This is a genomic window from Maribacter arcticus (assembly GCF_900167935.1).
Taxonomy (GTDB): domain Bacteria; phylum Bacteroidota; class Bacteroidia; order Flavobacteriales; family Flavobacteriaceae; genus Maribacter; species Maribacter arcticus.
This window is the reverse complement of the sequence record NZ_FUYL01000010.1, coordinates 1-115,343: the sequence shown is the minus strand read 5'-3', so window position 1 is coordinate 115,343 and position 115,343 is coordinate 1. Positions and strand designations below refer to the sequence as shown.

At 34.8% G+C, this 115,343-nt stretch carries 106 protein-coding genes and 2 pseudogenes (1 of these 108 running past the window's edge); 46 read left to right on the top strand and 62 right to left on the bottom strand.

The genetic code is table 11. The features are described 5' to 3' along the window. From B5X55_RS15215 to B5X55_RS15200, 4 genes are all read left to right on the top strand, one after another. Window positions 1-149 carry the end of an FKBP-type peptidyl-prolyl cis-trans isomerase gene (locus tag B5X55_RS15215; RefSeq protein WP_079513489.1) on the top strand. 280 nt of this gene lie to the left of the window's left edge, so 149 of the gene's 429 nt are visible here — the last part of the coding sequence; its start codon lies off the left edge, out of view; the stop codon is at window positions 147-149. Between the two features lie 175 nt (window positions 150-324). After that, window positions 325-1,221 (top strand): 3-keto-disaccharide hydrolase, encoded by an 897-nt coding sequence (locus tag B5X55_RS15210; RefSeq protein ID WP_079513488.1) that lies wholly within the window; start codon window positions 325-327, stop codon window positions 1,219-1,221. Window positions 1,222-1,238: 17 nt separating this feature from the next. After that, the gene (locus B5X55_RS15205; protein WP_143814516.1) at window positions 1,239-1,748 is read left to right on the top strand and encodes a TlpA family protein disulfide reductase; all 510 of its coding nucleotides are present in this window, start codon (window positions 1,239-1,241) and stop codon (window positions 1,746-1,748) included. Further along, the gene (locus tag B5X55_RS15200; RefSeq protein WP_079513486.1) at window positions 1,748-2,998 is read left to right on the top strand and encodes a hypothetical protein; all 1,251 of its coding nucleotides are present in this window, start codon (window positions 1,748-1,750) and stop codon (window positions 2,996-2,998) included. Before B5X55_RS15205 ends, B5X55_RS15200 begins: the two co-directional genes overlap by 1 nt. Here the strand turns inward: B5X55_RS15200 and B5X55_RS15195 are convergent. Continuing rightward, the gene (locus tag B5X55_RS15195; protein ID WP_079513485.1) at window positions 2,991-3,467 is read right to left on the bottom strand and encodes an FKBP-type peptidyl-prolyl cis-trans isomerase; all 477 of its coding nucleotides are present in this window, start codon (window positions 3,465-3,467) and stop codon (window positions 2,991-2,993) included. The two genes, B5X55_RS15200 and B5X55_RS15195, sit on opposite strands and share 8 nt — an antisense overlap. Window positions 3,468-3,965: 498 nt before the next feature. Here B5X55_RS15195 and B5X55_RS15190 point away from each other — a divergent pair, with 498 nt between their 5' ends. Beyond that, complete coding sequence (locus B5X55_RS15190; protein ID WP_079513484.1) at window positions 3,966-4,160, top strand: cold-shock protein; 195 nt, start codon at window positions 3,966-3,968, stop codon at window positions 4,158-4,160. Between the two features lie 1,429 nt (window positions 4,161-5,589). Here B5X55_RS15190 and B5X55_RS15185 read toward each other — a convergent pair. The 6 genes from B5X55_RS15185 to B5X55_RS19150 all read right to left on the bottom strand — a co-directional run bounded on the left by B5X55_RS15185 (window position 5,590) and on the right by B5X55_RS19150 (window position 12,993). Further along, window positions 5,590-8,670, bottom strand: a complete 3,081-nt coding sequence (locus B5X55_RS15185) for an efflux RND transporter permease subunit (RefSeq protein ID WP_079513483.1) — start codon at window positions 8,668-8,670, stop codon at window positions 5,590-5,592. 11 nt (window positions 8,671-8,681) lie between these two features. Further along, the gene (locus B5X55_RS15180) at window positions 8,682-10,166 is read right to left on the bottom strand and encodes an efflux RND transporter periplasmic adaptor subunit (protein ID WP_079513482.1); all 1,485 of its coding nucleotides are present in this window, start codon (window positions 10,164-10,166) and stop codon (window positions 8,682-8,684) included. Window positions 10,167-10,176: 10 nt separating this feature from the next. Further along, on the bottom strand, window positions 10,177-10,722 hold the full coding sequence (locus B5X55_RS15175; protein WP_079513481.1) for a hypothetical protein: 546 nt from the start codon (window positions 10,720-10,722) through the stop codon (window positions 10,177-10,179). Window positions 10,723-10,740: 18 nt separating this feature from the next. Continuing rightward, on the bottom strand, window positions 10,741-11,925 hold the full coding sequence (locus B5X55_RS15170) for a TolC family protein (RefSeq protein WP_079513480.1): 1,185 nt from the start codon (window positions 11,923-11,925) through the stop codon (window positions 10,741-10,743). A gap of 94 nt (window positions 11,926-12,019) precedes the next feature. Next, window positions 12,020-12,466, bottom strand: coding sequence for a hypothetical protein (locus B5X55_RS15165; protein WP_079513479.1), 447 nt, complete (start codon window positions 12,464-12,466; stop codon window positions 12,020-12,022). A gap of 398 nt (window positions 12,467-12,864) precedes the next feature. Continuing rightward, window positions 12,865-12,993, bottom strand: a complete 129-nt coding sequence (locus tag B5X55_RS19150) for a hypothetical protein (protein WP_262494163.1) — start codon at window positions 12,991-12,993, stop codon at window positions 12,865-12,867. Window positions 12,994-13,161: 168 nt separating this feature from the next. On the opposite strand from B5X55_RS19150, the gene B5X55_RS15160 reads away from it, so the two are divergent. Beyond that, a complete protein-coding gene (locus B5X55_RS15160; RefSeq protein ID WP_079513478.1) occupies window positions 13,162-13,383 on the top strand; it encodes a hypothetical protein in 222 nt (73 codons plus the stop codon). A 24-nt stretch (window positions 13,384-13,407) separates the two neighbouring features. Here the strand turns inward: B5X55_RS15160 and B5X55_RS15155 are convergent, their stop codons facing one another. Continuing rightward, window positions 13,408-14,754, bottom strand: coding sequence for a transglutaminase-like domain-containing protein (locus B5X55_RS15155; protein ID WP_079513477.1), 1,347 nt, complete (start codon window positions 14,752-14,754; stop codon window positions 13,408-13,410). 591 nt (window positions 14,755-15,345) lie between these two features. Here B5X55_RS15155 and B5X55_RS15150 point away from each other — a divergent pair. From B5X55_RS15150 to B5X55_RS19055, 3 genes are read left to right on the top strand one after another with little or no spacing between them, the layout of a single operon-like run. Beyond that, window positions 15,346-15,675 carry an ArsR/SmtB family transcription factor gene (locus B5X55_RS15150; RefSeq protein WP_449405330.1) on the top strand — a complete coding sequence of 110 codons (330 nt, stop codon included), beginning with the start codon at window positions 15,346-15,348 and terminating at the stop codon, window positions 15,673-15,675. Next, window positions 15,672-16,268 (top strand): mercuric transport protein MerTP, encoded by a 597-nt coding sequence (gene merTP / locus B5X55_RS15145; protein ID WP_079513475.1) that lies wholly within the window; start codon window positions 15,672-15,674, stop codon window positions 16,266-16,268. The genes B5X55_RS15150 and merTP overlap by 4 nt, the downstream gene beginning before the upstream one ends. After that, window positions 16,268-16,477 (top strand): GDCCVxC domain-containing (seleno)protein, encoded by a 210-nt coding sequence (locus tag B5X55_RS19055; protein ID WP_079513474.1) that lies wholly within the window; start codon window positions 16,268-16,270, stop codon window positions 16,475-16,477. The genes merTP and B5X55_RS19055 overlap by 1 nt, the downstream gene beginning before the upstream one ends. 327 nt (window positions 16,478-16,804) lie before the next feature. On the opposite strand, the gene B5X55_RS15135 is transcribed toward B5X55_RS19055, so the two are convergent. Continuing rightward, window positions 16,805-17,404, bottom strand: coding sequence for a DUF6642 family protein (locus B5X55_RS15135; RefSeq protein ID WP_079513473.1), 600 nt, complete (start codon window positions 17,402-17,404; stop codon window positions 16,805-16,807). Window positions 17,405-17,730: 326 nt separating this feature from the next. On the opposite strand from B5X55_RS15135, the gene B5X55_RS15130 reads away from it, so the two are divergent. Continuing rightward, window positions 17,731-18,468 (top strand): slipin family protein, encoded by a 738-nt coding sequence (locus B5X55_RS15130; RefSeq protein WP_079513472.1) that lies wholly within the window; start codon window positions 17,731-17,733, stop codon window positions 18,466-18,468. Between the two features lie 316 nt (window positions 18,469-18,784). Here B5X55_RS15130 and B5X55_RS15125 read toward each other — a convergent pair whose 3' ends face one another. From B5X55_RS15125 to ggt, 6 genes and pseudogenes are all read right to left on the bottom strand, one after another. After that, window positions 18,785-19,345, bottom strand: a complete 561-nt coding sequence (locus tag B5X55_RS15125; protein ID WP_394332851.1) for a hypothetical protein — start codon at window positions 19,343-19,345, stop codon at window positions 18,785-18,787. Continuing rightward, window positions 19,338-20,201, bottom strand: a complete 864-nt coding sequence (locus B5X55_RS15120; protein ID WP_079513470.1) for an alpha/beta hydrolase — start codon at window positions 20,199-20,201, stop codon at window positions 19,338-19,340. Before B5X55_RS15120 ends, B5X55_RS15125 begins: the two co-directional genes overlap by 8 nt. A gap of 27 nt (window positions 20,202-20,228) precedes the next feature. After that, complete coding sequence (locus tag B5X55_RS15115) at window positions 20,229-20,948, bottom strand: NAD(P)-dependent oxidoreductase (protein WP_079513625.1); 720 nt, start codon at window positions 20,946-20,948, stop codon at window positions 20,229-20,231. Between the two features lie 37 nt (window positions 20,949-20,985). After that, window positions 20,986-21,840, bottom strand: coding sequence for a CPBP family intramembrane glutamic endopeptidase (locus B5X55_RS15110; protein WP_079513469.1), 855 nt, complete (start codon window positions 21,838-21,840; stop codon window positions 20,986-20,988). Between the two features lie 62 nt (window positions 21,841-21,902). Then, window positions 21,903-22,959: pseudogene (locus B5X55_RS15105) on the bottom strand (serine hydrolase domain-containing protein). Window positions 22,960-23,425: 466 nt separating this feature from the next. Further along, a complete protein-coding gene (gene ggt / locus B5X55_RS15100) occupies window positions 23,426-25,123 on the bottom strand; it encodes a gamma-glutamyltransferase (RefSeq protein ID WP_079513468.1) in 1,698 nt (565 codons plus the stop codon). Between the two features lie 750 nt (window positions 25,124-25,873). On the opposite strand from ggt, the gene B5X55_RS15095 reads away from it, so the two are divergent. Then, window positions 25,874-26,518, top strand: coding sequence for a thiamine phosphate synthase (locus B5X55_RS15095; RefSeq protein WP_079513467.1), 645 nt, complete (start codon window positions 25,874-25,876; stop codon window positions 26,516-26,518). A gap of 531 nt (window positions 26,519-27,049) precedes the next feature. Here B5X55_RS15095 and B5X55_RS15090 read toward each other — a convergent pair. Further along, entirely contained in the window at window positions 27,050-28,999 is a 1,950-nt protein-coding gene (locus tag B5X55_RS15090; protein WP_143814515.1) for an outer membrane protein assembly factor BamB family protein, read from the bottom strand. Between the two features lie 571 nt (window positions 29,000-29,570). On the opposite strand from B5X55_RS15090, the gene B5X55_RS15085 reads away from it, so the two are divergent. From B5X55_RS15085 to B5X55_RS15050, 9 genes are all read left to right on the top strand, one after another. Beyond that, window positions 29,571-31,901 (top strand): multicopper oxidase domain-containing protein, encoded by a 2,331-nt coding sequence (locus B5X55_RS15085; RefSeq protein WP_079513465.1) that lies wholly within the window; start codon window positions 29,571-29,573, stop codon window positions 31,899-31,901. Between the two features lie 2 nt (window positions 31,902-31,903). Further along, window positions 31,904-33,217: an APC family permease gene (locus tag B5X55_RS15080; protein WP_079513464.1), complete on the top strand. Its 1,314-nt coding sequence runs from the start codon at window positions 31,904-31,906 to the stop codon at window positions 33,215-33,217. Between the two features lie 42 nt (window positions 33,218-33,259). Then, entirely contained in the window at window positions 33,260-33,817 is a 558-nt protein-coding gene (locus B5X55_RS15075; RefSeq protein ID WP_234999756.1) for a hypothetical protein, read from the top strand. Between the two features lie 66 nt (window positions 33,818-33,883). Further along, the gene (locus tag B5X55_RS18710) at window positions 33,884-34,078 is read left to right on the top strand and encodes a hypothetical protein (RefSeq protein WP_143814514.1); all 195 of its coding nucleotides are present in this window, start codon (window positions 33,884-33,886) and stop codon (window positions 34,076-34,078) included. Window positions 34,079-34,080: 2 nt separating this feature from the next. Beyond that, complete coding sequence (locus tag B5X55_RS15070) at window positions 34,081-34,761, top strand: rhodanese-like domain-containing protein (protein WP_079513623.1); 681 nt, start codon at window positions 34,081-34,083, stop codon at window positions 34,759-34,761. A 97-nt stretch (window positions 34,762-34,858) separates the two neighbouring features. Continuing rightward, the gene (locus tag B5X55_RS15065; protein ID WP_079513462.1) at window positions 34,859-35,290 is read left to right on the top strand and encodes a hypothetical protein; all 432 of its coding nucleotides are present in this window, start codon (window positions 34,859-34,861) and stop codon (window positions 35,288-35,290) included. A gap of 444 nt (window positions 35,291-35,734) precedes the next feature. Then, window positions 35,735-36,766 carry an AI-2E family transporter gene (locus B5X55_RS15060; protein ID WP_079513621.1) on the top strand — a complete coding sequence of 344 codons (1,032 nt, stop codon included), beginning with the start codon at window positions 35,735-35,737 and terminating at the stop codon, window positions 36,764-36,766. 210 nt (window positions 36,767-36,976) lie between these two features. Continuing rightward, window positions 36,977-39,163 carry an amino acid permease gene (locus B5X55_RS15055; protein ID WP_079513461.1) on the top strand — a complete coding sequence of 729 codons (2,187 nt, stop codon included), beginning with the start codon at window positions 36,977-36,979 and terminating at the stop codon, window positions 39,161-39,163. A gap of 196 nt (window positions 39,164-39,359) precedes the next feature. Further along, window positions 39,360-41,387, top strand: a complete 2,028-nt coding sequence (locus B5X55_RS15050) for an NADPH-dependent 2,4-dienoyl-CoA reductase (protein ID WP_079513460.1) — start codon at window positions 39,360-39,362, stop codon at window positions 41,385-41,387. A 50-nt stretch (window positions 41,388-41,437) separates the two neighbouring features. Here B5X55_RS15050 and B5X55_RS15045 read toward each other — a convergent pair whose 3' ends face one another. Both B5X55_RS15045 and B5X55_RS15040 read right to left on the bottom strand, forming a co-directional pair. Continuing rightward, a complete protein-coding gene (locus tag B5X55_RS15045) occupies window positions 41,438-42,217 on the bottom strand; it encodes a hypothetical protein (RefSeq protein ID WP_079513459.1) in 780 nt (259 codons plus the stop codon). A gap of 102 nt (window positions 42,218-42,319) precedes the next feature. Next, the gene (locus B5X55_RS15040; protein ID WP_143814513.1) at window positions 42,320-43,240 is read right to left on the bottom strand and encodes a hypothetical protein; all 921 of its coding nucleotides are present in this window, start codon (window positions 43,238-43,240) and stop codon (window positions 42,320-42,322) included. Window positions 43,241-43,904: 664 nt separating this feature from the next. On the opposite strand from B5X55_RS15040, the gene B5X55_RS15035 reads away from it, so the two are divergent. Beyond that, complete coding sequence (locus B5X55_RS15035; protein ID WP_079513457.1) at window positions 43,905-46,241, top strand: ABC transporter permease; 2,337 nt, start codon at window positions 43,905-43,907, stop codon at window positions 46,239-46,241. A gap of 227 nt (window positions 46,242-46,468) precedes the next feature. Here the strand turns inward: B5X55_RS15035 and B5X55_RS15030 are convergent, their stop codons facing one another. Further along, window positions 46,469-47,332 carry a winged helix-turn-helix domain-containing protein gene (locus B5X55_RS15030; protein ID WP_234999755.1) on the bottom strand — a complete coding sequence of 288 codons (864 nt, stop codon included), beginning with the start codon at window positions 47,330-47,332 and terminating at the stop codon, window positions 46,469-46,471. Between the two features lie 124 nt (window positions 47,333-47,456). On the opposite strand from B5X55_RS15030, the gene B5X55_RS15025 reads away from it, so the two are divergent. Next, entirely contained in the window at window positions 47,457-49,448 is a 1,992-nt protein-coding gene (locus B5X55_RS15025; RefSeq protein WP_079513455.1) for a serine hydrolase, read from the top strand. On the opposite strand, the gene B5X55_RS18815 is transcribed toward B5X55_RS15025, so the two are convergent. Further along, window positions 49,445-49,621 carry a hypothetical protein gene (locus B5X55_RS18815; protein ID WP_159447557.1) on the bottom strand — a complete coding sequence of 59 codons (177 nt, stop codon included), beginning with the start codon at window positions 49,619-49,621 and terminating at the stop codon, window positions 49,445-49,447. The genes B5X55_RS15025 and B5X55_RS18815 overlap by 4 nt on opposite strands. 145 nt (window positions 49,622-49,766) lie before the next feature. Here B5X55_RS18815 and ppk2 (B5X55_RS15020) point away from each other — a divergent pair, with 145 nt between their 5' ends. Together ppk2 (B5X55_RS15020) and ppk2 (B5X55_RS15015) are read left to right on the top strand one after the other, a co-directional pair. Continuing rightward, on the top strand, window positions 49,767-50,615 hold the full coding sequence (gene ppk2, locus B5X55_RS15020) for a polyphosphate kinase 2 (RefSeq protein WP_079513454.1): 849 nt from the start codon (window positions 49,767-49,769) through the stop codon (window positions 50,613-50,615). A gap of 32 nt (window positions 50,616-50,647) precedes the next feature. Then, window positions 50,648-51,484: a polyphosphate kinase 2 gene (ppk2, locus tag B5X55_RS15015; protein WP_079513453.1), complete on the top strand. Its 837-nt coding sequence runs from the start codon at window positions 50,648-50,650 to the stop codon at window positions 51,482-51,484. Window positions 51,485-51,590: 106 nt separating this feature from the next. Here ppk2 (B5X55_RS15015) and B5X55_RS15010 read toward each other — a convergent pair whose 3' ends face one another. The 4 genes from B5X55_RS15010 to B5X55_RS14995 form a co-directional block, all read right to left on the bottom strand. Beyond that, window positions 51,591-52,100 carry a nuclear transport factor 2 family protein gene (locus tag B5X55_RS15010; protein ID WP_079513452.1) on the bottom strand — a complete coding sequence of 170 codons (510 nt, stop codon included), beginning with the start codon at window positions 52,098-52,100 and terminating at the stop codon, window positions 51,591-51,593. Between the two features lie 79 nt (window positions 52,101-52,179). Then, window positions 52,180-52,689, bottom strand: coding sequence for a nuclear transport factor 2 family protein (locus B5X55_RS15005; protein WP_079513451.1), 510 nt, complete (start codon window positions 52,687-52,689; stop codon window positions 52,180-52,182). A 128-nt stretch (window positions 52,690-52,817) separates the two neighbouring features. Then, window positions 52,818-53,909 (bottom strand): nickel-binding protein, encoded by a 1,092-nt coding sequence (locus tag B5X55_RS15000; protein ID WP_079513450.1) that lies wholly within the window; start codon window positions 53,907-53,909, stop codon window positions 52,818-52,820. A 237-nt stretch (window positions 53,910-54,146) separates the two neighbouring features. Further along, window positions 54,147-55,502 carry a M24 family metallopeptidase gene (locus B5X55_RS14995; protein ID WP_079513449.1) on the bottom strand — a complete coding sequence of 452 codons (1,356 nt, stop codon included), beginning with the start codon at window positions 55,500-55,502 and terminating at the stop codon, window positions 54,147-54,149. A 345-nt stretch (window positions 55,503-55,847) separates the two neighbouring features. On the opposite strand from B5X55_RS14995, the gene B5X55_RS14990 reads away from it, so the two are divergent. The 3 genes from B5X55_RS14990 to B5X55_RS14980 all read left to right on the top strand — a co-directional run bounded on the left by B5X55_RS14990 (window position 55,848) and on the right by B5X55_RS14980 (window position 58,838). Further along, window positions 55,848-56,708, top strand: a complete 861-nt coding sequence (locus B5X55_RS14990) for a sigma-70 family RNA polymerase sigma factor (protein ID WP_079513448.1) — start codon at window positions 55,848-55,850, stop codon at window positions 56,706-56,708. 504 nt (window positions 56,709-57,212) lie between these two features. Continuing rightward, entirely contained in the window at window positions 57,213-58,469 is a 1,257-nt protein-coding gene (locus tag B5X55_RS14985) for an ammonium transporter (RefSeq protein ID WP_200811624.1), read from the top strand. 27 nt (window positions 58,470-58,496) lie between these two features. Further along, on the top strand, window positions 58,497-58,838 hold the full coding sequence (locus B5X55_RS14980; RefSeq protein WP_079513447.1) for a P-II family nitrogen regulator: 342 nt from the start codon (window positions 58,497-58,499) through the stop codon (window positions 58,836-58,838). A gap of 113 nt (window positions 58,839-58,951) precedes the next feature. Here the strand turns inward: B5X55_RS14980 and B5X55_RS14975 are convergent, their stop codons facing one another. The 4 genes from B5X55_RS14975 to B5X55_RS14960 form a co-directional block, all read right to left on the bottom strand. Further along, window positions 58,952-60,283, bottom strand: coding sequence for a DEAD/DEAH box helicase (locus tag B5X55_RS14975; RefSeq protein WP_079513446.1), 1,332 nt, complete (start codon window positions 60,281-60,283; stop codon window positions 58,952-58,954). Window positions 60,284-60,360: 77 nt separating this feature from the next. Then, window positions 60,361-60,930, bottom strand: a complete 570-nt coding sequence (locus tag B5X55_RS14970) for a hypothetical protein (protein ID WP_079513445.1) — start codon at window positions 60,928-60,930, stop codon at window positions 60,361-60,363. A gap of 181 nt (window positions 60,931-61,111) precedes the next feature. After that, entirely contained in the window at window positions 61,112-62,074 is a 963-nt protein-coding gene (locus tag B5X55_RS14965) for a fatty acid desaturase family protein (protein ID WP_234999754.1), read from the bottom strand. Window positions 62,075-62,449: 375 nt separating this feature from the next. Further along, window positions 62,450-63,676 carry a patatin-like phospholipase family protein gene (locus tag B5X55_RS14960; protein WP_079513443.1) on the bottom strand — a complete coding sequence of 409 codons (1,227 nt, stop codon included), beginning with the start codon at window positions 63,674-63,676 and terminating at the stop codon, window positions 62,450-62,452. A gap of 327 nt (window positions 63,677-64,003) precedes the next feature. Between B5X55_RS14960 and B5X55_RS14955 the strand changes: the two genes are divergently transcribed. The 5 genes from B5X55_RS14955 to B5X55_RS14935 all read left to right on the top strand — a co-directional run bounded on the left by B5X55_RS14955 (window position 64,004) and on the right by B5X55_RS14935 (window position 67,853). Continuing rightward, window positions 64,004-64,582 (top strand): TetR/AcrR family transcriptional regulator, encoded by a 579-nt coding sequence (locus B5X55_RS14955; RefSeq protein ID WP_079513442.1) that lies wholly within the window; start codon window positions 64,004-64,006, stop codon window positions 64,580-64,582. A 7-nt stretch (window positions 64,583-64,589) separates the two neighbouring features. Continuing rightward, window positions 64,590-65,255 (top strand): Rossmann-fold NAD(P)-binding domain-containing protein, encoded by a 666-nt coding sequence (locus B5X55_RS14950; RefSeq protein ID WP_079513441.1) that lies wholly within the window; start codon window positions 64,590-64,592, stop codon window positions 65,253-65,255. Between the two features lie 16 nt (window positions 65,256-65,271). Beyond that, complete coding sequence (locus B5X55_RS14945) at window positions 65,272-65,904, top strand: NAD(P)H-dependent oxidoreductase (RefSeq protein ID WP_079513440.1); 633 nt, start codon at window positions 65,272-65,274, stop codon at window positions 65,902-65,904. Between the two features lie 308 nt (window positions 65,905-66,212). Beyond that, a complete protein-coding gene (locus tag B5X55_RS14940) occupies window positions 66,213-67,112 on the top strand; it encodes a DMT family transporter (protein ID WP_079513439.1) in 900 nt (299 codons plus the stop codon). A gap of 129 nt (window positions 67,113-67,241) precedes the next feature. Further along, window positions 67,242-67,853, top strand: coding sequence for a DEAD/DEAH box helicase (locus B5X55_RS14935; RefSeq protein ID WP_079513438.1), 612 nt, complete (start codon window positions 67,242-67,244; stop codon window positions 67,851-67,853). Between the two features lie 373 nt (window positions 67,854-68,226). Here B5X55_RS14935 and B5X55_RS14930 read toward each other — a convergent pair whose 3' ends face one another. Beyond that, entirely contained in the window at window positions 68,227-69,000 is a 774-nt protein-coding gene (locus B5X55_RS14930; RefSeq protein ID WP_079513437.1) for a patatin-like phospholipase family protein, read from the bottom strand. Window positions 69,001-69,194: 194 nt separating this feature from the next. Then, window positions 69,195-69,809: a MarC family protein gene (locus B5X55_RS14925; RefSeq protein WP_079513436.1), complete on the bottom strand. Its 615-nt coding sequence runs from the start codon at window positions 69,807-69,809 to the stop codon at window positions 69,195-69,197. Window positions 69,810-70,591: 782 nt separating this feature from the next. On the opposite strand from B5X55_RS14925, the gene B5X55_RS14920 reads away from it, so the two are divergent. Together B5X55_RS14920 and B5X55_RS14915 are read left to right on the top strand one after the other, a co-directional pair. Beyond that, window positions 70,592-71,590, top strand: coding sequence for an NADP-dependent oxidoreductase (locus B5X55_RS14920; protein ID WP_079513435.1), 999 nt, complete (start codon window positions 70,592-70,594; stop codon window positions 71,588-71,590). Between the two features lie 35 nt (window positions 71,591-71,625). Beyond that, the gene (locus B5X55_RS14915) at window positions 71,626-72,303 is read left to right on the top strand and encodes a type 1 glutamine amidotransferase domain-containing protein (RefSeq protein ID WP_079513434.1); all 678 of its coding nucleotides are present in this window, start codon (window positions 71,626-71,628) and stop codon (window positions 72,301-72,303) included. Between the two features lie 84 nt (window positions 72,304-72,387). On the opposite strand, the gene B5X55_RS19320 is transcribed toward B5X55_RS14915, so the two are convergent. The 12 genes and pseudogenes from B5X55_RS19320 to B5X55_RS18810 all read right to left on the bottom strand — a co-directional run bounded on the left by B5X55_RS19320 (window position 72,388) and on the right by B5X55_RS18810 (window position 79,589). Continuing rightward, window positions 72,388-72,576, bottom strand: a complete 189-nt coding sequence (locus B5X55_RS19320) for a dihydrofolate reductase family protein (RefSeq protein WP_200811627.1) — start codon at window positions 72,574-72,576, stop codon at window positions 72,388-72,390. A gap of 204 nt (window positions 72,577-72,780) precedes the next feature. Beyond that, on the bottom strand, window positions 72,781-74,172 hold the full coding sequence (locus B5X55_RS14905; RefSeq protein WP_079513433.1) for an FAD-binding oxidoreductase: 1,392 nt from the start codon (window positions 74,170-74,172) through the stop codon (window positions 72,781-72,783). Window positions 74,173-74,195: 23 nt separating this feature from the next. Further along, window positions 74,196-74,570, bottom strand: a complete 375-nt coding sequence (locus B5X55_RS14900; protein WP_079513432.1) for a group I truncated hemoglobin — start codon at window positions 74,568-74,570, stop codon at window positions 74,196-74,198. A gap of 12 nt (window positions 74,571-74,582) precedes the next feature. Then, window positions 74,583-75,332 (bottom strand): methanethiol S-methyltransferase, encoded by a 750-nt coding sequence (mddA, locus tag B5X55_RS14895; RefSeq protein WP_079513431.1) that lies wholly within the window; start codon window positions 75,330-75,332, stop codon window positions 74,583-74,585. A 120-nt stretch (window positions 75,333-75,452) separates the two neighbouring features. Further along, a complete protein-coding gene (locus B5X55_RS14890; protein WP_079513430.1) occupies window positions 75,453-76,523 on the bottom strand; it encodes a nickel-binding protein in 1,071 nt (356 codons plus the stop codon). A 120-nt stretch (window positions 76,524-76,643) separates the two neighbouring features. Then, window positions 76,644-77,315, bottom strand: a complete 672-nt coding sequence (locus B5X55_RS14885; RefSeq protein WP_079513429.1) for an SCO family protein — start codon at window positions 77,313-77,315, stop codon at window positions 76,644-76,646. Next, the gene (locus B5X55_RS14880; protein ID WP_079513428.1) at window positions 77,308-77,937 is read right to left on the bottom strand and encodes a toxin-antitoxin system YwqK family antitoxin; all 630 of its coding nucleotides are present in this window, start codon (window positions 77,935-77,937) and stop codon (window positions 77,308-77,310) included. Before B5X55_RS14880 ends, B5X55_RS14885 begins: the two co-directional genes overlap by 8 nt. A 3-nt stretch (window positions 77,938-77,940) precedes the next feature. Then, complete coding sequence (locus B5X55_RS19050; RefSeq protein WP_234999753.1) at window positions 77,941-78,138, bottom strand: hypothetical protein; 198 nt, start codon at window positions 78,136-78,138, stop codon at window positions 77,941-77,943. A gap of 21 nt (window positions 78,139-78,159) precedes the next feature. After that, window positions 78,160-78,216: pseudogene (locus tag B5X55_RS19045) on the bottom strand (hypothetical protein); the annotation flags it as partial. A gap of 38 nt (window positions 78,217-78,254) precedes the next feature. Then, window positions 78,255-78,716, bottom strand: coding sequence for a hypothetical protein (locus tag B5X55_RS19040; protein ID WP_234999752.1), 462 nt, complete (start codon window positions 78,714-78,716; stop codon window positions 78,255-78,257). Between the two features lie 18 nt (window positions 78,717-78,734). Further along, a complete protein-coding gene (locus tag B5X55_RS14870; RefSeq protein WP_079513427.1) occupies window positions 78,735-79,016 on the bottom strand; it encodes a CREC-EF hand family protein in 282 nt (93 codons plus the stop codon). Window positions 79,017-79,358: 342 nt separating this feature from the next. Beyond that, window positions 79,359-79,589 carry a hypothetical protein gene (locus tag B5X55_RS18810; RefSeq protein ID WP_159447556.1) on the bottom strand — a complete coding sequence of 77 codons (231 nt, stop codon included), beginning with the start codon at window positions 79,587-79,589 and terminating at the stop codon, window positions 79,359-79,361. A 4-nt stretch (window positions 79,590-79,593) separates the two neighbouring features. Here B5X55_RS18810 and B5X55_RS14865 point away from each other — a divergent pair, with 4 nt between their 5' ends. The 4 genes from B5X55_RS14865 to B5X55_RS14850 all read left to right on the top strand — a co-directional run bounded on the left by B5X55_RS14865 (window position 79,594) and on the right by B5X55_RS14850 (window position 82,541). Next, window positions 79,594-80,277 carry a sensor histidine kinase gene (locus tag B5X55_RS14865; protein WP_159447555.1) on the top strand — a complete coding sequence of 228 codons (684 nt, stop codon included), beginning with the start codon at window positions 79,594-79,596 and terminating at the stop codon, window positions 80,275-80,277. Next, window positions 80,270-80,941, top strand: a complete 672-nt coding sequence (locus B5X55_RS14860) for a LytR/AlgR family response regulator transcription factor (protein ID WP_079513426.1) — start codon at window positions 80,270-80,272, stop codon at window positions 80,939-80,941. The genes B5X55_RS14865 and B5X55_RS14860 overlap by 8 nt, the downstream gene beginning before the upstream one ends. 86 nt (window positions 80,942-81,027) lie before the next feature. Continuing rightward, window positions 81,028-81,798, top strand: coding sequence for a DUF481 domain-containing protein (locus B5X55_RS14855; protein ID WP_079513425.1), 771 nt, complete (start codon window positions 81,028-81,030; stop codon window positions 81,796-81,798). A gap of 191 nt (window positions 81,799-81,989) precedes the next feature. Then, window positions 81,990-82,541 carry a DUF4494 domain-containing protein gene (locus B5X55_RS14850; protein ID WP_079513424.1) on the top strand — a complete coding sequence of 184 codons (552 nt, stop codon included), beginning with the start codon at window positions 81,990-81,992 and terminating at the stop codon, window positions 82,539-82,541. Window positions 82,542-82,549: 8 nt separating this feature from the next. Here the strand turns inward: B5X55_RS14850 and B5X55_RS14845 are convergent, their stop codons facing one another. Next, entirely contained in the window at window positions 82,550-83,383 is an 834-nt protein-coding gene (locus B5X55_RS14845) for an AraC family transcriptional regulator (RefSeq protein WP_079513423.1), read from the bottom strand. Window positions 83,384-83,514: 131 nt separating this feature from the next. Here B5X55_RS14845 and B5X55_RS14840 point away from each other — a divergent pair, with 131 nt between their 5' ends. From B5X55_RS14840 to B5X55_RS14825, 4 genes are all read left to right on the top strand, one after another. Beyond that, window positions 83,515-84,321 (top strand): phytanoyl-CoA dioxygenase family protein, encoded by an 807-nt coding sequence (locus tag B5X55_RS14840; RefSeq protein ID WP_079513422.1) that lies wholly within the window; start codon window positions 83,515-83,517, stop codon window positions 84,319-84,321. Beyond that, on the top strand, window positions 84,322-85,155 hold the full coding sequence (locus B5X55_RS14835) for an IolE/MocC family protein (RefSeq protein WP_079513421.1): 834 nt from the start codon (window positions 84,322-84,324) through the stop codon (window positions 85,153-85,155). Window positions 85,156-85,448: 293 nt separating this feature from the next. Next, window positions 85,449-87,515 (top strand): tetratricopeptide repeat-containing sensor histidine kinase, encoded by a 2,067-nt coding sequence (locus B5X55_RS14830; protein WP_079513420.1) that lies wholly within the window; start codon window positions 85,449-85,451, stop codon window positions 87,513-87,515. A gap of 197 nt (window positions 87,516-87,712) precedes the next feature. Beyond that, window positions 87,713-88,819: a Gfo/Idh/MocA family protein gene (locus B5X55_RS14825; RefSeq protein ID WP_079513419.1), complete on the top strand. Its 1,107-nt coding sequence runs from the start codon at window positions 87,713-87,715 to the stop codon at window positions 88,817-88,819. A gap of 31 nt (window positions 88,820-88,850) precedes the next feature. Here the strand turns inward: B5X55_RS14825 and B5X55_RS14820 are convergent, their stop codons facing one another. From B5X55_RS14820 to B5X55_RS14790, 7 genes are all read right to left on the bottom strand, one after another. Then, window positions 88,851-89,687, bottom strand: a complete 837-nt coding sequence (locus tag B5X55_RS14820; protein ID WP_079513418.1) for a 3-keto-disaccharide hydrolase — start codon at window positions 89,685-89,687, stop codon at window positions 88,851-88,853. A 102-nt stretch (window positions 89,688-89,789) separates the two neighbouring features. Further along, window positions 89,790-92,792, bottom strand: coding sequence for a WD40/YVTN/BNR-like repeat-containing protein (locus B5X55_RS14815; protein ID WP_079513417.1), 3,003 nt, complete (start codon window positions 92,790-92,792; stop codon window positions 89,790-89,792). 198 nt (window positions 92,793-92,990) lie between these two features. Beyond that, window positions 92,991-94,541 carry an SDR family NAD(P)-dependent oxidoreductase gene (locus tag B5X55_RS14810; protein ID WP_079513416.1) on the bottom strand — a complete coding sequence of 517 codons (1,551 nt, stop codon included), beginning with the start codon at window positions 94,539-94,541 and terminating at the stop codon, window positions 92,991-92,993. A 37-nt stretch (window positions 94,542-94,578) separates the two neighbouring features. Beyond that, window positions 94,579-95,880, bottom strand: coding sequence for a DEAD/DEAH box helicase (locus B5X55_RS14805; RefSeq protein ID WP_079513415.1), 1,302 nt, complete (start codon window positions 95,878-95,880; stop codon window positions 94,579-94,581). Between the two features lie 34 nt (window positions 95,881-95,914). Further along, window positions 95,915-96,364 carry a KTSC domain-containing protein gene (locus tag B5X55_RS14800; protein WP_079513414.1) on the bottom strand — a complete coding sequence of 150 codons (450 nt, stop codon included), beginning with the start codon at window positions 96,362-96,364 and terminating at the stop codon, window positions 95,915-95,917. 121 nt (window positions 96,365-96,485) lie between these two features. Further along, window positions 96,486-96,677 carry a cold-shock protein gene (locus tag B5X55_RS14795; protein ID WP_027067037.1) on the bottom strand — a complete coding sequence of 64 codons (192 nt, stop codon included), beginning with the start codon at window positions 96,675-96,677 and terminating at the stop codon, window positions 96,486-96,488. A gap of 144 nt (window positions 96,678-96,821) precedes the next feature. After that, window positions 96,822-98,132: a prolyl oligopeptidase family serine peptidase gene (locus B5X55_RS14790; protein WP_079513413.1), complete on the bottom strand. Its 1,311-nt coding sequence runs from the start codon at window positions 98,130-98,132 to the stop codon at window positions 96,822-96,824. Between the two features lie 150 nt (window positions 98,133-98,282). Between B5X55_RS14790 and B5X55_RS18705 the strand changes: the two genes are divergently transcribed. Together B5X55_RS18705 and B5X55_RS14785 are read left to right on the top strand one after the other, a co-directional pair. Next, window positions 98,283-98,450, top strand: a complete 168-nt coding sequence (locus tag B5X55_RS18705; protein WP_143814511.1) for a Lacal_2735 family protein — start codon at window positions 98,283-98,285, stop codon at window positions 98,448-98,450. Between the two features lie 73 nt (window positions 98,451-98,523). Continuing rightward, the gene (locus B5X55_RS14785; protein WP_079513412.1) at window positions 98,524-99,381 is read left to right on the top strand and encodes a hypothetical protein; all 858 of its coding nucleotides are present in this window, start codon (window positions 98,524-98,526) and stop codon (window positions 99,379-99,381) included. Here B5X55_RS14785 and B5X55_RS14780 read toward each other — a convergent pair. The 7 genes from B5X55_RS14780 to B5X55_RS14750 all read right to left on the bottom strand — a co-directional run bounded on the left by B5X55_RS14780 (window position 99,378) and on the right by B5X55_RS14750 (window position 105,306). Continuing rightward, window positions 99,378-100,226, bottom strand: coding sequence for an aminotransferase class IV (locus tag B5X55_RS14780; protein WP_079513411.1), 849 nt, complete (start codon window positions 100,224-100,226; stop codon window positions 99,378-99,380). The genes B5X55_RS14785 and B5X55_RS14780 overlap by 4 nt on opposite strands. A 3-nt stretch (window positions 100,227-100,229) precedes the next feature. Continuing rightward, the gene (locus tag B5X55_RS14775) at window positions 100,230-101,129 is read right to left on the bottom strand and encodes a sugar phosphate isomerase/epimerase family protein (protein ID WP_200811623.1); all 900 of its coding nucleotides are present in this window, start codon (window positions 101,127-101,129) and stop codon (window positions 100,230-100,232) included. 124 nt (window positions 101,130-101,253) lie between these two features. Further along, window positions 101,254-102,441, bottom strand: a complete 1,188-nt coding sequence (locus tag B5X55_RS14770) for a PQQ-dependent sugar dehydrogenase (protein WP_079513410.1) — start codon at window positions 102,439-102,441, stop codon at window positions 101,254-101,256. Window positions 102,442-102,569: 128 nt separating this feature from the next. Then, window positions 102,570-103,202, bottom strand: coding sequence for an SDR family oxidoreductase (locus tag B5X55_RS14765; protein WP_079513409.1), 633 nt, complete (start codon window positions 103,200-103,202; stop codon window positions 102,570-102,572). Between the two features lie 204 nt (window positions 103,203-103,406). Then, entirely contained in the window at window positions 103,407-103,823 is a 417-nt protein-coding gene (locus B5X55_RS14760; RefSeq protein ID WP_079513408.1) for an OsmC family protein, read from the bottom strand. A 48-nt stretch (window positions 103,824-103,871) separates the two neighbouring features. Continuing rightward, entirely contained in the window at window positions 103,872-104,999 is a 1,128-nt protein-coding gene (locus tag B5X55_RS14755; RefSeq protein ID WP_079513407.1) for an alkene reductase, read from the bottom strand. 157 nt (window positions 105,000-105,156) lie between these two features. Next, window positions 105,157-105,306 carry a heme-binding protein gene (locus tag B5X55_RS14750; RefSeq protein WP_079513615.1) on the bottom strand — a complete coding sequence of 50 codons (150 nt, stop codon included), beginning with the start codon at window positions 105,304-105,306 and terminating at the stop codon, window positions 105,157-105,159. A 492-nt stretch (window positions 105,307-105,798) separates the two neighbouring features. Between B5X55_RS14750 and B5X55_RS14745 the strand changes: the two genes are divergently transcribed. Next, a complete protein-coding gene (locus B5X55_RS14745) occupies window positions 105,799-107,970 on the top strand; it encodes a DUF5916 domain-containing protein (RefSeq protein WP_079513406.1) in 2,172 nt (723 codons plus the stop codon). A gap of 4 nt (window positions 107,971-107,974) precedes the next feature. Here the strand turns inward: B5X55_RS14745 and B5X55_RS14740 are convergent, their stop codons facing one another. The 3 genes from B5X55_RS14740 to B5X55_RS14730 all read right to left on the bottom strand — a co-directional run bounded on the left by B5X55_RS14740 (window position 107,975) and on the right by B5X55_RS14730 (window position 112,584). After that, a complete protein-coding gene (locus tag B5X55_RS14740) occupies window positions 107,975-109,222 on the bottom strand; it encodes an NAD(P)/FAD-dependent oxidoreductase (RefSeq protein WP_079513405.1) in 1,248 nt (415 codons plus the stop codon). Between the two features lie 56 nt (window positions 109,223-109,278). After that, window positions 109,279-110,916: an N-acyl-D-amino-acid deacylase family protein gene (locus B5X55_RS14735; RefSeq protein ID WP_079513404.1), complete on the bottom strand. Its 1,638-nt coding sequence runs from the start codon at window positions 110,914-110,916 to the stop codon at window positions 109,279-109,281. Between the two features lie 114 nt (window positions 110,917-111,030). Continuing rightward, on the bottom strand, window positions 111,031-112,584 hold the full coding sequence (locus B5X55_RS14730) for a DEAD/DEAH box helicase (RefSeq protein ID WP_079513403.1): 1,554 nt from the start codon (window positions 112,582-112,584) through the stop codon (window positions 111,031-111,033). 120 nt (window positions 112,585-112,704) lie between these two features. Between B5X55_RS14730 and B5X55_RS14725 the strand changes: the two genes are divergently transcribed. Next, a complete protein-coding gene (locus B5X55_RS14725) occupies window positions 112,705-113,289 on the top strand; it encodes a pseudouridine synthase (RefSeq protein ID WP_079513613.1) in 585 nt (194 codons plus the stop codon). Here the strand turns inward: B5X55_RS14725 and B5X55_RS14720 are convergent. Both B5X55_RS14720 and B5X55_RS14715 read right to left on the bottom strand, forming a co-directional pair. Continuing rightward, entirely contained in the window at window positions 113,282-114,217 is a 936-nt protein-coding gene (locus B5X55_RS14720) for an EamA family transporter (protein ID WP_079513402.1), read from the bottom strand. The two genes, B5X55_RS14725 and B5X55_RS14720, sit on opposite strands and share 8 nt — an antisense overlap. Window positions 114,218-114,232: 15 nt before the next feature. Then, window positions 114,233-114,691: a cold-shock protein gene (locus tag B5X55_RS14715; protein ID WP_079513401.1), complete on the bottom strand. Its 459-nt coding sequence runs from the start codon at window positions 114,689-114,691 to the stop codon at window positions 114,233-114,235. Between the last annotated feature and the right edge of the window lie 652 nt (window positions 114,692-115,343).

Here is a 115,343-nt window from a genome sequence, read left to right as displayed (position 1 = left end):
ATATGGCACTTATGGCTACAAACGCTGATGGTAGTGAAAAACAATTACGTGTAGCTGAAATAAAAGAAGATGAAATTGTAGTAGATGCAAATCATCCTTTGGCCGGCGAAGATTTAACTTTCGAGTTAGAGTTGGTTGAGATTAAATAAATAGCATACGTTTTATAAAAAAACCGCCCTTAATAGGGCGGTTTTTTTTTGCTTTGATAGGTGATTAAGGTTTGTTCGTACCATGATATAAATTAGAGAATAAAACATAATTATCTTAAATTGTGCCACCTTAGCCCTGCATAATTATATAAACCATTCAAAAAGTAGTATTGATATGACCATCCTAAAAAATACCACCTTTACTTTTAGAGCATTAGTACCCGCTACGGCACTACTTATTATGTTTCTGCTTGTCCTGTCTTGTTCAGAAGAACCTAAATCAGCAGACCAAGAAGAATGGGTAGCTATGTTCAATGGGGCCAATTATGACGACTGGACACCAAAATTTGCTGGCTACGAACTTGGAGTGAATCATAATAATAGATTTGTTTATCAGGATAGTCTTTTAAGTGTTAGGTATGCTAAAACAGATACCTTTAAAGGAAATTTTGGGCACTTATTTTACAAACAAAAATTTTCACATTATAAACTAAGAGCAACGTATCGGTTTGTTGGTGAGCAAATGACCAACGGTCCTGCTTGGGCTTTTCGAAATAATGGTCTTATGTTGCACTGTCAAGAGCCTGCAACCTTGGGTTTAGACCAAGATTTTCCAATATCCTTAGAATTGCAACTTTTGGGCGGTGACGGTACCAATGAACGCACTACGGCCAATTTATGCACACCAGGTACCAATGTGGTACTGAACGATAGTCTTTTTACTACGCACTGTGTCAACTCCACCTCAAAAACCTATCATGGTGACCAGTGGGTTACTGCAGAAGCTTTGGTTCTTGGTGATTCTCTTGTACAGCATATCATGGATGGTGAAGTTGTTTTAGAATTTAAATCACCTACCATTGGTGGTGGTAATATCTCTGGATATAACGAAAGTGCCTATGAAGAGGGGAAACCATTAAAAGAAGGGTATATCTCGATTCAGGCAGAATCTCATCCTATTGATTTTAAAAGTATAGAAGTATTGAATCTTTGTGGTTGTATGGATGAAAAGGCCAAGAATTACAAATCTTACTATGTAAAAGCAGATAATACCACATGTATTTACGAATAGAAAAATTACAAATAACAATGCAGAAACGAATCGTACTTTTTTTAGCCATTAGTATAACATTATTGGGCTGTAAAGAAGTAAAAGAAGAACAGAAAGTAGCACCAGAAGCTATAGCAGTTGAAGCAGAGGAAGCTTCAAAATCGGTATATGAAGATTTAGAGGGTAACCCTATTGAATTGGCCGATTATAAAGGAAAACGGATACTTTTAAATTATTGGGCAACGTGGTGCAGACCTTGTATTGAAGAAATGCCTGCTTTATTAAAATTACAAGGTGTTTTAGAACAAGAGAACTATGTATTTCTATTCGCTTCAGACCAAACGGTGAAGAAGATATCAGCTTTTAAAGAAGCTAGAGGATTCGATTTTAAATACATTAAGTACAACGGTAATTATACCGAACAAAAAATAAATGCCTTACCCGTTACTTTGATATATAATGAATCAGGGGAGCAGGTATCACGATTTGATGGCGGAATGACGTGGGATAGCCCAGAAATGATTGAACAACTAAGAAAAATACACTAATGCGCACAAAACCCTATTTCTATACATTAGCTATAGCATTAACCCTTATCGGTTGCAAACAAGAAGCCAAACAAGAAACAAAACAAGAAATACCAGAAACTAAAGTTTCAGTAGTTCAAGAGATGATTTCTCCGGCAGGCACATCTAGTTCCTTACCGCATTTAATGTCGAATAAAGACGTTGCACTACTTTCTTGGGTAGAAACTGCAGGCGACACTTTAAAGACCATGTATTATGCAGAATTGGTCGATGACATATGGCAAAAACCACAAGCTATACTTAATGGTAGCGATTGGTTTGTGAATTGGGCCGATTACCCGATGATTACCGAGAATAATGGTAGTCTATGGTCACATGTATTAAAGAAATCTACGGCTGGTACGTATTCTTATGATATTAAGATGAATGTAAAGCCAAAGGGAGCTACGGAATGGAAAATCGATATGCCATTACATACCGATGGTACACCAACAGAACATGGTTTTATGAGTATAGAACCGTATAACAATAACTTTTTTGTGAATTGGCTCGATGGGCGAAATACAGAAGAAAATGAAGTAGGGGAGCGGGGAGCGATGACACTTAGGGCAGGGGTAGTATCGAACACAGGTGAGGTATTGCAAGAGTATGAATTAGATGCTAGTACGTGCGATTGTTGCCAGACCACTTCGGCCATAACGGATAACGGACCTATTGTTATTTATCGTGATCGCTCAGAAGATGAAATTCGTGATATTTATATTGTTCGATTAGTAGATGGAAACTGGACAGCACCTAAAGTACTACATGAAGATAACTGGCAAATAAAAGGATGCCCGGTTAACGGACCAAAAGTAGCGGCTTTGGGTAATGAGGTTGTGGTTGCTTGGTTTACAGGAGCTGAAAACAACCCGAAAGTAAAATTAGCATTTTCAGCCGATGGTGGTGAGCATTTTCAAGAACCTATCGTAATCGCTGAAGGTATGGTGATGGGCAGAGTAGATGTTCTTTGGATGGATGAAGATAAGGCAGTTGTAAGTTGGATGGAATCGAAAGACAAACTAGCCGTTTTCAATGCGATGATTGTTTCCAAAGATGGTGCCGTTTCTAATAAACAGGTGATTGCTGAATTGGATGGTTCTCGAAAATCAGGATTTCCTCAAATGGAAATTGTGGAGGAAACCCTTTATTTTGCTTGGACGGAGCAATCTTCGTCAACGTCTAAAATTCAAACAGCAAAAATGCCAGTAAACGCGTTTATGTTTAATTAACCGAAATAAGGTTGATATCAAATACCAAAACAGAACCACCAGGTATGCTACTATAATTGAAACTACCGTAGCCTAAGTGTGCTGGTACTAATAATATACCGTTGCCACCTTCATTGAATAATGCGATTCCTTCTGTCCAACCTTTAATAACCTCGTTAAGTCCAAAATCTAGACCTGCGGCAGAACTTTCGTCAAAAACAGTACCATTTAGAAAATATCCTTTGTAGGCAACCGTTACATTAGAAGAAGCACTTGGTTTTGCGCCATCGCCTTGGTTTTCAATGATGTAGTGTAAGCCAGACTCCGTTTTTATAGAAACTAAATCGTTTGCCGTTAGGTAGGCAATGATGTCTTGCTCATTAATTTCAGAATAATCAAAAGGTTCTTGAATAGGAGCGTTGTTATCAGCATCATTAGAATTACATGACACCATTAGGGTCATTAGAAAAAGGACTACAGCGTATTTCATTACTATTTTTTTTTGTGAAGATATAATCTTGCCAAATAGTGAACTAGAAATTTAAGTTCTATTTAATCATTTTATGATATGGCAAAGATGCTATTGAATGAAGGTGTTCACTGAAAATTGAATGCTACAGTGCTTATAAAGGTATTTTTGAAATTTTATCGCCTGAACCTGAGAATCAAATATGACAGCTTCGGTAATGCTATTTGCTAAAACGAGGTGTCCGATAAGATACTCAACGTAATAGGTATTGTTTTCAGAAAGAAGAACAAAATTTTGGCTAGGGTTCAAATCGATTATTTTATGAAACTAAAATATAATATTTTATAATATGATCCAAATATATGTGCTTTTAATTTGATGTAAGGGTGATATAAAGGGTAATGACCACTGATAAGTAGTAGCGATGGCTACCATAAAATTTAAAATTACTCATGATTTCAATTTGTGGCATCATAATTGAAATATGTACAGTAATTATTAATATTTAATTATAGTACAATGAGTAAAGGAACAGTAAAATTCTTCAACGATGCAAAAGGCTTCGGATTTATTACAGAAGAAGGTTCAACGAACGATCATTTCGTTCACATTTCAGGATTAGTAGATGAGATACGCGAAGGCGATGAAGTCGAATTCGAACTAACCCAAGGAAAAAAAGGATTAAACGCGGTAAACGTAACAGTTATAGATTAAGACGCTTAAACTTTAAATGCAATGCCCATCAGCAATGATGGGCATTTTTTTTGTCTTACAATCGTTTATAATTATCCTGTAAATGAATAAATAGGTTGGTGAGAAGGAAACATAGGACTAATAGGTTATAGGAGCCTTTAAATATTCTATTTTACATAATATAAATTATAGAACAAAACCATCACATTGTAACTTATAGGGGAAATCTCGTTTGTTAGCTATAATGATATTATGTAAAATATCCCTGAACCTATGAGAATTGATTAAAACTCACAACAGGGTCATCAACTTCTTTTAAGCGGTGTCTGCGACGCATATTTTCATTTGTTCCATAATTTGCCGTTATGTAAAATTGCAGCTACCAAACACTCGATTGCTTTTTAAATTCTAAAATGCTTTCCCAGCAGCATCAACTCGAAGCTTCATAAAATTGATTCTCAATCAATTTTATGAAGCTCGTAAATTTAAACACAATTTGCCAGCGCTTGCCAACGCCACGGCATAAATTCAAAATATTAAGAATCTTTTGAATTTTGAGCGAGTTGATGCTGATGGCATTTCAAGTATAGTGTTTCAATAAATTTTTCAGGAGATTCTCGGCAGCTTGACTCAACAGCTTAAAATTTCTCTGCGAGGAAATTTCTAAGCACTTGCTACTACTATCCTTTGTTTGAAGCTTTTCTTTAGGTGTTCCTAATATTATGTAAAATAGACCTTCAACATTGTAACCAGTAATCGTAATGTTTTATCTTTTTTCTTGATACGTCAAAGTATGCTTTGAGCGTGATGAAGCGCTGGCGAAATCGACGTAGGAGATTCATGAATACCTTTAAAAAAATTATTTATCAATGAACTAAACAAAAAAAATCAAGGCTTACAGATAATTTTGGAACAGGACTGAGCGTAAAGAAAATGTACCCAAAGTACATTTTTAGCGAAAGAGCCGGCTGGCGTGGTGGCGCTCAGTCGCTATATTCTATAACAAAATTATGAAGGTTGATAACCTTTAGAATTTTGAACGAGATGAAGAGTTGACCTTTTTAGTTCTAAAGCCCCTACTCTATCAAATAAACATTATAGCTATGATGGCAGCCGCATCAACTCACCGACAAAACCAATCACCCGCTGGGTAATTACTTTTTCTCGTGCCCTCTCCTATTGTTTTGCCAAAATTCTCTTAGGCCGTTTTGACAAAGCATCCTCTGGGTAGAAACGTTAAATTATATCTTAAATAATAATGAAGGAAAATTCTCCTCTATTGAAAATTTCTATTTAGAATTATCAACTATCCTATTTTTGGGGAAGCCTACATTTTGACTAAAATTTTAGGAGGTAGGAAAAACAAAAGGGGAGCTCATAATGCTCCCCTTTTAACTTATTAATTATTATTGTTTTTAGTTTTAAAAGAAAATGTTTTATTATATATCAATTACTTTTTTTTAATCACCAATTGATACACACAAGGAATTACCACCAAGTTCAATATGGTAGCCGATAATAATCCACCTAAAATAACAACAGCCATAGGGCTTTGTATTTCACTTCCTGGTTCGCCACCTTTTAAAGCTAATGGAATTAACGCCAAGCCTGTTGTAAAAGCTGTCATTAAGATTGGATTTAAACGGTCTAAAGCTCCTGTTTTTATCAACTGAAACCCTTGCATTCCTTCTTTTCTTAAATCTTCATAACGTGAAACCAATAAAATACCGTTACGTGTAGCAATACCGAAGAGACTTATAAAACCTATGGTTGCAGCAATACTGATGATTCCTGATGTGAAATACACAATTAAGATACCACCTATTAAAGCTAACGGTAAATTAATCAATACGACAAAAGCCAATTTTACATCTTTAAACTCGTAATATAGTAACAGAAAAATGATGGCTATTGCAATAATTGCAGTTACCAAAAGTAATTGCGATGCTTTAGATTCACTTTCAAACTGTCCGCCATATTGTACACGATAGCCTTCTGGCATATTCACATTGTTTGCAACCACTTCCTTGATTTCGTTTACTGCACCCCGTAAATCTCTGCCTTGCACATTGGCAGCAACTACTATTTTACGTTGTACATCTTCACGATTAATAGTGTTTGGACTACTTACAGATTGAATGGTTGCTAATTCACCTAATATGGTTTGCCCACCATTTGGAAGACTTATTAAGGTATTATTAATGTTTTCAATATCATCTCGAAACGGTTTTTCATAGCGCACTATCAAATCAAAATACTGTTGCCCTTCATAAATTTCACCTGCTTCCTCTCCTGCAAAAGCAATATCTACTTGTTCCATTAAATTCCCAACAGTCATTCCATAAGCGGATAGAATTTGACGTTTAGGTTTAATACGAATTTGTGGCACTTCAATTTGCTGGTCTACCGCAACATCTGCTAATCCATCAATATCTTTGATGTTTTGCTCTACTCTTTTTCCAACTTCAAACAAGCGTTGTAAATCTGAACCAAAAATTTTAATAGCAATATTGGCACGTGTTCCCGAAAGCATATGGTCAATACGGTGAGCGATTGGTTGACCCAAAGTAATATTTACTCCTGGTGCAATGCTTAATTTGTTTCGGACTTCTTCAAAAAATTCTTCTTTGGTTTTGTCTTTCAAAATAAAGGGTACATCTATTTCTGATGCATTTACGCCTTGCGCGTGTTCGTCTAATTCGGCACGACCTTGTCTTCGGGTAACAACTTCTACTTCTGGTAAATTCAATAAAATAGTTTCTATCAATTTTCCCGTTTTGTTGCTCTCTTCCAAGGACATTCCTGGTGGGCCAACGACACTAATTACCAGAGAACCTTCATTAAATTCAGGTAAAAAACTTCTTCCCAATTGGGTTAACACCAAAAGACTTATGATAAAGGCTATTACTGTAGTTCCAATAATGGTTTTTGGGATTTTTGTGGCACGTTCCAAGAGGTTACCATAATGTTTCTGTAACCAACGTTCCACACGTGTACCTTCGGCTTGCTTGTTTAAAAGCTTTTCGTTATTCAATAAATAAGAACACAAAATTGGTGTTACAGTTACAGCGACAATTAATGAGGTTAAAACAGACGTTACAAAAGCAATACCTAAGGGTTGCAATAATCTACCTTCCATTCCACTTAAAAAGAATAGAGGGATAAATGATACAATAATAATTAGTGTTGCGATAATGATGGAACTTCTAATTTCTACAGATGCATCACGAACAACCGTAATTGTTGATTGACGTTCTGCTTTTGGTTTTTTTATGTTCTCTCTTAATCGTTTATACACATTCTCGACATCAATAATGGCATCATCCACTAACGCACCAATAGCAATTGCCATTCCTCCTAAACTCATGGTGTTAATAGTATAACCCAACCATTTTAAGATGATAATGGATACCAATAATGAAATTGGAATTGCCAATAAGGAAATTAAGGTCGTTCTCCAATTCATTAAAAAAATGAAAAGAATAATCATTACGAAGAATGCACCTTCCAATAAGGTTTGATTTAAATTACTGATGGATGCATCAATAAAATCTGATTGTCTAAAAATTTGACTTTTGATGTTGACACCTTTTGGCAAGGTTGTTTGTAAATCAGCAATCTCCTCATCCAAACGGTCTGTCAATGCCAATGTATTCACGTCAGGTTGTTTTGAAATGGTTAAAATCACCGCAGGATTTGCGTTTAAAGAACCATCACCAATTTTATCAGCAGCTCCAATTTTAACCGTAGCTACATCCTTGATTTTTATAGTTTGTCCATTAACCTGTTTTAAAACCGCTTCCTGCAAATCTTCTAATGCATAAGCTCTACCACTTCCCTTTATGATGTATTGATTACCATATTGATTAATCACGCCTCCTGGTGCATTTTTGTTTGCTTCCTTAACCTGTTCTACCAATTCAGACAGACTGACGTTGTAATGCTTCATCTTTTCGGGATTAGCAAATACTTGATACTGCTTATAATCGCCACCAATGACTACCACATTGGCAATACCACCAATTGCTTTTATACGTGGGCGAATTGTCCAATCTGATAAAGTTCTTAACTCCATTGCCGATAAGCTATCCGAAGTCACACCCAAGAGCATTATTTCTCCCATAATGGATGAAATTGGTGCCATTGTTGGTGCTCCAATGCCTTCGGGTAAATTTTCCCTTACCATAGGAATACGTTCGCTTACAATTTGGCGTGCACGATAAATATCGGTTCCCCATTCAAATTCTATCCACACAATGGAAATTCCTGCTGCTGATGACGAACGGATACGCCTTACATCTGGCGAACCATTTAAGGCTGTTTCCAATTGATAGGTTACTAATTTTTCTACTTCTTCAGATTCCATTCCATGCGCTTCGGTAAGAATTGTTACCGTTGGCGCAGTAAGGTCTGGGAATACATCGACGTTCATTGTACGTGCATAATACACGCCCAATACACTCAAAGCAACCGCTCCTAATAAAATGAGCAATCTATTTTGAAGTGAAATTGATAATATTTTGTTTAACATTTGCTTCGTTTTTAATGTTCGTGACCGTGTGCAGGTGTTGAACCAGACATTGAAGCCATTTTAACTTGATATGCACCTGTAGTTACTACCACTTCACCAACTTGTAAGCCTTGAAGAATTTCTACATTTTCGCCATTGCGTTTTCCGATTTTTATAGGTCGTCTTTCAAAACCTTCACCAGAAAGTTGCACAATAACAGAATAACTTCCATAGTCTTCCAACAAAGCACTTATAGGAATCATTGAGTTTTGGGTTGCATTACCCATTGCAATTTGAACCTGTGTTAGGCTACCTTCTGGCATATCAACATCATCATTAACTTGTGCAAATACTGAAATAAGTGGTCTGTTATTATCTACATCTTTAGCGATGGATAGGATTGAACCTCCAGAAGTTGCAACATTACGCCATTGGCCATCTTTTGTTTGATACCAAATACTCTGTGCGTTTTCCATTGTAAGGCCATAAGAAGGTGCAATTTGAGTTTTTAATACTCTGGATTGATGCGTTCCAACTGTTACCATTGCTACGCCTTGGTCTACATAATCACCATTAGCTACATTAATTGCTGTGATGTACCCATCAAAAGGTGCACGAATTTGCTTTCCTCCACCAGAAACACCTGACGAAAGACTTTGGTAATTAGATTTTGCAATGTTGTAATTGCTTTCTACTTTTTCAAATTCTGCCTTAGGAACAATTTTAGATTCGTATAATTCCTTTTTTCGTTCGTATTCAGATTTAGCTTGTTCATATTTCGCTTTCGCGGAAGCGATTTCTGTACTCAAATTATTGGATGCTAAACCTTGACTACTGACTTCGATTAATAATTGTCCACGTTTTACCAATGTACCTTCTGTAAGATTACTAACAGCAAAATCGACTACACCATTGGATTTAGCTACCAATATTTTTACTGAACCTGATGCAGGCGTCCAAACTCCAGATGTATTAATCACATCATAAATTTTTCCATTAACCACAGGTGCTGTTTGAAAGTCGATTTTCCAAGCTTGCTCTTTTAAAAACGAAATGCCTGCATCTTCACTTGCAGCACCTAACGCATTTATAGCATCTTCTTTTGAAGCATAAACAATGATGTCGTGAACAATTAGCGTATCGCTGAATGTGGGTGTTTTAATATCAAATATTAACTTGAAATTACCTGCTTCTTTAGGTTGCAGTGATGGCGAAAATATGCCAGGTGATGATGGTGATTCCGCAGTATTTCGAATACCTTTATCGCCTTTAATTAAACTTACTGTAACCTCGCCCTCACGAACAGGTTTATGTTTATCTAACACTGTAAAATGTGCAGCAAAGCGACTGTTTTCACCAACTACTAAAGCTGGAAATTCAACAAATAACTCTGTTTTATCTGTCCATAGTGTTATACTTTTTGCAGGAATAGATTCTACTTCGGAAGCAGTACTATCCTCTTTTTGATTTCCGCAAGACATTAAGAGCATTACGGATAATAAGATTATATATTTCATAAATATGATGTTATTGAATTACACCTATGATGTTGTAATTTCCTTTAGTAGTTAAGGTAATAGTGATGTCTTTTGAACTTGTGTTTTTCCAATACCAACCGTGAGAACCTTTATAAGGTATAGTTACTTTCCCTTTTGCAGCATCTGTGGTACCATTAGCATAGCTCTCAAAATAACCTTTTGGATAACTGTCTTTATCTTCTGGATCTCCGTGAAAATCGTAGCGTAGAGGCGCATCAGCATTCCACTCATATTCTAACTTTTCATATTGACCTACCTTGAATTTATATTCTAAGGCCTTATTAGCTTTTACGACAATTGTTGCTTCATTGCTTTGTTCATTAGTTACGCTATTTTCTTCATTGTTTTTAGATGTTCCATTCACATTAAACTCCTCTTGTCCAACAGCAACTTTGTCTTCTTTATGATTGCCATCTGCATCATGTTCGTGACCGTGTTCTTCAGTATTTTCTGTTTTTTTATTAGCGTCTTTACAAGAGGTTACGGTAATAATTGAGCCTATAGCTAAAGCGAATATTATTTTTGAAATTTTCATAATTGTATATTTTAAAGTTTATAATTGATGTTTTAATAATTGTGCTTGAAGCAGTTGTAATTCCTTTTCCATTTGATGCATTTTATCTGAAGCATTTCTGTAAAATTGAAGCTCTATATAGTAATCCATAAATGAATACTCGCCCAACATATAAGCCTTAAAAAGTAATTGCTCACTATTTAAATTACGCATAGTGGTTTGATACTCGTAGTACTTTTCGAGCTTCAATTCGTATCGATTAAAGGTTTCCTGAAACTGTGTATAAAGTGAAGTGGTAACTACCTGCGTGTTAGACTGCTGATACTCATAACTTGCTTCGGCAGCTTTTACTTTGTTCTTGCTACTCCATAATGGAATTGAAAGTCCACCGTAAAATCCAGAATAATTACTACCGCTAACACCTTGATAATTATAGCCAAGTGCAACGTTTGGCAGCGCTTTGTTTTTTTCCAGTTTTACGTTTTGAAGTGAAGCTGTCTCATTGACCTTTAATTCTTGTAGTAAAGGGTCTTTCGCTAATTTTTCCTGCCAAAGACTTTCTACCGTACCAACTTCTATAGGCAATGCAATACCAGATGTAACACCATCTATTGCATTACCTCCGTTCAACGTTTTGAGTTTGGAAAGCAAAATTCGGATGTCGCTTTCAATCTGTTCCACAACAAACTGCTCTTGAATCCAAGCGATTTTTGCTTTATTCAAATCTAAAATGCCAACCTGTTCTGCATCAAAAAGTCTTTGGATTTGGTCAAAAACCTGTTTGCTCTGGGTTTTTCTTTCCGTTTCAATAGCTTTTCGCTTTTGCAAGAAAGCAAGTTCCAAAAGCGTATTTTTTGCTTTCAATAAGACTTCCAATCTTTTATTAGCATAGGCTGACGCTAACTGTTGTGATTTAGATTCGTTCCATTTGCCACGTGCAGCATATACCGTTGGGAATTCAAAAGATTGAGATATTTGATATTCGGTATAATTTCCAGTTGCGTTATCGCCAAATGGCAAATAAAAGCCAGAAAGCTGTGGGTCGGGCAAATTGTTGTTACTCCTGTTTTCGAGTTGCTGGCTTTCAACAAACGATTGATAGCCTTTTAACTCTGTATTATTCTGTTCTATTTCATTAAGTAGTTCCTCTATGTTTTTATCCTGTGAGAAACCATTAACAATGAACAGGCATCCGCAAATTGCGGACACGATGTGTTTATTCATTATGTGAAATTTTAGGTTAAATCTTGCCTGTCGGCAGACAGGTCTGAATTTTTAAAAGGAAAAAGTACCGTAGCGATACTATAGTCCTAATCGATTAACCTAAAGATGGTGGGCCTCGTGAGTCGAGAGATGAGAGGTAAGAATTAAAATATTTATTAGGTGGATGATAAACAGACGGTTTGCTATTTTGCCTATATTTAATTGAAAAAACCCCTTTAATATCAACAGTACTCTTTGCAACATCCTTGTCAACAATGGTCTGTTTCTCGATTGTATTTCTTTCAAGTAAGACTAAATCGCTGGCCACCGTAGAATGGATATGCATATCCATAACGAATCCTAACAACCCATAAGGGGAATCTTCTTCTTTTTCTTCTTGGGAACTATCATCGTGATGATGGTGTTCGCTAGAATGTGCAATATTTGTATGGGAATGAGAATCGGCGTGCTGATGATGCAAGTGTGGGAAAGCTTGATGCAGTATCATTAAGCTAAACAAGCCTAAAAAGAAAAATGCTGCTATTTTATTTGCTTTTTGCATCGAAAACAAATATAGTATTATTTTTATCAATTACAGTATATAACCATCCACACACATTCTACTACTCTCCTATCGTCGCTTCGTAAAAAGAGTGTTCCATTAACATCGTAAAGAAACATTTTAGAAGAAAAAAATAAAGGAAATGATGTATTAAACTTTCGCTTTTACCAAAGCTCAAGTTACATAACGCGGAACATTATAGTACAAAAAAGAGTTTGTAGATTATAGGAACATTCAGCTTGTAAGCTATAATTCTATATTATGTAAAATATCCCTCAGCCTTTGAGAATTGATTAAAACTCACAACAGGGTCATCAACTTCTTTTAAGAGGTGTCTGCGACGCATATTTTCATTTGTACCATAATCCGTCATTATATCAAATAGCAATAAGTTATTTCTAATTTAAGTAAATTCCTAATTGATGAATCTGTTCATCCTTCAATACGCAATACGCCAACGCTTCTACCCATCCAAAAAATATGGGCCACTCAGACCTTTCCCATTTATACCGAATAACACAAGACATTATAGTACGTTTTGTAGTATTAGTTTACCCATTGGCCAAAACAATCATCAAAAGCAGTATAAATTTGGAGTCAATTCATACCGTTCAGGTAAAATTCGTTACTTTTAGTTACATCGAGTGCTAATTACCTGATATACTATATTTTATAATTAATAAACAATTCATACTATGAACCGATTAAAAGAACTTAAATCTTTCACTTTAGTTATGCTCCTGTTTGGTTTTATTGCAGCTGGCTCTTTGAGCTCTTGCAGGGATCAAAAAAAGGAAGAAAAAACCGAAGAACAGGCAGAGCATCCTGAAGGCGAAGAACACCCGACTGAAGAAGGTGATGAACATCCTGCTCAAGAAGGCGAAGAACATCCTGTGAAGGATTCTGTATCAGGGTAGGATTACCAGTTTTTCTGAACGCTCTTACTCCGCTTTCCTGCGAAATGAAAAAAACGTCTCTGGAAATGCCGGAGTTTTACCTATTTCCATAACTGGATATGCGAGAAAGTTAATGGGTCCGATTTGCGGTCCAGGTTCGATTAGAAGATCCCGACCTCGGCTGAATTCGATACGATTTGCCGGATGCCGGCCAAAGTAGTAGGTTGCTAAAGCAGAATATTTATTGGCTTCACTGATATCCACAGGCCACCATTTTCCTTCTGCATGAAACTCTGCCCAACAGTGATACCCATCGATACCTCCTTCGTCGCGATCAGAAGGGATGGAAGCTCCTACGGCGAAACGTGCGGGGATACCTGCCGATCTAGCTAAAGAAATAAAGAGCGAATGGAACTCGGTGCAATTGCCGGTAAGGGTGTCGCATGCGTACACTGCATCACCCGTACCATACTTGCCCGCCTTGATGTATTTCATATTGTCGGTTACATAATCATATAGGGCTCTTGCCTGCATAATAGCACTCTCATTATTTTTTAGTCCAATAATGGAATCAGCCAACACTTGAAACCGGTCACCTACAGGCATTAGGATGCTGGGATTCAAATATTTTGTTGGAGACGATGCTTCCTCGTAAGGCTTCTTCTCTTGCCTTTCTACATCGTAGACTAGTTCCAATTTCTTGCCGCTATGTTCCGAAGAAAACTCCATATAAAAAATAGAATTTCCGTTGTTCTTCTCCTCGAGTATTTGATATGCTACCGGAGTTTCAATATTCAATAGTTTAACCGTTTGGAAACGGTCACTTTGCGGCATTGGAATCCACATTTTAGCAGCTATTTTCATTTCAGGTAGCGTAACTTCATAATGAAATTCAAATTTATCTTCTCCTTCGATGACTCCAAGCAAATCGGATGTTGCATTTAGGACAGGCATTCTATACCACGTTTTATCCTTACGCTGTTTCCAAGTGTAAAAAGGTTTGCCATTTAGCTTGTGTAAGGTCGTTTCAGTTACGGTCATGCTACCAGGATCGCCTTCTAAGAAAAAATCAACATCGTATACATCTCCACTTACATCGGCAAGATCTACACAGGCAAAATGACGTCGTGGACCTAAATTGGAAAGGTATTCCGTATGTACGCGCACCAATTGCAGACGCAGATTTCCCTCTTCTGTTGTCATATTAAAATAGCCCTCCCCTTCTTCTACCTTTTTAGCGATATTGGCTTCGATGCCGACTTCAATATCAGCGGTAACTACTTTAGGGATGTTCTTATCGGCAAGTGTTTTTTCTTCTTTTTGCTTTGTACTTGAATTGCAGGCCATCATCATTGCGAACAAAAAGATAAAAATAACTCGAAGGTTTTTCATTCTATGACAGGATTAATATTTATATGAATTTACGATAATTCCGTCGTTCTCCAATAAATAGCATTCCGCTTAACTCGATGCAAATAGGCAGACTATCTTTGAATTTAGCGCAAACTTAAAAACGAAATAGAATTAAAAATAATGAAGCTTAATTTGAATTATAAGATAGGATATTCCATTTCACACACATTACTTCTACCGTTGGCTCGCATAATACCTGTTTATACATTGCTGGTTTATTATTTTTATAGGTATTCATGAACCTCGAAAAGTGCTCGGTTTCATTACCTTTTGAAGAAACCTTTAAAAAAAAATAAAGAAAGTGTATTATAAAATAAGGCCAGCACCGCGACCCGCTCAAAAATATAAAGATTCCCAATCTTTATATTTTGTGCCGTACCCAAGCAAAGTGTCATAATGCAAGACATTATAGAACATTTATAGCAAATAAAATAGCGCATTTCAGCGCTATTTTATTTGTCCTGGGATCAGTTATGATAGTTTAATGTATTCTTCTATTTAAGCAAATGCTAAAATACGTATCTTTGATGTATGGAAAACCATACATGTATTCGACTGGAAGCCGATGCTATGCAGATAATGGACTGTCGGTCTTCAATTGCAGCACTAGACAAACCGTTAAGTTATATTGCCGAGGTTCTCAACCTTGCGGGAAATAAGGTTAGACTTCAGATACTATTCTTGCTCCAAAGAGAAAAAAGACTATGCGTTTGTGATTTGAGCGATATACTTGAAATGAACGTATCAGCAATATCTCAACACCTAAGAAAACTAAAGGATAGAGATTTAATCTACGCTACAAAAGAAGCTCAGACGATTTTTTATGCGCTTAACAAAGACAAGTTGGCGACATTAAATCCCATTCTCGATTTGTTGAATACGGAAAATATAGCGGTATGATTGAAAATAAAAAATTGATTGGAACATCTATGCTAACTGCCCTAGCGGCATCTATATGTTGCATTACGCCTGTACTTGCAGTATTGGCAGGAACTACGGGTTTAGCGTCTACCTTTTCTTGGATAGAACCTTTCAGACCTTATTTAATTGGTTTTAATGTTTTGGTTCTAGCCTTTGCATGGCACCAAAAATTCAAACCTAAAACCGCAGCCGAAATTGATTGTGAATGTGATGATGAAAAACCAAAATTTATTAATTCCAAAGGTTTTTTGTTTTTGATAACGCTGTTCGCTGGAGTCATGTTGGCATTTCCATCCTACTCCCATATTTTTTATTCCAGTCCAGATGCAATTAAGGAAATCGTTTATATCGAGCAATCGAATGTTAAAGAAATCAGAGTAACCATTGAAGGAATGACCTGTACGGGTTGCGAAGCGCATATTGAAAGTGAAGTCACCAAACTTGATGGAATACTCCATGTTAAAGCAGATTATGAGGCGGCTAATACAATCGTAAAATATGATGAAACCAAAGTTGACCTTGAGAAAATAGAAACTGCCATATTAAGCACAGGATACAAAATAATAAAGTAATGGAGATACAATTAGAATCTACAATTACCTGCCCTAAATGCGGTCATAAAGCAAAAGAGAAGATGCCCACAACGGCATGTCAGTTCTTCTATGAATGTGAAAATTGTAAAATAGTACTAAAGCCCAAAGAAGGAGATTGTTGTGTTTATTGTTCGTATGGAACAGTAAAATGCCCTCCGATACAAGAGGGTTCTAGTTGCTGTAATTAACCAGTAAAGGTTCTTTTCTTTTTTTTCTTGATACGTCAAAGTATACTTTGAGCGCGACGATGCGGCGGCGAAAAGTACATTTTTAGTGATGGAGCCAGCTGGCGCGGTGGCGCTCAGTTCCAATAATCTAGAAAATATTCTAACTGGTAATAAACTTCTACCCTATTTGATTATTGATTACAAGAGAGCTTTTAGGTTTATGCCAGCCGCTTCAACTCGCAACTTTTTTAATTGATCCTTGATTATTTAAAAAACTCGTGAGTAAAAATCTTGTATTCGATAAAAAGCTATAGTCTAAGGTAGATTTTAAATACCTTCATCTTGGGTTTAATAATACAATCTAAAATCAAGTAATTTGCAGACATTGTAATGTCTTTGGTGCAACTCTTCTACAACCTCTAACATATTATCATCTTCTTTAAATAAGTTAAAGAATGCCTTATCAAGGTTTGAACTGCTTATTCCATTATATTCATTACCATAGCCAGAAACAGCTTTTGCGCCAGTGATATCTAAAAAATATTGTGCTTCTTCTTCGTCTAAATCTAGAACTTTTGCATTGGAGAAATGTAAAATCTTTCCTTTTAACTTTCCTTCAAATAGTTCTGCAATTTCTTGTAAACTATAGTAGTAGTCATTTAAACAAATACTATTTGCTTCACCGGCCATAACCAAGTAGATGATTTCATAGTCTTTAAAATTATGATCATCCAAGACCAGTGCATTTAAGCTATCTTCTAGTCCTTCAATGGTGTCGCACGTTTTATAAATACTTGCTATTCCATATTTCATGGCCAATTGTTCCAAGTTTTCTTGTGCTTCGGTAACCTTGTCCGTTTCTATATCATGAACCCCTTCTAAGCAATAAATGAAATAATCAGTATCTATAGATTGTTCTTGGGGTAATTGTTGTCTTTTCTCTAACAAGTTTCTGAAATTATGTAAAGTATATGAACCACAAAATTACTGTAACTCTTCTATTCTTTTCAGCGTTTTCATATAAAATACTGTTCTATACACATTACCCTCCCCTCCTGCCGTTGGTCAGTTCATAAGTGTTTAATTACCTTTTAGGAACTTTCACCAAAAAGGCGTAACTTGAAGATGCGACATAATTTTCGTCTTTAGTTGAACTTAAATAGTTCACAATGCGATTTAAGATTGCGAAGACAAAGAGCCATTACATATTTCTTTCCCCTTGGTTCAGTGACTTTTATAGCAGTCCCCATTAATAACCTTTAATATAGTATATCATGAGCAAGTTCGTTATACTCGGCATTGTTGTCGGGGTGTTTCTTTTTTCTGGCATTCGAATCATTTTTGAATATAAAAGAGCAATTAAATTTAGATTTGGAAAGTATATCAAAACCCTACAACCTGGTCTTCGATGGATAATTCCTATTATTGAAACCATTCAAATTGTTGATATAAGAGTAATTACTTTCAACATTGATTCGCAGGAAGTCATGACCGAAGACAACGTTCCCTGTAGTATTGATGGGGTGGTCTTTTTTAAAATAAACGATCCAGAAAAAGCGGTTTTGGAGGTTGAACAGTACAAGTTTGCTATTACGCAACTTTCGCAAGCTGCGTTAAGGGATGTTTGTGGTAAGGTGGAATTAGATACCATTCTTTCAAAACGTGAAGAAATGGGCAAGAACATTAAGGAGATCGTTGAACAAGAAACCAAAGATTGGGGCATTATCATAAGTGATGTCAAAATAAAAGATATTCAATTGCCCGAGAACATGCGCCGTATGATGGCAAATCAAGCTGAGGCAGAACGTTCGCGAAGAGCTCAAATTATCTTGGCTCTGGCCGAAGAACAAGCGGCAGGTAAACTATTAGAGGCAGGAAAACTAATTGATCAGTCTCCATCAGCTATCAAATTGCGTTTGTACCAAACCTTGTCTAATATTGCTGCGGAAAAAAATTCGACTATACTTTTTCCTTTCCCAGAAGAGATGATGCCTAGAAAAAAAGAAGAGTAGACTTAGAAGCTGAATAGTTTTTCAATAATCCTATGTATTGCGTTAATTCCTCCTAAAGATGAACGTCTTTTATAGTATTACAGTATAGTAACGTCGGAACGCTATGGCCATGCCACACATAGTACATTCCTCACCTCCCGGTAGCTATCGGAATCAGCTCGCATAATACCTGTTTATTCATTGCTAGTTTATGGTTTCTTTAATGGTCGTGGTACTAAAAGTTTTGTTTACACCATAGAACGCAACCAATGGAAGTTGTCAGATAAAGCCCAATCAAATTATTAGAGTTGTTATATATCTTTGGGCTAAATACCTCTTAAATAGTACTACTTTTTTTTGTTAGTAATTTAATACCTAGCAGTATTAAGACTACTAGTAAAGCAACAAAAAATATTGTGGTTGAGATACTTTTTATTACTGAAAAGATACTGGCTGTTTGAACTGCTGTTTCAGTAAAATCTGGATAACTATTAAGCATTGAGATAATTCCGAGGTTTTCGAGATAATCTGCAATTCCTGCAATAACGGGCAAAAGGCATAGATAAATAAATGGTGTATGAAGTTTGTTTATTTTCTTTAGAAAATATGCCATAACTAAGCAATAGGAAACCCCAAAGAGTAATGGATAAATCATATCTACAGGTATTTGGTTGGTTAGATACGTTTCACGCCCGATGTCGTCAAGAGTACTGAACAATTTGTTTACATAATTGAAATCATAGCCTGTTGGCATCATATCTAATAACTTCAGCCCATTAGAAAATGCCATTGTTTTCGGAATTGTAACCATTAGCATAAAAGCATAAACTAAATTGGTTAGAATGAAGAGCCCAAAAACTTTCTTTCCTGATATATTTTTCTCGATAATTTTATTCAAAATCAACATGTATAAGATTTACAATTCGTTTATTATCAACACTATTTTGAACGTGTTTAGACTGTTCTAATAGTATTACTTTCTTTAATGAAGGGAATATTTTATTGGCACGTTTAATCATTTTTTCGCCAGGAAACATCAAGTCATTTTTAGCTGCTATTAGTGTAATTGAAGTTTTTATAGCTTTGGCAGCTTGCGTTTTAATAATGGGTACTGGCGAAAAGTCCATTTTAAAATGTAAAAATACTTTCGATAGGAATTCTATTGCAAAGGCGTCTTTTTCTGTAAACAGCTCATTTAAAAAGCGTTCTACATATGTTACTTTTTTTGTTTTTATATAACGCTTCATGGGTATGAACACTTTAAACAATGCTTTTAAAGGATTTCCATTTACAAGATATGCAGGCGCCGTTAGAAACACTTCTTTTATATTGGCATCTTTAAACTCTAATGCTTTTAAAATGACCAATCCTCCAAAGGAAAATCCTGCAAGTGTTACATTTTTTAGTTTTAAGTGATCAATTACTTCGTGTAACCACTTTCCATAATCATCATTTTTCATTGACAACCGTGTTTCTGCACTTTTATTGGGTTGTGCCAATACATCAACTGCAAAAACTTGAAAATGCGCTTCTAAACCTGAATAGGTTTCCAGGGCAATTGGTGCACAACCATTTGAACCATGAACAATTAGTATTGGTGGTTTTGAGGCATCTCCAACAATAATTACATTGGTTTTACCAAAAGAGGTTTCAACGTCTTGATACTGATAATTGATATTTAGACCCTTTAACTTTTGGTTATAAAGGTTTAAAATTTCTGCTTTTCCTGTTTCAGACTTGTATAATGATTTCATTTTTAGCTAATAGATTTAATCTTAATGTTATTTACTATAAATTACTGGCATCTGCCCTTTCCATTTAGTCCATAAGTCGTCATTAGTAATTAAACTAGCCATAAAGTGACCAACATTTATACGACTCACTTTACCTGCATTAAAAATTGCACTTCGTGTTGGTGAAGGATGTATCTCATAATCGGTAACTTCTTCCTCATTAATCAAACCATCTGGTCTAACGGCAACCCATTCAATAGAAGTATTTTTTTGACCAATTTGAGTTCGTAAATAATCTGCAGCTTTTTCATTATCTACATGAGGTGGTAATAATAAACGAAGAAGCCCAATAACACATTTTTGAGCAAAAGATATAGGTTCGTATACGTCTCGATTACGATTGCCTGTAGTATTCATTAAAACAAACTTTGTTGGGCTTTGCAGATTATTTGATTTAATAGCATCGCATAATCGTTGAGTAGCATCTGTTACCAATTTTCTAGGTTGCCCGTAAACTCCTTTCCAAGTTAAATTATGACCAAGGCAAGAAGCAACTGCATTACAATCATGTACAATTTCACTCATCTCGTTACCACTTAATTCTAATAGGCTAGCAGAGATAATTTGCAGATTATCATTGGTTTTCCATGATTTTGGTAACTTTTCAGGAGATCTTACAATTACTTTTACTTTATGTTTTTGAATTAGAAGTTGCTCAACTAATTTATTGCCTGTGGCACCACTTGCTCCTATTACTAAAACTGTCATTTTGATTTTTTTTGATTGAACTATACTTTGGGTAATTCTATAAATTCTCTTTTCGTGCTTTCCTCCAAAACACAATAGCAAAAATACTAGCGACAATTGGAATCATAAAACCGTATTCATCTATCCAAAATGAACTGCTTTCATTCGATGTTGTCATTGGTGTAAATACCTTTTGAATGAAAATGTTATGCACTGAATGAAAAAGCGCTGCTGGCCACAAGCTATTAGATTTAAAAGTATAATAGGTCATAATAACCGAAATGGCAACAATCATTATCGTAAAAGCTGCAATATGAAAGAAAAGCTGACCGCTTCCATTATAGATTAACCAAAGTATAGGCCAATGCCAAATGGACCAAATTAATCCACTAAGAATAGAAGTGCTTCCAAATGGTAATACTTTTCTAAGTTCAAACACAAAGAAGCCACGCCAACCTATTTCTTCACCCAAGGTTGAGCCAATATTTTTAACGACACCAACAATAGCTAACAGCACTATCATAGTTATAACTATGATAGGTGTATTGAATTCTGTCATTCCTAATTCATGGGACCACGATGTAATCGTATCTTGATTTCCAAGAGTTCCAAAACCAAATACCCAAATTAACAAATAGGAAATAGCAATGTAGCTTACCGGCAATACGTAAGATAACTTTAAGTACTTAGTATTTTTTAAACTCCATGGTAAGCTAGTAATCGAGCGCTTCATAAGTTTTAAGGTGATAAACGATGCTATAGCAGGACACATCATTAATGCGCCAATGTAGATGCTTGTTGGATTTAATTTTAATATAGCATAGTAACAAATTGCGCTAAGTATGGTAAGAATACCTAAGAATAAAACTATTGATTTCCAAGTTTGATTTTTTGTTTTGTTTAGCTCAGTCATGATTAGTTGGTTACTGTTTTTATGACGAGATAGCGTAAAATTTGTTACATCATTGTCATTTTTTACTGATGCTTCGCTTTACGTAAGATTTTAACAACTCGTGTATGCGTTATTTGTAACAGATTCCAATGGTAGCCTTCAAAATCGGTTGTATTCATAAATTGAACAACAACTGCATCAATATCTTTATGATATTCTGCCATACTTTGGTAACCTGGAATCAATCCACCATGATTAAACTCATAAAGTGAAGCATAGATGTCCATTTCATTTTTGTTAAGCAATGAACCATCGTTTAAAGCTCTTAAAAAGATGCCTACATCTTCAGCCGAAGCAATCATAGAGCCATAGTCAGTTGTTTTTATATCTTCTTCAACACCAATATAATACCCACTCATTAAGTCGTCTATATTTATATTTTTAAGCGAACCATACGTATTTTTAAGCCCAAGAGGATTTAATATGACCTCTTTTATAAACTGAAAATTAGGTTGACCTGTAACTTTCTCAATAAGCATAGAAAGCAACAAATAATTGGTGTTCGAATATTCGTAATCTTCATTTGGATTAAAGTTAGCTGGTAAATCAAGGATTAGGTCTAAAGCTGCTTCACTAGATTCCGTTGGGTCGTTCCAAAAATTTGGTGTATTCGTAAAATTAGGTATCCCACTTCTATGTTGTACTAGCATTCTTAAAGTAATACTTTCAGCATTTTCAATTCTTCCTTTTAGTTCTGGAAAGTAATCTGCAAGTGTTTTTATCTAAAGACAAACGCTTGTCATATACTAATTTAGTGATTGCTACAGCTTCATATAACTTATTTATACTTGCAATTTTGAATAAAGCTTTAGGGTTGACTGGTATTTCCTGTTCTCGGTTATGATAACCAGCTGCATAGAATGCTGGTGGTTTACCTTTTTCATCAACATATACAATGACACCATCAAACCCATAACTTAAAGATTGATCTACTTGCTCCTGAACAGTATCTGGAAGTGGTAATATCCATGCCTTTACTAAAATCCAAGGTACAAACCATAAAGAAATAAAAGTGCCAACTAATAATACTATTCTAAAAATTTGCTTTCCTTTATTTATATTTCGTGTATTGCTTTTCATTAATTCAATATAATAATTTCTATTACTTTTTATTTACGTTACAAATATTCTTCAGATTGCAATAAAAAGAAACTGTTAACTACCGAACTGTTAAATATTATGGATGAATTGATTTTTGTATACCTAATGCCTAGCGCCTAATCTCATTCTTAGATTTATTCATATTTGGTTATTGTTGGATAAGGTATTCATGCATCTCCTTTGTCGATGTCATTACCTTTTAATAAGATAATTTTTAGATGTGAGAAAAAGTAATTACCCTTTGGGCGATTACTTTTTTCGGTGAGATGAAGCGGTGCAAAATAAAGTGTAGCACCAAATACGCCAGCGCAACTCCCGTTAGCTATCGGGGCGCTCAAAAAATATAAGGTCTCTTAGACCTTATATTTTTATGCCGTAATTAAAGCTTAAGTTTCATAATGAAAGATATTATGAAACAAAGATGCCAATTGTATTAATTTGCATCTTAATACCCTCCGGCTTGACCATCCTTTCTTGATTCTGATGCTCCCGAATACACTTGATTTTTTAAATCAATACCTATTGCTTGGTACCCACCGTACATCCCCACGCCAAAACCAATACGATGGCCTTTTTTACTTAATTCCCTTAGGGTTTGGGGGTCAAAACCACTTTCAAGATATAAGGTACCTCCATTGGTCATTTTAGACCCTGTAGGTTGTGAACTGCCCCGATGTCGCATTCTTGGTGCATCTCCGGCTTCTTGTAAATTCATTCCGAAGTCAACGATGTTCACCACAATCTGTGCATGGCCCTGAGGCTGTACTGCTCCGCCCATAAGACCAAAACTTACCCAGGGTTTCCCGTCTTTGGTGATAAATGCGGGAATAATGGTGTGAAATGGGCGTTTACCAGGCTCCAATGCATTGGCATGGCTCCTATCTTGAACATTGAACATTTGTCCGCGGTTTTGAAGAACAAAGCCCAATCCATCAGGTACCATACCCGATGCAAACTCAGAATAAATACTTTGTATGAACGAAACCATGTTGCCCTCCTTATCGGCTACTGTCAGATAGGTCGTATTCCCTGTTTCTATTTCCATATCACCAGCGGGATAGGTATCTGCAGCTTTGTCGGGACTCATAAGGTTCCTTCGTTGCGAAGCATATTCATCTGATAATAGTATTTCTAAAGGAATCTTGTTGAATTCGGGATCTGCATAAAATTTGGCCCTGTCTTCGTAGGCCAACTTTTTGGCTTCTGTAAGCACATGTAAATATTCTGCACTACCAAAGCCCATTTCACCGATATCAAATCCTTCAAGAATATTCAACATCTGCAGTGCAGCGGTACCCTGTCCATTGGGTGGAAGTTCCCAAACATCATAACCCCGATAGTTCACAGAAACCGGCGTTACCCAATTGGAAGTATGGCTTGCCAAATCCTCATACTTTAAAAATCCGCCATGCTTTTTCATGTAGCTATCGATGGTCTTCGCAATGGAACCTTTATAAAAGACATCGCGACCATCTTTGGCAATTTGTTCATAGGTATTGGCCAAATCTTGATTTACAAATACTTCTCCTTTAACCGGAGGTCTACCAGCAGGCATATAGGTTTGGGCAAAACCCGGTTGATCCTTTACCCCTTCATAGTTCGATGCCATTTCATAGGCAATGACTTCTGATACGGGAAATCCATTTCTGCCATAATCTATAGCAGGTTGCAGAATCTCTTCTATGGATAACCTGCCAAATTTCTCATGTAACTTGAACCAACCATCTACGCAGCCCGGCACCGATACTGGTAATGGGCCATAAAAGGGAACATAATTTAATCCCTTTTCCATGAAATAATCAATAGATAAGGATTTGGGTGCCCTACCACTACCATTTAAACCATATAATTTCTTTTCGTCAGCGGACCAAACTATTGCGAAGACATCGCCACCAATACCACAACTCGCCGGTTCCACAAGTCCTAGCACAGCGTTGGCAGCTATTGCGGCATCAATTGCACTACCTCCCTTTTTTAAGATATCTAAAGCGACTTGGGTGGCCAACGGTTGGCTTGTTGCTGCCATGCCGTTTTGTGCCAAAATTTCAGAGCGCGTAGTAAAGGTTTCACCGGTTAATCGATCTTGGGCATTTACCATGCCCCCTAAGGCAAGCAAGGAAATAATGGAAAGTAAAAATTTCATTTTCAAATTTTTAAAAAGTAGTACTTATTTGGAACCAAAATGGTTCAAATAATTAGATTGGATTTAATAATTGATTTATTCCATTAAATATAGGAATAGTGGATTCAACTTGCCAGACTATTCGAAAAAAAGTTGACTTCTAAATTAGATAAAATACGATAGAAACTAAATTTAAAAGGAATCATACTCTCTAATAGAATAAAATGTTGATAATCATTTTAATTATTTATTAACCATAGTATTGATTCCATTCGGCGCACATTACACTCCCCTCTTCCCGATAGCTATCGGAACAATCAATAAAATATAAGGTCTCCCAGACCTTATATTTTTATACTGTACCCAATGTGTTGTTGAATCTTCACTTTAAGCCAAGAATGCGTTTAAATGTCCGTAATTCACATTTATAGAATTTGATAAATAATTTCTTAATACTTTTTTCTTTAGCTGTTTTCATCATGGTTTTGAAAATTAGGTTTATATACCATTAGTATAAAACAAATGAAATTTGTCACACCAAAAACAAACTAAATTATTTGAATCTATAGTGTCCCAACCACTAAGTCAATCCGAAAAAAATAAATACAAAATATGCAATTAAATTTTCTCGTGTAGATAACCACTAATTTGTGTTATCCTGTTCTAGGTTACATTATTCTTTTCGTATCATAGTATACTTTAAAATATGCCGTCATACATTCGTAACTTTACCAACCTGATTGAGCAACATTTACCTCTAAAAACAAAGACATGATAATTCCTAAACTACATTATATACCCCAAGGAGTCTCACCAAAAGAGGTTTTAGAAAATATACAAAAGGCGTGTACTTCTGGTATAGAATTAGTGCAATTAGGTGTAAATAATGTTTCAGAAAAAAAGTTTTTAAAGATAGCTGAAGAGGCTAGAGAAATCACCTCTCATTTTCAAACAAGCTTAATACTCGAAAACTATTATAAGATTGCAAAAACAATCAAAGCAGATGGTGTTGTATTAGAAAAAACGGATACTTGCCCTACTATAGCGCGAAAACAGCTATACACTTGGCAAATAATCGGTGGCTCAGCAAATACCTTGCAAGACGCAGAAACACTACTTGCCAAAGAAGTGGACTATATGAATTTGGGTCCCTTTAGATCTAATACAAATGAAGACAGTTCAAATCCCGTTTTAGGTTTAAATGGGTATACATTACTAGTAGAAGCTTTAAAAACCGAAACCCCAATTATTGGTTTTGGGGGCATCACCACTGCAGATGTTACAGCGCTATTAGAAACAGGTATTTCTGGGATTGCAGTATCGGAAGAAATTACTAGCAATTTTGATACTATAAAAGCATTTCATCAATTACTAAACGCATCTTCAACGCAAGAACAACGGCATACATTTGAATAAAACAACTACTGTAATTTAAAAGCACGCTAATAAAGATTCCTTTATATCCATCTCATTTCACACAAATTAATAGCCTGTAATTGTATAGTAAAGAAATCATGCACTTATACTAAAATTGGGGATCACTCCACTCCTCTCGATAGCTCTCGGGCTAAGGTCGTATAATACCCGTTTATAAATAGCTTGTCTTTTGTTTTTTAAAGGTATTCATGCATCTCTAAATAAGATGTGGCATAGGCCTCATTTCATTCTTCGATGTCATTACCTTTTGAGGTGCGATAAAAAGTGATTACGCGGTGGGCAATTACTTTTTTCGGTGAGATGCAGCGATAGAAAAGAAAGTGAGGCGCCAATTTCACCACCGCACCAACGGGCTCAAAATTAAGAGGTCTGCTAGACCTCTTAATTTTATGCCGTAAATCAAAATAGCAATACGTTATACGTTTTTAAAATAGTTACAATCTTTTTTGTGTTACACACCAAGCTTGCCTAAAGAAAGCCATATGCAATAGCTTTTCTCACGGTGATCTGTTAACGCGCCATATAAGAGGTAAGTGCAGCGTCTCCTGTTTGATAATACACTTGTCCGGTAATATCGTCAACCGCATATAAGGGCTCACGGTCCTTACCAAGATTAATTTCACCCGCTACTTTACCCGTAGTTTTACTCACTTTTAACAAGACGATGTCTTTTTCTTGTTTGGACATAATGAACATAAAATCCCTACCTTGTTTAGTGGCTTTGAGTCGGGCATTCGCCTTTCTAAAGGCAGCACCGGCATAACTTGAGGCGGCATTGCCTAAATCCCCATAGGCGTTTCCTATTTGAGATACCAGTTCTCCTGCTGCTTCGTCTTTTTGACGTACGTCATTTTCGGCTGCGGCCATGGCCCCTGAAACATAGTATGAGGCGGCACCAATATATGCGGCCCTTACCGATGAGGCATATAGCAAGGCACGTTTCCAGCCCGCTTCCTTGGGTGCTGCATAATATTCCTGATAGACCAGAGATCCATCAAAATTAAATTTGGCAACATTCTGATCAGAGTGTATAAAAATACCATCCTCCAAAATTTCTAGATTCGATGGGGATTCCTTCCCCTCAAAGCGAAGTGCTACTTGTGAAAAATCACTGACTTGACCATTTGACTTATCCACAACTTTTAAAAGTCCGGAACTGTAATCAAAAGCATAGATTTTATCTTGATGCTCAGCGGTAAGTCTAGGACTGGTTTGAATACTTTTGTTCCACTTGAGTGTACCCGTATGATGGTCCAAAATGTTCATCGATTCGGTCGTAATATATAGGATTGCATTTGCCAGTGGCACAATACCAACCACCGTACCATCTACTTTGACGGGTTTTTCAAAGGTAATGGCCCCAGCTACTGGGTCTAAATAGTTAAGAAAATCTTTATTAGCAGTCCTCGATACCAGCAAAATACCATCACCGGATTCTAAATAATCATACACTCCGCCTTTGATGGCAATACCACGGCCCTTTTTCCCCCAAAGCCCTTCACGGGTCTTATAGTCGAACAGGTTTATTTTTGTTCTATTGCCATCATCGGGCAATACAAGCATTCCGTTATCTAAAAAACTAACCTGGCTGAGCGCCCCATTTACCTCTAATTCTTCATTCCATACCAAACTACCATCATTGATATTATACGCGTTATAGTGATTGGTATAGTTGATGGAGGTAGTACCGGAAGATGTAGTCATGCCGCCTTGTCGCTCTTGTTGTGACCCCAAATAGAAGACATCACTGCCTTCGGGCTGGTAATAGTGTAGTTGTATATCCATATCTTGGGAAACATGCTCCGCGGCCTGCTTCAATAAGGCGCCAAATTTCCCCATTTTGTCTATTTGCTCCGCTTCCCTGGAGTTCGTTTTCTTCCAAATTACATCTCCGGTATCTGTATTGAGTTTGTAGTTGTTGAACAAGGTTACGATAAGAAGTTCTTGATTATCCAGTTCATTGGCAGTAACGATACGGCCAAATTTTTCATTCATGGACCATGATAAACTAGCATCTGACATTTTTACGGAAACCATCAATGGTTCTTCATTGTAATCCGTTCCGGAAACAAGAATCGCATCTGAGTTATACAATAAATGATAGCTCGCAACCTTTTGAAGTCCGGCATTTTTAGAATTAAAGACTTCGTTACCGCTAAACTGATCGATGAGATCTAAGCTATGGTCTGTGGTTACCGAAAAAAACGGGCTATTGGGAAGTTCTTCGAAAGCCGCTCTCTCGAGATTACCAAAGGCCCTTTTTCCCCAACTAATTTCTCCTGTTTCGGTATCTATACCAATCAATTCTTCTCTTGAACTAACGATAAGGTTGCCCAGTGAAGTAACTTCTTGCCATAAGATTTTAGTAGGTACCTCTTTGTTCCATTTCATCTCTACCTGAGAAAAGGATAGTAACGGAAACATCATCAGTAATAAAAAAAGTGGTTTTATCTGTCTCATAATCTGGTTTTTAGTCTAGATAGAACGCAGTACATGTCTGTTTATTACTATCTATTCTACTTTTCAATTTCAACGCTATCGGAACCAAATATGCATCCTATAGACCTAAATACCTATACCATTGAAAAACGTAGTTGTACTCTAGGTCTCCGTGATGAAGAAAACAGCTTAGTCGATATATTGCGATTACAAATACGTTAAAATGAACAGGAATAAGTAAAAGAGTTTTATAGCATGCTTATTCATTAGAATTGATTACCTTATAGTATCATTAAAATAGAGACACTACTGTTCTAGTAAATGTCGAAGATGAATTGAATTTCCCTCTGGAAAATTTTCATATCAATTCTAAAAATTTGGCAGTACATACTGAATTGCGCAAATGCGATATTTATCACCTATCTATTAAAAAAGTCGAATAATTAAAATAAAAGGAAAGCAGTCTATGCTTGCTTTTGGGCTGGATTATGTCAATAGTTAACTATTAAGTCAAAAGAGTTAACTATTACGTCAAAAGAGGTAATCTATTAAACCGAAATGGTTTTTATTAAACGAGATATTAATTAGAAAAATTAAGAATTTGAAATACATATCACTACTTATTTTATTAGGATGCCAAACCATCTTTGGTCAAAACCTTTATGAGCAGTCCCGAGAAGGAAACAATGACAATCTGCCAGTTCACGAATACACCTTGATTATCAAGGAAGAAATGGTAATCAAAGCAGGAAAAGAGGTAAAGGGAATGACCGTAAACGGCACAATCCCAGGCCCAACTTTGGAATTTACCGAAGGCGAGTATGCGGTCATTTATGTAAAAAATGAAATGAGTGTGGAAACATCCGTCCATTGGCACGGAATTATCATTCCCAATTTTTTTGACGGTGTTCCCTATTTAACCACGCCACCCATTCGCCCAGGCGAAACCTTTAAATATGAATTTCCAATAACGCAAAATGGCACCTATTGGTATCATTCCCATACGATGTTACAGGAACAAAGTGGCGTATTCGGCTCTCTTGTTATAAACCCAAAGGAAAAAACCTTGGATTATGACAAAGATTTGGTTTTGATGCTTTCAGACTGGACAAATGAAAAACCAATGAACGTACTGCGAAATCTAAAACGTGGTAACGAGTGGTACGGAATGAAAAAAGGAACATCCACCCCACTTAACAAAGTAATTGCTCGTGGTGCATTTGGTGCACAGCTCGATTTTTGGAGACAACGAATGGAAGGTGCTGACATAGCGGATATTTATTACCCAGCCTTTTTGGTCAATGGACAGCAACAGCCCGAATATCCCGATTTTAAAGCAGGGGAAAAAGTCAGGTTGCGAATCATAAACGGTTCGGCATCCAGTCAATTTTGGATGACTTTTGGCGGAGATATGCCCACGCTGGTTTCTGCCGATGGCCTTAATGTTGAACCTATAAAGAAGAACAAAACGTTTATCGCTATTGCGGAAACCTACGATTTTATTGTAACCGTTCCACAAAACGCAAAAATCGAGTTCAGGGCAATGGCACAAGACGGTTCGGGTACTGCAACTGCAAATATTGGAAACGGAAAAGTGCTTCCTGCGGAAGTAGTTCCGAAACCCGATAAAATTAAAATGATGCAGAAAATGGCAAAAATGGATATGAAAATGGGTGCACACGCTTTAAAATTCCAACCAAAAAAAGATGAACGCTTTGAAATGAAAAAAGAATATGGAATGAAGATGGATGTAATGAATATAGATATGTCCAAAGATTCAACGATGAATGAAAAAGTGGACCATTCCAAAATGGACCACTCAAACTTGCCTGCCGGCAAGGCAGCAATGAATATGGAAATGTCCAAAAATTCAGAAATGAAAATGGATGATTCTGATATAACAGGAATGGATATGTTTTCGGAATATAATTATGATTACTTGAAGTCTTCCGAAAAAACAACCTATGACAAAGATGTTCCAGTTAAGGAAATCTTGTTAAACCTTACGGGAAATATGAACCGTTACATCTGGAGTATGAACGGTGTTCCACTTTCCGAAACTGACCAGATAAAAATTAACCCTAAAGAGGTTACAAGGATTACGTTAAACAACCTTACGATGATGCACCACCCAATGCACTTGCACGGACACTTTTTTAGGGTCATCAACAAGAACGGCGAATATTCGCCTTTGAAGCATACCGTTAATGTGCCACCGATGGGAGAAGTTACGATAGAATTTTATGGCAACGAGTATGGAGATTGGTTTTTTCATTGCCACATTCTGTACCATATGATGAGCGGGATGGCAAGGGTTATCAGTTATAACACGCCAAGAGACGACCGTTTGAACGGTTATCCCATAAGTGGATTGCTCACTGAAGCCGATAAATATTATACGTGGGCTATGGTGGATGCAGCATCTCATATGACCGAGTTTAACTTTACAACTTCCAACATTCGTAACCAGTTCAATGTGATGGCAGAATATGGATGGAATGAAAATTTGGAAGCAGAAGTTACCTACGAACGTTATCTACACGATTATTTAAGAGTGTTTGGCGGTGTTAATATTGAAAATGAAATAGAAGATAGTCTGGATGAACTTTCAACCACAGCAATTGTAGGAATTCGATATTTAACACCTTATCTCTTTAATCTTGACGTGCGTATCGATAATAAATTGAGGCCACAGATTAGTTTGAGCCGTGAACTAATCATTTTCCCGAGGACCGCCATATTCGGCAATTATGAGTATCAAGCAGATTTTGGATGGGTGGACGACCTTCCGGCAGCAGACAATTTTGCAAACGAAGTTGTTTGGAACGCAGGTGTGGAATATTTTTTATCACGAAACTTTTCATTGATGGCAAGCTACGATAACCGTTTTGGTACAGGTGGCGGACTATCAGTAAGATTCTAAATATGAATACTAACTATAAAAAAAACAGTCTATCACTAATAGGAGCTGTAGCATTGGGTACCGGTGTAATGATTGGTGCCGGAATTTTTGCCTTATTGGGTCAGGTCGCTGAACTGTCAGGTAATTTATTTCCACTTGCCTTCATTGCGGGAGCCATAATTTCAGGATTTAGTGCTTATGGTTATATCAAAATGTCAAATGCATTTCCATCTTCTGGTGGAATAGCTATGTATTTGGTCAAAGCCTACGGAAAAGGAACTGTTGCAGCATCAGGTGCGCTTTTAATGGCGTTTTCAATGATAATCAATGAGAGTCTGGTCGCCCGTACTTTTGGTTCTTATACCTTACAGCTCTTTAATGTGGGCAACAACAGTGTTTGGGTACCCATACTGGGTGTAATTCTAATTGTGGGTGCCTTTCTAATTAATATTTCTGGCAATGAAATTATTGGAAAGTCATCATTAATTATGGCTATCATTAAGATTGGAGGTATCGCTATTTTTGCAATAGGAGCGCTCTGGGCTGCTGGATTTTCTTTCCAAGATGCTTTTTCATTAAGTAATTCAACGAATTATGCAACAACAGATTATTTAGGTGCATTGGCTTTATCTATTTTGGCGTATAAAGGATTTACAACTATTACAAACAGCGGTGGAGAAATTGTAAACCCTAAAAAGAATGTGGGATGGGCAATTATAATTTCTCTTTCAATATGTACTGTAATATATTTATTAGTCGCATTTGCAGTGTCATCAAATTTAACTATTTCAGAAATTGTAGCAGCCAAGGATTATTCATTGGCCGAAGCTTCAAAGCCAGCTTTTGGTAAGTACGGATTATGGTTCACTGTTGGTATAGCAATAGTAGCTACTATATCTGGAATTATAGCCAGCATCTTTGCTGTATCAAGAATGACAGCAATGTTAACAAAAATGAAGCTCATTCCTCATAAACATTTCGGAATGCCCGGTAATATTCAAAAGCACATGTTGGTTTATGTTGCTGTTATTGCAATTGTACTAACTATATTTTTTGATTTAAGTCGTATAGCATCTTTGGGTGCCATATTTTATTTAGTAATGGACATCGGCATCCAATGGGGTATACTGCGAAACTTAAGAAAAGAAGTTAAAGCTAATTCAGCCATAATTATAACGGCTATTCTGTTAGATGTCATAGTCTTAAGTGCCTTTTTATGGATTAAAGCGAGCACTGATATAACGGTCATAATTGTTGCACTAGTAGGAATAACACTTATCATTTTAGGAGAAAGATGGTTTTTAACAGCCAACAAAAACAACAAGGATTCAGCATAAAAAATATATATAAATAATTTAAAATTAAATAAAATGAAAAACATGAAAACAATAGTAAAAACGCTAATGGTTATGGCTTTAATTGGTACAGTGGTTAGCTGTAAGTCAGCTTTCAATGCCACAGAAACATTGCAGGTTGATGAAAATAGAAATGCCATTTATCAAGAAATCATTTCAAACCCTATTCAGTTTGCCAATTTCATCAGTGAGGCACAAAAAAGTGAAGAAGCCAAAAAGATATTGATGAAAGCTCATATGGAAAAAATGGAATCTGGAGATATGAAAATGATGATGGAGAAAAATCCTGAAATGAAAGCAAAAATGCAATCCCATATGCAGATGATGATGGAGAAAAATCCGGAGATGATGCAAAAGATGCAATCCAAAATGCTCGATAAAATGATGGCGAGTGAAGAAGGTCGTAAAATGCTGATGGATGAAATCCATAAAAACAAAACGATGAAAAAAGAAATGAAAACAAAGATGATGCAAATGATGGATGAAAACCCTGAAATGATGGAAGAAATGAAGCAGAAAATGATGGAGAAAAATCCCGAAATGATGAAGAAGATGAAAGGGAATATGAAGAATGAAGGATAATAAATTCTTGCACAAAGATTGGAGTAATTTCAAATGAAAATATCAGGAACAAATAAATTAACTATTATGAGAACATTAGCGATTATAATTATCGGATTAGTAACCTTAAGTAGTTGCAACCAGAATACTGAACATTCAGAAATGATGCACAATAATGGAGATTCCTATTACTGGGGAATGCATATGGGATGGTGGTTTTTTACACTTCTAATTGTAATACTACTGATAATGTTATTTATCAAATTCAACAAAAGAAAATAATTATGGAGATAATAATAGCAGCGACCAAAACCTGTCAGCATAGACCTATACTAGAGAAAGTGCTTCAAGCCGCTTGGTTGCCATATAAAGTAATTTATTCTGAGGAGCATCCCGAATTCTTTGAAAAGCATCATTTGAAACATTCCCCATTATTGCTTGTAGATGACAAGATTGAATCTGTTGGTATGCCCGAAATAGATAAAATAAATGAACTAAAGGCAAGAATTAAGGATATATCCGAGCGTAGAACCTCTACAAGAGATGAGAACCATATGATACCCAAAAATATAGGAACAGAACCTGGTTTAGTAGAAGTTGACGTAACGTGGGGCAGTATTCAATCCATAACGGCCGCACAAAAGGTGCATACGGTGGGAGAGCTAGAAGTATATAATCACCACAATAAAGGTTGGCCCATTATTGATGCGAGAAAGCCCAATACCTCTGGTTCAGTAACCATACCTGGCTCAATAAATATCCCTTACACCGAGTTGGTAGAAAGAATGGATGAATTGGACATAAACAATCCCAGCATATTTTTTTGTAATGGCCCACAATGCCCACAATCATCAACAGCTATAAAAGACCTCTTGGATGCAGGTTGTCCAGCAAATAGAATTTTATACTACAGGGGAGGAATGCATGACTGGATTACTTTAGGTCTTCCAGTACAACAAATTTGAAAATAGCAATGCCTATTTTCAGTTGGGGAATGAATTTTAAAATCAATCAAGAATAGGTTGAAATACGCTAACAATTATTAATTTAAAATCAAATAGTATGAAAACAACAACAATTATTTTAATGGCAATTGGCTTAGTAAGTCTATCTAGTTGCGAACAGAAAACAGATACTAATGTAATGCTCGAAAATTCAGAAACAAGAACGGAACTTTTTGATGCGATTGCCAGCAACCACAATTACATGACAGAATTCATGGGCAACATGCAAGGCAACGACCATGCAATGCAGATGATGAAGGGCAACCAAAATATAATGGGTAATATGATGAAGGGTGAAGATTTAAATATGATTTTGAATGATAGCCTGATGTCAATGAATATGATGCAATCAATGATGAAAGATGGAAAAATGATGAGTCACATGATTCAAATTATGCATAAGGAGGGCATGTTGAGTGAAGATTGTATGAACTCCAGTATGAAGATGATGAACGATAAAGGAATAAATAAGGGAGGCATGCATAATTAAAGATAAAATAAATACGAATACCAACTCCGCATATAATTTATTGCTTGTTCTGGCTTATTTGGAAAATTCGTAGGAATTTTCCAATGGCAAGTATTTGCTTATTAAATTAGTTATTTAATCCACTCAATAAACCATATACCTAACATTAAAAAAGTTCTAATAAACCTATTAGTACCTTATTACACTTGTACATTTTGAGTCATTTGCCTACCCTGAATAAACTATTGGTCATTTGCTTTCTTCTCAAAGTATAGTCTGTATGTATGATATTCCGATTGTATTTAGCAAAGCTATGAGACTAAGAAGTAAAGTAGGAAACGATGATAAAGTTTAAAAGTATAACAAAAAATATGCTTGTGAATCCATATGTTTTACCGAACTTAATTTTATGTTATTATCCGGAAATAACTTAATCCGATATATGTGTTTAAAGTTGATATTAATATGAAAACAATACCTGCTGAAATTATTCGCCAAGTCTTTATGATATTATTTATTGTACTGATGGGTGGTATATTATTTAAGTCACTGGTTCCTTATCTCTCTGGTTTTTTAGGAGCATTAACTCTATATATTTTGTTATTGGGGCCAATGAAGAAATTGACCTCTAAAAATTGGCGCCCGGGCTTAGCGGCATTATTATTATTGGTGCTATCCTTTTTTTGTATTTTACTCCCTTTTGCAGGAGTAGGCTTGATGTTAGGTAAAAAAGTGGGTAAGGGTCTTAATGATTTTGAACACTATATTAATCTGATCAAACAGAAAATAGTTATTTGGGAAAATAACTTTGGAGTGGACTTAACCTCAAGTATAGAACCGGAAAAAATATCATCTACATTATCTGAAGGACTGCAGGGTGTACTGGGAGGCTCGGTAAATATGGTCATCGCTATCGCAATGATGTATTTTATACTATATTTTATGTTGACTAAAAATGAGGAGTTAAATGCAGTCTTGGGTACGTATACCCCTTTTAAAAAGAAATATAGTGGATTGATATCTAATGAAATTAGGGAGAAGGTGCGCTCCAATGCGATTGGGATTCCTGTCGTAGCGATTGCTCAGGGAGTAGTTGCTTTAATTGGGTTTTTAATCTTTGGTATTGAACAACCTTTCTTTTGGGCAGTAATAGTAACTGTTGGATCTATGGTGCCCGTGATAGGAGCCATTATTGGTATCATCCCTGTCTTTTTAATAGCATTATCAAATGACAACAATTTTCAGGCTTGGGGTATTTTATTGTATGGTATTCTCATTGTAGGTACCACTGACAATGTAATTCGTGTATACGTTTTGAACAAGTTAGATGATGTACACCCTTTAATCACATTGATAGGGGTAATTATAGGGGTACCCATTTTTGGTTTTATAGGTTTAATTTTCGGTCCATTGCTTATTAGCCTGTTTTTAATGATGGTTAGAGTATATACCAAGGAATATGGAAGTATAACCTCTAAAAATGAAGTAAATCTATAGTCATGGCATCTTGACCGATAATATCTTTAACTTATTAATTGTTAATTCTCAAAAGATGTTTTTAAATTCATTTGTTCAGTAAAATGTGTACGAATTATTTTTAATTCATTGCATTTTTCAATAGACATTCTAATGATATTTATCATTTACAATGCTATGACCAACAACTAACTTTAGTCAAATAAATACGATGGCTCAAAAATCCTCATAATGGATAAAACCAACGAAATCAAAAAATTCGGTATGATGGCGGGGGTCTTTACTCCTACCTTTCTTACGGTTCTTGGCGTAATTATGTATATACGGCATCCTTGGGTGGTTGGGAATGCAGGCGTTATGGGAGCACTATTGATTATTGTTGTGGCAGTATCAATTACACTTTCAACAGCGTTGTCCCTATCGAGTATAACTACCAATATTCGTATAGGGTCAGGCGGGGCGTTTAGCCTTATTTCCCAATCGTTAGGACTTGAAATTGGAGGTGCCATAGGTATACCCTTCTTTTTCTCGCAGGCAATTGCCGTAGCGATGTACATTTTTGGTTTTAGGGAAGGTCTACAATCTATTTTACCCGAATTTAGTCCGCTGTTGTTAGATATTTTCGTCTTTATCCTTGTTATGGCCATCGCTTTTATAAGCACCAGTTTTGCCTTTAAGATTCAATATGTGATTATGGCAATTATTATCTTGTCGATAGCATCTATTGTGGGAGGACTTTTTATTACTGAGCTCAATTATGATTTTGTTTGGTTTGGAGATTACCCAGGTTCAAAGGAAAATAATTTTGAAGGTTCCTCTTTTTGGTTGGTATTTGCAGTATTCTTTCCTGCGGTAACTGGCGTAATGGCTGGAGCAAATATGTCTGGAGACTTGGAAAATCCGAGAAAAAGCATTCCAAGGGGAACGATAACTGCTGTTATAATTTCCACTTTGGTTTACATGGCGCTGGTTTTTGTGGCAGCATTACTAGCGACACCCAAGGAACTCGTTGAAAATTACAACGTATTTATTGATAAATCTTATTATGCACCCATCGTTCTTGCTGGTTTATTAGGAGCTACGCTTTCATCGGCATTAGGTTCGTTTGTAGGAGCTCCCAGAATATTACTGGCCTTAGGAGAAAAAAGAATTCTTCCGAAAAGCGAATTCTTAGCAAAAACCAATAAAAAAGGAGAGCCCTTTAACGCTATGATTATTACGGCAATAATTGTACTTGTTGGGCTTTCACTACGTGACTTAAATACAATAGCCCCTTTAATAACCATGTTCTTTATGATTACCTATGCTATGGTAAATGTGGTAGCCCTAATTGAACAGTCACTGTCACTACCTAGTTTTAGGCCTACTTTAAAAATACCTATTGCAGTGCCACTTATTGGGGCTTTTGGTTCTTTGACCGTAATGTTTATAATCAATGCTGCAATTGCTTTAGCATCGCTTATTTTGATTGTGTTTTTCTACTATTACTTGGTTAAGAAAAAACTAAAGTCTGATGCGGGAGACTCTCGCAGTGGACTTTTCACTGCATTGGCAGCATGGGCAACAAAAAAAACAACAGAATTAAGTCCGACAAGAGAGGTGCGTTCTTGGAGGCCTGATCTTCTCATTCCGGTTACGGCACCCAAGGAAATAAGACGTTCATTTAAACTGATAGAAAGTATTGTTGCCCCTAAAGGTTCTATTAAATTCTTGGCTGTAAGTAATTTAAATAAGGATATTGAAGATAAACTAATCAACTTTCTTCCTGAGGTCATTAGACGTCTAAAATCAAAAAATATTGCAACAAGTTATACCTATGTAAGCGGTAATGATTTTGCAGAATCTATTAAAATAAGCATGCAGTCGTTAAATGCTGCTTTTTTTAAACCCAATACAGTTTTTCTATCGGTAAGCGGCGATGGAAGGTTCAACGAAAGTTATATGAACATTATTGAAATTGCCCGACAAAATAGATATGGGGTGCTACTATATGTACCTTTTGAAAATGTAGGTCTTTCACTTGAGAAGGATATTACCCTTTGGCTAAAGGATTTTTCTCCGGCTTGGAAAACCAATTATGACCTTAGTAATAATGACCTTTCAGTTCTTATAGCATTACTTCTTCAAAAAAATTGGGAAGGGAACATTAGTGTACGTTTAGCAAGGGACAATCAAAGTAACAGTTCTGAAAAAGATATTTCAGTTTTGAATGATTTGGTACGTTTTCCAATACATACAAAAATTGAGCACTATTCACTACATGACGAACTGGAATTGTTGACTACAAACCGTACCGACCTAAATATTCTACCTCTGAGACCTGACCTTAGTATTGAGGACATGATTAAAGTTGCTGAGTTTTCTAGAACTTCTGCAATTTTTTGCATGGATAGTTTTAGCGAAAATGCTTTGGTATAGATTGACCTATGATGACTGATTAAAAGGTCGCAAAGCTATACCCCACATTTGTTATTAAAACTTGCAAGCCTCTCGTTAGTTCTAGGAACGATTTAAAATAAAAGAGTTATATCCTCTCTCATTCATTCATTATAAAAAAACGTAACTTACCAATTAGTATGCATGCATAGTAATTATTCAAAAACCGTTATAAAAAATGACCAAGTACACCCATATTTTCGAGCCCTTAGACTTAGGTTTTACAACCCTTAAAAACCGAATTATTATGGGTTCTATGCATACAGGGTTAGAAGAGCAAAAAAATGGTTTAGAAAAAATAGCTGCTTATTATGCAGAACGAGCAAAAGGTGGCGCTGGGTTAATTGTTTCTGGCGGAATTTCCCCTAATGTACAAGGCTGGACAGCTCCTTTTTCGGCACGTATGAGTTCAAAAAAACATGCAAAACATCATAAAGTTATTACCGATGCCGTACATAAAGAAGGTGGTAAAATATGTATGCAAATTTTACACGCTGGGCGTTATGGGTATCATCCGCTAGCGGTTGCCCCTTCTGCCATAAAATCACCCATAAGTCCTTTTAAACCTTTTAAACTCAAACAATCTGGTATTAAACGTACCATACGTGACTTTGTAAACTCTGCAAAACTAGCAAAATCAGCAGGTTATGATGGCGTAGAAATTATGGGTTCTGAAGGGTATTTAATCAATCAATTTATTACGGAAAGAACAAATAAGCGTACCGATGATTATGGTGGAAGATATGAAAACCGAATGCGTTTACCCATAGCATTAGTAAAGCAAACGCGAGAAGCCGTTGGAACCGAGTTTATCATCATCTATCGGTTATCGATGTTAGATTTAGTAGAAAAAGGAAGCTCTTGGCAAGAAGTAGTTGCTTTAGGTAAGGAAATTGAAAAAGCGGGTGCTACGATTATAAATACAGGAATCGGTTGGCATGAAGCACGTATACCCACCATTGCGACATCGGTACCCAGGGCTGCATTTACTTGGGTAACTAAAAAGATGAAAGAAGAACTAACTATTCCATTAGTGACTTCTAATAGAATCAACATGCCAGAAACGGCCGAAAAGGTATTGGCAGAAGGTCATGCAGATTTGATTTCGATGGCACGACCTTTTTTAGCAGACCCAGAATGGGTAAATAAAGCAGCAGCAAATAAGGCAGATGAAATAAATACTTGCATAGGTTGTAATCAAGCTTGTTTAGACCATGTTTTTGAGCAGAAAGTAGCGAGTTGCTTGGTAAACCCGAGAGCGTGTCATGAAACGGAGCTCAATTATCTACCTACGGAGAAAAAGAAAAAGATTGCCGTTGTAGGTGCCGGCCCTGCGGGATTAGCAGCATCTACCATTGCCGCACAACGCGGACATGATGTTACCCTTTTTGATGCCGATAAAGAGATTGGAGGACAATTCAACATGGCAAAGCAAATTCCTGGGAAAGAAGAGTTTTACGAAACCATTCGTTATTTCAATACTCAAATCGCATTGCATCAGGTAACGGTAAAATTAAATACACGAGTAAAGGCCGAGGATTTACAAAATGAAGGTTTTGATGAAGTGATATTAGCAACAGGAATTCAACCAAGAACTCCAAAAATGGAAGGCATTGGCCATCCTAAAGTAGTAAACTATATAGACGTTCTAAAGTTAAAAAAGCCAGTTGGCAAACGTGTTGCCGTTATTGGTGCGGGAGGCATTGGCTTTGACGTATCAGAATACATAGCACATGAAGGTGAAAGCACTTCATTGAATATTGATGCTTGGTTAAAAGAATGGGGAATAGATAAAACCATGACCGCAAGAAGTGGTATTGAAGGAGTTCAAGCAGTTGTTCATCCATCTCCACGAGAAATTTTTATGTTTAAACGAAGCAAAGGTAAATTTGGCGCCAATTTAGGAAAGACGACAGGCTGGATTCATCGGTCTACATTGAAAAAGAAAAACGTTCAATTTATCAACAATGTACAGTACACCAAAATTGATGATGAAGGATTGCATTATGTTCAAAATGAAGAACAAAAAGTATTAGCGGTAGATACCGTTATCATATGTGCAGGTCAATTGCCATTGAAAGAATTATTTGCCCCATTAGAAGCAGCAGGTATTAAAGTGCATGTTGTTGGAGGAGCGGATGTTGCTTCTGAATTGGACGCAAAACGTGCTATAAATCAAGCAAGTAGATTAGCCGCTGAAATTTAAGTAAAATGATGTTTAAGTATAAGGCGCCTGCTATTAGTATAGCAAAATAATTACAATACGTTGCCATTGTCTAACCAACGTTGCAGAAGCGTATCGTTATGAGAAATATCTACCAGATGAAATTTGGTAAAACGCTTAAAAACACGTGATTCTTTTAGGGTTTCCATACAAACTGACACAGGGTTAAGATAGTTGGAATGGATAAGAAATAGTTCGCCTTCTCGTTTTAAAAGATAGCCTACATGGCCCTCATCAAAACCTATAAAATAGAGTCCCTCTTTGGTTAAACTATCAATCTCTTCGAAGGCTTTTTCTGGGGTATCTTGTACCACTTTATTTATAACCGAGCCACAGCTAATCATTTTAGCCTCGTCTAAAGGTGATTTTTGAGCCAATGTAAACCTGTTGAGTTTTATACCCATATCGCGTAAGGTGGTTGATATAAAATAACCACATGCAATTTTACCTTGGTTCGGTATGGTTGTATGGCCCCCAAAACTCCAAGGAGTACCGTACCAATGCGGTATAATTTTATCTACTAATTGATTGGTAAATTCTGTTTTAATATTATCAAAAGAAATAGTGCCCAAACGAAGACCTTCTTTTAAACGCAAACGAAGTTCACCAGCATCTACTTTACTATTAGCATAAGATTCAGCAATACTATCTAAATCCGTATTATAATCAAAGTTTACAGTTCCCTTGAAATTCCTAGATTTCAATACAGGCAATGGTTTTTCAGCAGCCATAGGATAAACTGCAACCTCTTCTACTTTAGGTGGAATTTCGTTTGTAAAGCCTAAAGTAAGTAGTAATGAAAATAGTAGCATATTTTTTTAGATTTAGGAATCAGACGCTATCTTTGTAACGTATTAGTTAAGAAGAAATTACAATAAAAATGTTAAACTTTTATTATAGTGTTTAACTGCCCTTTAAATACTGAGATTTACTGCCCACCATACTTCATAATCTCTAGGTACTAGAGGCCTGTAGCTTTGAAAACCTTGATCGGCAATTTTAAATCCAATAATTGCATTTTTTTCATCGCGCACATAACTTATAAAAATAAACGAATGTCCATAAGGATCCAGTTTTTTAACATTTACGCCTTGCACTACCTTTTCATAATCGTCTTTAAACCGCCATACTTGCATGAGTGCTCCGGGTTGTAATTGGCCACTCCAAATTCCTGTTGAATCAACTATAGTACCCATACCGGCATAGGCAATAGCACCTGCATTACCTTTGCCCCTATATTCCTCAGGTAGGCTTCGCCATCCATCGCTTAAGTCTGAAGCGGATGCGTACAGCAAATTAAACACTTGCTTTGGGGTATATGTTTTTGTGGCCATGCTAGTAGGTAAATCTTGATAGAGCGAATGACCGTGAACTTCTTTATAAGCCTGTTCAAAACGCCCTTTACTTACGGATAGGCAATGCCCTTTAGGCTCCTTATTTTCGCTATTGAGATAATTTTCTACTATCCTATCTGCCACCGGACTTTTGTCAATCAAATTAGCTACAAATTCATTTTCGTTGGCCGATGTATGAGAACCAATTTGTGCCACTGAATCTAAAGCATTGGATAGTATTGTTTTTCTTAACACTGGCCTTAGACTAATAAATTCATGGTCATCAAAACCATAATTATGTGTAGCTGTATTGCCATTACTGCTTTGTACTTGTGTAGTATTTTGATGGGAATTCGAAGTGATTGTCTTCTGCTTGTTTTTTTTGGTCGATGAACAACTCAAAAGTATAAGGCCTATGAGAACTAGTAACACGTAGTAAGTAACCGAATTTTTTAGCCACATTTTCAATGGGATGCTTTCATTTCTCAAGCTTGTATTCATTTTTGTATTATCAGCTTGGCCAAACTTAGTAGTTGCTTTAGCCTGTTGTTATTCAACCTAATAGCGTACCTACAAAGGTAGCACAATTACCGACTTGTTTTCATATCGAACGGTTGCGAAAGACTAGTCTACTTATTTTTCAGCACCGCATGTATGAAGAAGTCACTATGATTGAAATAGCGATGTAATTTAATACGGTTAGTAAAATGGTATTGTTTCATGACTCTTCATTCTTTCGTTCGAAAAGAGCTATAGCGAACAGGCTACCTTATATGCCAATATTAAATATCGTGCAATATGTCGGCTTCCGCCCGTACCGAAACAGTTACGTTCGGGCGGGTTTCAGCGAGACGAAGCGTTAGCAAAAGGTAGTGTAGTACCAAACAAGGCCAGCACGCCAACCTCCGCCAAAAGGGCGGCCAGACAGCTCAAAAAACAAAAGGTCTACCAGGCCTTTCCTTTTTATGACCCATAATCTGACTTTATATAAAATTGCGATACGTTTCAATAAGAAGCTTTGTTCTTGAATGTAACGTTTGCTGAAGTTCTGCGTCTTTAGTAAAAATAGACTTATGAAAATTTTGTCACCCTTATTTTTCGTTTTATTATTTTATGTTGAAAAAGTAACCGAGAATATATTAGTTAACAATTAGAGATACCTATTATGATTAAAAACTATATCAAATTAGCTTGGCGAAATATTTTCACTAATAAGGTTTTATTCTTGCTTAATATTTTAGGTTTAACCTCAGGGTTATTTTGCTTTTTACTCATCTATTTATGGATATCAAGTGAGAATAGCATGAACAAGTATCATGCAAACATAGATCAACTCCATTCAATATATCTTACATCACCTGATGGTACGGCATTGGGTTATGGCACGTCATCACTTCTGTATAAAGAGTTAAAGACAAAAATTCCGGAGATTGAGAAAGTCACCGCAATGACCAACAATAGCAGAAATAGTACCTTCTCCAATGGAAATACGGTTTTAAAGCAAAATGGAAAGTTTGTAAGTGAAGACTATTTTGAAATGTTTTCATTTCAGATTTTAGAAGGAAATGCTTCGAAGGCTTTAAGCGCTCCAAGCCACATTGCTATTTCAAAAGAAATGGCCGAATTGTTCTTTGGAAACTCAAAAGATGCCATTGGACAAACACTCACTTACGAAAATTCAAAAGAGCTGGAAATAGCTATGGTTTTTGAATTAAGCAGTGAAGATTCGACGGAGAAGAGTGATTATTATTTACCCTATGAGCCTCTTTTTGCTGAAAATGAGTGGATGCATGAATGGAAAAACCTAGGCACCTATACCTTCGTTCAATTGGCAGAAGGAACGGATGTTGAACAGTTAGAACAAAAACTAAAATCATTCTTAAAAGACTATGAATTGGATTTAGAAATTCGATTTCAATCGTATGCAGACAGTTATCTGTTTGCAGATATTGAAAAAGGCGAAGGGAAAATTATATATGTAAGAATGTTTGGGATAATAGCTTTCTTGATCATGCTAATTGCAAGCATTAATTTTATGAATTTAGCTTCTGCCGGCTATATGAAAAGAGCGAAAGAAATTGGGACCAGAAAGGTTTTAGGAGCGAGTAAAAGCAGTTTAATTGTGCAATTCTTAGGAGAAGCCATGCTTCTATCGCTTACAAGTCTGTTTTTTGCTTTAATCTTTATTGCAATTGCACTACCCGTATTTAATGACATCACAGAAAAGAACATTGACCTGTTAAATTTGCCTGTTACCACATGGACAATGGTTTTCGTAATTACACTCTTAACTGGATTTCTATCCGGTAGTTATCCTGCATTTTTGCTTTCTTCCTTTAGTTCTACGGATCTTTTTAAGAAAAAAATTGAAACCAGCTCCAGTACCAAATGGATTAGAAAAGGTTTGGTTGTGTTTCAGTTTACCATTTCGGTTGTCTTTATAAGTAGTATGATCATTATTTCAAAGCAAATTGATTTTGTGCAAGACAAAAATATCGGTTTCGACAGAGGGAATTTATTGGCAATCACGCTGTCAAAAGACTTACAAAATAATTTTGATGCCTTTAAAGGTGGCGCTTTACAAATTTCTGGAGTTCAATCAGTCACAAAAACGTCGCATATTCCCCTAGGAGACTATGGTACGTCACCAGAAGTTATCTGGAACAGTAAGAGCGCTGATGATCAGTCGTTATTTACAGGAATGGTGGCAAGTACAGACTTTGTTGGTACCTATGGTGTTGAATTACTTATGGGAAGAGAACTTATTCACAATAACCCTGAAAATATTGAATATCTTATTAATGAGACGGCCATGAATAAAATGAAGATGAAAAATCCGATAGGCCAACCACTATTGTTTTGGGGAAATCCAGGAACCATTGTAGGTGTGGTTAAAGATTTTCACTTTGGTTCTTTAAAAGAATCAATCTTCCCAATGATTATTAGAAGTGAAGGGTATTCCGAATTTAATATAGCCTTCGTTAAATATAGTAAGGGCAATGAAAAACAAATATTGGCAGCTTTAGAAGCTCTTCATATTAATTTAAATCCAGCTTTTCCTTTTGAGTATCGGTTTATTGATCAGGAATATGACAAACTCTATAAGAGCGAATCTATATTTTACAAATTATCAACCTACTTCTCTATTTTGGCCATTCTAATTTCTTGCTTGGGCTTGTTTGGTTTGGTCCTATTTACTGCCGAACAAAAAACCAAAGAAATTGGTGTTAGAAAAGTATTAGGTGCCTCTGTTTTTACCATTACCTCGCTTATAACACGCGACTTTTTAAAATTGATTCTCGTTGGAGTCGCAATTGGAACACCAATTTCTTCTTATTTCATGACCAAATGGCTCGAAGAATATGAATATAGAATAAATATGCCATGGTGGGTATTTGGCCTAACTGCTGTATTAATAATTGGTATATCGCTGCTTACAGTTAGTTTCGAATCAATAAAAGCTGCTACTGCAAACCCCTTAAAAAGTTTAAGAAACGAATAGCCCCCAGAAACTTTGTGTCTTTGTTTTTTTAGCACAACGGATGACAAAAAAACAGGAAGACTCCAGCATAATTGCAAGTAAAATTTATGTGCAAGTAACAATTTTTTCTAATGCCATAATCAAATTGGCTCGCACTATACACATTGCCCTCCCTCCTATTGTTGGTCAGTTAATACCTGTTGAGAATAAACTATAATAATGATAATCTTAAAAATTTTATATTTTAACTATACTTCTAATTTATAACCAACACCATGTATGTTGGTCAATTTTATAGAGCCATCGATTTTTAATTTTTTACGCAACTTAGAGATAAAGGTATCTAAACTCCGTCCTACAATTACACCGTTGTCTTCCCAAACTCTTTTGATCAATTCATCTCGTTTAATTATTTCGTTGGGTTTTGAAATAAATATAGATAGTAATTCACATTCTTTTTTAGAAAGTCTGATTTCTTGTTCTTCTTTTACCAATTTGTTTTCCTCAGGATAAAATTTAAGACTTCCAATTTGCATATAGTTTTCATGTGGTTTTTGAAGTTTTGCAGGTGTAGTCTTTTTCCTTTTAATTAATTCAAACAAAAACAGAACTAGTAACAGCAATAAGAGATATAAAAACCCCTGGGTATATACATATGATGTTCTCTTATCTAAAAACAGGACTTCTATAGCATATTGGTTTTTTAAGAAGCGCCTTCCAGAACAAGGAATAATAGTTTTTTCTTCATCAGCACTTATTTCATAACTATAAGCAACTTCATCATCACTTTTCTGTATCACCGAAACGCGATAATAATCAGGAAGTTTAGCCTTGTTAAATCGCTCTTTGACAATTCTTACCAAATCGTTTGGCAAGAATGAAAATTCATGTTCAAAAGAAAGTAGATAATTATATTTCGAGAGCTCGATAATGGGTAGCACTACTGTTGTGCTATCATTATCGGCGAGTAATAAGTGATGACCAACTGCTCTCAAAGCAATTTTAGTGTGTTGAGAGAACTCATCTGGTGCGGTATCGGATGCTGAAAAAAAATATCCAAATAAAAAGATGGCTAGAATGGTACAATAAACATAAATTTTTTTAGTGCTCATAAGGATTGTAAAGAACTTAAACTTTTGCAAGGTTTGGCAATGATTGACACTTCTTTTACATTTTTTTGACATATAAATCTGAAAACCAGACTAATTTCACTTCATCGATTTTAAAAACATATAGATGCAACAATTTAAAACTAATGTTAGTGCTATTCTTAAAACGCTCACTTTATTAATATGTATTATAAACCAAGTTTCTTGTACCCAACCTAAAAAAGAACAGCTAAGTAAATCGGATAAGGTCTCAAAAATTAATGAAATAGTTGACTTATACGCAGATTACGAGATGTTCAATGGCTCAGTCTTAGTAGCGGAAGAAGGAAAAGTAATCTTTAAAAAGGGCTTAAGGTTTGCTAATATGGAATGGGATATTCCTAATCAAACAGACACCAAGTTTAAAATAGCTTCACTTACAAAACAATTTACAGCAATGCTAATTATGCAGTTAGTGGCTGAAGAGAAATTGGACTTACACAAACCTATTTCAACCTATCTAGTAGATTATCCTAAAATAAATGGTGATCAGATTACGATACATCACCTACTCACCCACACGGCAGGACTAACTCGTGATGGATCAGATAAAGAAAAACACAATAAACCTAAAGCTATGGTTAATCAATTTGCAGGTGCACCACTTCAATTTATACCTGGTGAGCGTTTTGAGTATAGTAATTCGGGATATACGCTTTTAGGCTACATTATAGAGACCATTACAGAGAAATCATATGAAGACGTATTACAAGAAAAGATATTTGAACCTCTTGAGATGAAAAACTCTGGCTTTTTTAGACACCGACCACTTATTAAAAATATGGCATCTGGTTACAATAAGGGATTTGGAGAATACTTTAATACGGATAATTCTGATGAGTCTTCTGCCTATGCTGCAGGAGCAATATATTCTACAGTTGAAGATATGTTTTTGTGGAATCAAGCATTAAATACTGAAATCTTATTGCCAAAAAAATATATGGATCTCATTTTTGAAAAGCATATTATAGATCCAAGTTATAGCGGACATTATGGTTATGGCTGGGAATTTATAAATAAACCTTTAGGTAATACATCAGAAAAAGTTGAAACTGTAGGTCATAGTGGTAATATTGATGGTTTTCGTGCATTGTATACTAGAATTCCATCTAGTAATGCTTCCATCATACTCTTAAATAATACGAGTCGTGGTTTTCTTAATTCTATGACGACTGCTATAACCGGAATATTATATAACAAACCTTATGATTTGCCGTTAAAACCGTTAGCTAAATTTATGGTAGAAACCATTGAAAAAGAAGGCGTCGATAAGGGTATTGAGTTCTATGGAGCACATAAAGACTCACCAGATTATCATGCAAGCGAACAAGAGCTTATTGTTGCAGGATATAAGTATTTACATGCTGAAAATGCTATATATGCTGCTAAAGTATTTAAGTTAGCTACCAAGGTGTTTCCTGATAGAGATAATCCTTACGATAGCTATGCAGAAGCACTTATGTTACTTGGCAAGAATGATGAAGCCATTACCAATTATAAAACTTCATTAGAATTAAATCCAAAAAATAATAATGCCATTGAAATGCTCGCAAAATTAGGCGTTACTTATAGTACAGACCTCTTAAAAACTAATGATACTTGGGGTAAGGAATTATTTGCTATTCCATTACATTTTGCACAGGGTATTAAACTTAAAGGTTTTGAAGATGCAAGATTCCCTAAAGGTTGGAATGATACCAATAGGCCTAATTTTTGGACATACGCCTTTGCATGGAAAGTTAATCTTAATACAGCTCTTACAACACCTCAAGTAAAAGACTATATCGAAAAGTATTATGATGGTTTATTGAGCGGAGTTAACAAAGAAAAGGATATTGAATTACCAAAAACTACTGTGGAAATTACACAAAACAAGGATAGAAGTTTTATTGGCAAAGCGAGTATTTATGATACTTTTGTTACAAGAAAACCACTTGTTTTAAACTTTAATGTGGAACAAGTTCTATGTAAAAAAAGTAACACATCAATCATAGTCTTTAGAATTTCTCCTAAAAACTTTGGCCATAGGGTATGGAAGGGTTTAAAGGAAATAAAAGTTCTAGAAAATAGTTGCGATTAAAAAACCATTTTATACATTTTATATTCAAATCCATTCCATATCCATTGCTCAATGGTTTTAGTTGTATTTTGTAAATCGTGAACCTGCCATGCTCGATTTTCCAATGCGCTTCTTTCTTTGTTTAAGTATTTGTAAGCCAATTTTCTAAATTCTGTTATTACGGGTATTTTCATACTTATTAATACAAAACATGTAGTAACTATTTCAAAAAAGGCATAAGCACTAAATATTTAACTGTCGTTTTAAAAAGCAATAAATTGACTTTTATCATCTTTTTACTTAGGTTTCTTCCTTATTTTCATGACTTAATAATAGCCTATGATCGATAATACGTTACTTGCCAAGTTAAGAACGAAGGCACATTTACTAGAATATTTAGAACAATCTAAAAATGACATGCCTCTCTACGCAGATGTGTTAGACAAATATTATTATGAACGGCTGCTATTACAACTTCAGGCTGAGCTTGTCGATTTTCAAAAGTGGGTTCAAAAAGAGGATAAAAAAATAGCCATCATCTTTGAAGGCCGAGATGCTTCAGGTAAAGGTGGCACGATTCGTCGTTTTGCAGAGCATTTGAATCCTCGTGCCATGCGTATAGTAGCACTTAATAAACCTACTGAGATCGAACGTAAACAATGGTACTTTAATCGCTATATAAAAGAACTACCAAATGCCGGTGAAATCGTTTTTTTTGACCGTAGTTGGTACAACCGGGCAGTTGTAGAACCGGTAATGGATTTTTGTACTAAAGAACAGTACGAACGCTTTATGGTACAAGTACCAGAGTTTGAACATATGCTCTATGAATCTGATACCAAGATTATTAAATTTTGGTTTTCAGTAACAATTGACGAACAGAAAAAGCGATTCGATAATAGATTGGGAAATCCTTTAAAAAAATGGAAATTTAGTCCCGTTGACCAAAAAGGTCAAGATCTTTGGGAAGACTATAGTTATTATAAAAATCAAATGTTCGCTCGAACTCACAACTCTTTCTGTCCTTGGATTATTGTAAAAAGCGATAATAAAAGGTTGGCCCGTGTAGAAAGCATCAAATTTGTTTTATCTCAGTTCGATTATGATGGCAAGGGCACTAATTGCCCAGATCTATTACCAGACCCTAATATTGTACATCGGTTTTTTAGACAACAGATAAAAATATAAGCAGCAATTATTTTAAGTTAAACGTTTTACACATGAGCAAATTACAAAAGCCTTTAAAAGAAAAAGAACTGCTTTCAATCAATACTAAAAAGGGGTTGTTAGCCTTGTTGAGACAATCTACCTTAGACCCAAAAAAAGCGATACATGCACTCAAATATGAGAAACGCTTGGCTAAGCTTCAAGAAGAATTACTTGTTTTGCAACAATGGGTGGTTAAGAACAATAAAAAAGTCGTTGTTATTTTCGAAGGTCGTGATGCTGCTGGTAAAGGAGGTGCGATTAGGCGTATTACCGAACATCTACCCCCAAGAGAAGTACGCGTAGTAGCCTTGCCGAAGCCTGATGAGATAGAAGAAGGACAATGGTATTTTCAGCGCTACATTAATCGTTTTCCACGTGAAGGTGAAATCGTATTCTTTGACAGAAGCTGGTATAACCGTGCCGTGGTAGAACCAGTAAACGACTTTTGTACGAGAAAACAATATCTAAATTTTATGGATTCAGTAAATGATGTGGAACGCATGATGTTACTTTCTGATATTCATTTGGTAAAACTTTACTTTTCTATTTCTAAAAATGAACAAGAGCGTCGCTTTAAGGATATTACATCGAGCCCTATTAAAAAATGGAAATATAGCGATGTAGATAGAAAGGCTTTGGCGTTATGGGATGAATACACATCATACAAAGAATTGATGTTTAAGAACACTCAAAAATATGTGCCTTGGAAAATTATTAAAGCGAACAGGAAAACATCTGCTAGGATTACGGCTTTAGAACATATTTTGAATAAAATTCCCTACGAAGTTAAAGACAAGGAAAATATACGGCACAAAGCCATTTTAAAAGATAACGACGAACAGCTTTAGACTTAACTTAAAACTAATGGTTCTTGTGCATAGAGTAAATCTATAAGACGTAACTAATAGGCAAGAACCAAGTGATTAAAGGTACCGGGCTTTTTAAATTAAATATTTATCCTTTTAATGGCGAATGTTGCTCATGAACCATTTTCCACCCACTAGATGTATTTACAAACAATAGGGTTATTTGGTCGTTCACGATTACTAGGTCTTCACCAAATTTGAGATGAAAATCAGAGTGAAAAGTTAAATTGGCAACCTCTCCATACACGGCAATCTGCAAATCTTTTGCATCGAATTTTATTACTTCGGTGACTGCACCAAAAACAGTACGTTCGTGCTCTTCATTGGCGGCGCCACCATTTCTAGGTGCTCCATTTTTGAATTCTGTAAATTTTGGACCGTACGCATGAAAAGAAATCAGCTTATCCATATCGCCATCTTTAATGCTTTGCGCAATGGCGCCAAAAGTTTCTAAGACTTCTTGTTTGGCTTCTGGAAATTCATCTAAAATTAAATTGATGTCTATTCCAGGATTTACTACAATTTCATTGTCATCTGAGCATGCCGTAAATAAAAACCCGAAGATTATAAGTACTGTTATTTTTAATGTTGTTTTCATAATAAGATATTTTACAGTTTAAGGGATTAGCTCCTTAACCAGAGCTTAATTTGGATGCTAGTGCTTAGAGGAGATGTTCTTAAAGCTTATCTTGTGCTAAAGGAGAATGATGTTCATGAACCATTTTCCATCCATTAGCCGTGTTCACAAATAACAGTGTAATTTGGTCGTTTACAACCACAAGGTCTTCACCGAATTTGAGTTGAAAATCGGAATGGAAAGTTAAATTGGCCACTTCTCCATAAACGGCAATCTGCAAATCTTTTGCATCGAATTTTACTACTTCGGTGACTGCACCAAAAACAGTACGTTCATACTCTTCATTGGCGGCGGCACCATTTCTAGGTGCTCCATTTTTGAATTCTGTAAATTTTGGACCGTACGCATGAAAAGAAATCAGTTTATCCATATCGCCATCTTTAATGCTTTGTGCAATGGCGCTGAAGGTTTCTAGAACTTCTTGTTTGGATTCTGGAAATTCATCATTAATTAAATCAATTTTTACCTTATGGGTTTCAACTTTTTCTGTAAATCCTGTAAATAGAATTCCAGAAATCATAACTACTGCTACTATTAATTTTGTCTTCATAATTAAATATTTATTTGGTTCTCAACAAAAGTAGATTAGAAGTATTTTCTGAAATCCTACATTTGGACCAAATAAAAGTAATTTTAGACCAGATCAAATTTAATTATAACTAATTGAAATACAGTAATTTAATTATTGCATGAGAAATTGGAAGGTTGAATGCCATATTTTTTAAGAAAGCATTTTGAAAAATAAGCGGGACTATTAAATCCTGTTTGATATGCAATTTCAGAAACATTAGAACGTTTCTTTTTTAGTAATTCTAAAGCTTTATGTAAACGATAATCTCTTAAAAAAATGTTTGGAGATTTACCCACCAAATTCATCATCATTCGGTAAAGTTTCGATTTACTATATCCTAAATTTTCTTCAAAATTACTCACACTTGTAGTGGAGTGAAACCATATTTTTTCTGTAATACTCATTAATTGCATCAGAAAATCTTCATCTTTAGTTTTAATCACATTAATAGATTTGTGTTCTATTGATTTGTTTTGATTTTCACTTTCATAAAGATCCTTTACAACAGATGTTATAGTAAAGTCACCTTTTGCAATATCACTTAAATAATCTGAGGTTTTAATCGTATCCTCAAAGATTCCATCTTTATCGGTTACTGGTATACCAGCACTTAATCCTATTTTAAATTCCAAATCTGGCGTAACTACTTTATTGTAACTGTTCAATATATCCTTAGCACAGTGAATTGCATCGCTCACCAAAGCAAAAGACATTAGATAGGTGTTTGCTTCACTTCGAACTAAACCGCCATTATGATTTGTAGTTAATGCTTTAATTGCTTTAGTATAACCTCTAATTGCGGCTTGCAGGGTATTTATATCGCTTGTTCTTAAACTTTTGTTTTTGATTTTAACCACCATCAAAGTTCTAAACGCAGGGTCATTTACGATATTCAAGATTGTATTTTTAGATTTTTCTGGGTCTTCGATTCGACCCAAGAAAGATTCTACAATAGTATCATTAACTTCTATTATTCTAGTAGGCACTGCACCATGAGCATTTTCATGTAATTCTATAAGAGCCTCTTTGCTTGGAGCTTCTATTAAACAAAAGGCCGTTTTTCTTATTTCATCGCACCAATAGGTTAGTCCGCGACAATTATATTTATGTTCAATATCTAAATCTGCTTGGTGCATTTCTGCTACATGGGCAGCTGTTACGCCGTCAGGTAAATCGTGTAAGTCTAAAAATAATGGCATAAGTATTTTACTTGTTGTGACTATTAAATAGGTTTAGCCCAAAACCAGATATTATATATCTGTAATGAGCATACTAGTATCAAATTAAGGGGGGATTTAAAAATACAGAATATTCAAAGAAGTTGGAAAAATGGAAGCCGTAAAAGTTATCTTTTAATTAATTTCATATTTAAAATCTTTACTTCGCTCCTATTCTAAAGCCTTATGCACCGTATTCTATTAATTTGAAATAAATCTTTATTTTTTCATTAAAGCCTCTAAAGCCTCAGGAGTTCTAGGTAAATCACTACTTAAAACCTCACAACCATCTTTTGTAATAACAATCATGTCTTCAGTGAAAACCGAAATATTTTCATCATGGTTATAATACCATGGTTCTACAGTGAATACCATACCTGGCTTTAGCGTTGCTTCTGAAAGACTTGGATCTCCGGTAGAAAGGCCTAAGTGATGACCAAAAAACAAACCAACTTGCATATATTTTTTTGAATCTTCAGGAATAAGATTATCGGTAATAGCTTTAATGTCTTTAAAGGTGATGCCGGGCTTTAAAAATTTTATAATTTCATCGGCAATCTTTGTTTCCATGACTAGAATTTCTTTTTGCCGAGCAGTAAACTTCCCAGAGACAGGAAAAGTTCTTCCGATATCACTTACATATTGTTCATATTCACAACCTACATCGAAAATAACCAAATCACCATTTTCTAATACCCTATTTCTACGGTTATAATGAGTGGCTAAAATTCTCCATGGCCAATGCGAATTCGGCCCTGATTTAATGATTGATCCAAATGCTAATCTTTGCGAGCCGTTTACTTTGTAGTTGCCCTCTAAAATACCTTCTAAGTACCTTTCATCTACGCCAGCCTTTATTTCTTTAGCTGAATTCTTTATTCCTTCTACTGTAATTGCTGCCGCCTTGCGCAAAATTTCTATTTCACTTTCAGATTTTATCATTCGAATGTTTGCAATTGATTCAAAAATATTTTCATATTGAAATCCAGCGTATCTACTATCTAAAGCTTGTATTAGAACCTGAACTGGTGAATGTGTTGCTATGTATTCATTAGAGGCCAATACAATTTGACCCCGTCTAGCATTGTTTACTAAAATCGTTTTATGCTTTAGCGCAGCTTTGGTCATCCTTGATGCAAACTCATTAATGGAAGCTAAGGATATACCAGCGCGCTCAGATATCGTTTTGTCATTTAGAAGAGGTCTTCCAGGAAAATCATTCACTCTAGATCCATTTTCAAACCTTAAGTCTCTCTCAGGTGAATAAATGATAGAAGATTGATTACTTAAATCTAGTACTAATAGCGCATTAGGTAATTCTAACCCTGTGAAATAATAAAAATCATCAGCTTGTCGAAAGGTCTCACCAAATGAAAATCCGTCATTTGCAGGAATAATAACTATCCCATCTTTTCTATCCTTAATAAGAATATTCATCAAATTTTCTCTTCGTTGATGAAGTTCCTCTTTAGAAAAAGGTAAATCTGTCCATTCGAAATAGGATTGAACCGGAGTTTGACTAAATACAAAAAAGGAAGAGAAAAGGAAGACTAGAATGCATGTGGTTATTTTCATTTTGGTTTACTATTGTTGTCCCGAATTTCGAGTTTTTTTAAATAAGAATGAATAATCTCATACACTAAATTGAAATCTATACTCAAATGTGTGTATTCCATATTTAAAATAGCGAAGAAGGAAAATCAACCCAAGTCAAGGTATTTTAGGTTAAATACAACACAAAACTTAAACAGGTCCTAGAAATTACTGATTTGATAAAATAATATCATATTCTAACGTAAAACTAGATTTTATTACACCATTTTTATTATTCTTTAGAATAAAATTAATATATATTCGATTTTATTAGGATATCATCAAAATAAGGTTAAATTATAGTAACGATAAAAAACAATATAATATATGAGGCAACTTAAGATCACGAAACAAATTACAAACAGAGACACTAAATCATTAGAAAAGTACTTTCAAGAAATATCAAAAATAGAATTGATTACTGCAGATGAGGAAGTGGAGCTGACAAGAAGAATACGTGAAGGAGATCAAATTGCCCTTAATAAATTAGTTAATGCAAATTTACGTTTTGTAGTTTCTACAGCAAAACAGTATCAAGGAAGTGGTTTACGGCTTTCAGATTTAATCAACGAAGGAAATATTGGATTGGTCAAAGCAGCAAAACGCTTTGACGAAACAAGAGGTTTTAAATTCATCTCATATGCAGTATGGTGGATTAGACAATCAATATTATCTGCGATTTCAGAGCAATCTCGTATGGTGCGTTTACCACTGAATAAAATTGGTGAAATCAGTAAAATAAAAAAGGTATACTCAACATTAGAACAGTCTTACCAAAGACCCCCGAGTACAGTAGAAATTGCTAAGGAGCTTGATATGAGTGGTTCGCAGGTTAAAATTGCAATGACAAATTCAAGTAAGCACTTATCTATGGATGCACCATTCGCAGAAGGAGAATCTTCTAATTTATATGATGTTATATCATCACAGGACACAAATAGTCCTGATTCAAATATGATGATAGACTCCCTTAGAATGGACATCAATCAAGCACTTAATACTTTACCGAATAGAGAAAGTGAAATTATAAAGCTTTATTATGGTATTGGGGAAAGCCACCCAAAAAGCTTAAGTGAAATAGGCGAGTTGTTTGATATAACCAGAGAGCGTGTAAGACAAATTAGAGAAAAGGCCGTAAGACTACTAAGGAAAAAATCTAATAACGAGATTTTAAAAGCATATTTATAGTTTTTTAAAAGCTATATATTCAAACAAAAAGCCGACTGTTAATAGTCGGCTTTTTGTTTGAAGTTTTTAGTTTTATTCTAAATGAAGTATACGTTTAAACTCAAAATCATTTCATTTCTTATGTTTTTGTAAAAATGTATTAAAACTGTGAATACTATTTACTGAATAGGAATATTTTATTTCTATTGTTTTACTAATTCTGATATTATAAAAAGTTAAGTTGAATAAGGCTGTAAATATTGATAAATTAAATACGTGAAATTCTAATTTAAAGGTATAATAACCAAAACATTAGTGGTTTTACTTAGGTTATGTTTTTAAATTGATTTAGCATAATATAAAGTTGATTAAAAACTACGAAATGACCGTCAATATTATCATACTTGAATAAATATATAACAAAAGCCCCCTTAATTCGTAAAGGTAATATCTCTATCTTGCTGCTTTTTTTAACATGAAATTCAGATTATACTGAATTTCATTAGCCAAAATATATTATATTTTATGGAAGAAGTAGCCACTATAATAAAGATAGAGCAAGCAGAACTTATTTCTGCTATTGATACGGTGTGGGTTTCAATATGTGCAGCAATAATTTTTTTAATGGAAGGTGGTTTCGCGCTTCTTGAAGCTGGTTTTGTTCGTTCTAAAAACTCCATGAGTATCATTGCAAAGGTAATAATTGACATCATTTTTGGTGGTCTTGCATTTTATGCCATAGGCTTTGGAATAGCATATGGAGCTTCTAACGGTTGGTTTGCATTCGATACCGGTATTACAGATACGGATATAGGATTAGGATTAACCATTTCTAATAAATTGTTTTGGTTTATTCAATTGGGCTTTGCAATTGCAGCTATTTCAATAGTTTCAGGAGCTGTAGCAGAGCGAATGAAGGTTTGGGTATATGCATTATTTGTAGTTATATTTTGTGCTGTAATGTATCCATTAGCCGCTAACTGGGTTTGGAACCCTAATGGATGGTTAGCCTTAAGAGGGTTTAACGATTTTGCTGGATCTTCTGCTGTACACGCTATGGGCGGATTTGCCGCCTTGGCCGCAGCAATAGTTTTAGGACCTCGTTTAGGTAAGTACGATCAGAACGGAGACCCTGTAGCTATACCTGGTCATAATTTACCACTTGCCGCCGTTGGTGGATTTATATTATGGTTCGGATGGTTTGCATTTAACCCAGGATCTACATTAGGTGCTGTGGGTAATTGGGAACTAATAGGAACGATTGCTACAAATACATTTTTGGCTTCTGCAGCCGGTGGTGTTTCAACCATGTTGTATACCTATTTTAAATATGGTCAAATTGATATTACAATGACGATAAATGGCGTATTAGCAGGATTAGTGGCTATAACAGCGGGTTGTAATATAGTGGGTCCAGATGCTGCTATCCTTATAGGATTAATTGCCGGTGTTTTAGTAGATATTGCAGTAATTTATATTGATAAAATGAGAATTGATGATCCAGTTGGGGCTATTGCGGTTCATGGTGTTAATGGTTTATTTGGCACCATCGCTGTTGGTTTATTTGCCGTAGAAGATGGTCTGTTTTTTGGTGGAGGTAGTCAACTTCTGATTACTCAACTTATAGGGGTTTTGGTTATAGCGGCTTTTTCATTTATTCTAACATTTATTATAATGACCATTTTGAAGAAAACAATAGGTATACGTGTTGACAGATCAGAAGAGACTGCTGGTATTGACGCTGTAACATTTGGCGTTGAGGCTTATACCACTTTTGAATAATTAATAGAGAACCTAAAAAAATACCTAATGAAAAAAATAGAAGCGATAATTAGGCCTTCAAAGCTTAAAGCTGTTCAACGTGGATTGAAAGATGCGGATATCCCTTGTATTACGGTAGCTGCAGTTAAAGGAACGGGATTGCAAAAAAGCTATTCTGAGCGTTATCGAGGTACCGAACAATCAATGATTTTACAAAATCGTGTCATGATTACTTGCATTGTTAGTGATAATAAATTAGAGGAATGTATAGAAGTAATTAAGGAAAATGCTTCTGAAAATAAAGCTGGTGACGGTAAAATTTTTATTTATGATGTACAAGATGCAATTAGGCTTAGTACCGGGGTAAGAGGAAATGATGCTATTACATAATAAGACGATTTTTCCTTAACCAAAAGCATTCTACAACCTTCAAAGACCAATCAATTCTTTAATATCTATAATTATTTTAAAGAATTGAATGATTTTTTTAGGTGTTTTAAAAGCTATTTTTTTCTTGGCTCTTCTGGTTTTGTAGTTACCATTGTCGTTTGATAAATATAATTAGCGATAATCTTTTCAACAAGCTCTTCTTTTGTTAAATGATGAAATATCGTTTTTACTCTCGTTTTAAATTCTTCAGAAACTTCGCGGTTTGGTTTGGTCTTAAATATTTTCTTAGCCCATAATAAACCATTATTTTCTTCAATACTTTGAGCGTCCGCTTTTTTAAACTTATTGAAGACAATGCCCAATTCCTTTTCAAAATCAGCAACTTCATTAACTTCTTCTTTTTGTAATATGGTTAACGAAAGCCCCTTCGCTCCTGCCCTAGCTGTACGTCCACTTCTGTGCACATAAGCTTCATAGGTATCTGGTAAATGATAATTAACCACGTATTCAATCTCTTTTACATCAATACCACGAGCAGCTAAGTCAGTAGCAACCAAGATATCTATATGACCTTCTCTAAATTGCCCCATAATACGATCACGAATACCTTGAGATAGGCTGCCATGAATAGCTCCAGAAGAAAATTTATTAATAGCTAAGTTCTTTGCCAGTTTATTAACGGCTGCTTTGGTTTTACAAAAAATAATTCCTCTTTGACCTTCTTTCGTATTTAAAAAATGAAGTAAAACATCTAATTTTTCTATAGGCTCTACCACTACATATTGATGGTCAATACCTTGATGGCCAAGTGTAGACATATCTGCTTCTACATGCACCACATGTTTAGACATGTAATTTTGAACCAGTTGTTTTATAGTACCTGGCATGGTAGCAGTGAACAATAAGGTTCGTCTAGATTTGGGAATTCCTGCGATTATAGTATCTAAATCTTCTTTTAAGGCGCTTACCATTTCATCGGCCTCATCGAGAACTAAAAACTTTAGATTCTTAATGTTAATAGCCTCACGTTTTACCAAATCTACTAAACGCCCTGGGGTGGCAACCACCACATGAGTAGCAGTTTTTAAGCGTTCTATTTGGGGTTTTATCGGAATACCTCCACATACGGCCGCTATGGAAATTGCCGGATTATGAGCAGCAAAGGATACTAAATTAGCATGAATCTGTTGTGCCAGTTCTCTTGTAGGTGCCAATATTACAGCTTGAACAGCAGTATTTTCAGAATTTATAAGCTGTAACAATGGTAAACCAAAAGCTGCAGTTTTACCTGAACCAGTTTTTGCTAAAGCTACTAAATCATCTTTTTTATTGAGTACTACAGGAATACTTTTTTTCTGAATATCTGTAGGAATGGAAATTTTTAAATCGGCTAAACTCTTTTGAAATTGTTCATTTACCCCTAAATCTGAAAACTGCTTCGACATGAAATATTTTTCAGCAAAGATAACCACACTTTTATTGGGAGTATCATCATTCTCACTATTAGTGGAATATAAAAAAACTAATCAACCCAACCCCAAGGAGCTTCTGGTAGTGCAATAGGTTTAGTTAGATCCATCACAACTTTAAAAATACGTTCAGTACCTAGTCTTTTCAAATTATAGGTAAAAGTTTTATCGTCTAAGGTAATCCACCAGACATTGGTGGCTGCATCAGGTATCATTTGTTGTGTTCGAACATCGGCAGGAAAAAATTGAATTTCTTTTTTACCAGCATTACTTGCGGTACCGCCGTAAAAGTTGATATCATCTTCAGTTCCATCTTCGTGGCGATGATCATGTTTTAAGGTAAGTATTCCGTCATTCATTGTTAAAATCCATGTTCTAGATTTATCATCTCCAACATAAAAAGGAATCTTAATTTCATTTTCACTACATGCTCTCACGTGCATCACAAGTTTTTTGCCGCCAAAACTTTCGTCTTCTTCAGGCAAAGCCAAGCTGCCTTCATATGCCTTGCCGCAATGAGATTTTAAGATATTCCAAAAAGATACTGAAGAACTAGTATCTTGAGATACCATTGGTAATGCAATCAAAATTGTAAAAAGTAAAATAGTATGTTTTAATGTCATAATAATTATAAATCAGCTTCTCAAAAATAAGTAAAACGGATAAATTAGTTTAGCCCCTTAATAATACCGGCAAGTACTTCATAATTACGTATGAAACTTTTTGTTCTATAAATAGCATTGAAGGCACTGAGCAAGTAAATCATGGTATACTACATTTCAATACTTGAGCAACATAACCTATTTACATAGGCGTTAAAACGTCTTTTTTGCCTAACATACGAAGCATTTTTGTGTGGTCCCATATAGCATGACCAATTGATTTTTTAACGTGATATGGCATACCGTATTCAAGCGCAGTTTCCGAAACAATCTTCGTTAAATCTTTATAATGAACGTGACAAACATCTGGCAATACATGGTGCTCTACTTGATAGTTTAATCCGCCTATCAGCCAAAAAAGTAGCTTACTGTTTGGAGAGAAATTACTAGTAGTAGCAAATTGGTGTCCATACCAATCGTCTTTCATTATACCCTTTTCGTTGGGTAGCGGAAACTCTGTCACAGGCATTATATGTGCTATCTGAAAAACAATGCTCACAAGCATACCCGTAACAAAATGCATAGATAGAAATGCTAATAAGATGACCCACCATGAAAAGGGTAGCATAATCATGGGAAGTATGAGTGCATATGAATAATACAATAGTTTCCATGCCGCCATGCTAACTAAAGTTTTTTCGTATTCATGTTTTTTATCTAAAAACCCCATATCTCGAAATCGTTTTAAACGCACAAAATCTTTAGTTGTAATCCATGAAAGTGTAGATATTCCGTAAAAAAACCAGATATAAATGTGTTGGTATTTGTGTACCCAATAGTGTTTGGCGTGGGGAGAAAATCGTAAGAAAAAAGGTGAGTTCAAATCATCGTCGGCATGGTCGATATTTGTAAATGTATGATGCAAAATATTATGTTGTATTCTCCAAATAGTTGAATTTGCTCCAATAAGATTGAAAGAATAGCCTAAGAGTGTATTGATTTTCTTGTTTTTAGAGTACGAGCCATGAATGGCATCATGCATAACGCCCATTCCTATGCCAGCCATACCCAAGCCACTTAAGATATAAAGTGTGAAAAGTAACGGCACAGATGTTATAATACCGGAAGAAAGCGTAACCAAAGGAGCAAAAAATAATGTCAACATAATTATAGTTTTTATAACCATAGTTGCATTAGCATTTCGACTCTTATTATGGGTTTTAAAATAGGTGTTTACCCTTTTTCTTAATGTTTTTGAAAAATCGGGATTTATGTCTCTTGAAAATGTCGGATTTGCGATACTGTTTTTTTTAGGGGATTTTTATACTTCAATAACCATGTATTCTTGACATGCAAAAATATTATATGCAAAATTGAGGTAAGTTAGGTTAAATTAAACTATTGTTGATCACATAGTTTAAATAATTGATTTGTAGTATCAATAAAACATCCACTTATGTTTATATATACTTTAACTCTAAAAGCTAAAATTCTATTTAAAATTAAGATAGAAAAAATGAATCTGCCTATTTAGATTATCTCAATTAACTGGTCGTTCGGAATCTTCCCAACTAACCCATCTATTCATTCCATCTTGGTACCATTTATCTCCTTGTTGAAATAACAAATCATTATTTCTTTCCACTTTAAACTCTATGGGTTGATTATAAATACGACCATTTTTCCAAGCATTAAAACATGCAATAAGTGTATTGATTTCTTCATCTTTGGTTAAGTCCATATCTAAGGCATACAAATCTTTAACGAGCGCTATAACATTTTCTGGAGTATTCGTATCATAATGAATTAGAGGTGAAAGTCTTATGATATGGTCGTTAAGAGACTTACCTGTTGAAGATTTAAGAAACATCATAGCAATGTAATTGGCAGTATCGGGCGGTTGGTAAAGAATTGTTTTAGCCTGATGCAATACCGTTTCTTTGAAAAAGTTAAACTGTGGTTTCCATTTAGAAAAAGCGAATTTCTTTCTTCTGAATAGCAATGCGATTTGTTTCCAATCCCAAAAATCTTGCTTCGCATCTGAAGACATCAGTGAATTACTAGTGCCAATAGAAATAATTCTAATTTCTTTAAGAGGTATATTTAATTTATAAGCTTCAATGATTCCTGCTAAAATAGGATTATTGAACCCACCCAAAGCGCCATCCCATAATTCATAAAAGATATCGCTTTCTTTTGCTTTAAAGCGAGCAGGGAAATCAAAATACTGCACTGGTGCGTTAGAAAATCCATTAATGGCCTGAGTTAACTTTACTGAATCATAGCCATTACCACTTGCAGAATATGATTTAAAGAACTTCGCACGGTTGTTAAGGGCATCGTATGTACATACTACAATCTTAAGAGATTCTTTGCCAATGAGTTTTGGCAATTCATTCATCTGTACTTTATCAATCTCAGGGAAAAGGTTCTCAAAAGCTTCCTTTTTCTTAGTTGCACTATATTTTGGACCAAAGCCTGCGTTAAATAAACCAAGATAATCAACGGGGAAGTATCGGTCTTTAAATGTGTTTTTATGAAATATCTGTTCTCTATTCTTCTGATTTTGAAATAGAGTGATAGCTTTATCTATAGAATAATCTTCAGCTAAGGCAGCTAAAACTATACTACCCCCTGAATTAGCAATAACCAGGTCGAATTTTTTAAGTATTTCGTGACCATTTAGATTTCCATAGCGGTCTTTTAAGGTAAGTAACTGAATAATGGCCCAACTTCCGCCGCCATCGAGTGATAGAATTTTATACATTTCTACAAACCTATTGTATTACCTATAATATAGGTATTGACATTATTTAATAAAAGGGCGAGGGAACTACCTTTATTGGAGTTATTAAATATAAAGAATGCTTTTGGAATTCTGTTATAGGAATTCCTTGGTATTTATGAGGATTTCATAAGATTCTACCATTTTATAGCATAAGTTACCAACTAGATTATGAAACAACTACTCTTTAAATTTTTTTGAGACTAAGAAATACTTACCCTTACCAATTGAATACAGTTAAATTAAAATTCTGTTAATAAAAAAGAATGAACATTCATTTTCTATATCTTTGTACTTTAATCAAAAATTATGGCAGCACTTCAAAAAAGTATAGACAAGCGAAATGCGTTAATACAAGCAACAATTGAGTTGGTCAATAACGATGGGTTTCATGCTACGCCTATGAGCAAGATTGCTAAAATGGCAAGTGTTTCACCAGCTACCATTTATCTGTATTTTGATAATAAACAAGATTTAGTAAACAAAACCTATATCGAAGTTAAGGCATATTATACAGCCTATGCCTTTGAAACCTATGATGAAAGTATGCCAGTCGAGGTTGGTTTTGAAGTGATTTGGAAGCGCATAGCACAATTTAAAATTAAAGAGAGCGCAAATGCGTTGTTTTTAGCACAATGTGATAACACTCCCATGATTGATGAAGAGAGCAGGCAAGAAGGTATAAAGCATTTACAGCCCCTTCTCGACCTATGGGCTCGCGGAAAAATAGAAGGTGTGATTAAACCGCTATCAGATTACTTGTTGTATGCCTACGCCATAAATCCGCTATCCTTCTTAATGATGGCACAAAATCGCGGTTCGGTTAAATTAACTAAACTAGAACTAGACCAAGCCTTTGAAGCAGCTTGGAGTAGTATTAAAGTCTAAAAACAACATGAATAAGACAGCGATTATATTAGGAGCATCAGGTTTGACCGGTGGTATTTTACTTCAAAAATTAATTGAGGATAGCAGATATAGTACTATTAAATTATTTTCTAGAACACGAATAGAAGGTTTACCAAAAAAGGTGATTCAATTCATTGGTGATTTACTTGATTTTGAACAGTTTAGTACAGATTTTATAGCAGATGAAGTGTATTGTTGTATTGGTACTACCGCAAAAAAAACACCAGACAAAAAGTTGTATAAGAAGATAGATTACGGAATACCCGTTGCCGCTGCTAAGCTTGCAAAGGAAAATGATATACCAACCTTCTTAGTTATTTCAGCTATGGGCGCAAATAAAGCAAGTAGTGTGTTTTATAATAGAACAAAAGGTGAAATGGAACAAGATGTGCTTCAGCAGGGCATTATGAATACTTCAATATTAAGACCATCATTAATTGGTGGTAAACGTAACGAACGTAGAGTGCTGGAAAAAATAGGAATTGTGGTATTCAAAATTATACAACCACTTTTTATTGGCCCATTAAAAAAGTATAAAATAATAAATGCAGAAAGCATTGCACAAGCCATGCTCAACCTTGCCAATAACACAAGTAATACAGAAGTAATTATTACTTCAAACGATATCATACAATTAGCTAAAAACAAGTAAAACAAGAGTGATTTAAATGGAATTATTAGATAAATTAAATTGGAGATACGCTGCAAAGGCAATGAACGGTAAAAAAGTAGCTGAAGATAAAATAGAACGTATTTTAGAAGCAGCGCGTTTAGCTCCTACATCAAGTGGGTTACAACCTTTTGAGATTATCGTCGTAAAGAATCAAAAAATTAAGGAACAAATTAGACCAGTAGCATGGAATCAATCTGTGATTACAGATTGCTCTCACCTACTTGTTTTTGCGGCTTGGGATACGTATACGGCAGAAAGAATAAATTACATGTTCGACTTAACGAACGAGATTCGTGGATTTAAGAATGAAGGATGGGAGAATTACCGTCAAATGTTACTAGGCACGTATCCACAAAAGAGTGAAGAAGAAAACTTTAACCATGCAACAAAACAAGCTTACATAGCTTTTTCACAATCTATTATTGCAGCAGCATACGAAGGTGTTGACGCAACCCCAATTGAAGGTTTTGAGCCTGGTGCTGTCGATAAAATTTTAGGACTGCGTGAAAAGGGCTTACGAAGTGCTGTATTACTACCAATTGGTTATAGAAATGAAAGTGCAGATTGGTTGGTGAACTTGAAGAAGGTGAGAAAACCAATGAAAGATTTGGTAACTGTTATTGAATAATATTTAGAAAGAATATGAACACTTTTAAATTTAAGAATCCGACCAAAATTTAAATTGGTAAGGCTTAGGCGAGCATCAAAATCTTTCAACAGACAAAGTTGAGAAGATTATAAAAATGGCTTACTAGTTTTACCAATAAAAGTCTAATATATGGGTTGTCTTTAAGTAGGCAGCCCTTTTTTTGTTTTTATAATATTGATGTTTTAATTCTCCTAACTTTTATAGTGCATTGTTATAAAGGTCTCTAAAGTATTAGTTTCAAGTATCCTATGGCTGAACTTTAGAAAACCAATATCTTCGCGCCCATTATGTGGATGTACCTCGGACTTTTAGCGGCACTATTTTTAGGCTTACACAACTTATGTAAGAAACATGCCGTACAAGGCAATGAAGTCTTTCCTGTACTTTTGGGCACGATATCCTCTGGGTTTTTATTGCTCCTCCCCTTTTATATTGGCTCTCAATTTTTTAAAGAGTACATGATTGATATACAATTTTATATCAATGACATTCCATTAAAAACGCATGGTTTTATTGCTATTAAATCCGCAATAATGGCCGCTTCATGGGTGCTGGCGTATCAAGCTTTAAAACATCTACCCATTACCATAGTAACACCAATACGTTCTGCAGGTCCGTTTTTCACATTTATTGGCGCGATAACCATATATCACGAAAAGCCAAATTCGTATCAATGGATAGGTTTTTTTCTAATCATTTTCTCAGTATTACTTTATTCAAGAATTGGTAAAAAAGAAGGGATTCATTTCAAACGTAACAAATGGATATTTGCGATTATCGGTGCTACTTTTTTAGGAGCATCCAGCGGGTTGTATGATAAGTTTTTAATTCAGAGTTTATCTTTAAATCCGCAGACATTACAATTCTGGTTCTGCTTTTACACCGTCTTAATTTTACTTATCATTTTAGCTTTTACTTGGTTTCCTAATGCAGAAAAAAGAAAAGCCTTTAAATGGCGTTGGTCAATTCCTTTGGTTGGGGTTTTATTACAAATAGCCGATTATTTTTATTTTAAGGCATTACAAGATCCTGATGCATTGATTATGTTGCTTTCTGCCATTAAACGCAGTCAGATATTGATAGCAGTAGTAATAGGTGGAGTATTATTTAAAGAACAAAATAAACGAAAAAAGTTAGTACCCCTAGCGGGGATAATGGCAGGTGTTTTTCTAATTCTGTACTCCTAATAAACTAGCGATTTTGAGAGTGGTAATTATAAAAATGGTGCTAATACACGATTTTCCCCATTCGTTGGCAGTATATTTGTTGAATTATTAGCCTTTACTTAGGTTAAGTAATTTCATATGTTAATAGTTATGTCGTTTAAAAAACTGAATCCTTATTTATTAGAAATGTTAGAGCGTTTTTCAATTGAAGAACCTACACCTTTTCAAAAAAGTAGCATTCCTATCATAAAAAGTGGGTCAAATGTATATTGTACCGCACCAAAGGACAGTGGAAAAACGACTACCCTTATCCTTACCACACTACAAATATTAAAATGTGAAGCGGTAGGTAATGCACCCAGAGCTGTTGTGGTTGTTGAGAATAAAGAAAAGGTACTTGAACTTTACGATGAATTTTTACGGTATACTAAGTATTCTTCACTACGAGTGTATGCTAGCTATAAGGAGTTACACATCGACATTCAAAAATCGGAAATATTTGAAGGTATAGACATACTCATAACGACACCTACTACCCTACACAAATTGTTTCTTTTAAATGGTGTAAGTACTTCGCAATTAAAAATTTGTAGTATTGACGATGGAGGTTTTCTGACACAAAAATCAGATTACACAGCTATGATTACGGTGGCTCAGAGTATTATGAAATGTCAGTATGTATTGTATTCTGAAAAAATGAATCCGAAATTAAAACGCTTCGAAGAGTTCTTTATGGAACGTGCGCAACATGTAAAAATTTAGTACACAAATAGATATGTTTAAATTTGAATATGGTAAATAATACCTACCCTACTATTCTGTTGAATTAGAAGTTGATATTTCTTCTTTCATATCCATGCCTTTAACACAAGACACAACCACTAAAAGTAAAATGCTTGAAATAAGACTAATTCTACTAGTTATAGATTTCATTATTGGCATTATTTAGTTATTAAGTAATAACGGAATTGGTCAATGACTTATTATATCGACCAACAATTATCGTTGGGTTACAATTAATTACATAATAGGGTGTTTAGCATATTGAATTTACGAAAAAAAGTAAAAGCAGAATGTAGCTTCTCGATTTTTTAGGTGTACGGTATATAATTTAATTGAAACCGGAGTTTTCTACTTAGACCTCCATTTGTTTTATATAACCATGATAATTAAGTTTTTTAATAGTGCTATTATACCCTATTTCAAAAATGGTTTCAATATATCTCATATCGAATGTAGCAAATGAGCTTAATTCTTCTGGTGAAATCACCAAGTCACATTGTACGAATTTTGCTATAGAATCCGAAACAGATTTTATTTTATAAGCCCTATCTACAACATTGTACGAATGTTTTAAGTCTTTAGGTTTAATGCTTTTTAATGGATTAACATAACTACCAATAATTTTATCGCAATGAGAAAGTAAGGGTTCAATTGGGAAATTGTTAAGCACTCCACCATCCACATAAAAAGAGCCATTAATAACGATTGGTGAAAAGACTCCAGGAAAAGTGGCTGACGCCAATACTGGCTTTATTAATTCTCCTTTTTGAAAAATAACAAGATTACCTTTAATTATATCTGTTGCGGTAATAAACAGAGATTTCGGTAATGATTCGAAAGTGTCTTTTGGAAAGAACTTTTTAAACTCATCATAAAATTTTTCAGTATCGAGAAATCCTGGTTTATTACGAGCAAATCTATAAGCATGAAATATAGGAATAACTTTAAAAAACTCTAAAATATCGGGCCATTTTATACCACCCGCATATAAAGCACCTACAATTGCCCCGGCACTTGTGCCAGAAATATGCGTGGGAGATATACCATATTCTTCCAACGCTTTTATAACCCCTATATGAGCAACACCCCTAATGCCTCCTCCTGATAAAACTAATCCAGTATTCATTTTATATGCTTTTTATGACCTTAACTAATAAAAGAAAGAATCACTTTTTTGCGACTATTATAAATTAGACTAAACCGCCATCGATTTCTACATTCTCTAGGCAACCACCACGATTGTAGTAAATATTTTCGAATGTGTATTCAACTGTTAGATCAATCTGTTCTGGATTTAAACCAACTAAATCTACTATAGTGTTATAAATTAAAGGAGATTTTAATACCCTCTACAATCATACCGGTACCTATAATAGCTATGATTAAACCCATTATTTTACCAATTACGGAAATAACATTATACCCAACTATTTTAAGAATAAGGTCACTTAACTTAAACGTGAAATAAGTTATTAAACTCATAAGTCCAAAAATAGCTATCACTAAAAATATTTGAATGGGCTCAACTTTAGACACAAAATTCATAGAGGTAACAATCGTACCAGGACCTGCCAAAATTGGTATTGCCAGTGGAGATACCGCTATGTTCTCATCAATGTGCACGTCATTAATACTTTTTACACTTGATTGCTTTGATTGAAGCATATCAAAACCAATATAAAAAATTAAGATACCTCCTGTAATTTTAAATGCGGGTATACTAATATTGAAAAGTTCAAAAATAAATTTACCTAAAAGCACAAAAACGGTTACAATGATAAACGCAATAATATTCGCTCTTTTGTTTATATCTTGTTTTGTTTTTTCATCTGCACCTTGTGTTAATGACAAAAAAAGCGTCATGTTCGATATAGGGTTAGTGATAGCGAAAAAACCAGTAAATACAGTGATTGAGAAAGTAATTAAGTTATCCATTTGCTGTTAAATTATCTGTCCAAAAAAAGCGATGGAAAGTTTCAAAAGGAACAACTTCACCGATTTTTTTCAAAGTGCAAAATTACTTGAATTTTGTGACGTGCAACAGTGTTGTATTATAAAGCATTATCAAAATTAAATGCTTATAATTCATAGTATCAAAATGCACCTATATAAACTGGTGCATTCATATCAATCTAATTTAATAGGGTTACTTGCAAGTAATAATATTTTAAAATGCCTTAATAGATTGGTTATAGTTCAGATTCTTCTTTACTAAAACCAAAAGCAACCATATAAACTAAACCGTATTAGTCGGTATCAAAACTAAATTTATCTTTTAATTAAGCCTCAACTTTATTTTGATGAAAGCCTTCAATTGGGCAACTATCATTTCCTCTTGTAAATGCTTAAAATCTTCCATCAAAGTCATTATATAAGCTGCCGTTAATCGTAAAATATGCATAAACTACTTTTACTGGAAATTTAGTGCCAGTACACACTTCTATTACCAATTGAGGTAAAATGGTAAGTGAGGAAAAGGAAAGGTTAAAGAATAATAATATTCAATGCGCTTTATGCTGTTTTATATTTTATTGTATATTTTTTTAATTAATTAAACCTATGTTAAAAAATGAATGTTCATTCTTTATTGTAATACCTTTGAATAACAATTAGAAATAAATACGAAAGCTTGAGTTTAGCTACGTAGTGTAAAGGTCAACTCTTTAACTATAACAAACTTTAGTGAATGAATTATTAATGAGGTAAATATATTTATAATGATTAAGTCAATAAATTTAAAACAACGCCCAATCGGTACTCCTACCCTAGCAGATTTCGAATTTAAAGAGCAGGAAAATAACGTAACATTATCTGAAGGAGAAATTCTTTTACATTCTACATATATCTCAGTAGACCCCTATTTACGTGGCCGAATGAGCGATTCTAAATCTTATATACCCCCTTTCGAAGTAGGGCAGCCTATTAGTTCAGGTGTAGTTGCAGAAGTTATTGAAACCAAAAATGATAACTTTAAAAAAGGTGATTTTGTAGCTGGAATGTTACCATGGAAAACGCAACAAGCTTCTAATGGTGAAGGTTTACAGAAAGTAGATAAAAATAAGGCTCCTTTAAGTGTCTATTTAGGTATCGTAGGTATGACCGGCTTAACCGCCTTTTTAGGACTCCATGAAATTGGAAAACCTAAAAAAGGAGAAACTTTGGTCGTGTCTGGTGCGGCAGGTGCCGTAGGTAGTGTTGTTGGTCAAATAGGTAAAATACTTGGCCTTAATGTTATTGGTATTGCTGGGTCGGATGAGAAAGTGAATATGTTGACTTCAGAACTTGGTTTTGACCACGGTATTAATTACAAAACCACAAAAGATATGAAGTCTGCTATTCAAAAAGCAGCTCCCAATGGTGTAGATATTTATTTTGATAATGTTGGCGGACCAATTTCTGATGCGGTGTTGTTCAGTATAAACAGATTTGCACGTATGATTATTTGTGGAGCAATATCGGTTTACAATAATACCGAATTACCAACAGGTCTAAGCGTACAGCCTTTCTTAGTGAAGAATAGCGCCTTAATGCAAGGGTTTATTGTTTCAAATTATGCGGATAAATTCCCAGAAGCCATGAAGCATTTAGTTACTTGGTTAGGTGAAGGTAAATTGACTTACAAAGAAACAATTGTAGAAGGTTTCGAAAACACTCCCCAAGCATTTTTAGATATGATGGCAGGGAAAAATAAAGGAAAAATGATAGTTAAGGTTTAACAAAGCAATTAGTTATAAATCAAAAAAAATAGAAAATGAAAATATTATTTGTATTGACCTCTCATGATACATTGGGAGACACAGGAAAGAAAACAGGATTTTGGATTGAAGAGTTTGCTGCTCCGTATTACGCTTTATTAGACAAAGGTGCTACTATTACAGTAGCTACGCCAAAAGGAGGCCAAGCCCCTATTGATCCTAGTAGTGATACCGAAGATGCGCAGACTAAAGATACTAAGCGTTTTAAAGGTGATAAAGCGGCTCAAGATATTATTGCCAATACTAAGGTATTAGCAGACATTAATGCCTCAGATTTCGATGCGGTTTTCTACCCAGGTGGACACGGACCGTTGTGGGATTTAGCGAACGATGCTACATCGATTAAATTGATTGAAACATTTAACGCTAAAGAAAAACCTGTAGCATTTGTATGTCACGCTCCAGCAGCTCTAAAAGGAGTTAAAGGAAAAGATGGAAGTCCGTTAGTGAAAGGCAAAAAAGTTACCGGATTTACTAACACTGAAGAAGCTGCGGTTCAATTAACCAACGTAGTTCCTTTCTTAGTAGAAGATATGTTGAAGGAAAATGGCGGGATCTATTCTAAGAAAGAAGACTGGGCTGCTTATGCAATTCAAGATGGTAATTTGATTACAGGTCAAAACCCTGCATCATCAGAATTAGTTGCTGAAAAACTTTTAGCTTCTTTGAAATAAGACATTAAGTTTTAAAATAGTAAAAAGCCTGTAAACCTATATTTACAGGCTTTTTTGGTTTAAAATGGTTGTTAAACCTATAAACTATTTATATATAATATTGTAGGTGTTAAAAACTAACCCTCCGTCATATGATTGGGTATCCGTAAGATTCAATTTATAACCTTGTTTTGAATCGCCGAATAAACGAATACCATCACCCAGTAGTAAAGGATTCAATTTTATCTTTAGTACATCAATAAGTTTATGTTCTAATAACCAACCTACGAAAATGCCTCCGCCACATCAATAGATATCAGTTTTGAAGTCTTTTTTAACTCTTATTTTATCAATTTTAACATCAGGTATTGTTTGACTCCGTTTTCTTCGCTGACAAAACCGCGTACATCAGCATCGAGTCCGCAAATAAATCCATCAATTGATACGGTTACATAGTACACAACCTTTTTCATTTCCCCTCACTTTTAACACTTTAAATTACGATTTCGGAATAATATTTTGATTCACTCTAAAAAAGTTGGTTGGGTCATATTGATGTTTGATAGCTGCTAATCGTGCATAATTTTGTTTATAGCTCGCTTGAACCCTTTCTTGACCTTCATCCATCATAAAATTAGAATAAGCGCCGCCAGCAGAATGAGGGTGTAGTGCTTCATAATACCCTTTACACCATTTTGTAATTTTATCAGCATTTTTTGGGTCGGGATCAACACCGATATATACGCCACAATACTCCGCATCACGGTATGCCCAAGGAGTATCGGTAGCTCCTACTCTACTCGCCGCACCGGTAATTGGGTATAAATGCATTTGTGATAAAGGTGTCGGTATTTTAGAACCGAATTTTAAATGTTGTGCACGAATATCTGCATTTAAAGAATTGAAGAAATCGGCTCTCCAATACCATTGCATTCCCGTAGGTAATAATCCATCGAACATGGTCTGAATAGCAGGATAAGGCATTTCTCCCACGTGTGCGAAGATTGGCTTTTTGGCTAAAATAGGGGCAAAAGCTTCTTCTGCCTTGGCCATATCACCAACATAGCACCAAACAATACCGCAGAATTTCTTATTATGTAAATGGGCAGGAAACGGAGATTCAGGAATAACCATTGTGGCGATAAATCCGTTAATATCCTCTGAAGCTGTTCTTATAAAACCATCAAACCATTCCATAATTTCCTCAACTTGTTCAATGGGCCATAAGGTTGGTCCGCCATACACGGTTTTAAGTTTATGTGCCTTAAATGTAAACTCGGTAACTACACCAAAATTACCACCACCACCACGAATTGCCCAGAATAAATCTGAATGCTTATTTTTATTAGTCGTAACTATTGAGCCATCAGCTAAAACCATTTCAGCTTCCAATAGATTATCAATAGTAAGACCGTATTTACGTGCCAAATAGCCAACGCCACCACCAAGGGTAAGCCCGCCAACACCAGTCGAAGAAACCATTCCTGAAGGTATGGCAAGTCCGTGCTCATGAGTAGCTGTATCCACTTCATTCCAAATACACCCACCACCGACTTGTACAGTATTATTTTCAGTATTAACAGAAATGGACTTAAGACCAGATAAGTCAATGACCAATCCGCCGTCGCACAATCCTAGTCCGCCGCCATTATGGCCACCTCCTCTAATTGCAACAAGTAGATTATTATTTCGACCAAAGTCAACTGCTATTTTAACATCATGCACATTGGTACACATTGCAATGGCCCCTGGACGTTTGTCTATCATGGCGTTATAAACTTTTCGTGCTTCGTCATACGAAATGTCGTTAGTTGTTATGAGCTTACCTTTTAATTGCTTTCGTAGGCTTTCTGTAAGTTTTTCTGTGATAGGTAGTTTAAGGTTTTTCATGGTTCTATTTTTTTGTGATTGTATTATTTTGATATCATCATTCCTTTTAAGGACCACAATATAGCAAGGACATCTTTTTTGGATTCCTCATCAATACCGTTTTGATCCAAAGCTTTGAAAATATCATCCATCACATGCATATATTCTCCAGGACTTATATTCATTCCTGTATGGGCAGTGACCATATCTTTTCCGGTATAGGTTGCTGGTCCGCCACTACCGGCACTAAAAAAATCGATAGTATGGCTTTTAATTATAGCCAGACGTTGCGGTTGATCTTTTAATGGTAGGAACCTAGCGTTAACGGCTGGGTTTTCCATATGGTTAGTAACGGTGTTATCAACAATTGTGGAGATTCCTGCTCTTCCTCCTAGACGTTCAAAAAGTGATTTATTCATAATATATAGGTTTTAAAGTGATTGTTGTTTTGATAATTTGGTAAATGGAATAAGCATCGGCACCTTTTTTTGATAGGAAACATAGGTATCACCTAATGCTTTCTTTAGGTCTCTTTCTTCTAAGAACTTTACTGCTATCAGAATATAGACCGTAGTTACTACAGCAAATAGTAAGTGCCCTGTAGTCATGGTTGGGGTTGCCCAAAATGCGATTAAAAAACCCAACATTATTGGATGCCGAACCAATCCGTAGAAATAGTTGACTTGGAAGGATGGAGATTTTGAAACTCTATTTTTAAGATTGTCTACAATTTGAGTAAGACCAAAGAGTTCGAAATGACTTATCATAAAAGTGGATAACAATACAATTAACCATCCTATAAAATAAAGAACTTGTATACCCATCGCGATGGTACTATTTTCAACCGTCCAAACGGTATCAGTCATAGGTTGCCATTTCCAAAAAATGAGTAACAATGTTAGGCTGGTCAGTAGAATATACGTGCTTCTTTCTGCAGGCTTACCAATTATTTTAACCCACCAATTTTTAAAAGCTGGTCTAGCCATAACGCTATGTTGAATTGCAAATAAGCTCAATAAGCTGATATTGGTCAAAAGAGCGGTCATCATATCAATTTCAGTACCCGTGTCTATGCCTTTAAGCACCCAAAAATTATTGACGAAGCCAATAGAATATAGAAAAGAAACCAGAAAAATAATGTAGGCTAAAATTCCGTAAATGAGTATTAAAATATTTTTCATGACTTGAAGTGTTTTGGTTGTTTATACCAAAGCTAGTCATGCTTTTTTATAATAAATTCTACATTTCAACCAAACACTATAACAATTCGTTCAGGGTGTAATTCCTTTTATTTCAATTTGTTAAGCATTTTTCATAAAGGAGGATGGCGAAACCCCGTACTTTTTATGAAAACACTTTGTAAAATAGGCAGCACTATTGAAGCCTGTTTCAAAAGCAATTTCAGAGATAGTTTTATTCTTTCTACGTAAAAATTCTAATGCCTTTTCTAATCTATGTTCTTGAATTAAATTATTCGTGGACGTATGTAATATGCTTTTCGTTTTTCGATACAGTTGAGAAGTGCTCAAACCTAAATGTGAACAAAACTTCTCGACACCTAAATCAGGATTCTGCCATTCACTGTCTAAGTAATTCATTAGACTATTTAAAAACTGTTCTTCTTGAATTGGTAGTGTTTTTATTTCATTGGTTGATAACCGTAAGTTCTGATTTTCACTTTCAAATAATTCCTTTACTTCTGAAGTGATAACAATTTGTTGTTTTGAAATAGCGGTTAAGCGTTTTGCAGTTTTAATTGTTTCTTCAAAAAAACCATGTTCTTTGGTCACAGGTACACCGGCACTTACCCCAATACACAATTGTTTAGTGTTCGAATTAGAGTCAGAAAAAACCTTTTTTATGGACAACGATGCATTAATGGCCTTAGTGGTGGAGGTAAAAGAAATTAATAGGTAGTTACTGGAGTTTTTAATCAAACGACCTTCATTTTTTTCTGTAATCGTTTTAATCAATGTGAACAGTTTGTTGTCAGGAACAGTCGTAAGTTCGTTTTCAAAAAGTTGAAGTACCACTAGAATTCTAAAAGCAGGATCATTAACAATATTCAATTCTGTTTTTTGAGATTTTGTAGGATCCTCTATTCGACCTAAAAATGATTCAACAATACTGGCATCAACTTCAATGATTGTATTTGGCACCTCACCATGTGCTTGAGCATGCATTTCTGTAATAGCTTCTTTATTAGGTGCCTCTACCAAGCAAAAAGCTGTTTTTCTAATATCGTCATACCAATAGGTAAGACCCTTGCAGCAATATTGGTGTTGAATTCGAAGATCTTCCTTATGTATAGTGGCAACAATTTCAGCAGTTACCTCTTCTGCCACATCGTGGCGATCCATATATATAGGCATATCATTTGTATTTAAATGTTAATGCTCTTAAAAACCGGGGAAGCATGTTTGTAAGTCTTATAAAAGTAGGGATTTTTTATTAAGGAGAGGGTTATACTAATTATCTTAAAATCAGTAAAATTAGATTTCCTTTAATAAGGCTTCAGCATCAGTAATTAATTGAGTAATTGATGCTCTGTTTAGACCATTATAAATACCTCGAATGTGCTTATTCTTATCAATTAAAAGGAAGTTTTCGGTATGTAAAAAGTCAGTAATATCTTTTGGAATACCTAAATCATTTTCTACAAAGTATTGGTTTCTACCAAGGTTATAAATCTCTGTTTTATCACCAGTAACTAAATGCCATTTAGAATCGATAATCCCATTTTTATTGGCGTAGGTTTTTAGTACAGAAACGGAATCAATTGAAGGAGTTACTGAATGGGATAGCATTGAAACCTCAGGATTATCGATAAAAGCTTCTTGAACCTTAGTCATGTTATTGGTCATCTTTAGGCATATACCTGGACAACTCGTAAAGAAGAAATCGGTAATGTATATTTTATTTTCAAAGGACTTTTGGGTCAACGTATCTCCCAACTGATCGACTAATTTAAAATCAGGTATTTTATGAAATTGTTTTTCCTCTTCAGTATTTGGGGTAAGCCAATGTGGTGTAAATGACTCATCGTTATAATATGGCAAGTGCTCTACCCTACTGGTTTCAGTTACCTGAATATTTTCCTTTTTCACTGTGTCTTTACAACTTGCAATAACTATTAAAATCAGTACTATTATTAACTTATTCATTTTTTAAAACATTTTCATCTCTTACAACAACTTCATCTTCTAATTGATAACAAGAATTTGCTCTACGTAATCCAAAAATACGTCCGTTTTTAGCTTCATAATTCACATATAAAGTTCCATTCTGTAACCACGCTTTTTGAAGTCCGTTTTCTTTGCCATTTACCAATTTTCGCTCTTTTGCCAATTGACCATCTGGATACCATTTTTTTTCTATTCCATCCATATTACCATTAACATAGTTAGCTTCTTGTGCTAGTTGGCCATTTTCCCACCAACTTTTATAAGAACCTTCAAGACGGTTATTTTTATAATGATATGCTACCCGTAAAACACCAGCTTCAGACCATTTCTCTGCTATACCTTCTCTTTTGCCATTAAAAAACCCCACCTTTTCTGCCAATGTTCCATTATCATGTACGGCTATACTAAAACCATTATAAGGTGAGTTTTTATAATACCAAGTACCTTCTAGTTGATTTAAAGAAAGCTCCTCTTTAAATTTTGTTTCTTCTTTAATGACTATATCAGTAGCCACAATAGATTTAGATTCAGGGTTTTCATTACAACTACCCAATAAAAAAAGGGTAAAGTAGATTAAAGAAAATAGTAGAGGAGCTTTCATATATTAATATCCTTGATAAGGTCCTGCAAATGCAAGGTAGGACCCTGTTGTTGAATAAATTTCGTTGATAATGTGATAATGGTATTCTTCTAGACCATCAGTATATTGTGTAGTAGTGGTATGCCCACCAGAAGCATCTAAATCTGCAGGATAATCTCCGGTAGCATTACATTTTCTTCCGTAAAGAAATACTCCATCCAACAAAACACCTACTAAATTTTCGTCATCATCACTAAATGCTTTTGGTTCTAAATGGTAGTGATATACACCAGGGCCAATATGAGCACCTGTCCAATCTAAACTAGCAGCTGCCTGATCTAAGGGACCACCACCTTCTTGATCATTGAAAATTGAAGACCCACTAACGGCACAATACCTATTGTATTGAAATCTGTAGTCACCGAATTACCAGAAAGGTTAGGGGTAGCATCCACTCGAATGGTAGTTGCATTGTTATTGCTCGATATAATACTTGGTGTATTGGCAACATCTGGTTCTTCTCTGTAAAGGGCATTTCCTTCTCCCCAGTAAGTCGTCTCGTGGTTTGGCAACCCAGTGGTTTCTATAACCACTTCAGACCCCTCTAAATAAACAGTTACCGCATCTGTATTAAAAGCAGCATATGCAGCATGTAACTCTGTTACAATAGGCTCATCAGAATCATCATCGTATGTAATTTCGGCAGTACTTTCATTGCTACAAGCTACAAGGGCTAAAATACCCAAGCTAGCACTTAAGAAATAGGGTACTGCATTTGCTTTTTTAAACTCTTTTTTCATAATTATTTTATTTTAATATTAATTTCTTTTAGGCCCTTTTGGCTTCGGTGCTTTTTCTAATTCTTCTTTTGTAATAAAACCATCTTCATCAGCATCAATCTTATCGAAATCATTTTTTAAAGGTCCTTTTACTTCGTTCTTAGAAAGTTGACCGTCTTCATTTTTATCCATTTGTTTTAAAAGTTCAGTGAACGTTGGTGGTTCTTTTCTTTCACCTTTAGACTGTGCGTTAACACCCAAGGTGCCAAATGCAACTAACATGGCAAATAATAATCCTGTTTTTAAAGTAATACGTTTCATATGTTTTAATTTTAATAACTAATATTCGATTACAAAGATGTAGGAAACTTCTATGTAATATGAGCGCATTAAGTGTTTGCCGTTTACTTTTAAGTGAAAGACACTATATGCATGGTGAACACTTTGACATCACCTGTTTAAAGCCATGTTTATAAGGTATGTTTGAATTATTATTCCTTTTATTTGCATCATGAACAGACATAAGAATTTTTTATTTCATGTAGCCTTATGGCTGCTGATTTGGTCAACGGCATGAATTTTTAGTGGTAGTGATTTTCAATTTGTAGGTGAGAATGGAATGGTACTATTATTTCAAATTTTTGTAATCGCCATCTTAATTTACTATACAGTTCCCCTTCTACTATTTAAGAAAAAGTATATACCTTTTACACTCGTTTCTATAGCAACAATCATTGTGGTTACCTTGATTTTGACGAACATAATTCCAGAAGCTATATTAGGACCCGAATCAACAATAAGACCCGGACCAGGTGCTAGACCTGGGCCAGGACCTAGATTTGAAAATGGACCGCCTTTAGATAGTATTCGTAGACCGCCGTCAAAATTTTTCATCAATTTGTTATTAATAGCCATAGCCTATGTTATTGCTACGTTGGTAGAAATATTTATGTTAGCTCAACGTAAAGAAGAGGAAATAATCATTAATAAAAATGACGCTTTACAAACAGAATTGAAACTATTGAAATCGCAGATTAATCCGCATTTTTTATTTAATGCTTTAAATAATATTTATGCCTTATCTGCCATAGATTCTGGAAGAACTCAAAAAAGTATTAGTTATTTGTCTGACATGCTTCGTTATGTTCTTTACGAATGCGAACAAGAAATTGTACCTCTCTATAATGAGATAGATTATATTGAAAATTATATAAAATTATTTTCACTGAAGAGTAGCAAAACATATCCTATAACCACTTTATTTTCTATAGAAAATCAGGATGTACAAATAGTACCCATGTTATTGATTCCTTTTTTGGAAAATGCCTTAAAGCATAGTAATATTGAAAAAATAACGGATACTTTTATTCATATTAAACTTACGGCAAGTACTAACCAAATAGATTTTGAAATTGAAAACAGTAAACCAACCACTCCAGTGGTAACAGATGCTGTTGGTGGAATAGGCATAGATAATGTTAAGAAACGTTTGGCTATATTATACCCAGAAAGGCACAAATTGGAAATCAATGAGACCAGTCAAGCATTTAAAGTGAATTTAAAACTACAGTTACATGACTAGTATAAATTGTATAGTAGTAGATGATGAAGAATTGGCACGTACCCTGCTAATAACATATATAGAAAAGATAGATTTTTTAAACCTGGTAGGTGAAGCTGAAAACCCTTTAGAAGCATTACCGCTAATGAAAGAGCAAAAGGTAGACCTTTTGTTCTTGGACATTCAAATGCCAGAGATAAAAGGAACCGAGTTTGCTAAAATGGTAAATTCAAATACTAAGATAATTTTTACTACTGCCTATTCTCAATTCGCATTAGAAGGGTATGAATTAAATGCTTTGGATTACCTGTTAAAACCGATAACTTTTGAACGTTTTGTTACCGCAGTATATAAAGTTAAAATAGGCGAAATAGAAGGGTCTGAATTTTTTACTATAAAATCTGGATATGATTTATATAAAGTGAAATACGAGGATATTCTATTTGTCGAAAGTGATAGTGAATATGTTACTTTTCATATGATTGACAAAAAAATCATTAGCAACCAACGTTTAAAAACAGTAGAGAAAGAGTTGCCTAGTAACCAATTCATTCGCGTTCATAGGTCTTATATCATTAACAAAACAAAAGTGACTGGCTTAAAAGGTAGAGACCTTTATCTAGATAAATTAAATATACCTGTAAGCGATTCGTATTTTGATTTTGTAAAGCAAGAATTATTTTAGGCTATTCTACATAGTATTCTTAATCTACTTCACTCTAATTTTCACAATGTTTTTATAACTTTGCCCGCTAGTTTTAAAACCAAGTGATGAGCATTTTCAGAATCCTATTTTTCTTTTTCATTTTTCAAACGATTAGTCAAAATGCATATGGACAATTGGTGAATATAGAGTCGAAAAGAATGCAGAAAGATTCTACCCGGTTTGCACTTAAAAGTGATGTCTTAGCTAATTATACAGATAATAATGGAGACTATATTTTTCAAATAGGTTCAAACATTACCACTCAATTAAAGTCTAAAGATTTAAAAAAAATATACTTTTTCATTGGTAACTATAATCTTATTAGAAGTCAAGATCAAGATTTTCAGAACTCATGGTTTTTTCATTTTCGCTACAATCAAAAAATATCAGAACTCTTTAGATTAGAGGCGTTCATCCAAAACCAGAATAATAAATTATTGACCATTACTAGTCGAAATTTAATCGGTGCAGGCATTCGTTTAAAAATGATTTCAACAGAAACTACGAAGGCTTATTTTGGAAATGCATATATGTACGAAATTGAAAAGATTGATGTCACCAATGAACTTTTTTATAATCACAGAAACAGTAGTTACCTTTCCATAAATCAATCATTTAAAAAAACACGATTAGATTTAACAGGAACAGTATACTTTCAACCGTTATATCAACAAATTGCTAATCATCGCATATTGTGTCAATTAAAAGCCGAATTGCCAATAACAGAAGTAATAAGTTTATCTGCACTTTATAATTATTTCTATAGCAGTTTTTCGCCTACGGCGGAAAATGACCGCTCTTCTAACTTGAGTTTCGGCTTCACATTTACTATGTAAACTGATGTGTTTTATTCAATTTAAAGATGATTAAATGCAATCCCAAGATTAAAACTCATTATTAAAATTTATAACCCCCTCAGGATAAAAGTAATATGTACTTAACTGAAATTTTGTGAATATCTATCCTCTTTTTTAACCGTAAGAACTATGGCTAAAACTTATATTTGACACCCCTAAAACAAAATAATATGAGCGCCACTTGGTACGAGTGTAAAGTAAAATATAGAAAACTTGATGAAGCTTCAGGTACGCAAAAAGTAAAAACAGAACCTTTTTTGGTCGATGCAATTTCGTATACAGAGGCCGAAAGTAGAATTACCGAAGAAATGTCGGCTTATTTAAGTGATAGTGATGAAATTAAAATCACGAATATTAAAGTAGCTAACTATGCAGAAATTCATCCTTTTGAGAATTCAGACCGATGGTTTAAATCTAGAGTTTCTTTAATTGCCTTTGATGAAGAAAGCGGTAAAGAACGTAAGACAAATATGTATTTGCTGATACAGGCAAATGATGTTAAAGAAGCGTATGACAATACCATTAGTGTAATGAAAGATACTATGGGTGAGTATACTGTACCTGCCATTTCAGAATCACCTATTATGGATGTATTTCCATATTTTTCAGGTGAAGAGGATGATATGGCACGTGTGGAAAAATTTAATATTTTAAAAGATTCAGTACCTGCAGTGGCAGAAGTTATTGAAGAAGAACCTATTGAAGCTGAAACTGAGGCATAAGTCAAAGTTTAAGCTCTGAATTCTCTCGGACTTATTCCTTTCAGTTTTTTGAAAGTGCGATTAAAATGAGACACACTTTCAAAACCACAATCAAAAGCAATGGCCTGTATGTATTTATCTGAAGTTGATAAATACATACAGGCTTGTTCAATTCTAGATGAATTTAAAAATGTGACAAAGGAATGTCCTACAGCCTTTTTAAACCATCTACAGAAAGATTGTTCTACCATGTTAGATATATCTGCCATCTCTTTTACAGTTAGTTTTTTGTCTAAATTCTCGAGAATATACGTGGTAATAGTTTTAATTTTATCTTGAGATTTAGCACTTACTATTTGATGCTTGTATGTTGAGGAAGCCAGATACTTTCTATTTTTATGATGAAATAATTGATGCAATATTTGAAGCAAAACAGCTACCTGTTCCGTTGTGGTTACACCTTCAAAATCATGTATCAATTGAAGAATATTTACCTTGGGTTCAATGAATTGAATACCTCTTTCAGCTTCACTGTATAAAACATGAAGTAGTTCACATTCCTTAAACGAATTAAATATATGGGAAGGAAATTGCAGTACAATGGCACCTTGCCGCTCCTGTTCATTATAATTTAGAGATGCGTAATTATGAGGAAGATTCGCTCCCATAAGCACTAAATCATTTTTAGAATAGGGAAGAATACTATTTCCAACAAAACGAGTACCACAACCTTTAGTAATAAGTGTAAGTTCTAACTCTGGATGATAATGCCAAAATGGTTTAAACTGGGTTTCTTCTAATTTAAAAAAATGAAAAGATTTTTTTGATTTTTGTAAACCGATATTTTCGACAACAGGCTTCATTATAGCTTATATGAACAATTATTTAAGTTAATTTAAGTAATTAAAGTTTAGATACGCATAGTATTGGTTAAAATAGAAAAACTATTATCAAGGTTAACATCATAATTTCACATCTCTAAATAGTATACAGTATGAAAAACCATGGATTAATTGATAAGCCATATACCCTAACAAAGGATCAGATTGATTTTTATAGTACATACCGTTACATTAAATTAAAAAATGTATTTGATGAAGAGACCCTATCATATTTTAATGGTATCGTTTCAAAAAAAGTAACAGAATTGAACGCAGAACCAAAGCCTTTAGATAAAAGAGATACTTATGGAAAGGCATTTGTACAGTTATTCAATTTGTGGAAAGAGGATGAAACCATAAAACCGCTAATATTCTCAAAAAGATTGGCACAAATAGCAACTGAACTTATGCAAGTAGATGGTGTTCGTCTATACCATGATCAAGCTTTATTTAAGGAAGCAGGTGGCGGTATTACTCCATGGCATGCCGATCAGTATTATTGGCCCTTACAAACAGATAAAACCGTCACAGCCTGGATTCCGTTGCAGGAAACCCCTTTAACTATGGGGCCTTTAGAGTTTAGTGCTGGAAGCCATGAAATTATGGATGGCAGAGACCTTTCTATAAGTGATGAAAGTGAAAAGGCCATACAAAAAAGATTGAGAGTAACCGATTTTAAACTTATTATAGAGCCTTTTGATGTTGGGGAGGTCAGTTTTCATTCCGGTTGGGTATTTCACCGTGCAGGAGCGAATACAACTCAAGAAATGCGTAAGGTAATGACCGTTATTTATATGGATAAGGATATGAAATTAAAAAAGCCAAGTAATGATGGTCAACAGAATGATTGGGATACTTGGTGTCCTGGTGTCCAAATTGGAGAAACCATTAATTCACCCTTGAACCCTGTTCTATATTAAATGAAGAAAATTAACTATCTATATCCGCATTGGGGAAGTGATAATTTATCTGCTTCAGATTTTTTTGAACTTGTAAAGATAAAAGGTTTTCAAGGAGTTGAAATTAATCTTCCCGAAGATGAAACCTTTGAAAAAGAATTTTTGAGAGGTTTGGAAAAATCACGAGAGCAAAATCCAAATTTTATTTGCGTTTTACAGCAAGTATTACCTGTAAAATTGGAAACGGTGGAAGCATATATTCTAAATGTGTTGACTCAGCTAGAACGTATGTTGCCTTACTATCCAAATTTTATTAATTCCCATACCGGAAAAGACCACTTTTCATTTAAAGATAATTGCTTGGTAATTGAAGCAATAGAAAGCTTTTCTAAGCAAAACAACATTCCTGTTTATCATGAAATTCACAGGGGTCGCTTTACCTTTCATTCCGCCACTACCCTTTGTTATTTAGAAAAATATCCACAATTAAAATTAGTGGGTGATTTATCGCATTGGTGTGTGGTTTCAGAAAGTATGTTACAAGATCAAGAACATATCCTTGAAAAAATTATTCCCCACATTAAGCACATTCATGCCCGTGTTGGTTTTGAACAGTCTGCACAGGTAAATAATCCGTTTGCACCAGAATGGAAAAGTTATTTAAATCAATATTTAGTTTGGTGGCAACGTATAGTTAATGTACATACTGCAATGGAGGCAATAAGTATAACACCAGAATTTGGACCTTACCCCTATATGCCACAAATGCCTTTTAATAAAGAACCATTAGCTAATCAACATGAATTAAATATTGGCATGAAAAACTTTTTAGAAAATCAATTAATTTCCTCATAACCATTGTAAATACATAAAAAGTCTTTTGTTTTAAATCAACAATTAATAATCATTTTTCCTGCTTGCTGTCTGTCCTTTTGCTAAAAGAGATTAAATAATTTTTTCCTTTTACTCCATTGTATACTCTTGAAATTTCAATTTAATTAAAAAAATACATGCACTGGTTTAAACTACAATTAGATTCGCAACAAGTAAATTTGTAGGAAATTACATACAAAATTAGATGTTTCACAACATAAATAAGGTAAGGTCTAAAGTAGGTAATATATTTACCTCGAAATTCCCCCAGTGTTATGAAGTATAAATTTTCTAAAGGTAGTTTTCAAATATACCTGTTAGTATTTACTCTTAATTTTATTGTCTTATCTAATATTAATGGACAAACAGTAAAAAAAATTAAAACAAAAATAGAAGAACTAAAAACATCTCCAGATTTTAATCATGAAAACCCTGCTTACATTGATTTATTATTTGAATTAGCAAAAGAACAAATTCATATCAATATCGATAGTACCCTTCTATTAGCAAACGAAGGATTAGCTTTAAGCTTAAAATCATATTATAAGAAAGGGGAAGGATATGCATATCTACGTTTAGGCGATTATTATTCTCAGATGTCTAATAAAGAAAAGTATAAAAATGCCTACGATACAGCATTAGCATTTTCAACTAAATATAAATACGAGCAACTTAAAATTATTGTTCTCAATAATTATGGAACAACCCTTTCAATCGATGGTGATGTAGATAATGCGCTAAAATTTTATTTGGAAGGTATTGAATTGAGTAAAAAAAATAACGACAATAAAATGTTGTCTATTCTATATGATAACATTGCAATTATGTATAGTGGTCTTAAAGACTATGAAACTGCCCTTACTTTTCATGAGAATTCCATAAGATATATTAAGGAAAATCAAGATGAAGTTTCATTGGCTAGAACCTTAAGTAATATGGCATTTGCAAATGCTTATATGCATAATTTTAAAGAAGCCAATAAAGCATTAGATAAAGCAATGTTAATTTTCACCGAAGAAGGAGAAATGGACTGGCTGTCTTATTGCTATGAGGTAAAAGGAATAATTGCTCTTGAAAAAAAAGATTATACTAATGCCTTAGAATGGTATATGGAAAGTAATTTGCTCTGTGAAGATTTAGACTATTTTACAGGTTCCTTAAATACCTATAATGGTTTGGCAGAAGCTTATATAGGGCTAGGTAAGATTGATTCAGCAGAACATTATGCATTAAAGGCTAATATAGAATCGAAAACTTCCTACTATCCAGATGCACTAATGAGGTCTTCTAAAACTCTTTCAACAATTAACAGATTAAAAGGACAGTATAAAACAGCCTTAGATTATCAAGATATTTACTTAAAACTTAATGAAGAGGCAGATTCAGAAAACTTCAAGAAAGGTTTGGAAATGTTGCGAAGCAATCAAAAATTTGAAGTTCAGAAAAAACAAATACTTGACGAGAAAAATAGAGAATTAGCAAGCCAGCAAGCACTTACTTATATTGCCTCAGGTGGAGTCATCTTGCTCATAGTAATGTTTATTTTAATTTATAGAAACTATAAGGTTCAAGGGCAATTTAATGGGATTTTGCAAAAAAAGCAACAAATATTAATCCAAAGAGAATTAGAATTAAAGGAAAGTAATACAACAAAAGATAAACTATTCTCACTTATAGCACACGATTTAAGAGGTCCTATTCACTCCTTTCATGGAATAATGCAGTTATATGTACTTGGTCAAATGCCAAAAGAAGATTCAGACAAATTTTTACCAGTAGCCCTGCAAGATCTAAGCTCGATAGCAGAAATGCTTGATAATCTATTAATATGGGGGAAAACTCAAATTAGTGGTACATCACATGAGCCAAAGAATATCAATATTCATAGGTTGGTTCAAAAGAACGTTCGTTTACTAAAACCACTGGCAGATAAAAAATCAATTGACATAATAAATGAAATCGTTGAAGACATAGTTAGTTTCAGTGATGCTGCACATATAGATATTGTATTAAGAAATCTACTTAGCAATTCAATTAAATTCACCAATTCTAATGGTAGTATTACTATTTCTGGGATAGAAGAAGATGGCCATTTACAGCTTTCGATATCAGATAATGGGGTTGGAATGAATTTAGAAGCACAAAATAGGCTATTTAAGAAAAATAATTATGAATCTACCTTCGGCACTAATAATGAAAAAGGAACTGGGTTAGGATTATACCTATGTCAAGAAATGGTAGAAAAGAATGGGGGTAAAATATGGGTAGAAAGTGTTTTAAAAAAAGGAACTACTTTTTATTTTACTATTCCTTCCAAATTAAAAATAAAAAAAGCAGTTTAAAGTAATCGTTAAAAAAGAAGACCTAATAACTTCAAAGATGAAAAAATCTGATTTTGAACACTTTAGATTCTTTATTAATCATAACATTGTATTGCTTAAAAACAAAAACACGATTTTCTTTACCTAGGTTCGAATGCATATTACAGACCAAGATTACTTATATTTAGGTTCGGAAAACCAACCAAATATATAATCCTATGACTTCGAGAAGAAAATTTTTGGAAACATTATCGGTAACTTCGTTTGCTATACCTATTTTGTACAGTCCTGCCAGCTTATTTGCAGCAACTACTGAACCATACGACGGACCTATTCTAAAAGTAGCCATAATGGGTTTAGGTAGTTACGGTACGCGTGTAGCGGAAGCTATGCAATCTTGTAAGCGAGCTAAATTGGTAGGCGTAATTAGTGGTACACCTAGCAAAATAAAAAAGTGGCAATCGAAATATAATATTCCAGAAAAGAATTGCTATAACTATGAAAATTTCGATGCTATAAAAGACAATCCAGATATTGATGCCGTTTATATTATTACCCCTAACGGATTGCATAAGGAACAAACTATTCGAGTAGCCAAAGCAGGTAAACATGTCATAAGTGAAAAGCCGATGGGTATCAATGCCCAAGAAGGGCAAGAAATGGTAGATGTTTGTAAGGCTGCAAATGTAAAATTGTTGATTGGTTATAGAATGCATTTTGAACCTAAGACCGTTGCCGTTATTCAAATGCGAAAAGACGGAGTTTTTGGTGAGACCAAATTTTTTCAAGGGCAATCAGGGTTTACAATAGGAGACCCAACACAATGGCGTTTGAACAAAGAACTTTCTGGTGGTGGAGCTATGATGGATATTGGTATTTATTCTATAAACGGTGCGCGCTATATGCTAGGTGAAGAACCGGTTTGGGTAACGGCACAAGAAACAAAGACAGATCCAGTAAAATTCAAGGAAGGTATCGATGAAACGATACAATTTCAAATGGGTTTCCCTAGTGGTGCTGTGGCTAATTGCCTTTCTACGTATAGTATGAACAATTTAGACAGATTTTATATGACTGGTTCTAAAGGATTTGTAGAAATGCAGCCGTCTACAGGTTACGGACCAATTGAAGGAAGAACACATAAGGGCCCATTGACCCAACCTCACGTTACACATCAAACGTTACAGATGGATGGTATGGCTGCACTGATTTTTGATGGTGTACAACCTATCGTTCCCGTTGATGGAGAAGAAGGTGTAAAGGATATGAAAATTATTGACGCTATATTTTTAGCGGCAAAAACAGGAGAAAAAGTAACCTTATAATCTAGAGTTTTTAATTAGTTCAATTATTAGACTATTTATATTCTAGCAATTCTATTTTACGAAAATCTATTGGGTGGCTATTGGACTGTAAAGAGACATAGCCACCTTTTACTTTTGCATCACTACCGGTTATCAACATTTTAGCCGTTTCATTTTCTACGTTATAAGTGGGGTTCGCATAGTTTAAAATCTCCTCACCATTTACATAATGTGTGATTTTACCATCTCTCACATCTATCTCAGCAGTAACCCATTGATTACCATGAAACGTTTTAGAGACATCTGCAGCAATACAGGTAGTGGTATTCTTCTGTCCATTATATTCTATGAAAATTCCGTTGGTACACGCAGCTCCTAAAGGTCGGTCATCAGTACCGTTTCCTCCATGAAAATTATATTCTAAACACACAGGAAAAGCCTGATCCATCTTTTGTGTAGCTGGTGGTTGTCCATAAAATTGAATACCGCTATCGCGATAACCCCAATTCGGTGCACCTTGAGCAGTTTCTCCAACAAATCGATATTCTACTTTAATGCGGTAATCAGTTAAATACCTATCAAAATATACCGTACCAAAACGATCATTAAATTCTGGTCCGTAAGCATCATATCGTATTTTAAGAATACTATCTTCTACTCGTAAGGTATTACCAAAGTTTTCTCCTAATGGATGGCCAGGTATTTTTATGGTCCAACCGGTTAAATCTGTTCCATTAAAAATTGAAACCCATTCAGGCTTTGAAACTCCATCTGATTCATGAACGTTATTTTCTTTTTTAACATCCGATTTCTTCACCCCACAGGAAATTATCATTGACAACACCATTATTGAGGATAGTGATAACCAAACATTTTTATTTAATTTCATTTTGATGGATTTTGTTTCTTGAATTTTAAAAGTAACAAAAAAAGGTATGCCAAATGACACACCTTTTAATTTGAATTTTCTATACGTTTAATCACAACATTATTAAATTCCTGCCTTAGATTTTAACTGGTCAAATTTAGAAACCAATTCTATATATCGCTCTTTGGCATCTTTACCTATTTCCTTATCAGTATCACCAACAATGTATGATAAATACGAAATCTGCGCAACCAACATTTGCTGAGGATATGCACCTTCTTCATTCTTGAGTTCTTTCAATACCTTCTCTAATGAGGCTTTCTTTTCAGAATTTGTACTCTTTTTCAATTCAGCTTCTACTTTTACTTGAAATTTTCGTGCTTCAGATAATAAACTGATTACTTTGTTTTCAAAGGCTAGTTGTTCTTGAAATGTAGTACTTGTAATGCCTTCTTTTTCAAGGCGTGGATCGACTATGATTTCGAATGTTTGCTCTAAAGTTTCCTTTCCAACGGTTAAACTTACCGTATACATACCTGGTGGCACCATTGGTCCATTTTTAAACAACCTGGATTTCTTATCGCTCCAAGCTCCTTTTTGTTTTAAATCCCAAGCAAAACGATTTAAGCCTTTTTTAGTTTCAAGCTTTGTGTCCAAATAGCTAAAGGTCATATTTAGACCCATGTCTTGAACCTCTTCAGACGTAGACGTTAATTGGGTAGAATCACTCACGATAGTAACAATGGATTTTTTGTTTGCATCCAATATTTTTAACTGAACATCTTTAGTTATATCGTTTGGGAGATAGTAATCAATAATTACACTGGTGGCTGGGTAATTTGGAAAGTCACTCGAAGCTCTACCTGTTCTATACCGAATCGTAGTGTCAGGTTTAAACAATATTGGTTTATCATTTAAATCAGCTATTTCAGGGTTTCTTAGAGAGGTAATATTATCTAGAATCCAAAATCCACGACCCATCGTACTTATAACCAAATCTCCTCTATGGATGATTACATCGGTAATTGGCGTAATAGGTAGGTTCTGTTGAAATGGTTTCCATTTTTTTCCTTCGTCAAAGGAAACGAACATTCCATATTCAGTACCAGCATATAAAAGACCCTCTTTTACAGGGTCTTCACGTAATACTTTAGCTGTATAATCGGCAGGTATTCCGTTAGTAGCCGTACTTATTAATTCCCAATTTTTTCCGAAATCTTTAGTCATATAGAAATACGGTATGTTATCACCCAAAAGATGTCTATCTACAGAAATGTATGCTTTAGCCGGGTCGAATTGCGATGGTTCTACTGATTCTACCCTACCACCTTTAAGCATTTTTTTAGGAGTAACGTTTTCCCAAGTCTGCCCTCCATCTTTAGTAAGGGAAATAATACCATCATTAGAACCTGTCCAAATAAGGTCTTTTTGAATCTTAGATTCCCGAATAGAATACAGTGTACTGTAATACTCCTCCCCTGTTATATCACGTGTTATTGGGTTACCAGAAACAACCTGCTTATCAGCTTCAAAAGCAGTCAAATCTGGCGAAATTGTTTCCCAAATAACTCCGTCATTTCTAGTTTTATGAACAAACTGCGACCCCATGTACACTACATCTGGATCATGTGGAGAAACGTGAACCGGAGCTACACGCTGAAATCTATATTTTAAATCCTTAGGATTATGACCATAAATATTCGAAGCGCCAATTGAATACTCACGGTTAGCTCCTGTTATTTTATTATAAACACTAAATCGCCCTTTACAATTATTGTAAACGATATCAGAATTACCTGGTTTAGGTATTGCTGGTCCAGTTTCACAGCCTCCTACTTCAATCATTACTTGAGTACCTTGTGGCGAAGAACCACTTGGTGAAGAACTCGGTATAGCAATTGTGGTATTGTCTTGTTGAGCACCGTACACCCAATAAGGATATTGGTCATCTACAGCAACTTGATAAATTTCTGCAGTGGGTTGATTAAACTGAGAAGACCATGTTTTTCCTCCGTTATGCGAAATATTAGCCCCGCCATCATTACTTTGAATCAATAATTCAGGATTATTCGGATTTAGCCAAATATCATGATTGTCTCCATGTGGAACAGCCATAATGGTCCAAGTTTTACCACCATCTTTCGATTTTAATAACGGATTAGCATTTGAATATACAATATCAGGATTGGTAGGGTCTACCTCAATATTGGTATAATAGAAAGGTCTATTTACAAGTCCCTTTTCACTAGACGTTTGTTGAAAGCTTTTACCTTGATCTATAGATTTATAAACACCCCCTTCATCATCAGGTGCTTCTATAACGGCATAAACGATTTTCGAATCAGACGCAGCAACAGCTAAATCTATTTTACCAATTAAGCCCTTTGGCAAACCATCTTCTAACTTCGTCCAATCTTTACCCCCATTAACCGATTTATAAATGCCGCCTTCTTTATTCTCTCCTCCAGAATCAATTGTCCATGGTGTACGTTGTGCTTTCCAAGCAGCTGCAAAAACAACATTTGGGTTTCCTGGTAACAACTCTATATCTGCAAAGCCTGTTTTATTCGAAACGAATAATACCTTCTCCCAAGTTACACCCCCATCAATGGTTTTATATACACCACGTTCTTCATTTGGTTTAAAAGCGTTTCCAATGGCGGCTACCCAAACAATATTGCTATTGGTAGGGTCAATTTCTACAGCACCAATTTGACCAACATTATCAAGGCCAATATGCGACCAGGTTATACCTGCATCAATAGATTTATAAACTCCTTTTCCACTGATTATATTACTACGAAGTCCATCAGAACCAGTACCCACATAAATAATATTTGGGTCATTAACAGCTACTTCAATAGCACCTATTGAGGGAGTTTCAAAAAATCCGTCAGAGATATTATTCCAAGTTGTACCATAGTCTTCAGTCTTCCATACTCCTGCCCCTGTGGCGCCTAGATAAAAAGTACCTGGTTGCATTGCAGTGCCAGTTACTGTAGTTACCCGACCACCTCTTGAAGGACCAATGGTACGATATTCAAAAGCTGAAAAATCTTGAGATAAAAGTGTTGTTGAAATAAATAAACAAGTGAAAAAGGCAAGGTTGCAGAATAATCTCTTCATCGGTATCTTAATAATTGGTTGGTCAAAAGCTAAAGTTAGTTAAACCAATAATTATAACATAGACTTCACCACATTTTTGCGATTATCTTGTTTTCATCAATATGAATTAAGTATTTATAATAAAGTGGGGCAATTTGAACCTATTCATAATAATACCAATTCACCAATCTATCATAATAGTATTAAAGTTGAATACGTTTACCAGTCTATAGGAAAGTAATCTTTCAAGAATTTTCCACACCAGTGTTTACCAGTATTGATTCCGTCGAACAATGGATCCATTACTCTGGCAGCACCATCAACAATATCTAAAGGTGGTTGAAAATCGTGGACTTCTTGTTTTTTCTTAGCTAATTCTGCAGGATCTTCATCTGTAACCCAACCCGTATCAACGGCATTCATAAAAATACCATCTTTGGCCAATTCACCAGAAGCAGTATGGGTAAGCATATTTAAAGCAGCCTTAGCCATATTGGTGTGTGGGTGGCGAGATTCTTTAAAAAAACGGTGAAATTTACCTTCCATCGCCGTTACATTTATAATATGCTTCTGACCAGTATTCTCTTTTTTCATTAATTCGGCTAACCGGTTGCAAAGCACGAAAGGCGCTACAGAATTCACCAATTGAACCTCAATCATTTCGGTGGTTTCGATTTCACCTAATTTTAATCTCCAGCTATTAGTTTTACGTAAATCTACTTGTTGTAAATCTGCATCTAATTCCCCTGTTGGAAAAACCTCTTGGGCAACCAAAGCATTATCAAAACTATAAGGTATTTGAGATAATTTAGCAGAAGCCCGCAAACCTATACCAGGTTCAGGTCCGTGCCAAGTAACTGGCATATTTTGATTTGGAGAAGCTTTAGTGCTAAACAATTTTAATTCATCCAAACAATTTTCATGATCGCTCAAGACCATTTGGGCAAATTTAGGCAATGAAGAAATTTCACGTTCCTCGTTTTCCATTAAATGATGGTAAAATCCTGCTGGTCTACGAACGGTTTGTGCTGCATTATTAATCAATATATCAAGTTTGTCATACTGCTGCTCAATAAAATTGCAGAAGATTTCAACACTAGGTATATGGCGTAAATCTAGTCCGTGAATTTTTAGTCGATGCCCCCATTCCATAAAATCTTCCTCCTTAGAAAAACGAAGTGCAGAATCCACAGGAAATCGTGTCGTCGCAATTACGGTAGCACCACCACGTAAAAGCATTAGAGTAATATGATAGCCAATTTTTAGTCGAGAACCGGTAATAACAGCGATTTGACCTTTTACATTGGCGTTTTGAAACCGTTTGGCATAATTAAAATCGCCACAATCGGAACACATAGTATCATAAAAATGATGAAGTTTCGTAAACTCGGTCTTACAAACATAACAATTACGAGGTGTTGCAAGTTCTGGTAAATCTTTACTTTCTAATTCTGCAGCGGGTAATAATTTAGGAGCTACAAATACATGAGCTTCACGCGCACTACGAATACCAGTTTCTTTACGCGCATGTTTATCGCGAACCGCTTGTTTTCTTTTCTCGTTTCGCTTGGCATCTTTTACCCTTTTTGCAAACTCTTGTTTGTTAGGGCGCGATAATTGACCTGCAACTTTGATTAAGGCAATTCGTCTATCTTCTGGAATCTCAAAAATTTGGTTTGTGTCGGTAACCAAACGATTTAAAATTTCAATACAACTTTCAATTTCGTTTAAATCGATTTCAGTTTCGTTCTCGTGCTGTTTATCCTTCATCATACAACCTTAAAAAGGGCAAAAATACTAACTATGTTTAAAGTACAGTAATACGTACTTTTTTCTTTTTTAATCTAGAATTGTTCAAATTGTTAACCAGTTCTTTTGAATTGTTTTTGGGAACGGCAACAAAAGCACAATCTTGTTTTAATTCAATGTCTCCTAGTTGGTTTGGATTCAGTCCGGCTTGTTTAAAGAAAAGTCCTGCAATATCACCTTTTGATATTTTATCTTTTCGTCCACCAGAAATGAATAGCGTTTCCCAAAATGGGTCTCCTAACCTATTGGATTTACTGATGTTGATTCCCTTTGATTTCGAAATAAACTCAGGTAACGATTCTTTATCCCATTTTAAGACATAGGCAGTACCCGCTTCATTAACACGAGCAGTTCTTCCATTACGATGGGTGAATTCTTCAACACGATGTGGTAATTCGTAATGAATTATGAATTTTAACTCAGGTATATCTATTCCTCTAGCTGCCAAATCGGTAGCTAATAAGATACGACTACTACCGTTTCTAAACTTAATTAAAGCACGTTCACGGTCTTTCTGTTCCATGCCGCCAGAAAAGCATTCATGTAAAATATGTTGCTGACTTAAATAAGAACTAACACTTTCAATACTATCTTTAAAATTACAAAAGATGATACCTGGTTGTTCTCCTATAAATTTTAATAACTGAACTAACGTTTTCAGCTTGTCTTTATCTTCAGATAAAACAGTGCTGATTGTTAGTTGTGATGGGGTTTCCTTCTTAAGAAAATTTATTCTCCTCGGGTTTTCCATACCTACAAACTTCGGAATCTTAACCCCCTCTGTAGCAGATGTAAGAATACGTTTTTTAAGGTTGGGTAATTCTGCAAGAATTTCAGTCATTTCCTCCTCAAAACCAACTTCTAAAGACTTATCGAATTCATCAAGCACCAAATGGGTAATATGTTCTTTGGTAAAACGATCTGCCATAAAATGGTCTAGAATTCTACCAGGTGTTCCTACAAGAATTGCGGGCGTATGTTTTAGTTCAATCTTATCTTTAGACATAGGTCTACCGCCATAAATGGCGTTAACCTTAAAACCAGACCCCATATTGCGAATTACTTGTTCGATTTGAATAGCCAATTCTCGCGAAGGCACTAAAATTAATACTTGAACCTCAGGATTATCGTGGTCTAAAACCTCTAAAATAGGAAGTAAAAAAGCCAACGTTTTTCCAGTACCTGTTGGTGATAATAGAATTGTGTTGGCTGTAGATGAAATCACAGTTAGCGCCTCCTCTTGCATAGGATTCAACGCATCAATATTCAATTTCGATAAAATCTCTTCTTGATTTTTCATGCGATATCTGTGATTTTAAATTATATATCAAATTCTAGGCCTCTTGAAGGACTCTTTTTGATTTTCTATAAATGTAATTTGGGTAAATGCTTCTTTTTGCAAATCTGTTCAACTTGTTAGAGTTAATCATTTTTTGAAAAATAGGCTTAGTAACTCCGAAATACTCATAAGTAGAACCATCTAAAAATGTAATTTCCAATACAAGACCATTGTGTTGATAATCTGCTATACCAGAATTATTTATAGTTTCTTGGTAAACATCATTGTTTGCCTCTAAAGTTTCAGGAGCGATACTTACTAAAAAATGGTAACCGTCTATAATTCGACGACTTTCTATTTCAGCCTCTTCACGTTTTTCATCACCTTCTTGAAATTTGTCTGGATGCCATTCTTTTACCAAATTTCTGTAAGTAGATTTAAGAGTTTTAAGCTCGATTTCCTTTTCAACTCCAAAGAGTTTTTTGTATTCATTAATACGCTTCATAATACGACTTTTTTGCGGGTGCAAAATTACGTCTTTATTTTGACCTAGAAGCTTGAAAATGAGTAATAAAAAAGCCCTTCACTATGGAAGGGCTTTTTCTTAAACTTGAAAGTATATATGTTTAGATAACTTTTACGTTCACTGCGTTTAATCCTTTGTTACCTTCTTTTAGTTCGAATTCAACTTCATCGCCTTCACGAATTTCGTCGATTAAACCTGAAATGTGTACAAAGTGGTCTTTTTCAACACCTTCTTCAGTGATAAAACCGAAACCTTTTGTGTCGTTGAAAAATTTTACTGTTCCTTTACTCATTGTAATGTAATTTAATTTATAATACTATTTATTTTGCAAAGATGACTACAAAACTTGACATACAATGTTTTAAGTTCACTTAAATACATTTTTTGGCAAATATTTAAGAGTTTTCAACCTTTTCAACCTTATTAAAGAAAGATTTTACCTTTTTTGAACAGCTAACCACTCCATAATTGTGACTCCCTTACCATTTATTTGTACAGGTTCTCGGTTAAAATCAAAATTGGCATTATTTGCATGTGAATATATCCAAGACCAATGTCCAGGAAAATAATAATCCTTGCCACCATAAAAACCGGTTAAATCAACCACATGATCATAAAAAGAAAAATGCACGCTAGGTGCGCCAGCAGAAATCAATCTATTGTATAATGGTACAACGGTTTCATCTGGTACAGTGGTCGTATCATCTTTAGAATGTACGAACCATAAAGGAACATTTTTAATTCGTTCTATTTCTTCATCGGTAATATATTCGTTTTGGTAGGCTAAAGCACTTATATAACCAGCCGCAAAATACTCCGGATGATTCAGTATTAATTTTAAACTCATATAGCCGCCATTTGAACATCCACCAACATAAATTCTATCGGTATCTATCTTTGGATGCTTTGTAACATAATTTTCTATTAAATTGAACAACGCTTTATTATAAATATCTTCTGTATCCCCTCTCGTATAATCTCCTGATACGCTCTGCATCCAAAATGTAGGTGTTTGGGGTACTAAAACATAAGCTCCTCCGAAATAAGATTGTATTTCAGGAGTAGCATAATTGGTTGCTTTATTTGCAATTAAAGCAATACTAGGGTCAGTACCACCTTCACCCCCACCATGTAACCAAATGATTAGCGGCATTTTAGTAGACGCCCCCTCAGGTTCAAAAGAACCATAAGATAAAGCTGTTCCATCACTGGTATATGTCCCTTCTAAATCAAACCTATCTAAATCTGAATATATTCGTTCAGCTTCTGTATCCCAAATCTTTGATGTTGGTGTATGTGTTATATTCATTCTATAGTCAATCCACTGATTACTACCTCTACCATTTTTAAAAATATATTTGATTGGAGAATCTAACGGGTTATTTGGATGTACTAATAGCACTAGGCTAATATGGTTTCCTTCGGCTATTCTATTCCCCTCTTCATCAGAAACATAGGCAAATAAGACTTCTCTGTCCCCTTGTGATTCTGCAGGTTGCATTTCTACACCTTTTTTAGTGCGCTTAACTGCGACCGAAAAATCAGATGCATTTGCTTCGGTAACTACATCTTTAATTGACACAACAACTTTTTTGACCGCAGGACCCCAATCGTACCCTTCTATAATTAGAGTGTAGTTTCCTTCGGTATAACCAGATTCTTGAGAAACTTTAGCAACTGCAGCTTTCATTGGTAATTGTTGTAATGTAAATAGAATCAATAGTAATGGTAGTAGCGATTTTTTCATGGTACTAGAAGTTTAAAGTGATGGTAGTAAGGTACTAGTTTTTACTATAAAATCAAGACTATTAAAATTCATATTCTAACTACAGTTGTTATTTATTAATTAAAAAGGATTCAAAAAATTTTATAAAATGGTAACTTCAAAATAAAAACTATGTTCGGTCTATTTAAAAAGAAATCACAAAAGGAAAAGCTACAAGAACAATACGAAAAATTGCTAAAGGAATCTTATGAATTGTCTACTCAAAATCGTTCAAAAAGTGATGATAAGGCTGCGGAAGCAGATAAAATCTTGAAACAAATAGAAGCTATGGACAATTAAGTTAGCTACCTATTATCATATTTATATGTTGGATAAATTTTATTTGATATTTTAGTGCTACCAATAAAAGCGCATGTTCGAAATATCTATTTTAAAAAGTTTTTTTCAAAAATTTAAGGCTATAACAGTTATAGGTATATTGTTTTTAGGTGTATCTATATATGCTCAAAAACCCGCGTTTAATATATCGAAAGATTTATTATTGGTTCAGTTAGACTGTAAAACCGATATTGATGATTTACATACAGCTGCTGGTTTAGCCACACTTTTGCATTATCCAGATTATAAAGATTTGAACTATTTTGCTATTGCAGGCACCTATGGTATACAGGAAGGATTATATGTACCCCCCAATGAATTAATGAAATTGGCATTCGGTAAAAATTGGGCAGATGCCCATTATAAACGAGATAAATCGATAAAACTGGTTGTTGAAAAGGTTAAAAAAACAATTAAAAGCGGTGGTTCTGTATGGGTTGCTGAAGCAGGTCAATCTGATTTTACTGCAGATTGGGTAAAGAAATTAGTAGAAGCGAATCCGTCTTTAAATGTAAAAGAAAAAATTCATGTGGTTCAGCATAGCGATTGGAATGAATCGGTTACTGAACCAACCAAACTTAAATATACTCAATCAATTACTGATTATCACAAAATAGCTGATGGCAATGCCGTTGGTAATGGTACACCTGGCTTAAAATCTGACGGAATTGTGAATTGGGAGAGCAAATTGAACGATAATCATTTAACACTAGTATGGAATATTGCTATGCGATTAGGAAATCAGTATAACGGAAAAGATGGTAGATATTTAAATGAAAGTGTAGCCGAAGGTGGATTAGATTTTTCAGATTTATCTGAAGTTTGCTACATATTGAATCTTATGACCATAAAAGATACAGATGAGTTTTTTACTTATTTTAAGGTTGATTAATTAATAGTTTTAATTTTCAAAAAAGCCTCCTGTAATTTTTGAGTTACGGGTCCTATTTTATTCTCCTTATAAAGAATGTGATCATCTATTTGTTGAATAGATGCTATTTGGGTACTAGTGCCGGTTAAGAATGCTTCATCTATCTCAGAAATATCATTAATGGAGACCGGTGTTTCTCGAATTTCTATATCGAGAGATTTACAAAGTTCAAAAACAACTTGTCTAGTTATGCCATCTAAAATTAGCTCGTTGGCAGGATGTGTTAAAACAACTCCGTCTTTTACAAAGAAGACATTACAATGAGAAGCTTCGGTAAAAAATCCATCTCGATGTAAAATAGTTTCAAAGCATTGATGTTGCATGGCCTCTTCATTCAGCATAACATTACCTAAAAGTGACGTCATTTTAATATCGCAACGAGACCATCTAAAATCTTCCCGGGTAATTACTTTTGCATTGACAGAATTAATTTGGGGTAAAACTTTAGGCACTGCATACATCATTATTGTAGGTACTATATCTGATGGATACGAATGTTGTCTTGGAGCGACACCTCGTGTTATTTGAATATATAGAAGACAATCCTTACCAGTTAATTCGGAAACACTTAATAGTTTTTCTATTTCAATTAGTAGGTTACTTGTATCAAAAGCGATATTTATCTTATTTAACCCTTCTTGCAAGCGATTTAAGTGAGCTTTTTCATAGAAGAATTTCCCGTCAATTTGTACCATAACTTCATAGATACCATCACCAAAAATAAAACCACGGTCAAAAACTGAGATTTTAGCATCTTCAGGAGGTACTATGTTACCATTTAAATAAACCTTGTCTGGGTACTTCATACCTTATAAATACCTTTGAAGATTCTTTTTAAAATATTCAGCACTATCCGTAATACTCTTCATTGAACTCTCGGCAAAATTTCCTCCCTGCTCAATATAATAGTATTGCAAGTCTTCTTTATCAATAGTTGATAATAAAGTCTTATAATCTATAGAACCATTACCCATTTCAGAATAATCTCGGGTAACCTTGTCCATGTCTTTAATATGCCACATTACAAAACGCCCAGGGTTTTCTGTAATTAACTCACTCGGACTTTTACTAGATGAATGCTCAACCCAGTACATATCCATCTGTAATTTCACCAAGCTAGGGTCAGTACCTGCTAGAATAATATCATAGCCCTTTTCACCATTGTGGTCAGTAAATTCAAAATCATGATTATGATACGCAAATTCTAGTCCGGAATTGGTCACCTGCTCCCCTATTTTATTCAATTTATCAGTTAATATTTTGAAATTTTCAATATCACGAAATTCTGGCGCTAGCCATGGCCATGTAATATATTTGCTATCGATGTTATGAGAACCTTCGATACATTGATCAACATAGCGATCAAGATTTTCCATAGGTTCATTAAATCGACTTGAAAAATCATAGTGCCCGCTTGAAATGGTAAAGCCTAAATCAATTAAGTTCTTATTAAATTCCTTTGATTTAATTCCGTAGTACGTATCATTATCACCATCATAACCATAAATTTCTCCATCTTCATATCCTAAGCTTCTAGCATATTTAATGCTCTCTATAGGGTCTTTAGCCATTGCATCACGTATAGTGAATAACTGTAAACCCATTTTAAATCGAGGATCTAGTGGTAATACCGACAAGGGTAAAATTGAACTAACCGAAAGCACACCGGTCTGTTTTAAAAATGTTCTTCGTGTTGTTGTATTAAACATGATTCTTATCGATTTAATTAAAATTTACGAAGCATAAATATAAGGTTTGGAAACTAAAATTAGGTATTTGAAAACTAAAAAAGCAGCCCAAAGGAGCTGCTTTTTTAAGATGCTTTATTTTTTATTAGTTACTTGAAAGTGCAGTGCCATTATAGGAAACACGATAAATAGCGTCACCATAATCATCAGAAATTAGCATTGAGCCATCTTTCATCCATAAGATATCAACAGGTCTACCAGATGCTTCTTGGGTTGATTCGTTTAACCAACCATCAATAAAAGGTTCGTAATCGATAACTTCCCCATCCTTTATATCTGCCATCATAATTCTATAGCCAACCTTCTTACTTCTGTTCCAAGAACCATGCTCTGCAATAAATGCTTTGCCTTGATAGTTTGGTGGAAACATTTCAGCCGTGTAAAATTTAATAGCCAAAGGTGCTACGTGGGCTCCCAATTGTAACGCTGGAGAAACAAAATCTGAACACGGATGCTCTTCACCAAACTCTGGGTCTTTCACAATACCACCATGACAAAAAGGATATCCAAAATGTTGACCTATTTCGGTTACATGATTTAATTCACAAGGTGGAATGTCATCCCCAAGCATGTCACGACCATTATCTGTAAACCACATCTCTTTAGTATCAGGATGCCAAGTAAAACCAACAGAATTTCGAACACCTTTTGCATAAATTTCACGGTTACTACCATCTGGATCCATTCTAGTAATGGTCGAAAAACGTTCATCTTCATTGGTACGGTTACAAATATTGCATGGTGCCCCTACAGGTATGTACAATTTATCATCAGGTCCGAAGGCGATATACTTCCATCCATGGTGAAATTCCGTAGGATAGTCATCATATATCAATTCTTTATTTAGAGTTTTACCCACCTGATTTTCAATGTTCGGATATTTCCATAAACTACCGACTTGAGCAACATATAAATCACCGTTTCTCATAGCAATACCATTTGGTACTTCCATGGTATCAAGAACGATAACATTGTCAGCCTTAAAATCACCATCAGTATCTTGAATGGCGTAAACCGTGTTTTCTGTTCGGGTACCTACAAATAAAGTCCCATTATCACCCAAAGCCATTGAGCGCGCACCATCTATTCCCCTAGCATAGACTTCAATTTTAAATCCTTCAGGAAGATCGAGTTCCAATAAAGCTAAATCTGTACTGTCCATTGGAACATTTTCTGCCATGTTTTCAGCTCCTTTTTTTTGAGTTTCTTTACATGATATTATGGTAATAGCAATAGTAAAAACCATAGCTATTTTATAAAATGAAATTTTCATATTTAAGATGTTTAATTTTTAACGAAGATACACAAGAACGGGTAGTTTTAAAACCTTGAATTGTTATTAGTAAAGTATTTGATTAAGCTTAAATTGAATCATTTAGGTAGTAACCATTAATTTTAAGCTTATACAGCCACTTCATCTAAGGCTTCACCAATAAGTGTTTCACCTTGTATAATTTCAATAGTTTGATTTATTACTGCATCATCATGAAGTGAACGCACCAAGGTCTGAGCAACATCATCTCGAGTTATAGAACCTTGTTGATTCATTTTTGACTGAAGTTTAATTTTACCAGTTCCTGCATCGTTTGTTAAAGACCCAGGCCTTACAATAGAATATGTCAAACCTGATGATTTTAAATACTCATCTGCATTAAGTTTCGCCTCTAAATATTCCTGTAAATCTTCTGAAGCTTTGGGGTTGTCAGCGCCCATTGAACTTAGCATGACAAATTTCTTGATGTTTGCTTTTTTAGAAGCATTCATTAAATTTTTTGCACCTTCTTGATCTACAGCTATTACTTTTTTGCCACCAGAACCAGCTGCAAAAATCACCTTATCTATATGCTCTAAAGTATGAAACAAATCTTTTTCAAGGTCACCTAAAACTGTAGTTATACCCTCTTTTTTAAACTGTTCTTGTTGCTCTTCTTTACGAACCATTGCTACTGGGTTAAAGTACTGAGAGGCTTTTAATAAATTTACTATTTTTTTACCTGTGGTACCATTCGCACCAGCTACTAATACATTTTCCATAGTCTTAATGTTTTATCGCAAGTTCTTAATAAAGTGAGTTAAAACTTAGTTCATATACTATAATTAGTATCGTGAAAACACTATTATTCCATTCACATGTATTGCCTATTAAATTACTATTTGTAATCGTCTTAAAAACTATTATAAAATAGAAAAGCTGCCTAATCAGGCAGCTTTTCTAAAATGCAAACACTTCATCTAAATTTATGAAAGACTAGCATTCAATACGATTTCAGCATTCAGTAATTTCGACACTGGACAAACTTCTTTTGCTTTTAGAGCAATTTTATTGAATTCATCAGAATTAATATTTGGAACATCTCCTTTTAAATGTAAAGTCACTTTTACAATTTCTCCATCCTTAAAATCAACCTTTGCATCTACATCTAAAGTTGTTGGCGTAAAACCTGCTTCACCAAGTAAGAAACTTAGTTGCATTGAAAAACAACCGGCATGCGCTGCACCGATTAACTCCTCTGGGTTTGTACCTTTTCCATCTTCAAATCTTGTATTAAAAGAATATTGAGCATCTTGTAAAACGGTACTTTCGGTTGTCATTGTTCCTTTACCGTCTTTTCCACTACCCTTCCATTGTGCTTTCGCGCTTCTTGTAAAATTCATATGTATTCTTATTTAAGATTAATAATTAATAACCTGCTTACTAGATGTTTAATTAATTTCTATCTTTTGAGCAAGTTGTACTTTCTCTTTGTACGTCGCGTAATCTATATATCCTTTTTGACCAGGAGTATAAAAAGTATCATTATCCCACTCAGCCAGTTCATAATTATGTTCAAATCGCTCTACTAAATCAGGATTAGATATAAACGGTTTACCTAAAGCTACTAAATCTGCATCACCAGCTTCAATTACTTTATTACCCGATTCTTGGTCAAATCCACCATTTATCATCAATGTACCGTTATATAAAGGTCTAAAATGTTTTGCTATATGTTTTACAGCAAAAGAAATTTCAGATACATCTGTAAAGGGTTCAGATAAATGCACGTAAGCTAAGTTGTAGTCATTTAACTTTTTAATGATGTACTCAAATGTAGGTATCGTTTCCTCATCCATAGTAATACCAAAAAGACCATGTAATGAAGGGTTAAACCGTGCTCCTATTTTTTCTTGAGGAATAACTTCTTTCATAGCATCTAGTACTTCAAAAAAGAAGCGAGTTTTATTTTCTATACTCCCACCATATTCATCAGTTCTTGTATTTGAAGTACCATTAAAAAATTGATGAAATAAATAACCGTTAGATGAATGTATCTCGACTCCGTCAAACCCTGCCTCTACAGCATTCTTTGCTGCAGTAACAAAATCCGCTATAGTTTGCTTGATATCTTCTTTGGTCATTGCTTTAGGAGTCACTGTATCTTTAAAGCCCTCTGGAGTATAAGATTGCGCATTCGGATTAATAGCTGAAGGAGCTAGCGGCAATTCACCATTATGAAAATCAGGGTGAGACATACGCCCTACATGCCATAATTGGATGAAAATTTTACCGCCGTCATTATGTACGGCTTCAGTAACTTTTTTCCAACCTTCAACTTGAGCCTTCGAATAAATACCTGCAGTATTTACATAACCTACTGCATCTTTAGACACTTGTGAACCTTCAGTAATAATCAATCCAGCCGAAGCTCGTCGTCTGTAGTATACCACGTGCAATTCTTCAACCGGTTTATTCTCTGCGTTTGCCGCTCTACTTCGAGTCATAGGAGCCATAACGACACGGTTTTTTAATTGTATATTTTTATGAAACGGAGTTAACAATGCTTGCTTGCTCATATATGGTAGAAATAAATTGTTTTAATTTTCATTACAAAGTTCAAACAATTAATGCTCAATTATTAACTCATCTCGTTAAAACATTGTTATAAATGCAAAAAGGGTATAATACAAAGTGAATTGCATGATACCTCTATTTCAAAGTTGAGAAAAAATTTTATAATGCTTCTGCACAGGCAACAGCAATAATGTGGTCATTTTCAACACTACTACCACTAATTCCAGTTGTTCCTATAATAGTACCGCTAGCATCTTTAATAGGTACGCCACCAGGAAACGTAATTAGGGGGCTATTAGAATGTTCAATATTAAATAAAGGTCCAGCCTAGGTTAGTATATTTTCTAATTAGTAGTAGAAGGCCTCGAAATCGCTTACCCACCAATTTTCTATAGCGAACTGTATTACATGTTTATCCCCTTTTTTATCTAAAAAATAAGTCTTTAAACAACCTTTGTTCACAAAATAACATTGCTTTAATTGAGTGCCGGTCTTTATAAGATATTTTCTTGCTTCAACCTTTAATTCGGTTAAAAGGCTATGGAATAGCTTTACTTCTAATTCTGTTACTTAAATATATTTTTTAATATGTGCTTCAACAGGTGATGTCATGAATTCGATTATAACTATAGTTTGCAAAACAACAATATAATTTAAATAACACTTACAGTTTACGCCTATAACCTAGTATTAAAGGGTATAACAAAAACTAGAGATATTTTATAAAAACATTATGATAAGCTTACTTAGAAAATGATTAGAAATAACTAAGTTGTGCCTTAAAACCAATCTCAAACTAAATTGAAATATTGCATCCTATTTCTTTCTTTTTTATGTCTAACCAACATTAATGCACAAAAGAAAAACGAGAACTACCGATTACATATCAAAAAATCATCAGGACCTATAACTATTGACGGCATAGGGAATGATGCCGCATGGCAAGATGCCGAGGAAGCGAATGATTTCTTTATGGTGCTACCTATGGATAATCGTAAAGCTACTGAGCCTACGACCATAAAAATGACCTATGATGACACTAATTTATACCTCTTAGCTACCTTTTACAATGCAACTAAAGCCAACTATTTTGTAGAGTCTCTACGGCGCGATTTTTCTTTTGGCAAGAATGATAACTTTCTTTTATTCTTAGATCCGTTCAACAACCAGACTACGGGTTTTTCATTCGGCTCCAATGCGTATGGTGCACAATGGGATGGTACCATGTATGATGGTTCAAAAATTGACTTGAATTGGGACAGTAAATGGATATCTAAAGTTACCCGTGATGAAGAGAAATGGATTTTTGAAATGGCGGTACCTTTTAAATCCATTAGATATGAAGAAGGTGTGAAAGAATGGGGAATAAATTTTAGCCGTTTAGATTTAAAATCGAGCGAAAAATCGAGCTGGACACCTATCCCACGTCAATTTCCAACCGCTTCCCTCGCTTATTCAGGCACTTTAGTTTGGGATGCCCCACCACCCGCTCCAGGAACTAATTTCTCCATTATTCCTTATGTTTTAGGAGATGTAAAACAAAATCAAGAAGTAGGTGGAGTCGTTAAAACTAATGCGAAAATTGGAGGAGATATAAAATTTAGTCTTACCTCTTCTTTAAATCTTGATTTGACCGTAAATCCAGATTTTTCACAGGTTGAAGTAGATCGCCAAGTAACCAATCTTGACCGTTTCGAATTGTTTTTCCCAGAGCGTAGACAGTTCTTTTTAGAAAACGGAGATTTATTTGCGAATTTTGGATATGAAACTATAAGACCATTTTTCTCTCGAAGAATTGGCTTAAATGTACCTATTCAAGCAGGCGCTCGAATTAGTGGGAATCTAAATGATAAATGGCGTTTAGGTGTCATGGATATGCAAACAGCACCAATTGAAGAATCAGGGCAACCAAGTCAAAACTTTGCCGTAATGTCTCTGCAAAGGAAAATATTTGGTCGTAGTAGTATAGGTATGATGTTCGTAAACAAACAATCTATCAACTACCCACAAGAAAATGATTCTCTAACTGATATATATTCTAAATACAATAGAAACCTTGGAGTTGAATATAATCTCGCCTCCGCCAATAATGCTTGGAATGGAAAGGCATTTTTCCTAAAATCTTTTGCACCTACCGACGATGATAGTGGCTTTACTCAAGGTGCCCATTTAGCGTATACCAGTCGTAAATGGAATTTACGTTTACAAGAAGAATGGGTAAGCAGCGATTATTCTGCTGAAGTGGGTTTTGTACGGCGAAGAGGCTATAAGAATTTATCAGGAAAAGCAGGACATTTATTTTTTCCGAAAGCAGGACCAATACTTAGCCACGGACCAGAATTAAATGGATTTTATTACTTCAACGAACAATTAAAAGAAACTGATCATACCGCTTATTTGGCTTATAAATTTGATTTTAGAAAACGTAGCAGTTTACTATTCTTTTTATCTGATGATTACGTAGAATTACTTTCTCCATTCGACCCTAGCGGACTCGGTATTTCAAATTTAACAACGGGCAGTCAGCACAATTGGAATGCCTTAGGATGGGAGTTTCAATCTAAACCTCAAAGTCTATTTACCTATGCATTTACAGGTCGTTTAGGAGGATATTATCAAGATGGTAGTAGAACTAGTTTAACCAGTGAAGTAGGTTATAGGTTTCAACCTTATGTCAGTTTAAAAGCTAATCTTAATTACAATCACATTAATTTACCAGCACCTTGGAATACCAATGAATTTTGGTTAATTGGTGCCGAGGCAGACATCACATTTACCAATAAACTTTTTTTTGCCAACTTGCTGCAGTATAATGAACAAAGCAATAATTTTAATATCAACTCCCGTTTTCAATGGCGCTATAGTCCCGCTTCCGATTTGTTTATCGTCTATACCAACAATTATTTCATAGAGCCTTACCAAAGTCGAAATTGGGGACTTACGTTAAAATTCACCTATTGGTTAAATAATTAATATACTATGTCTTTTCTATCGTTTGAATTACCCCTATAGCGGCCATTTCACCTGATATCATTGCAGCATTCAAAGACCCATTCAGCAAATAATCTCCGGCCAAAAACATACGTTCTGTAAGTCGAGTTTCAGAAGGCATTAAACTATACCGAAGGTTATTCAACTGAGGTAATGCCATTTTAATGGGGTAATGTTTTAAGTAACGTTCAGTAGTAATACCGCAGAATGTTTTTAAATCATCTTTTACTTTCTGTATGAGTTCGTACTCACTCAACTTGTGCTCTTTTACAACAGTAACAGATAGAAGTTCTTCTCCTCCTTTATGTTCAGTTTTAATTGATGTATAATAAAAAATATTATTAATCAATGCCTCCTTATCTGAAATTAAACCAATTAATGGTTTCTGAATTTTTCTAGTCTTAGTGGTGAAGTATAATGTATCTGATGAATGCCAGTCTAATTGCTGTTTTCGTAAGTTAGGTACTAATGGAGAAGCATCTGTGGCAATAATTACATAGTCTGGCTGTACCTCCTTCTTATCAGTAAATCTAATTCCATTATCCGTTACACTTTCAACAGCAGTATTAAATTTTATTATAGTTCGTTTAAGTTGCTGTTCCAGTTGTTTCGGAATCGCCTCAATACCTGCTTTAGGCAATACTGCATTTCCTGTTCCGAACATTTTATAGACAAATTGAAACATTCTAGAAGAGGTTTCTAAGTTATGTTCTAAAAATATACCTGAAAAAAAAGGTCTAAAAAACTGTTCAATTATTTCATTAGAGAACCCTTTTGATTTTAAGAAATCAAGTGTTGTTGTTTCATCTTCGTTAAAAATGTCTTCAAGCGATTTTTTCTTTAAAGTTGAATTTAATTTGAGAATTTTCAACTTATCTGAAAAATCCCCGATAGTTGATGAAAGTGTGGGTAGTAAAAGTTGCAGGCTTCGCAACGGATCACCGAGAACGGTGCTTTTACCCTGATTAAAAATTTGTGCTCCTGGTAAAAATTGCTGAAGTTCTAAGTCCGTATAATCAAGATATTCTTGCGCCTTAGGGTAGGCATCTAACAATACTTGAAATCCGCGGTCTAATTGATAACCTTCAACAATATCTGTTTTTACTCGGCCTCCAGCCCTATCGCTTTTTTCGTAAATAATGGGTGAAAATCCATCTTTCTCAAGCCTTAAAGCAGCAATAAGTCCGCTTATTCCTGCTCCTATAATTGCAATTTTGGTATTTTTCTTTTCCATTTTTTCAAAATCAACTAATAGAAACCGTCAACAAAAATAATTGCTTGACTTGAAATCTATTTCCCAGTATACCCCGGCCCTTTCACAAACCTACCAGGTGTGGCGCCGGTATGCTCGCCATTTTTTAATACTGCAGTGCCATTCACAAATACATGAATCACCCCTTCTGCATATTGATGTGGATCGGTAAAGGTGGCTTTGTCGGTTACTTTATCCGGATCAAAGACTACGATATCTGCAAAATTACCAGAAATTAAGCTTCCCCGTTTTTTAAGCTTTAAGTTTTCTGCGGGTAAGGCAGACAGTTTTCGTATACCTTCAGCCAAGGTGATGACTTGCTCGTCACGAGCGAATTTTCCTAAAACACGAATAAAGGAACCGTAAGCTCTAGGATGCGTACTTTGCTTTATAAAAACCCCTTCATTGGTATACGAGCCGGCATCGGAGCAAAAACTAATCCATGGCACTGCCATTTTCTTTTGTATGTTTTCTTCAGACATTGAAAAATAGACCACTTGAATGCGACTTCCATCTTCAATAATTAGATTAACCAAGGTTTCCTCCACACTTTTGCCCAATTCCTGAGCCACTTCAGGTAAGTACTTGCCCATATACTTACGTAACGCCTCATTTTTAAAACCTACAAAAAGAATGGTTTCTGGTGCATTTCTAAATTCTAGTTCTTTAATAGCTCGTTTTCTATTCTCAGAATCTTGTAATCGCTCTAACATGGTGTCAATACCACCTTCACGTACCCAATCAGGTAATTGCACGTGCAATCCTGTTGAACTTGCATTATAGGTATAGATATCTGCGGTAATGGGGAGTCCAGCACTGCGGGCGGAGTCAATTTTTGCCAATGCCAAATCTAATTTGTACCAGTTAGGTTTGGCTGATGCTTTCAGATGATAAACTTCAGCAGCAATATTGGCTTCTTTACTTATCTGAATTAGCTCATCAAGACTTTCTAATAATTTATTTCCTTCATCACGAATATGGGAAATATACATGCCATTATATTTGCCTGCTACTTTAGCAAGCTCAATTAACTCTTCAGTATTCGCATAACTGCTAGGAGCATATAGCAAGGAACTGGAAATGCCTACGGCACCTTGTTCCATAGCTTCCTGCGTCAATTGCTTCATCTGTTCCAATTCACTCTGTGTTGCAGGTCTATTTTCAAAACCAATAACGTGTTGTCTTAAGGTACCATTGCCTACAAATGAAGCTATATTTGGAGAAACTCCTTTTTGTTCCAAATGTGTTAAATACTCCCCTAGTGTAGTCCATGGAATATCAAAATTGATATCGACCTGGCCTTCTTTCATAGCCGTTTTCATTTCTTCTGTTAAAGGGCCCATTGAACTACCTTCACCCATAACTTCTAGCGTAACCCCTTGACGTATGTCGCTTTGTGATCTTCCGTCCTCCAGTAACGCTACATTCGCCCAACTTAGCATGTTGATAAAACCGGGAGCGGTTGCCAATTCGTCGAGAGCTACGATATTTTCACCTTTTAAACTATTTGGTTTTCCAATGACAGCAATTGTGTCGGCATTTATGCCAATATCACCTAGATAGGGTGCTTCACCACTTCCATCATAGATGGTGGTGTTCTGCAAGACAATATCATATGTTACAGGTGTTTGACAACTAAGTATGGGAAGTAAAAGAAATAGATATAAAAATCTCATCTTAAGGTGGTTTTGAAGGTCTTACTGGTTAAATATATAATAATATTCAAACCAATGTTAGCATCAAAGCAAAACTAGTGTGAGATAAAAAAATAAATATTTGTTTGTGGTAACTTAATCCTCAGGTGGATGTCCATGAATATCTTCAAAAACGGTATCAAAATTCTCGCGCAGGTAAGCATTTAATTTCTTTTGATAATCATCTTTTAACCAGCTTAAGAAATTATAAGTACTCTTGCTGATACATTTACCATAGACATGTATACGGTTGTCAATATCCTCTTTTAATAATTTAGCCAGTGCCAAAGCATCATAAACATCTTCACTGTTCTCAATACACATATAAGCGTGATGAGCAATTGAGCGTTCTAACACCACTTTAGAGGAATCACCAGCAAATGTTGCTGTTTCATAGATGTCTTTAATGTCAAAATACGTTTCCTTCGAATTTTTAAATTCCTCTTTTACTTCGTCAGATAAATCAAGTTTAAAATCGCTTTCGATATCCTCATCATCACGAATACGGTCCATGTAGAAATTAGGCGACTTAAAGATAGCACCCCAATCTAAATCGGCACCCCATGGTCCGAAACGATATTTGTTGTTACCTAAATCGATAACCGTAAATTTCGATTTATTATTTAAAATCCTAGACCCCCTACCAATCATTTGGTAATAAAGAGTAAGTGATTTTGTTGCCCTATTAAGAATAATCGTGTCGATAGTTGGTTCATCAAAACCTGTAGTCAATATACTAACCGAAGTTAAAATAGCATCAGGTGTTTCTCTAAACCACTTTAAAATTTGCTTACGCTGTTTTTTGGTCGCTGTATTATCAAGGTGCATGATTGGGAGACCTGCTGCTTGAAAAGTATGATAAACTTGTATCGATGTTTCAATACCATTATTGAAAATCAAGGTCTTTTTACCCTTAGAGTGCTTTGTGTGAGCTTCCAACAACTTATTTAACATCGCAGGACTCGTATATAAATCTGCCGATGATTTTACCGTATAATCACCGTTAGAGCCTATTTCTAAAGAAGTTAGCCCCATGTCATATTGAAAAACCTCTGCCCTTGCCAAGAAATCATTAGCAATCAAATTCTCTATAGATTCGCCAGGTATAAGCTCATCGTAGTTTTTGTTCATAGGCAAATCTTTGTTCGAGCTTAACGGAGTTGCCGTTACACCTAAAACAAAAGAATTTTCAAAAAACTTAAATAGTTTGGTAAAGGAGTTGTAGTGTGCCTCATCAATAATTACAAGTCCGACATCTGATATATCTAATTGGCCGTCGTTCAACCTATTATTCAATGTTTCAACCATGGCTACGTAGCAGCTATAGCGTTCTTGATCGTCTAAATTGGCTTTGCTATTTACTACCTTATTTACAACACCAAAGCTTGTAAGCATTTTTGATGTTTGGTTGCAAAGCTCGATACGGTGCGTCATTACCAGAACCTTTTTATTATGGTTCTTTAAATATTGCCGTACCATTTCAGAAAAAATCACTGTTTTACCACCACCTGTAGGTAATTGGTACAATAGGTGATAATCATCTCGTTCTGAATCGAACTTGTCAAAAATTTGTTGAATGGCTCCCTGTTGGTAGCTGTATAGTTCTTTATCGGTCTTCCTATCCTGTAATTCAAAAACAGTCTCTTGCATAAAATCTTTTCTGGAGGCTACAAAGGTAACATTCTCCCTAGTAGATTACTAATTCATGAGTTAAAAAGGGTATCTTTTGCGACCATTGGTAAACGATTATCGACCAATTATAGTATAAAAATGAAACATTACCATTTTATAGTAAATAAACCCTTTGGTATGTTGAGTCAAATAACCTCAGGTGAAGATCGCCAATTACGCAAAAAACGTTTTCTAAATGAACTTTATGACTTTCCTCAAGGAATAATGCCAATAGGTAGATTGGATGAAAAATCAGAAGGACTTTTACTGATGACTACTGATGGAAAATTAAGTGATACTATTAACAGTTCAGGAATTGAAAAAGAATATATAGTACAATTAGATGGATTGATTTCTTCTCAAGAATTAGAGAAGTTGTCTGAAGGAGTTAGCATAGGAATCTTTGGTGAAAAATATATCACTAAACCATGTATGGTGAAGTATTTAAAAATTGCACCTACCCTGCCAGAAGCTCATTCATCTTTAAGAATAGGAAGGCATAGACCAACCTCATGGATAAGTATAACTATAAAGGAAGGAAAATTTAGACAAATCAGAAAAATGACGGCTGCAGTGGGTTTTCCAACGGTACGCTTAGTTCGAATACGTATTGGAAGAATTGATTTGGAAACGATGGTTCCTGGTGATGTATTACCAACATCAATAAATTTAGAATCTATTTAGGAATTCTTTTCCCAGAGAAACGAGAAAATATAGTTAGGCTCTTTTTGGTATTAATAAAATAAACTCCGGTTAACAAGATTACCGAAGCAATGGCAGATTGCAATGTAATAGCTTCATTTAAAAAATACCAACCTAAGATCATCGCAATTATCGGATTTACGTAAGATGATGTTGCCACCTTTTCTGGCGATACAATTCTTAACAAATAATTGAATGCGGTAAAGGTTACGATACTTCCAAAAATAATTAACAGTAACATTGACCAAATTACAGGGGTGCTCCATTGTGTAGGTGAAGACCATGTTTCACCAAATAAGGTACTTATTAAAAGTAATGATAGTCCACTAGAAAGCATTTGGTATCCTGTGTTTACAAAGAAATTAGCAGGTAAATCAGCTTTACCGACAAAAAGACTACCGTAAGACCAACTTAACATACATATAAAAATCAGGACCATTCCTAAAATTGCGCCTTCTTGAGCAATAATTTCCTGCTGACCTACCAAAATAAAAATACCGGTTATGCCTAAAATTACACCGATGACAGACATAGGTTGTATTTTTTTTCCCTGTAGCACTCGCATCATCAACAATACGACTAAAGGTTGTGATGAAACTTCTAGTGCAGCAAAGCCACTATCCACGTATTTTAATGCCCAAACTACGACTCCATTTCCAAAGGTTAGAAACAAAAAGCCAGCAAAAAAGGTATTCTTAAATTGCTTTTTGGTGATTTTTAAAGGAAGTCCTAAAATTTTTGATATTATGAAAATTAAACTACCAGCTATTACAAAACGAATACCCGCCAACATAAAGGCGGGTAGTTCGGTAACTGCAATTTTATTCCATAAATAAGTAGAACCCCAAATGAAGTAAATGGCAAAAAATGACAACACGACTAAAACAGTATTGCGTTGCATTTTTGCCATAGGAGTTTTTAGATACTATATCTTCTTAACACGAACGGCGTTCATACCCTTCATGCCTCTTTCTAGCTCGTAAGCCACTTTGTCATTTTCCATAATCTCATCTATAAGACCACTAACATGAACAAAGTATTTTTCGTTATTTTCGGTATCAATTATGAAACCAAAACCTTTTGAAGTGTCAAAAAAGGAAACTTTACCGTTTCTTACTGGATCAAATTCTTCAACATCTCCTTCTTCCTTCTTAGGAATACCAAGAATGATATCTTCAGCTTCTACTTCAACTTTCATTGAAGGGTCTGGCGGAGTGTCTACTAAATTACCGTTGTAGTCTACATATGCAAGAGGGATACCAGAAGTACCACTTTCTTTTACCGCAGCCTTACGGGCAAGCATCTTCTTCTTTTTTTCTTCACGCTTCTTTAAGCGTTTTTTTTCTTTTTCAGTTTTATTAAATGTCTGTTGTGATTTTGCCATTCGAAATTTTAATGATAATACTCGATTTAACTATAAAGGAATTGAAATACGTGGTGACGTGTATAACGAATGGTAGGTTTCTTGAGTAAACTTATGACTTCATTCGTTGTAAGGCCATTGCAAGAATCATCTGCATCCCTTTAAAAGTTCTGCAAAGATAAGATTTGTATTCGGAATATGAAGTATATCAGCGTATCAAACTATCAATGTAATGATAGAAATATCTTATTCCTTTTAAGATGCTTTAGATTACTGTTCATAGTAGGGTTGAAAATCTTATGGTTTTAAGTACTATTAGCTTCACATTTCCCCTACTTCAACATACTATAATTAGGTGTCAACCGCAATTCGTAAAGATTAATAGTTAAATTTTAAATTTTACAATTTGACACAAATAACTGAATATCAATAATTTAATTAATTTTTGAATTTAAATATGTTAAAAATAGTACCTTTTTATACATAGTACTGTAACAAAATTGATTTACCGTCGTCTAGTTAGTATAAGAAAATTATTAATCAATCAATTAAAAATAAACATCATGAGAACTTTTATTAGAAACACACCGACAGAGACAAGAAAAAATTCATTTTTTTCAAGTTTTAAAAATAGTTAGCGAGTACAATGGGCATCCTCTAGAAACCATACCCA

Coding starts and splice junctions, on each gene's coding strand:
- B5X55_RS15210 (WP_079513488.1), top strand. CDS start 325: ATGACCATCCTAAAAAATACCACCTTTACTTTTAGAGCATTAGTACCC.
- B5X55_RS15205 (WP_143814516.1), top strand. CDS start 1,239: ATGCAGAAACGAATCGTACTTTTTTTAGCCATTAGTATAACATTATTG.
- B5X55_RS15200 (WP_079513486.1), top strand. CDS start 1,748: ATGCGCACAAAACCCTATTTCTATACATTAGCTATAGCATTAACCCTT.
- B5X55_RS15195 (WP_079513485.1), bottom strand. CDS start 3,467: ATGAAATACGCTGTAGTCCTTTTTCTAATGACCCTAATGGTGTCATGT.
- B5X55_RS15190 (WP_079513484.1), top strand. CDS start 3,966: ATGAGTAAAGGAACAGTAAAATTCTTCAACGATGCAAAAGGCTTCGGA.
- B5X55_RS15185 (WP_079513483.1), bottom strand. CDS start 8,670: ATGTTAAACAAAATATTATCAATTTCACTTCAAAATAGATTGCTCATT.
- B5X55_RS15180 (WP_079513482.1), bottom strand. CDS start 10,166: ATGAAATATATAATCTTATTATCCGTAATGCTCTTAATGTCTTGCGGA.
- B5X55_RS15175 (WP_079513481.1), bottom strand. CDS start 10,722: ATGAAAATTTCAAAAATAATATTCGCTTTAGCTATAGGCTCAATTATT.
- B5X55_RS15170 (WP_079513480.1), bottom strand. CDS start 11,925: ATGAATAAACACATCGTGTCCGCAATTTGCGGATGCCTGTTCATTGTT.
- B5X55_RS15165 (WP_079513479.1), bottom strand. CDS start 12,466: ATGCAAAAAGCAAATAAAATAGCAGCATTTTTCTTTTTAGGCTTGTTT.
- B5X55_RS19150 (WP_262494163.1), bottom strand. CDS start 12,993: ATGTCTTGTGTTATTCGGTATAAATGGGAAAGGTCTGAGTGGCCCATA.
- B5X55_RS15160 (WP_079513478.1), top strand. CDS start 13,162: ATGAACCGATTAAAAGAACTTAAATCTTTCACTTTAGTTATGCTCCTG.
- B5X55_RS15155 (WP_079513477.1), bottom strand. CDS start 14,754: ATGAAAAACCTTCGAGTTATTTTTATCTTTTTGTTCGCAATGATGATG.
- B5X55_RS15150 (WP_449405330.1), top strand. CDS start 15,346: ATGCAGATAATGGACTGTCGGTCTTCAATTGCAGCACTAGACAAACCG.
- merTP (WP_079513475.1), top strand. CDS start 15,672: ATGATTGAAAATAAAAAATTGATTGGAACATCTATGCTAACTGCCCTA.
- B5X55_RS19055 (WP_079513474.1), top strand. CDS start 16,268: ATGGAGATACAATTAGAATCTACAATTACCTGCCCTAAATGCGGTCAT.
- B5X55_RS15130 (WP_079513472.1), top strand. CDS start 17,731: ATGAGCAAGTTCGTTATACTCGGCATTGTTGTCGGGGTGTTTCTTTTT.
- B5X55_RS15120 (WP_079513470.1), bottom strand. CDS start 20,201: ATGAAATCATTATACAAGTCTGAAACAGGAAAAGCAGAAATTTTAAAC.
- B5X55_RS15115 (WP_079513625.1), bottom strand. CDS start 20,948: ATGACAGTTTTAGTAATAGGAGCAAGTGGTGCCACAGGCAATAAATTA.
- B5X55_RS15110 (WP_079513469.1), bottom strand. CDS start 21,840: ATGACTGAGCTAAACAAAACAAAAAATCAAACTTGGAAATCAATAGTT.
- ggt (WP_079513468.1), bottom strand. CDS start 25,123: ATGAAATTTTTACTTTCCATTATTTCCTTGCTTGCCTTAGGGGGCATG.
- B5X55_RS15095 (WP_079513467.1), top strand. CDS start 25,874: ATGATAATTCCTAAACTACATTATATACCCCAAGGAGTCTCACCAAAA.
- B5X55_RS15090 (WP_143814515.1), bottom strand. CDS start 28,999: ATGAGACAGATAAAACCACTTTTTTTATTACTGATGATGTTTCCGTTA.
- B5X55_RS15080 (WP_079513464.1), top strand. CDS start 31,904: ATGAATACTAACTATAAAAAAAACAGTCTATCACTAATAGGAGCTGTA.
- B5X55_RS15075 (WP_234999756.1), top strand. CDS start 33,260: ATGAAAACAATAGTAAAAACGCTAATGGTTATGGCTTTAATTGGTACA.
- B5X55_RS18710 (WP_143814514.1), top strand. CDS start 33,884: ATGAGAACATTAGCGATTATAATTATCGGATTAGTAACCTTAAGTAGT.
- B5X55_RS15070 (WP_079513623.1), top strand. CDS start 34,081: ATGGAGATAATAATAGCAGCGACCAAAACCTGTCAGCATAGACCTATA.
- B5X55_RS15065 (WP_079513462.1), top strand. CDS start 34,859: ATGAAAACAACAACAATTATTTTAATGGCAATTGGCTTAGTAAGTCTA.
- B5X55_RS15060 (WP_079513621.1), top strand. CDS start 35,735: ATGAAAACAATACCTGCTGAAATTATTCGCCAAGTCTTTATGATATTA.
- B5X55_RS15055 (WP_079513461.1), top strand. CDS start 36,977: ATGGATAAAACCAACGAAATCAAAAAATTCGGTATGATGGCGGGGGTC.
- B5X55_RS15050 (WP_079513460.1), top strand. CDS start 39,360: ATGACCAAGTACACCCATATTTTCGAGCCCTTAGACTTAGGTTTTACA.
- B5X55_RS15045 (WP_079513459.1), bottom strand. CDS start 42,217: ATGCTACTATTTTCATTACTACTTACTTTAGGCTTTACAAACGAAATT.
- B5X55_RS15040 (WP_143814513.1), bottom strand. CDS start 43,240: ATGAATACAAGCTTGAGAAATGAAAGCATCCCATTGAAAATGTGGCTA.
- B5X55_RS15035 (WP_079513457.1), top strand. CDS start 43,905: ATGATTAAAAACTATATCAAATTAGCTTGGCGAAATATTTTCACTAAT.
- B5X55_RS15030 (WP_234999755.1), bottom strand. CDS start 47,332: ATGAGCACTAAAAAAATTTATGTTTATTGTACCATTCTAGCCATCTTT.
- B5X55_RS15025 (WP_079513455.1), top strand. CDS start 47,457: ATGCAACAATTTAAAACTAATGTTAGTGCTATTCTTAAAACGCTCACT.
- B5X55_RS18815 (WP_159447557.1), bottom strand. CDS start 49,621: ATGAAAATACCCGTAATAACAGAATTTAGAAAATTGGCTTACAAATAC.
- ppk2 (WP_079513454.1), top strand. CDS start 49,767: ATGATCGATAATACGTTACTTGCCAAGTTAAGAACGAAGGCACATTTA.
- ppk2 (WP_079513453.1), top strand. CDS start 50,648: ATGAGCAAATTACAAAAGCCTTTAAAAGAAAAAGAACTGCTTTCAATC.
- B5X55_RS15010 (WP_079513452.1), bottom strand. CDS start 52,100: ATGAAAACAACATTAAAAATAACAGTACTTATAATCTTCGGGTTTTTA.
- B5X55_RS15005 (WP_079513451.1), bottom strand. CDS start 52,689: ATGAAGACAAAATTAATAGTAGCAGTAGTTATGATTTCTGGAATTCTA.
- B5X55_RS15000 (WP_079513450.1), bottom strand. CDS start 53,909: ATGCCATTATTTTTAGACTTACACGATTTACCTGACGGCGTAACAGCT.
- B5X55_RS14995 (WP_079513449.1), bottom strand. CDS start 55,502: ATGAAAATAACCACATGCATTCTAGTCTTCCTTTTCTCTTCCTTTTTT.
- B5X55_RS14990 (WP_079513448.1), top strand. CDS start 55,848: ATGAGGCAACTTAAGATCACGAAACAAATTACAAACAGAGACACTAAA.
- B5X55_RS14985 (WP_200811624.1), top strand. CDS start 57,213: ATGGAAGAAGTAGCCACTATAATAAAGATAGAGCAAGCAGAACTTATT.
- B5X55_RS14980 (WP_079513447.1), top strand. CDS start 58,497: ATGAAAAAAATAGAAGCGATAATTAGGCCTTCAAAGCTTAAAGCTGTT.
- B5X55_RS14975 (WP_079513446.1), bottom strand. CDS start 60,283: ATGTCGAAGCAGTTTTCAGATTTAGGGGTAAATGAACAATTTCAAAAG.
- B5X55_RS14970 (WP_079513445.1), bottom strand. CDS start 60,930: ATGACATTAAAACATACTATTTTACTTTTTACAATTTTGATTGCATTA.
- B5X55_RS14965 (WP_234999754.1), bottom strand. CDS start 62,074: ATGTTGACATTATTTTTTGCTCCTTTGGTTACGCTTTCTTCCGGTATT.
- B5X55_RS14960 (WP_079513443.1), bottom strand. CDS start 63,676: ATGTATAAAATTCTATCACTCGATGGCGGCGGAAGTTGGGCCATTATT.
- B5X55_RS14955 (WP_079513442.1), top strand. CDS start 64,004: ATGGCAGCACTTCAAAAAAGTATAGACAAGCGAAATGCGTTAATACAA.
- B5X55_RS14950 (WP_079513441.1), top strand. CDS start 64,590: ATGAATAAGACAGCGATTATATTAGGAGCATCAGGTTTGACCGGTGGT.
- B5X55_RS14945 (WP_079513440.1), top strand. CDS start 65,272: ATGGAATTATTAGATAAATTAAATTGGAGATACGCTGCAAAGGCAATG.
- B5X55_RS14940 (WP_079513439.1), top strand. CDS start 66,213: ATGTGGATGTACCTCGGACTTTTAGCGGCACTATTTTTAGGCTTACAC.
- B5X55_RS14935 (WP_079513438.1), top strand. CDS start 67,242: ATGTCGTTTAAAAAACTGAATCCTTATTTATTAGAAATGTTAGAGCGT.
- B5X55_RS14930 (WP_079513437.1), bottom strand. CDS start 69,000: ATGAATACTGGATTAGTTTTATCAGGAGGAGGCATTAGGGGTGTTGCT.
- B5X55_RS14925 (WP_079513436.1), bottom strand. CDS start 69,809: ATGGATAACTTAATTACTTTCTCAATCACTGTATTTACTGGTTTTTTC.
- B5X55_RS14920 (WP_079513435.1), top strand. CDS start 70,592: ATGATTAAGTCAATAAATTTAAAACAACGCCCAATCGGTACTCCTACC.
- B5X55_RS14915 (WP_079513434.1), top strand. CDS start 71,626: ATGAAAATATTATTTGTATTGACCTCTCATGATACATTGGGAGACACA.
- B5X55_RS14905 (WP_079513433.1), bottom strand. CDS start 74,172: ATGAAAAACCTTAAACTACCTATCACAGAAAAACTTACAGAAAGCCTA.
- B5X55_RS14900 (WP_079513432.1), bottom strand. CDS start 74,570: ATGAATAAATCACTTTTTGAACGTCTAGGAGGAAGAGCAGGAATCTCC.
- mddA (WP_079513431.1), bottom strand. CDS start 75,332: ATGAAAAATATTTTAATACTCATTTACGGAATTTTAGCCTACATTATT.
- B5X55_RS14890 (WP_079513430.1), bottom strand. CDS start 76,523: ATGCCTATATATATGGATCGCCACGATGTGGCAGAAGAGGTAACTGCT.
- B5X55_RS14885 (WP_079513429.1), bottom strand. CDS start 77,315: ATGAATAAGTTAATAATAGTACTGATTTTAATAGTTATTGCAAGTTGT.
- B5X55_RS14880 (WP_079513428.1), bottom strand. CDS start 77,937: ATGAAAGCTCCTCTACTATTTTCTTTAATCTACTTTACCCTTTTTTTA.
- B5X55_RS19040 (WP_234999752.1), bottom strand. CDS start 78,716: ATGAAAAAAGAGTTTAAAAAAGCAAATGCAGTACCCTATTTCTTAAGT.
- B5X55_RS14870 (WP_079513427.1), bottom strand. CDS start 79,016: ATGAAACGTATTACTTTAAAAACAGGATTATTATTTGCCATGTTAGTT.
- B5X55_RS18810 (WP_159447556.1), bottom strand. CDS start 79,589: ATGAAAAATTTTGACGGCGGTCTACGAATACTATCTAAAGGCGGTCCA.
- B5X55_RS14860 (WP_079513426.1), top strand. CDS start 80,270: ATGACTAGTATAAATTGTATAGTAGTAGATGATGAAGAATTGGCACGT.
- B5X55_RS14855 (WP_079513425.1), top strand. CDS start 81,028: ATGAGCATTTTCAGAATCCTATTTTTCTTTTTCATTTTTCAAACGATT.
- B5X55_RS14850 (WP_079513424.1), top strand. CDS start 81,990: ATGAGCGCCACTTGGTACGAGTGTAAAGTAAAATATAGAAAACTTGAT.
- B5X55_RS14845 (WP_079513423.1), bottom strand. CDS start 83,383: ATGAAGCCTGTTGTCGAAAATATCGGTTTACAAAAATCAAAAAAATCT.
- B5X55_RS14840 (WP_079513422.1), top strand. CDS start 83,515: ATGAAAAACCATGGATTAATTGATAAGCCATATACCCTAACAAAGGAT.
- B5X55_RS14835 (WP_079513421.1), top strand. CDS start 84,322: ATGAAGAAAATTAACTATCTATATCCGCATTGGGGAAGTGATAATTTA.
- B5X55_RS14830 (WP_079513420.1), top strand. CDS start 85,449: ATGAAGTATAAATTTTCTAAAGGTAGTTTTCAAATATACCTGTTAGTA.
- B5X55_RS14825 (WP_079513419.1), top strand. CDS start 87,713: ATGACTTCGAGAAGAAAATTTTTGGAAACATTATCGGTAACTTCGTTT.
- B5X55_RS14820 (WP_079513418.1), bottom strand. CDS start 89,687: ATGAAATTAAATAAAAATGTTTGGTTATCACTATCCTCAATAATGGTG.
- B5X55_RS14815 (WP_079513417.1), bottom strand. CDS start 92,792: ATGAAGAGATTATTCTGCAACCTTGCCTTTTTCACTTGTTTATTTATT.
- B5X55_RS14810 (WP_079513416.1), bottom strand. CDS start 94,541: ATGAAGGATAAACAGCACGAGAACGAAACTGAAATCGATTTAAACGAA.
- B5X55_RS14805 (WP_079513415.1), bottom strand. CDS start 95,880: ATGAAAAATCAAGAAGAGATTTTATCGAAATTGAATATTGATGCGTTG.
- B5X55_RS14800 (WP_079513414.1), bottom strand. CDS start 96,364: ATGAAGCGTATTAATGAATACAAAAAACTCTTTGGAGTTGAAAAGGAA.
- B5X55_RS14795 (WP_027067037.1), bottom strand. CDS start 96,677: ATGAGTAAAGGAACAGTAAAATTTTTCAACGACACAAAAGGTTTCGGT.
- B5X55_RS14790 (WP_079513413.1), bottom strand. CDS start 98,132: ATGAAAAAATCGCTACTACCATTACTATTGATTCTATTTACATTACAA.
- B5X55_RS18705 (WP_143814511.1), top strand. CDS start 98,283: ATGTTCGGTCTATTTAAAAAGAAATCACAAAAGGAAAAGCTACAAGAA.
- B5X55_RS14785 (WP_079513412.1), top strand. CDS start 98,524: ATGTTCGAAATATCTATTTTAAAAAGTTTTTTTCAAAAATTTAAGGCT.
- B5X55_RS14780 (WP_079513411.1), bottom strand. CDS start 100,226: ATGAAGTACCCAGACAAGGTTTATTTAAATGGTAACATAGTACCTCCT.
- B5X55_RS14775 (WP_200811623.1), bottom strand. CDS start 101,129: ATGTTTAATACAACAACACGAAGAACATTTTTAAAACAGACCGGTGTG.
- B5X55_RS14770 (WP_079513410.1), bottom strand. CDS start 102,441: ATGAAAATTTCATTTTATAAAATAGCTATGGTTTTTACTATTGCTATT.
- B5X55_RS14765 (WP_079513409.1), bottom strand. CDS start 103,202: ATGGAAAATGTATTAGTAGCTGGTGCGAATGGTACCACAGGTAAAAAA.
- B5X55_RS14760 (WP_079513408.1), bottom strand. CDS start 103,823: ATGAATTTTACAAGAAGCGCGAAAGCACAATGGAAGGGTAGTGGAAAA.
- B5X55_RS14755 (WP_079513407.1), bottom strand. CDS start 104,999: ATGAGCAAGCAAGCATTGTTAACTCCGTTTCATAAAAATATACAATTA.
- B5X55_RS14740 (WP_079513405.1), bottom strand. CDS start 109,222: ATGGAAAAGAAAAATACCAAAATTGCAATTATAGGAGCAGGAATAAGC.
- B5X55_RS14735 (WP_079513404.1), bottom strand. CDS start 110,916: ATGAGATTTTTATATCTATTTCTTTTACTTCCCATACTTAGTTGTCAA.
- B5X55_RS14730 (WP_079513403.1), bottom strand. CDS start 112,584: ATGCAAGAGACTGTTTTTGAATTACAGGATAGGAAGACCGATAAAGAA.
- B5X55_RS14725 (WP_079513613.1), top strand. CDS start 112,705: ATGAAACATTACCATTTTATAGTAAATAAACCCTTTGGTATGTTGAGT.
- B5X55_RS14720 (WP_079513402.1), bottom strand. CDS start 114,217: ATGGCAAAAATGCAACGCAATACTGTTTTAGTCGTGTTGTCATTTTTT.
- B5X55_RS14715 (WP_079513401.1), bottom strand. CDS start 114,691: ATGGCAAAATCACAACAGACATTTAATAAAACTGAAAAAGAAAAAAAA.